We start from the raw sequence: 91,808 nt of genomic DNA, 5'->3' as shown, positions 1-91,808 counted from the left end.
TCTGTTATACCTGTACTACCCTTTGAGTATAATGCTCAAAAGCAACAACTTTATCGTAACCTTCAGATATATAAAGAGACTTAGCCTCTATATTATCAACAGAAGTAGCTAGTTTCACGGTTAGAGCCCCCGTTTCAATAGCAAACTGTTTTACGCGTTGAAGAAGTGACCGAGCAACACCTTGTTTTCGTGCTGATTCATTAACAAACAAATCATTGAGATACCACATTCGCTGCATTGAAACTGATGAAAAAGAAGGATAAAGTTGAACAAAACCCAACGGCTTATCCTCACTCGAATAAGCAATAAAAATTACCGAATCAGCACTATTTAATCGTTCCAGTATAAACTGTTGAGATTCAACTAAATTCTCACGTTGTCCGTAAAACTGTCGATAAGTATCGAATAAATCCGAAATGTCATCTAACTCACTAATTTTACATTCTATTATTTTCATTGAAATCTCCCTATTTCAGAAAAAGGTATAACAACTTATTATATTAACAACTTGCCCGAATTTGTTCTTTGAACCTGCGCCCGTATTTCATTCGTCATTATACAAAAAACATTATTACATTTTTTGCCCGATAGAAGTCACAAAATCGGGCATCTGCCTTTTAGTTGCTACTTTTTTAACTAATACTAATTGCTGTATGTATTAGCAGTATAAAAGGTGCAATATGGCTTCTCTCTTTCTAACTTATATAAAAGAATACATGTATCAAAAAAACTACGCTAAACGTACCGTTGAAAGTTACTTATATTGGATAAAAAACTATATTTTATTCCATAATAAAAAACATCCTGATAAATTAGGCAATGATGATGTTGAACAATTTCTGTCTTATTTAGCCAATCAAAGAAATGTTGCAGCAAAAACACAAGCTACAGCCCTTAATGCACTTATATTTTTATATTTACATATTATTAAAAGACCATTATCTCAAAAACTCAGGTTTTCTCGTGCTAAATATTCCCGAAAATTACCCGTCGTTTTAACACAGAAAGAAATAGCTTATCTTTTTCAGTTTATTGACCCCCACTATAAACTACCAATTCAGCTTATGTATGGTAGTGGTCTTCGTATTAGTGAGTTACTTTATCTTAGAATAAAAGATATTGACTATGATTATCAGTCAATAATGATTTGGTTATCAAAAGGAAATAAAAATCGTCGTGTAACATTAGCACCTGAATTAATTCCAGCATTAAAAGCACAACAACAAATAGTTCATAATTACTTTAAACAAGATATTTTAAATAAACAATTTTGTGGCGTATGGTTACCTCATGCTTTAAATATAAAATATCCTTCAGCATCAAAAGATTTTCTTTGGCAATTCTTATTCCCTTCTTATAAATTATCAGAAGATCCTGCAACAAAAGAAATTAGACGTCATCATATAGATGAAACGACAATTAGACGTTGTTTAAAAAATGCAGCTAAAAAATCAAATATTAAAAAAAACATTTCATGCCACACATTACGGCACTCTTTTGCTACTCATTTACTTGAATCTGGTGCAGATATTCGTACCGTTCAAGAGCAACTAGGGCATAGTGATCTTAAAACAACACAAATCTATACACACGTTTTAAATCACGGAGCTAATGGTGTAAGAAGTCCATTATCAAACATATTAAATAAATAATAATTAATAACGATTCAACACGCTATAAATAGATTCCCTATCGCGTTCGTAACCTCACTGTAGGGAATGACGGGTTGTTGTGTTGTGGCTTTAATATAACAACATCCGCTGTTCCTAAACCCTCGTCCCTAATAACCTATTTCCTATAACCTTTCTCCCATAAAAAAGCCGACAATGAAGTCGGCTTTAAATAATAATCTCTTTGCTATTAATTAAGCGTTAGCTTGTACCGTTTGAGCAGCAACTGAGCCTTCTTCTGGGCGCTTTAAGAATGCGTACATCACACCTGTTACTACCGTACCCGCAGCAATAGCGACTAAGTAAAGTAACGCTGGTGAAATTGCGTTTGGAATCAGCAGAACAAACAAGCCGCCGTGGGGAGCCATTAGTTTAGCGCCAAACAACATTGATAATGCACCTGTTAATGCACCACCAGCCATACAGCTTGGAATAACACGCATTGGATCGCGCGCTGCAAATGGAATCGCACCTTCAGAGATGAAGCACATACCTAATACAAACGAAGCTTTACCTGCTTCATTTTCACTGGTTGAGAACTTACGTTTTGCAAGGAATGTCGCTAAACCCATACCCATTGCTGGCACCATACCTGCTGCCATTACCGCTGCCATTGGCGCGTAGGTTTGTGAGGCCAGTAAGCCAACACCAAAGGTATAAGCGGCTTTGTTTACAGGGCCACCGAGGTCGAAACACATCATACAACCAAGGATAATACCGAGTAATACTGCGTTAGCTGAACCCATATTGTTGAGGAAAGTTGTTAGGCCTGCCATTGCCGCTGATACTGGACCACCAACAACGTAAATCATTACCAAGCCAGTAATTAAGCTGGCTAATAATGGCACAATCAAAATCGGTTTTAGCGCTTCCATAGATTGTGGCAGTTTGATTTTTTCTACCAACAATTTAGCACTGTAACCTGCTAGGAAACCAGCAACGATACCGCCTAAGAAACCAGCGCCTGTGGTGCTTGCTAACATACCGCCAATTAAACCCGGTGCTAAACCTGGACGATCGGCAATTGAAAATGCGATGAAACCAGCCAATACTGGCACCATTAACGCAAATGCTGAGCCACCACCGATAGTCATTAATGCTGCGGCTAATGTGCCTTCTTGTTTAAAGGCTTCGATACCAAACACAAACGATAAAGCAATCGACAAACCACCAGCCACCACTAATGGCAACATGTAAGATACACCCGTCATTAGGTGCTTATACGGCCCTGCTTTTTCAGCTTTAGTGTCAGCCGTTTGTGCATTGGTATTGCCAGCGTGTTGATATACTGTAGCGGTTGCAAAGGCTTTTTCTAGCTCTGGTTTAGTTTTCTTAAGTGCTAACCCTGTGCTGGTTTTATACAGCTTTTTACCATTAAATCGGGCTAAATCTACTTCAATGTCAGCGGCGATAATCACTAAATCTGCCGCTGCAATTTCAGCATCTGTTAATTGGTTTTTAGCACCCACAGATCCACGGGTTTCTACTTTGATCTCATAGCCTTGGCGTTGACCTTCTTCTGTCAACGCTTCTGCTGCCATAAAGGTGTGTGCAACGCCTGTTGGACAAGCAGTAATAGCGACAATTTTCTTAACCGCACTATCGGCTTCATTAGTAACAGTTTGAGTGTCAGATGCTGTTAATAGCTGTGCTTGCTCCACTGCCACGGTTAACCATGTTTTAGGATCTTCAAAACAGGCAGTGATGTCGGCTTGATAAACTTTTTTACCCACAAAACGGGAATTATCAATCGCTTTACCTGCTGCGATAATGATCACTCCAGCATCATCAATTTGCTGTTGGGTCAACGTTTGGGTGGTATTAAGTGTAGTCTGGCACTCTACATTGGCTTGCCATTGTAATTCTGCGGCGGCTTTTTCTAATAAACCCGCAGCAATGATGGTGGTTGCAATGCCGCTAGGACAAGCTGTTACTAATGCTATTTTCATATTTACACCTTGATCAATATTGCTTAGCGTTATTGTTATTATGTCGCTAAGCTAATATGCGATTATGTTATTGCGTTAAAATAACGTGCTGAACGATGGTATTTACTTGCTCAATATCATCAACACCTACCCCAACTTGAGTAACAGCGACGGCTGATAACGCTGTGGCAAATTGCAGCGATTGAGTTTTTGACCATTGATTGATCTCTCCCCAACACAAGCCTGCAACAAGGGTATCGCCAGCACCGACAGTACTTACCACGTCCATTTTTGGTGGTTGAGCATGTAACCAGCCTTGATCGTTAAGCCACATCACCCCTTTAGCACCCAGTGACACCACCACATTAGTGATACCTTTAGCGGCGATGGTTTCTGCAACCGACATACATTGTTGCGGAGTTTCTAATGCTTGACCTGCCCATTCAGCAAGTTCTTCATCATTAGGTTTAACTAACCACGGATGAGCATCTAAGCCAGTAGCCAAGGCTAATTTACTGCTATCAAACAATACTTTCTTACCTAATTGATGCAGTTTTTCCAACCAATTCGCGCACATATCAGCACTGACACCTTGTGGTAAGCTGCCTGCTATCACGAACACATCATGGGTTGTGGCTAGTTCAAACAGTGTTTTTTCAAACGCTAAAATATTGGCAGCGGTAACAGCAACACCGGGAAAGTTAATGTCACTGACTTGGCCATTTTTTTCGACTAATTTGACGTTAATACGGTTTGCGCCTGCTACACGAACAAATTTGTCGGTTGCGCCCATGGCTTTAAATAACTGGCAAAAAGATTCTTGGTTATCAGCGCCTAATAATCCGGTAACAGTAACATCAGCCCCTAACTCAGCCAGCACCTTCGCAACGTTGACTCCTTTACCAGCAGGATGGAGACTACCTTGTTCGACAACACTGACACTGCCTAATGATAGTGATTGCAAACTGCCAGTAAGATCGAGTGCAGGATTTAAGGTTACGGTGACGACTTTAGGTTTTACAATTTGTTGCATAGTAGTTGCCTCTAAATCTATAGTTGAAATTGTTATGCTGGCAGTGTTTATAATTTTTCACCTAAGCCGTCAGCAATCGCTTGACCAATTGCCGTTAACGCCGCTTCAGCATCACTTCCCTGTGCGGTAAATTGCAGTTCATTACCGCATTTCACACCCAGACCAATCACTTTCATTAAACTTTTTGCGTTGACAGGCTTACTGCTGCTAGTCAGGTTAACCACTTGAATATCGGCATCGAATTTTTTCGTAGTATTGACTAACATTGCGCCTGGACGGGCATGTAAACCATGCGGGTTACGGATGGTAAATGTGGCTTGATTGCCCTCTAACGTCACTTGAGTTAATGCAGTTACCATCTCTTGTGCTGATGATGCTAACCATTGGCTAATTTTGCCTTGATAAATCAAATTAGTAAGGTGTTCGAGATTGGCTTTATGGGCATTATTATTCGCCGCAATCATGATCATACCCGCAACAGGATAACCAAGCTCTTCAAAAGGTGTTTGCGGCGTAACCACTGAAATTGCAGTCCGCTTAACCTGCTTATTGCTTTTCACTAACCACAAGCCTTGACCTAAATAGCTCGCACCTTGATCAATTGCATCAGTCACCGTGGCTGTTTCTGCAAAGCCTTGGTATTTAATTAACCCAGCCGCTACCGCTGTCAGTTGTAATAAATCCTGCGCCGGAAATTGTTTTAAAATAAGTTCAGGATTGCATTCTGCTTCTTGCTGCTCATCACCATTTAGTAATGCAATGATTGCTTGCTCTGATTCACAATGACGAAGCTTATCTTCAATACCATCAGCGGATAATACTTTGGTTAATTGCTTTAAAATGCCCAAATGCTCGTCTGATTTAGCAGCAATACCAATGGCGATATAAGCCGTTTGATCATCACCCCATGGCACACCTTGTGGAAAATGGTGAATTTTAACACCAGTGTGATTAACTAAATCTCTGGTTTCTGTCGTGCCGTGAGGAATGGCGATACCGTTGCCAAGGTAAGTTGAATTTTGTTGTTCACGAGCAAGCATACCGTTGACATACCCTGTCTGAACTAACCCTGTCGCTTCAAGATCAGCTGCCAACGCTTTGATTGCATCTTGTTTGGTGGATGCAATTTGCTGCATCGTAATATCATTTTTAGACAGTGATAACATTTAACTCTCCGCTTTAATGCTCTGTGAAATCATCGTTATTGATTAACACTATCGGTTAACCCTATCAACGTATTACTAATATTTTATGGTCTATATTAGCAATAAGCTGAATCGTTTCAGCATTATGTAAAATAAAAATGCCATGCGTTGCACAACATTCCAGTTACTCGATAGATACACTTTTAACTTACTGCTGAAACCTTTCAGCTTGCATACTGAATCGTTTCAGCTAGAATTGCAAACATGTAAAGCATACGCTCTATCAATATATGATCAAGTGCACAAAATTAGCTTTACCCAAATACCTACAAGTCTCATTAACAATGGATAACGACTATGACACTGGATGAAATTGCAAAACTCGCAGGGGTTTCTCGTACAACTGCAAGTTACGTTATTAATGGTAAAGCAAAACAATATCGTATTAGTGAAAAAACCCAACTAAAAGTAATGGCTGTTGTTGAAGAGCATAACTATCGCCCAGATCATGCAGCAACATCATTACGTATCGGTAACAGTTATTCTTTAGGGCTGATTATTCCTGATTTAGAAAACAGCAGTTACGCAAAAATAGCCAAACTACTTGAACGTAATGCACGAAAAGCGGGCTATCAAATGATCATCTCTTGCTCTGATGATGATCCAGACACTGAAATGAAAGTCGCTGATATTTTATTAAGCCGTCGCACTGATGCACTGATTGTTGCGAGTGCGCTTGCCGCTGATCACCCTTTTTATCGTCAAGTTCAAGCCAATGGGGTTCCTGTTATTGCCATTGACCGCGCTCTAGATGATGAGTTTTTTGTATCAGTGATCAGTGAAGATTTAGAAGGCGCTTTTCAACTCACTCAATCGTTATTAGAAAAACCAATTAACAGCATTGGTCTAGTGGGCGCGGTTGCCGAGCTTGGCGTATCAAAAGAACGTCAGCAGGGTTTTATGGCTGCAATTGAGCGTCATCAACAGCCTATCACATCACTAATTGGCTATGGTGAGCATTTTAGCCAACAACATGGCCAACAGATTGTGCAGCAATGGCTTGATGACAACTGTTTTCCCGACGCTATTTTAGCAACATCTTATACTTTATTTGAAGGTGTACTTGATTGCCTACTCAAACACCCACAGGCCATGAGTAACACTTACTTAGCCACTTTTGGTGATAATCGCTTATTGGATTTTTTACCCAATAAGATACAGTCATTACCACAGCAATACGAACTGATTGCTGAACATGCATTAGCACTGGCACTAAACGCAATCAAAGGCATTTATGAACCAAATATTGAAGTGATCCCGCGTCAAGTCATTCAGCGTTAATAGTATTACCATTATTCTATTGCGGAATAATAGCTATAATGGAAAAATAGCTAGTTATTGATGTTTATCTTCTTTTTTATTAAATCGCTATAGGCTACGCCATGTATTTACGTCTTAAAGCATTGTTAATATCACATGCACAATTTTCTCATGCTTTACGGGTAACGTTAGCGATAGCTTTTACACTCGCCTTCTATGCCGTGGTGCATGTTCCGCATTCAATGTGGGGACCTGTTACTGTCGTGGTTGTTATGATGCAACCTTATGCTGGCGCTATTGTATATAAAGGTTTTCAACGTATAGGCGGCACATTATTAGGCGCAATATTAGGCCTATTAACAGTGTTATTCCCTCACCAACTCGATTATCTGATACCGGTATGGATGTTGGCATGGGTATTCTTACTGTCACTTAAATCTTATGGTAAGAATATTTATTTCTTCTTTTTAGCGGTAATGACGTTAATTATTGTTTCTTACCAAGGTGATACCGCTTTAGAAGTCAATGTAGCTTTATGGCGAGTGGCAAATATTTTAATTGGTAGCTTAATTGCGATTTCATTTTCTTTATTGATGCCGATCCGTGCCGTTACTGGTTGGAATACGTTATTTAATCAAAATTTGCACGCTTTACGTCAGCTGTATCAAGCCCATGCATCTGCTCATATGTTGAGTATAAAACAACTAAATGCCATGAAACGTGAAGTGTTAGAACGGCATATGAAAATGATCATTTTGTTGCCTAACGTCCAAAAAGAAAAACACAAATTAGCCGGACATTATCGCGCTATTATCACAGTACAACGGACATTAATTAGTATTACTGAACAGCTCATTGAAACCCATTGGAGTTCTGACATTAGTCGGCAGCAATTATTAGCTCAAGCCGATTTAAAACTTTATCAACAGCAGATTATTACCATTTTAAATCAAATCGAACAGGCATCGGTTAATCGTAGCAGTTTAGCAAATATTGATGCCTTACCTGATATCGACCTTCTACCAACAATGGCAACAGAAATAAGCCCTGATGATGCGGCAAATGCATTGGGAATTTATGGCTATTTTTGGCTTACACGCCAATTTATCAGCCAACTTGATGCGCTTATTATTCAATTACGAACCATTAATTCGTAAACGAGGAAGTCACAGGGACTAACAGGTGTTGCTGATACTAAAGCTACTGACACTAAAAAAGAACCAACCAGCGCAATTACGGTAATAGCACTGGTTGGAATTATCAGCAGATAACTGAGGTTATTTCATGATCATTCAACCATCGCTGTAAACGCGGTGATTGTTCAATTGAGCGACAGTAAATATCGCAATCTTTAGCTGTACTTCCTACCACTGCAAATAGCATTTTAAGCAGCTGGATTACAGCATCATTTTGAGTATCAATGCGGTAATTAAGGTTAGCGTTGTCAAAATCTTGTCCAAGTGCTAATTGTGCTAATTGCTCAACATCAACAACAAAACCATCAAAATAATGAATAAAGGTCTCTGCTAATAATGCATTTGCTGGCACACAACATAGCATGTGTACTTTTAACCCATTAGCACCACGGCATAATCCTTGTTCAGCCAATAAATCAATCATGGTCGCCGCTTCACTGAATGTACGCACAAACGGCACGACTAATTCAATGTTTTCTCCGCCTAAGGTTGCACGCGCACGTTTAATCGCTTCACATTGCAGTGAAAAGCTTGGTTTGTAATTTACATCAGCAAAAAAACTCGCACCGCGTAACCCTAATTGTGGATTAACTTCTACGGTTTCTAATTCAGCCCCTAATAATTGCTGGCGCGCACTCGAATCAGCACCAATAAGTTGCACTTTTAAGGGCGCTGTACCTTGTTGTCTTGCGGCTGACACTAATAGCTCAGTGAGCATTGAGACATAATACTCAGCTAGCGCTACTGTTTGTTGGCCGTATTGGTCTGCTATTTTTTGTTGCAGTGCCTGCTGGGTGACTTCAGATAACATGCTTTGCTGAGCAAAAACTAACGGATGAATACCTATCGAAGTTGCAATAAGATCATCTAATGAGACCAGCCCTATTTCTTGATTGCTGATCGTCGTTAATTGTTGGGCATTACGCAATACGGCTGTTGTTGCGAGTATTAATTGTGTTTGTGTTGTCATACACCACCTGTACGTCCATGTTAAAAAGACTGATATCTATATTTATCAATCCATTAAATAACTCTCTATTGACCTTACTGCGAGTTTAATTGACACGCAAGCGTAAAACGTTATTTGATAACAATTTTTCAACCTTATGATCATATGCTATTCGTTTTATTAGTATGAATAATTGCATGCAAAATCACCATTTTCAGTCTCAATATCCACAGTTAGTCATTAAAAACCTATTTGTTATCACAAGTTTGGTTTATTCCAACGCTGATTTGGGCTATCTTAACGGGGTTATTACAGAGATACCAAGGTAGGCAAACTATTATGCCAATGAAAACAGATGAACTTCGCACTATGAGTCTCGGCCTAATGCCGACACCTGCAGAAGTAGAAATAGCCTCACCAATGACAGATGCCATTGCTGCGCATGTTGATAACGCACGTAAGCAAGTTGAAGCTATCCTAGCGGGTAAAGATTCGCGTCTATTGGTGATCGTTGGGCCATGTTCAATTCATGACACCGATGCTGCTATTGATTATGCGAAGCGCCTTGTTGCTGTACAAGAAACATATAAAGACCAACTCTTCATCGTTATGCGCACCTATTTTGAAAAGCCGCGTACCGTTGTTGGTTGGAAAGGCCTTGTCTCAGATCCTCATCTAGATGGCAGCCTTGATCTTGCGGCTGGCTTACATAAAGCACGTAAGTTATTAATCGATATTAATGCGTTAGGGCTACCTACTGCAACTGAGTTTTTAGATATGATCACTGGGCAATATATTGCCGATCTTATTACGTGGGGAGCTATTGGCGCTCGTACCACTGAATCTCAGATCCACCGTGAAATGGCATCAGCATTGTCGTGCCCTGTTGGTTTTAAAAATGGTACTGATGGTAATATTAAAATTGCTATCGACGCTATTCGAGCCACTCGTGCATCACATTTATTCTGTTCGCCGAATAAAAATGGTCAAATGACGATTTATCGTACTTCTGGTAATCCATATGGCCACATTATTCTTCGTGGCGGAAAAATGCCCAATTACCATGCACAAGATATTGCGACAGCGTGTGCTGCTTTAACTGAATTTGAATTAGCTCCCAAGTTAATCGTTGATTTCAGTCACGGTAATTGTCAAAAGCAACATCAACGTCAATTAGATGTTGCTGCTGATATATGTGAGCAAATTCGCAATGGTAGCCAATCTATTGCTGGCATTATGGCTGAGAGCTTTATTGAAGAAGGTAATCAAGCGGTGATCAGCGGTAAAGAAAAAGAACTTGTTTACGGCAAATCGATTACTGATCCATGCATTAATTGGCGTGATACTTTAGTGATGCTCGATATGCTGGCAGGTGCTGTCAAAGACGCCAACGCGTAATCTTTAGCTACACATCTTAATGCAATAAAGGAGTAACAATAGATTGTTGCTCCTTTATTCGTATCTAATTAACGGTATAATGTACGTGTTAATTTATAACGGGATATATTTCCCACATTCAGGTTAGAGGCCAATAACATGCCATGTTTTGATATTATTTCCGAAGTCGATACCGTAGAAATCAAAAATGCGGTAGAGAATTCAATCCGAGAAATTAGCACTCGCTTTGATTTCCGTGGTGTTGAAGCCAGCGTAGAATTAAACAAAGAAATCGTAAAAATCACTTCAGAATCTGAATTTCAACTTGATCAGATTGTAGCAATTTTACGTGGTAACCTTGCACGACGTGGCGTTGATGCTAATGCACTTGAGCGTAAGGCTATTAACTTCTCAGGTAAAACTGCATCACAGAATATTGAATTTAAGCAAGGTGTTGAAACCACTAATGCTAAGAAACTGGTTAAAGCGATTAAAGACGCTAAATTAAAAGTTCAAGTTGCTATTCAAGGTGAAAAGTTACGTGTAACGGCTAAAAAGCGTGATGATCTTCAAGCAACAATGGCACTTGTTCGTGCACAAGATCTCGGTCAACCGTTCCAGTTTGATAACTTCCGTGACTAATTACGGTTAAGTTCATAAGGGAGGCGTATTTACGCTTCCTTTTTTTGATTTGAACATTCAAATATTTTTTTAATAAACTTAAAAATAATGATAATATTTAAACTGATATTATTAAATATATACTTTACTGTTATACTAAAATACGTCATACAAATACGAAATCACACACAAAACAAACAATAGCACCGCAAACAAACTCACCTTAAATAATACTAATACAACATTTCCAACACCCCACTTACAACCTCGAATACTTTTTAAGCAAACAAATTTTTTTTAATTGCAAAAATTGTTGCACGACATGCTTATACCCTATAATCCACCTACTTCAATAATGGTTAATTATTTTTCATTCTCTGTAGCTAACAACATAGGATAAAGAGCAACAACAACGATAACTAGCACGGATATGCTTATACGATCACGGAACATTCCCTTTTTTCGCTTGTTGTACAGCTCTATTTATTCAATTCAGATTGACTGAAAAGAAAATAAAGGAGATGTCCATAATGGGCACCGCACAACAACAAAAAACAACTGCAACAACCGCTGACAAAACTCAAAAGCTCGGCTGGCGTAAAAGTGATACTGTATGGATGCTCGGTTTATATGGTACAGCAGTTGGTGCTGGCACTTTATTTTTACCTATTAATGCGGGTGTCGGTGGCTTAATTCCGCTTATCGTAATGATGATCTTAGCATTGCCAATGACCTTTTTTGCTCACCGCGCCATGATGCGTTTTGTGCTATCAAGTGCTAACCCTGGTGCCGATATCACAGATGTAGTTGAAGAGCACTTTGGTAAAAATATGGGCAAGATTATCACTCTGCTATATTTCTTTGCTATCTACCCTATTTTACTTGTTTATAGTGTTGCTTTAACCAATACCGTTGAAAGTTTTATGAAATTTCAATTAGGTATTGAACCACCAGCACGCGCTATTTTAGCATTGATTCTTATCGTTGCTCTAATGGCTATTGTTCGTCTTGGTGAGCAATTAATTGTCAAAGCAATGAGTATCTTAGTGTTCCCTTTTGTTGCTGTATTATTGATGTTGGCGCTATACCTAGTGCCACATTGGAACGGAGCTATTTTCGCTAATATTATTCCACAAAGCGGAAATACTACGAGCATAATGATGGCGGTATGGTTGATCTTACCTGTAATGGTTTTTTCCTTTAACCATTCACCGGTGATTTCTTCATTTGCAGTAGCGAAAGAAAAAGAATATGGCGTTAATGCTGAGCGTCAAGGCTCACGTATTTTATTACGAGCCCATATTATGATGGTTATTACGGTAATGTTTTTTGTGTGTAGCTGTGTATTAAGCTTAACACCTGCCAACCTTATCGAAGCAAAAGCACAAAACGTATCGATTTTAACGTATCTTGCTAACCATTTTGACACGCCAGTTATCGCTTATGCTGCACCTATTGTCGCTATTATTGCGATAACAAAATCTTTCTTGGGCCACTATTTAGGCGCAAGTGAAGGCCTAAATGGTATCGTCCATAAAGTCGCACGTGATAATAACAAGACTATTTCAAATAAAGCGCTTAATCGTTTCACGGCTTTATTTATGCTAACCACAACTTGGGCTGTAGCAACACTAAACCCAAGTATTTTAGGTATGATTGAAAACTTAGGCGGGCCAATTATTGCTATGTTGCTATTTATTATGCCAATGTATGCAATAAAGAAAGTACCTGCTATGAAAAAATATTCAGGGACTATCAGTAACGTATTCGTCACTGTTATTGGCTTAATGTCTATCTCGGCTATTTTTTATTCTCTAATACAGTAAATAAAAATCATATATGGCCTAAAAAAGGCTACCTAGTAGCCTTTTTATTTATTTAAAACAAAATACTTCGATGTCGATGAATTCTGCTGCCTCGTTGAAGCACACAACAATCGATTGGAGCAACAAGCTTAAATTTACTTACTTACGTAATGAATATAACCATAATCAATTTGAAACCTATCGTCATGAATATATCATTGCTAATGCCTTCTTAAATGCAGAAAAGAAAATTACATCAACATTAATTGTAGGTGCAAATAGCGGTATTGACTACGGTGTTTCAAATACCAACTACTCTATTGATGGTTATATTAAAAACAAACTGATTGGCGATATTTCATTATTGCTCGACTCTCAATATATTTATAATACCGAAGTATCTTCTGATAAAAGTCATTCCGAAATTTATAGTACCGTCAGCTTAACCTATGACTTTTAGTCTTAATAAAGAAACCGAGCACTAGGCTCGGTTTCTTGTTTTAAAGCATAACGAATATACTCATAATTAACTTTAATTAATGATATAAGCTCGCTTCACCCTCTGGACGCGTTTTAAAACGTCGATGCAGCCACATATATTGACTCGGTGCCGCCATAATTGAATGTTCGACCGCTTTATTGATATAAGCCGCCGCAGCTTGAGGAGCTTTATGAGGGAACTCAATTAATGGTGGAAATATTTTCAATGTATATTGGCCACTATTATTATTACGAATCATGGCAAAAGGTAATGGCACAGCACCAGATGCATCAACTAATAAACTTGTCCCTGTCGTTGTACACGCATCTTTAACTGCAAATAAAGGTGCAAAAGTTGAATTTCGACCTTGGCCATAATCTTGATCTGGGGCGTACCATAAGATCTCTCCTTCTTTGAGACCTTTAAGCATGCCTTTTACATTTTTACGATCAAGCATATATTTGTTGGAGCGTATACGACCCTTAAACTGGAAATAATCAAAACAAGGGTTATTATTCGGCCTGTATACACCAACACCTGGTCTTTTCAAACCAAAAGCACGCGCACCTAATTCTAAATTCATCGAATGAACTGCAATAAGAAGAATACCTTTTCCTTGTTGCTGTAATTGGTCTACATGCTCTAGTCCTTCAACCTTAACGTGTCTTTCTACACGAATATCAGGCCAAAACCACGCCATTGCCGTTTCAAATAACGCTAATCCAGTGTTATCTATATTTTGTGCAATTAAGCGCTGTTGTTCTTTTATTGATAAATCAGGAAAACATAACGCTATATTTTGCTTAATTGTTTCATGTCGACTCGACATCACTTTCATTGCTAATCGACCGACACCTTGCCCTAAGCGAAATTGGATAAAGTACGGCAGCCAACTTAGTAAGTACATCACCCCCATTAATATTAATACAGACCAATATCGCGGGTGTAATAATGCTCTTCTAAATGTCGGTTCAGTAAATTTACGCATAACAAAGCACAAGATTCCTCAGTTAATATGATTAAAGAGCCTAAGCTACAGACTCTTCAAAAGCATTCATAAGACTAATACTATAGTCATAGTAGATGATGTAGTTTATTGAATGCAAGTTAATACCTTATAGCTATAGGTATTATACAGCGCCGATTAAGTTTAGTTATTATTAGGTTAATAAATCCAATTTAATTACTGATTTTCAGCCAAAAAAAGCTCATCGACAAAGATGAGCTTAACAATATCAGCAACCTTTATTTAATTAATAAAAGCTTGGTTGTCCTTCTGGACGCGTTTTAAAACGACGATGTAACCACATGTACTGGCTAGGTGCAGCCATTATTGACTTTTCAACAATTTTATTTATAAAAACAGCAGCAGCGTCAGGATCTTTATTTGGGAAGCCTTCAACAGGCTCACAAATTGTTAACGTATAATGGCCAGAATCATCATCTCGTACCATAGTAAATGGCACCACGGCGCAGTCAGTTGCATCAACCAATAAGCTGGTACCTGTTGTTGTGCACGCTTGTTCTACTGCAAATAATGGCGCAAATGTTGAGCGTCTTAGACCATAATCATGATCAGGGGCATACCACACTCGCTCACCCGTTTTCAGTGCGCGCAGCATACCTTTAACATCTTTACGATCTATTAAAGTACGGTTAGATCGTGAGCGTCCTTGATATTGAAAGTAATCAAAACACGGATTATTATTAGCACGATAAACACCCATCCCTGTTTTTTTAATACCAAACGCACGCGCACCAAGTTCAAGATTCATTGAGTGCACAGCAACCATTAACGCGCCTTTACCTTCACGTTCGAGTTGCTCCATATGCTCCATGCCTTTAATAGTAACATGACGACACACTCGCTCGTCAGACCAAAACCATGCCATACCGGTTTCAAATAAAGCTAATCCTGAGTTATCAATATTTTCCTTTACTAAACGGTCACGTTCACTTGTCGTCATTGACGGAAAACACAATTCAAGATTGCGATAAATAGTATGACGACGCTTTTTCATTAATTTAATCGCTAAACGGCCAATATGTTTTCCTAAAAAAAACTGCGCACGGTAAGGCAATAGACTAAGAGAATACATGAGTACCATTAACATTAGTGTCCCCCAATAGCGAGGATGCAGTAATGAATAGGAAAAAACAGGAATATGCTTAGAGCTCATACGATATTATAGCCTTGGGTTTTAATGATTTACTAAAAAAACATGATAATTGAATGCCGCTATAATAGTCCTTTCGCATCTGAGTAAAAAGCAAAACTATGTTTTTTATTGTCAAAATTATGACAATGCTGAATTTTGTAATTAAAAATATAAAATAATGTTACATAACAATGAGTTGAAAACTTACATTTGCTATTAATCATTATTATTATTCTGCTCAATTTAAATACTTTTTTGTTCCGTCCTAAAGATATTGTTCAGTAACAACATAACCTATGACCCATGACTTATTCAGCAATAGACACTTCAATAATAATGTCTAAATAGAAGCACTATCATACTGCATTGCAAATAGATAAATTCAACTTTTTAATTCATCTTTTCATATACGATAACTCAATACACTGATTTATATAAATAAAATTATTGGCACAATTACTGCAAAATTTATTAACAATTACAATGTTATTTTATTAGGTGTCAAATATGGAATTACGTCAATTAGAGATAGGTAATGATACGCTGGTATTATCAATCAATGGCGATATGGATGCTGCCGGATGTCAAAATATACAATCAACCATTGATGATGTCATTAGTAAACCACAATCACATATTGATGTAGACATGGAAAATGTCGCCTTTTTAGACTCATCAGGCATTGGAGCTTTAGTTTATCTCTATAAACGACTCACAGAAAAGCAACATAGCATGCAAATAAAAAATGCACATGGGCAACCGCTTTCATTGCTAAAATTACTAAGAATTGAGAATGCTATTCCTGTTAATGAACATAGTGACTAGCACTGCTCTTATCATGGAGGTGATCACGCTATGGAATTAAGAATCTTAAAGCATAATTTAAAGTCACTATTAGTTATTAACTTACTTTTATTATCAGGCTGTACTCCTTTTGCTGAACATGGACGTGGCGGCGGAGCTAATAATTATTTAAATACGCGTTCAACGACACTTGATCATCTTCCACCATTAGGCCCTGAAGATGGTTTACAGTTTGAGTGGGTACTCGTTGCTCGACATCTTGATATGCTCATCGCAGATCAGGCGCAATGGTGTTTTCCTGCAACCGTCCTTCAAGCCCAACGAAATGAATCTCGTATTGCCAGTGAGCTTGTTGGAGGATTAGAAGTAGATGCAACTAATAGTCTGATTATTCAACGTAATTTGTTACAACGGTTAGAACACCAAACAAAAGATGCCAAGCAACAACATAAATGCAAACCACCAAGAAACAGCACTATTGAACCTGAAGATATCATCTTTGCCAAAGAGATTTACAACTTACTCAATAGCGCTAATCAATTTACTTTTAACTCCGTAGAACTCAATCCTAACTATATTATTAACCTATCTGTAGCCTCTCAATTATTGGCAAAAAATGCTGATTATAAAATTTTAATTACGGGTCATAGCGATGTTTTTGCTGCTGATATGCCAGACAATAATCTTGCTCGTCATCGAGCTGAACAAATAAAGCGCTATCTCAGTATTTTTGGGCTCAACCCAAACCGTATTCATATTGAAGCGATTAATTCTCGCCCTTCTTTAGTATCAATACCGCAACCAAGCGAGCATTTAAGTAATCGGCGTGTAACTATCGAATTAATGCATATTGATCAAAATCTCACACTTAATCACTTATCAGAGAGGTAATTACAATGCATCTCTTTAAGCATATTTTATTCTGTCTGTATTTCATGGCCTTATTGAGTCAATACGCGCATGCAGAATCAACCAATAAAGTAGTGCGTGTTGGCGATGTTATTACCATTATTTTACCTGGAGAAGAATCACTCAATAAGACATTCCAAGTCAATAAACAAGGACGGATCATTTTACCGGAAGTCGGGCCGCTCACAATTGTAGGAAAAACCGAAAAACAGATGGTAGCAATGATTACAATGAGCTTAAAAAGCGTAATGCAAGATCTAAGTCACTTACGGGTTTTTATTAGCAAACGCCAACTTATTATTAATATTCAAGGTTATGTTAATCAGCCAGGGGAATATATAATATCCGATACCGACTCGGTACAGCTGGCACTTTATGCTGCTGGCGGATTACGGCCAGGGGCACAGCTCAATCGCTTACAACTACGCCGTGGCGATGAAGTAACAACATTTAATTATAAATCGTTTTTAGACTCTGGTGATCTATCAAAATTACCGACCCTGCAGTCCCTCGATACCCTGTTTATTCCAGCATCAGCAATGATAGGTAATATTGAACAAGAATTTGATACCGCTAAATTAGCACAAGCTGGTGATGCTGCTGATGATAAAAACGCTGTCAAAGTATTTGGTGAAGTTCACGAACCTGGTACGTTTTCCTATAATGAGGGTGCCTCTATCGTGCATGTTTTAATGCGTGCAGGTGGCGTAACTCGTTATGCGACTGTTGAGCAAATCAGAGTTATTTCTAATAATGAACCACGTACTTTTAACCTAAAAAAATACTTAGACTCAGGTAACGAAACTTTACTACCCAAGCTGTATCCCGGTTCAACCATCTTTATTCCGAAACAACAAGAAGAGATTAAATTTGGTGCCAATATTGTCTACGTAATGGGAGAAGTCGCAGAACCCGGCGCATATGAAGGTAAAAAAGGCGCAAGTTTCATGAGTATTCTGGCTAATGCTGGCGGTCCAACACGGTTTGCAGAATCTCGCCAAATTCGCGTTATCAAATCAGACGGTAAAGTGATTAATTTTGACCTATCGGGGTACACCGAAGGCACTAATTACCAATCACCTCCACCCGTTGAGTCTGGTGATGCGATTTTCGTTCCTGAAAAAACAGATATGAATGAGAAGTCATGGTTAAAAATAGCACCTCATCGTGCTGTACGTGTGCTTGGTGAAGTCGAAGATCCTGGACGCATAGAGTGGTCTGATGAAATGTCATTTCTTGACTTACTCGCCCATGTCGGTGGGCCAACTGTACGAGCAGATACCGCGAACATTGAAGTTGTCACACCAGATGCAAATGGCAGAAACCAGATTTATATCTTTGACCTTGATAGCTTTATGCTTGAAGGCAGAGCTGAATCAACACTCCCTGTCATTCGTGCAGGAGCCACCATAAGAGTGCGTGATCTGCCTCTTGATCCTACTGATAATAAATCCCAATGGGTACGCCAAACATCAGACAGCTCTATTTATGTTTTTGGACAAGTTAACTCAGGTGGTCGTTATCGCTTTACTAATAATCTCCATTTTTTAGATATCCTTGCTGCAGCTGATGGCCCTACAATCAATGCCGATTTGCACAATATTCGAATTACTCACCGTAATCAAAAATATTCAAAAGTATCAAAGTTAGATCTCGCTCTTTATTTTGAGACTGGCGACGAATCATTATTACCTATAGTAAAAACAGGTGATTCTATTTATATTCCAGAAAAAGATCGCACTTGGATCGATGAACCTACTGAGTCAACGATCCGTATGTTAGGCGCGGTCCATAAACCTGGACGCTATCGCTATAATGATTCAATGACAATACTTGATATATTAGCTAAAGCCGGTGGGACAACAGACTATGCTTACCCTGAGAAGATCAGTATTATTAATAACTCCCGTCATCAGGGTCAAGCACGCACCTTTGATTTGATTAAATTTAGTCGCACCGGTGATTATCGACTACTACCAGCACTTAGAGCTGGAGATACTGTTTATGTACCAAACAAAGATGAAAGTATTCTTGCTAATATTCGTCTTGGTTTCAAAGATATATTCCAAGTACTAGCAACACTTGCTCTCATTGGAGCGTTGTAATGAAGATCCCTTCATACCAAATGGAAATTGAGGATATTTTTCTGTTCTTAGAGCAAAAAAAATATCATTCAATTTGTATTACTTCTAGTAATCCGCGAGAGGGAGTGACTTCTATTGCACAAGCAATTACTGAACGGCATTTATTAGCGGGTTACCGTACCTTGCTTGTTGATCTGAACTTTCAAAATCCAAGTTTAATTCCATTAACTGAACTAATAAATAAATCAAATATAGACCAGCATTTAGACTCATATTTAACCTATGATGCCCATAATAAAGTCGGCCTATTAGGCACCTCACTGATGAACAATAAAGCTCATATTATTGAATTACGTCAACCTCATAACTTAAAACTTAAAATTGCTGCATGGTTATTGGAATTTGATAAGATCATTATAGATGCATCCCCGCTTTCTCAATCTACATTACATAATATTCCTGCACATACGGTTGCAAGTTGCTGTGATGGTACTATTCTTATCGTACTTTCTGGTCAAACACAGCAAAATGAAATCAAAGATGCAATAGAAAAACTAACAGCATACAATGCTCATCTGATTGGATTAGTATTTAATGATAAACTTCAACCACATATTAAAGATGAAATTTGTCGTGAGATTATTCGTTGCACTTTTCTACCAGAAACAATAACCACCAAACTCATCCACTTTATACAACACAATCGGTTCTTATCTATTTTGGTGTAAAATGAAAAATTCCATTCTTCTTTTTAAAAGTACTCAACCTTCGACATTAGAATCGGTTAGAATATTACGCCAATCATTATCAAAAGTCCTTGACCATCTTGATATTAAAGCAGATATAAAACAATATTGCCTGCTATGTTGCTCTGAATGGTGCACGAATATTATTCATCACTCAACCCCTTTAAGTAATGATATTACGGTTATTTTTAGAAAAGCTAAAAAGAAATGGTTATTAATTATCAAAGATTCAGGTGGAATATGGAATCCTCTTTCTCAACAGGCAACCTTCAATATTAATACAAATATATTAAAAGGTAGTGGCTATGGACTTCATATAATCAATACGCTTGCTGATGAAACCTATTATCAATCATTACCTTCACACAATATTTTTACCATTGCTTGGGAACGTGATACCCACTGTATAAAACCTCATATATTATTAGTTGAAGATCAAAAATCACAAAGAGAACTCTTTTATTCCTATATAAAAGACATATTTACAGTCAGTTTAGTGAATAATGGTAAGCAAGCATTAGCCTTTTTAAAAAATGAACCGGTTGACTTAATTATTTCCGATATTAAAATGCCAAAAATGAATGGCATAGAATTACGGCAAGAACTAGAGAAAACAAAAATATTTTCCATTCCTTTTATTTTTTTATCTCATTCGGAAGATGAAACCATACTTAATGATGCAGTCAATCTAGGTATTGATGACTATTTAACAAAACCGATTAAGAAAGAACAATTGCTTAATTCAATACACCGTGTATTAGCGCGTTTCAATCAGGTTTTCCATGCAATATCACAGCGGGTTAATCAAAAAATCACTAATACTTTACTACCTCAAATTAATTTAAATTCAAAACATTGGCAGCTTGCTTTTCAACAACGTAATACTGGCCGTGGAGGTGGTGATTTTGTACTATCAACCCGTAACAACGGTATCACACAATTACTCATTGCTGATGTGATGGGCCATGATGAAAGTGCAAAATTCTTTTCATATGCTTATGCTGGGTATATTCGTGGATTGATGCAAAATACAAATCTCACCCAACCGGCATTATTATTGACTAAATTATCTAATAATGCTTATAAAGATCAATTACTTTCACAAACAATGATAACTGGTTGCTGCCTTAGCTTTATTAATTCAAATACGATTACATTAAGCTGTGCTGGACACCCTTACCCAATGCATATTCATCATAAAAGGCTTTATCCAGTTAAAGTTGAAGGCACATTACCCGGACTATTACCCCACACTGAATATGAAACTTCATCTATTACTTTAAAAAAAAATGAACGACTTATTTTATTAACAGATGGTTTATTTGAATCTGGTAATACTATTACCGAACGTGAAACTTTAGAACGAGCAATAAAAAAACATTTGGTTATAACAGCTAATTTGCCACTAAATGTTGCACTCGATAAGATAATGCAAGTTTTTGACTCTTTAGCAGGCACTCCACCTAATGATGATGCTTTATTATTAATAATTGAAAAAAAATAATCGCCAACATTGATATTTAAAAGAATATTTTATTATATACCTTTCATTTAGAATCAAATTCGACTATAAAATCAGTATATTATCGTATTATTAACCAAGCATTTAAAAAGCAACTATAATAAAGATTAAGGTAAGTATTAGCATATTATAATGTGTTAAATTATCATTTAATTATCCCTGTTAGTGCTTTTTACTTTCGATAATATTTTATTACTAATCGTATAATTTTTGATAAAAATAACACTAAAATTAACAATAAATAAAAATTATTCGTTAAATTTCCCTATAAACAGGATGTTATTATGCTACAAAAAGTACTTTTAGTAGAAGACTCAACATCATTAGCTATTCTCTATAAGCAATATGTAAAAGATGAGCCCTACGAATTCTTTCATGTTACTACTGGTGAAGATGCTAAAAATTTTATCGTCAAAAATCCACCTCAACTGATCATTTTAGACCTCAAACTTCCAGATATATCAGGTGCAGAGATCTTACAATGGATTCGAGAGCAAAAGATTCCAACGGCAGTGATCATTGCAACAGCCCATGGCACGATTGATATCGCTGTCACGCTTATTCAAAGTGGTGCTAATGATTTCTTAGAAAAACCCATTCAAGCAGACCGGCTTAAAACCTCAATTAAAAACCATTTAGCGCACAACAAACTTGAAGGGCTAGTCGAAGATATTCAAAATGACTTTAATCGTAATAAATATCAAGGATTTATTGGTTCTAGTTTACCAATGCAGGCTGTCTATAAAATAATTGATGCCGTTGCACCGACTAACGCCAGTGTTTTTATTTCAGGAGAAAGTGGTACCGGTAAAGAAGTCTGCGCAGAAGCTATTCACTATAAAAGTCAGCGTTATAATAAGCCATTTGTAGCGATTAACTGTGGCGCGATCCCTCATGATTTAATGGAAAGTGAAATTTTTGGCCACTTAAAAGGGGCTTTCACTGGCGCAACAACAGATCGAAAAGGCGCTGCCATGCTGGCAAACGGCGGCACACTTTTTTTAGACGAATTGTGTGAAATGGAATTAGATATGCAAAAAAAATTACTCCGTTTTCTGCAAACTGGACGCTTTACGCCGCTTGGTGGCAGTAAAGAAATATCAACAGATATTCGCATAATTTGTGCAACGAATCGTGATCCGCTAATTGAACTTAACGAAAAACGGTTTCGTGAAGATCTCTATTATCGTGTCAATGTGGTTCCGATTCAAATGCCACCACTACGTGATAGAGGGACTGATATTCTTGATATCGCCCGTTACTTTTTAAAGAAATTTGCAAAACAAGATCATAAAAAATTCACTGCGATCAAACGTAATGTCGAATTAAAACTCAGCCATTATTCATGGCCTGGTAATATACGCCAATTACAAAATATTATTCGTAATATTGTTGTGCTTCACAATGATACCCATATTTTAATGGAACATCTTCCTGAACCAATTAATAGCTTTAAAACGAGTATTAAAAATACTGAAAAACAACATATAAAAGCAAGCAATATTACACCTATCAAACCAATGACAAATACAGGACCAACATTACCGACGATGACAACATCAGACAATAGCACCAATACTAAGAAAAAAATCAATACTCACCTAATTCGGCCAATGGCAGATATTGAGCGTGAAGTCATTGAGAATGCAATTGATTATTGCGAAGGGAATGTACTAAATGCGGCAGTTCTACTTGAGTTAAGCCCATCGACGTTATACAGAAAAAAACAAGTTTGGGATACCTATGAAGAGTCAGACTAAGTCTCTACGTATTTGGCTAGTGATTGATAGCAAAGATGTCGGAGGGATTGAATCGCATATTCTACAATTAGCTCAAGGTCTTAAGTTGATGCAACATGATATTACTATCCTTTTTCTATGTCGTTATCACAAACAGCACCCTTTGCTCCCCTTATGTGACAACAACTATATAAATTATCAGTTTTTATCTGGTTCAATAGGCTCATTACTGCAACATACTTTAAAAAATCCTCCTAATGTCATTCATTCTCATGGCTATAAAGCCGCTATTTATTGTCGGTTAATACGGTTAACCCTGTTGCTTTCTTCTCTTAAAATACGATTTATTAATACTTTCCATGCAGGCGAAATCCCCACAGGGAAAGTAAAATTATATGATGCAATTGATCGCTGGAGTGCTTGTCTAAATCATGTCAATTTAGCGGTAAGTGATGCTATAAAACACCGTATCCCGTTTAAAACAGAGCTCATCAATAACTTTATTGATACCGATGCACTTACCCTTTCTCATGGCCAACAAATAGCTTTTGTTGGCCGTTTAAGTAACGAAAAAGCCCCAGATCGATTTGTCGAACTTGCGCGGCGCTTACCGCAATTTAGTTTTCATATTTATGGTGATGGCCCTTTAGATACCATTTTGCGTCAACAAGCACCAACAAACTTACTATTTCATGGCCAACAACAATCAATGGATCCTATATGGCAACAAATTGGTTTATTAGTCATTTGTTCTCGCTATGAAGGCTTACCTATGGTTGCTCTTGAGGCTATGGGACGTGGTATTCCACTTATTTCTACCCCTGTTGGTAATATCCACCAGCTCATTCAATCTGATATTAATGGTTGGATTATTGAACCACCTCAACTAGCCGCAGCCATTACTCACTGGTCTCAACTAAGCAAATCACATCGAAAACAAATACAACAGATGGCTCAGCGTATGATTAAACAGCATTACTCCGCTCATGTTGTAATACCGCGCTTGCTCTCACTTTATAATCACTAATTTTATTCTCAATTTTAGAATAAGGTCGAAAGTCACTCACAATAATAAAAAAAACCATAATTTCAACACACTATAAGATGTAACATTGGCATCTCTTTTGCTTGATTTATATTCATATTAGTGAATTTATATCAATATACAAGAGGATCTCATGACTCACGATCACCACATCTTTGTTTTTGACCCTATTTGCTATGCTGGCGGTTCTAAATTTGCTACTCGTGAAGTGTTAAAGCTTATTAACTCACGTAAAAATCGCTTAACCATCTTAACCTCAGATCCTCGCTCGTGGCCAATAGCGCAAGCCAATATAATATCGCTATCTTATCCATCATGGTTGTCTATTAGCGATGTCGGCAATGGCTATTGGTTAAGACAGATCTATTTTTGTTGGTGGATTCTATATAGCCGCTATCTCTATGGTTCAATACAGATTGCTGTTGGTGCATCTTGCCCTGGTAACGATATGCCGATTTACTTGTTAAAGTGGTTACTAAGATACAAAGTTGCCCAATTTATTCATGGTAATATTAGTATTTCACGTTCATGCGGTTTGTGCTTATATCAAGCTGACAATGTGTTTTATTTGCACAGTGCTTACGCTTCAATTAACGCAGTAATACAACATCGGTGGCGAAAGCTGAAACCCAATATTCGTGACCAAAAATGTCAGCAGTTACTATCATCAAGTCATTTTTTACCGTTTATAAATGGCATCGCAAAAGAACAATCGCCCTCGTTATGTCAGTACCATACACCAACGTTATTTTGGGCTGCTTCATTATTGAAGTGGAAAGGACTTGATTTGTTACTAGAGGTCATAAAAGAAACGCCTATAAATCACCGTTTGCCTACAAATATCTGTTACCTTGTACCTCAAAACACCACCCTACCGATTACAGTTGCTCCACAAACGATTGAATCGATCAATTGGTACCAGCAACCTGAGTCAATCGATAGTATTCGTGCACAAAGTAATATATTCATTTCAACAAGTGACAAAGAACCTTTTGGGCTATCTATTTTAGAAGCATTATTTGCTGGTATGTGTGTCATTATTCCCAAAGATGGTGCTTTTTGGGATACCCAATTAACACACCAAAAAAACTGTTTAAAATATATTCCTCATGATCGTCAATCGCTACAACAGCAAATAAATTATATCAACCATTCCCCTCACCAACTTGCGGTATTAGGTTCTGAAGCCGCGTTGTTGTCACAAAATTACCAAGCAGAAAAATGTTATTCCGATATTATCTCTATCCTTTGTCAACACGCATCAAGAACGCCATAAGTCACCAATATGCATATATGGCCTTTATCGACGCCACTCAAAAATATTGTCCTTTATGGTACTAGTATTGTACTTATGAAAGGGGTGTCACTTATTATACTGCCCTATATTGCGACTCATTTACCACAATCTGAATTAGGCCGTTTAGAGACCCTTACTACCATTGCTGTTATTATCAGTATTATTTTTGGCTTATCTTTACATGAAGCATTATACCGTTTTTCTGGCACTGCAAAAAAAATTCAGCAACATCAAATTACCGCAGATATTTTTATTATTAGCATCATAATTGCTGCAATTGCTTTACCTATTATTTGGATAATATGTCCTCTTTTAAGTCAACTTAACCAATTACAAACCTCATCATTAGAACTTAAACTATTATTGCTACCTCTTGCCTTTGAAGCCATCGTCATGGTTGTTTTATCAGCATTAAGAATGCAGGAAAAGGCACGACTTTTTTTTATATCACTACCGGCAGAGCCCTACTCCATGCACTGCTAACTATGATCGTTCTGCATTATGGTTTTGGTGTACAAGCTGTTCTCTTAGCCGGATTTATTAGCGCAATATTGCAAACTTTAGTGATCATCTGTTTACAATATAAAGCAAATAAAAAAGCGGGGATTAATTATCATGTCAGTCTTTGTGTAACCAAAAAATATTTGTCTTATTGTTTACCATTGATGTTCAGTGGTTTGATTATATTTGGTCTCAATGGCTTAGAGCGGTGGTTATTAGTATATTATGTTTCATTCAATGATATTGCACTGTACACCGTTGCTTTTAAATTTGCTCTAATCTTAGTGCTCTTAATGCAGCCATTTGGCATGTGGTGGATGCCAAAACGGTTTGAATATTTATCCAATAATGGCATAAAGGTAACCACTCAAATCACTCACATCAGTATTGTCTTACTCTGTAGTCTAACAATCTGCGTATGCTTTTTTTCACCTTTTTTTATTGATATGTTCATGCCCGAAAACTACCATTCAGCAAAAGATCTAGTTGTTATTTTAGTGATCATCTTTGCGATTAGAGAGCTTAATGAGCTGATTAATATGGGGGCATTAATAAAACAAGAGACAAAAAATTTGTTGGTAATTAATACTATTGCAACTGTTATTGGGGTGCTACTCATTCTGATATTAACGCCAATATATAAAATTAATGGTGTGCTTGGAGCGTTAATGATTGCACAAAGTATTAGAACATTAACTACCTATTGGTTATCTCAACGCTGTTTTTACTTTCCTTTTGCGATCAAAGAAATTATAGTTTTATTTACAATAACTATTATCTCTACAGTAATAAGTCAACTACAACAAACACTACTATTGCATATATCAAGTGCTGTTTTATCGCTTTTCATTTTATTAAGTTATGCCTTTGGGATTCAGTTAATTAGCTTTCCTATTATAGGTAAATCAAAAAAAATTACAGGAGATAATGATGTTATCTAATCATACTCCACCTAAGGCACTATCATCATATTGGCTTATAACATTATTAGTCTCTTTCATTATTGGTATTATATGGTATTTCCTACCTCATCCGATATTGATTATTGCTATTGGTATCATTCCGATTGGCGCGTACTATAGTTTAAATAATCCATTTTTTATTGTATTACTGTTTATTCTATTTTCATTTTTTCGACTACATGAAGTATTTCCTTTTTTATATGACTTCAAAATCCCTAAATATTTATCAATAATTTCGTTGGCTGCATTTATGTGGCAAATATTGATTCAACGTAATATTCAACTTTTTTGGTGCCGCGAGTTCACATTAATTACCTTATTTTTAATGATCATTATGATCGGTATTGTATTTGCAATAGACCGTCCCCTCGCCTTTGAAAGTTTCAAAAATACCTACTGGAAAATCATTATCATGACATTTGCCATTGCGATTTTAATTCAACGACCACGACAATTGACGCTTACCTTACAATCAATAATTTTCTCTGGAATGGTTGTCGCTATTACTGCTATTTATAATAGAATTGAAGGTATTGGGCTTGTTGAAGGCACACGTACAACAATCGGTCGCGATCTTGGTTCCATGCTTGGTGATCCAAATGATTTAGCATTAGTACTTATGTTCCCGATCTCTTTTTCCATTGCACTACTACTGACACCACAATTATCTTGGCTGTATCGTTTATTAGGCCTTATCTCAACTATTCTTTTATTCATTGCAGTAATTATGACCCAAAGTCGTGGCGGACTGTTAGGGATCATCGCAGTCTTTGGTATTTACGGCATGCAACGGGTTAAATCAAAACTGTTATTACTTAGTTGTAGTGCCGTTATTGGTATTATGCTATTTGCTTTAGCTGGAATAGCTGATAGAACCTCAGGTGGTAGTGCAGAAACAGGAATTGATGCATCATCAATGGGACGCTTATACGCATGGCAAGCTGCTTTTTATATGGCACTTGAGCATCCTTTATCAGGAGTTGGCCTGAGTAATTTTTATCCTAACTACTTCTTTTTTAGTACTCACTGGGATGGAATTAACCACGCGGTTCATAGTACTTGGTTTTCTGTATTAGCAGAAACAGGCTTTATCGGCTTAACTGTTTTTATTAGCCTAATTGTTGTGCTCATTAAAAATATTAAACTTACCTTGGCAAATCTAACCATTCATAAAAATACGGTCGATCCTATTATTTATGCCAGTGCCCAAGGTGTTTATGCCGGTCTAATTGGCACTATCGTATCAGGCACTTTTCTTACCCAAGGTTTTACCTGGCCAATTTATATTTTAGCGGCATTAGTCATTGCAATTAGCAGTATTGCAAAACATGCATTATGCAAAATAAATAGCTGATTATTATTCTCAATTTGAGAAATATGTAATCCTTTAAAATAACAAGTTGATTATATTATCAAAAAATTTGGCACAGTCTATGTAAGTATAAAGACTGAATATAAATAAAGGCATAGAGATGGTGTATTTATTTTCTTGTGCTCAATGTAAAAAATGGCTTAAAAATAGTCAGCATCCATTCGCTATGGTTTTGACCCACTTGATCTCAATAATTCGTTATTTTGAGTTACCTTTACCTAAATGGTGTCAATCAAGACTCTATTCTCTACATCAAATTTTAACCACATTATGGTGTTATTTCAGTCATTGCTTTTATTATCTTCCAGTATTTAAAGGTCGTTTGCATCGTTATGGTAAACGAACACTATTAGATAATGGCTTGCCTTTTTTTAGTGGACCGCTCGTTATGAGCATTGGTAATGATTGCCGAATTTCAGGTAAAACCACATTTTCAGGTCGTACTGACTCTATAAATCCAACGCTCACTATTGGCAATAATGTTGATATTGGCTGGCAAACAACGATTACAGTTGGCGATAAAATCATTATTGGTAATAACGTCCGCATTGCAAGTCAAGGTTTCCTATGTGGTTATCCTGGGCACCCTATTGATCCTCATTTGCGAGCACAAGGATTAGCGGATCTACCACAACAAATTGGCTCGATTATTCTAGAAGATGATGTTTGGGTATGTACGCGAGTCAGTATTCTGGGCAATGTCACCATTGGGAGCAGATCCATTATTGCTACAGGTAGCGTGGTAACACAAAGTTTTCCGCCCGATACCTTAATTGCAGGTAATCCCGCTAAGGCAATAAAAACACTCACCTTTCACTCTTCGTCAGCACACAATGAGGACACATCATGAAACATGATCTCATTGTTTTTGCAGAAGACTGGGGCCAATTACCATCAAGCACTCAACACTTGATCAAGCGTCTCACGCCCAATCGAAAAATCATCTGGATAAATTCTATTGGCTTACGTAAACCACAATTTAACTTGCATGATATAAAACGCATTTATAATAAACTTACCCAACCTAAAACACTGTCGACATTTTCTACGTCAACGGCACCGTTTCAAACCATTACTCTAAAAACTATTCCGGCACCTAAAACTAAATTTGCTCGCTGGATAGCTAAAAAACTCATTTGTTATCAATTAGCACCTATTTTAAAACAAGCCCAGCTATATCAACCTATTTTATGGACATCATTACCGACAGTGGCAGATTTGTGTGGAACGCTCGGTGAATATGGCGTTATATATTATTGTGGTGATGATTTTAATGCATTAACCGGGGTTGACCATGTCACTGTGAGTCAGCATGAAACAAAGTTAGTCGCTAAAGCTAACCTTGTGCTCGCCGCTAGTATGGCGCTATATAACAAGTTCCCTCAGCACAAAACCCGTTATTTACCTCACGGTGTTGATTTTCAGCTATTTAACCATTTCGCTTCTCGTGCACATGATTTACCCAATAATAACCGTCCGACAGCTGGCTTTTATGGCAGTTTATCCCATTGGCTCGACTATGATTTACTGAATAATATTATTGCTAATAACCCCGATTGGAATTTTGTTTTCATCGGAAAAAAAGCATTCAATAAGCCACCTTTTTTAAATCACAGTAATCTTTATTTACTCGGAGAAAAACCCCATACAATGCTGCCGCAATATAGTCAGCATTGGCAAGTAAGCCTGTTACCTTTTATTGATAACGCCCAAATAAGATCTTGTAATCCTTTAAAATTATTAGAGTATTTAGCAACAGGCACACCAATAATCAGTACCCCATTCACTGCCGTTATTCCTTATAAATCAGTTGTTAATATTGCTCAAAACGCAGCTGAATTTAGTATGAACCTACAATCAATAAAAACTACTTGGCATAATACTAAAACAGTTAACACTATTGAAAAAAACAAACGTTTACAACAAATTGCATTAAGTAAGCAACAAACATGGGATGCAAAAGCACAGCAACTTGAACAATGGCTAGATCTACTATGATTTCATTAAGCCAGCGTTTTTTTATTATATTAACCTCGGCATGGCGACGACGCTATATGATAGTGATCCCTATTATTATCATGCCTTTTATTGGACTGTTCATTGCTAAATTATCACCAAAACTTTATGAGTCGCATACCAGTATGCTGATTCAAGAAACAGCAAAAATGAACCCTTTTTTAGAAGATCTTGCTGTTTCAACAATGTTAAAAGAACGTCTGAGTGCATTACAAACCTTACTTCACAGTCGCCATATTTTGGGCCTTGTCGCTAAAGAAAGAGGTATTATTCATGCCTCTATGTCACCACAGGCTATTGATAATGCGATTGCTAAATTATCTAAAAGTCTTACTGTTAGAATGGCAGGTAAAGATCTTATCCGTATAGATTATCGTTCAGACAATCCTGAGAATATGAAAACAACATTAGAAACTGTCAGTTACTATTTCATCGAGCAATTATTAGCACCAGAACGATCTTCAATGACTGATTCCAGTAAATTCCTTGCTGAGAATATTGAATTTAGACGTCAAGAACTTGATATCGCAGAAAATGAATTAGTGGATTTCAAAAATAAAGAAAATACTACCCATCCAGAAATGCAAATATCCAGTCTAGATCGTTTAGCAAAACTTAAGCAGCGATTATATGAACGCCAAGCAGAACTTGCTGGTGCAAAAAAGCGTTTAGGCTCGATAGACCTACAATTATCAAAAACCAACCCTGTCATCGGTAAGTTAGAAGAACAAATCATTACTATTCGAGCAGAACTGACATTATTACAGGCTAAATACACCTCGAAACATAGCCAGATTCAAGGCCGATTACGTAATTTAAAGCGCTTACAAAAAGAGCGTGCACGACTACTATCACAAAAACCTGCAGGTTTAAGTACAGAACAACTGTGGGATATTGCCAGTAGTAATAGTGTTAACGATATATCGAAATCACCACCTATTTTATTATCTCAACTTGAAGAATTACAAGAAGCCACAGCAAAGGTTGATTCCTTAGAGGAAGAAACACGAGTATTAAAAATTATCATTTCTGAAATAGAAATTAAAGTCGCCAGTTTTAGTCAAAACGAGAAACAACTCGCACAATTACAACGAGACTTAGCCTCAAAACGAGAATTATATAATGATCTTATCAACCGTTTCGAAATGGCAAAATTAACACGATCATTAGGTGTATTTGAGCAAGAAAAACGTATTAAGGTTATCGACCGCCCTTACACACCTACAAGCCCATCAAACTTACCGTCTTACTTTTTTGCCATTGCTGGCCTTCTTGGAGGAATTGGTTTAGGGGCTGGATTAGCTTTTTTAGCTGAAATGTGTGACACCAGTATTCGTCGTAAAGATCAAATAGCAATGTTGAGTACTGTTCCTATATTAAGCCGTATACCAAAACAACCACCCACCACAAACAACAGCCAATAATTTCTCTGCCTTGTATTCAATTTGCTATTAATAGATTCCTATTATATTCATTCTCATTCTGATAATTCTATTCTAAATAAAATAACACATTGAATAAATTACATTTTTTAATGGCACAATCCCTGCATCGTTATCAATGAATCATAAGGAGTGTGTAATGAAAACCATTATTCATGTTGTACAACATTTATCTCCAGGTGGATTAGAAACAATGGTATTAAATATGCTGTCGTTTAGTGATCCTCACTATCGCGTTTTTATTTGCAGCATGGAAGGTACTTCCCAACATATTGTCGCGAGTTGGCGTCAATTACTCCCATTTAAACATCAAATTATTGGCTTGAACAAACCACAAGGCATATCATTATCAACCATTAAAAATCTACATGCAGTTTTTAAAGACAATCAGGCAGATATTGTTCACTCACACCACATTGGTCCTTTACTCTATGCTAGCTGCGCACTTCAACGTCATCAGCATCTAATAAAGCATATTCATACCGAACATGATGCTTGGCACTTAAATAGCTATAAGCACCGCTTTATACATTATATTGCGTTGCTGTTATCCAACCCAACAGTCGTCGCTGATGCCGATTTTGTTCGTCAAAAAATACGTAATATATTTAAAAACTACCCCATTTATACAATAAAAAATGGTATCAATCCGTCTCGGTTCACCGTCGGTAATAAGCTCCATGCTCGTGATAAACTATCGCTAGCACTGCCTACAGGTAGTATTGTTATTGGCAATGCTGCCCGCCTAGAAACCGTTAAAGGTCAACGCCATTTAATCGAAGCTTTACAATTATTACCCGCAAATTTTCATTTATTACTTGCAGGCTCAGGCTCAACGCGCTCTGAGTTACAACAATTAGTATACAAGTATAGACTTGAGCATCGTGTCCACTTTCTCGGCCATGTTGATGATATGCCAACGTTTTATCAAGCGCTTGATCTGTTTTGCTTACCCTCTAATAACGAAGGTTTTCCGCTTTCAACTCTTGAAGCTCAAGCCTGTGGTATTCCTTGTGTTGCTAATAATGTTGGCGGGGTCAGTGAAACACTAAGTACTGATAGCCTATTAGTTAATGATAATACTGCTATCACGCTATCTGACGCGATTAAATCGATTCCATATCATGGCATTCGTCATAATGCCCGCGACTTCATTCTAAAACATAACCATGCTCAAACAATGACCAAAGCTTATGAACAACTTTACTTCTCAGGAGAAAATATATGACCACCTTTCTCTATATAATGACATCGGTTAGCATCATTGCTGTCATTTATCACCATGCGTTGTATCCGATACTATTAAGTTGGTTTGCTAAACGTCATCCACAAAAACCGCTAGCGCTAACCCCAAGGAAATTTTCAAAAAGCAGTCAAGATTGCACATTACCCACTATAACTATCATTATTCCAGCCTATAACGAAGCACTGTGGATTGCTGAAAAAATACGGAATATTTCTTACCTTGATTACCCAACCGACAAGCTAAAAGTCATTATTATTTGTGACGGTTGTAGCGATAATACTGTTGAAATTGCCAACAATACCATTCAAGAAGCCTTATGTTCTGATACCCATATTGAAATTTTTCCGCAACTAAAAAATCAAGGCAAAGTTGCTGTCCTTAATCAATTTATACCACAATACGATAGCGATATTATTGCACTTAGCGATGTCTCTGCATTAATTTCCTATGATGCATTATTAATCGCAGCTAAACACTTTGAAAACAGTGAGATAGGAGTCGTAAACGCAACTTATCGATTATTGACACCAAGCTCTGTAGGTGAAAGACAATATTGGGATTATCAAACCAAAATTAAACAACAAGAAGCCACTCTTGGCGATAGTTTAGGTGCACATGGTGCATTTTATCTCTTTAGAAGCGCACTGTTTGTACCTTTGGATGAAGATACGATTAACGATGATTTCATTTTACCGATGAGTATTGTCGAGCAAGGCCACCATGCTATTTATGATCCAACCATTTGCGCAATAGAGCTTGATTATGTCGATCGCCGAGATGATTTCTCTCGCCGTTTACGTATTTCTGCTGGTAATTTTCAACAACTTGTACGCTTATTTGGTTTATTTAATCCTAAATATAAAGGTACTGCTTTTACCTTTCTATCGGGTAAAGGACTTCGCATTACCATGCCTTATTTTATGTTGATGGCATACATTGGATCATGGCTTTTAATTAGCTCACCGTTATTTTTCGTCGCCTTCATTTGCCAGACATTAGGCTATATTGTGAGTCTACTTGGCATCATGCTTCCCAATATATTTTCACATAAGATTTTCCACGTATTAGCCTATCTTGTTGCAGGGCATACAGCGAATTTTATTGGCGGAATAAACTATATTTTCCGTAAATTAATAGGACCATTAAATCGTGTGCATAAATAACATCAAAATGACAATTTTCGGTTCCTCTTGCAAAATAAAAAACATTCACATTGATCGATCAACAATGATCGCTAAACGTATTTTTGATCTTTGCCTAACATTGATGATGTTAATTATTGTTTTACCTTTTTTCCCTTTAATTGCCGCAGCCATTAAACTGAATTCTAAAGGTGATATTTTTTATCGTCAGTTGCGGGTCGGTAAAGCAACAGCGGATAAAATTCATATTTTTGAAATGATAAAATTCAGAAGCATGCAACAAGACGCAGAGAGTCAAACCGGGGCTATTCTTGCTAGCAAAGAAGATCAACGAGTCACCACTGTCGGACGTTTTTTACGCCGCACTCGTATTGATGAATTACCGCAACTATTTAATGTCTTACGCGGTGATATGTCTTTAGTTGGTCCGCGTCCTGAACGACCTTCTTTTTACCAACAATTAGAGAGTGAAATTCCTTATTTTAGCGAACGAACTTATGGTGTTTTACCCGGCATCACCGGTTTAGCTCAAATAAATCAAGGCTATGACACCTGCATCGATGATGTACGCTCCAAAGTCGGCTTTGATCATAGCTATGCGCTATCGCTTAACTCATTCTCAAGTTGGATAAAAACCGATCTTTATATTCTCATAGTTACCATAAAAGTGGTGTTCTCTAGTCAAGGACAATAACGATAATAAGAATATGTAACAACCCGTAACATAACCTCGTTCAATAAACTTTTTTCCGTATAATCACACTATCTTTCCTTACTCTGTGGATAATGCATTGGAACTATTGGCTATCGATTTTTTAGGTAAGCCGCTGCGACTTGAAGGCTCAATGGCTGGATGGCAACAATTATTTTGGGACAATACACTTGTTTCTCAAATTGCAGCAGCACCAACCGATACTGATCAATTTATACATCAATTTGAACTGTCAAATAATGAGCAAACCATTCAGTGCCAACTTAATGGCAGCTTAAGTTGGCAGCCGTTTTTAATTCAATATCAAGCCAGCGTCGACCAACAAGTCATAGCGCAAGGTGAAAGAAATAATAAAGATATTGAACGCCAGCAACCACAACAGCCAATCAAAGCAGAAAAGAGATTCAGTTTAATTGGGCTAGTTTCTTTAGGGATGAAAGCCCTTAAAAGCGCTAAATTAATTAAAGTTGTATTAGCATCAGCAAGTTTAGCCGCATATTCATGGCTGTTTTCGATTCAATTTGCATTAGCGCTACTGGCCTGTTTAGTGTTTCATGAATATGGTCATATTCGCGCAATGAAATACTTTGGCATGAAAACCAAAGGCATTTACTTAATTCCCTTTTTGGGTGGATTAGCGTTAAGTGATGAGAAAATTAACACTCGTTGGCAAGATGTAGTGATTTCAATTATGGGACCTGCATTTGGATTAATCATGTCGCTAGCCAGCATGATTGCCTACTGGATCACTGGTGAAATGTTTTTTGCTGGTTTAGCGGTTTTTAATGCACTACTCAACCTATTTAATTTATTGCCTATTCTGCCTCTCGATGGTGGCCATGTTCTAAAAAGTATTAGTTTTTCGATGAACAGTAAAATTGGCATTATTGTTTGTGCATTAGCTGCTATTGCTGGCGTCATTTTAAGCTATCGCTTAGGACTAACGTTATTCGGTTTTCTGCTTATTATGGGTAGCTTAGAAATTATCTTTGAATGGCGACAACGTCATCAAAGTCATCTATTACCTTTAGATCGCTACGGTCAGATTTTCTCTACCGTATGGTATATCAGCCTCGTCGCTGCGTTTGTCGGAATTATTGCCTATTTTGCCAGTCTCGGGGATAGTTTACTTAGCCTACCGCTACAAATTCTGGGTACTTAACCAACCGTAAAATTAAGATATAAAAAAGCCAGCACTCAGTGAACAAGATAGACTTTGCTCATTTGTCATGCTGGCTTTTATTACTACCGTCTGGATTAAACCAAAACAGTCTTATTTTTTATTCGCCATCATCGCCTTAAGATCAGCAAAAGGGTTAAATGTCGCAGCTTGGTGATCATCTTCACCGGCACGAATAACACTTCCTTGACCATTATCAGCATCAGTGTATTTCTCGTGTTCATGATCATGACAAAATAAGCATAATAACTCCCAGTTGCTACCATCTTGAGGGTTATTAGTATGGTCGTGATCGACGTGGTGAACCGTTAACTCACGTAAATTTGAATAAACAAACTCACGCGAACAACGACCACATACCCAAGGATAGATTTTTAATGCTTTTTCACGGTAACCCGCTTCTTGACGAGCATAAGCAGCACTGCTACCAGTATAATCAGACGACATATCTTGACCTATTTTATAAAGAAATAAACCGCTAGTCTCTTCTAGCCGTTTAGACAAATCTCTGCCAATTTCCGTATTGAACCATCACCGAACTACAAATTTCAAGTAAAGTTTAAGCTCTTCTGTTCTCTATCACAATTTATTCTCGGTTGATCTTTTAATACAGACAGTTAACTTGAAATTGTTTTCACCAATCTCCATATATAAAAAACAGTAATATTTTCAGTTAAAAATTATGCAGAATTTCGTTGTATTTTACTTAATATTTTGACTGTAATTTAAGCGAAGAGACCTTTTATTCGAGATTTTAGAAGATAAAACCTTGTATAGATAACACGTTTTTAAAAGGTCTATGCTAATATTCATTCAATTATTTGACGCTGATTCTAACAGAACGTTTCACGAATCGACCTTTAACCGCTAAGAGTAAACAAATATGGCTTTTGATTTTTCCAATATGCTCACTGAATTATCAGCGATGCACGTAGATTTGTCGGCGATGCCAACGAGTATCGACATGGGGCACGCAATCTTAGGCGCATTAGCAGTGATCTTTTTACTCATGTACCTAATGAAAAAAGGTAAACCTGTTGAGATCGAAAAAATTGTTGAAAAAGAGATTGAAGTAGAAAAAATCGTTGAGATTGAAAAACCCGTCGAGATAATCGTTGAAAAGATCGTTGAAAAACCTGTTGAGAAAATTGTCGAAGTAGAAAAAATTGTTGAGAAGATCGTTGAAGTAGAAGTTGAACCTAAACTCAAAACATCAACGCCAGATTCAGCACTCCAACTACTGTCACTTTTACAACAAGACGCGCGCTTTATTGATTTCATGCAAGAAGATCTTAAAGGCTTTGCAGATGCTGATATTGGCGCTGCTGCTCGTGTTATTCATGAAGGCGGTCAGAAAGTACTTAATGAATACTTTAGCTTTGCACCAGTACGTGCTGAAGATGAAGAATCACGTATTACCCTACCCCAAGGGTTTAATGCGTCTGAAGTACGCCTAACGGGTAACGTAGTCGGCGAAGCGCCATTTAATGGCACTCTGATCCATCGCGGTTGGAAAGTGACAAATGTTAAATTGCCTAAATTGGCAGAAGGCCATGATGTACATATCATCGCAGCCGCTGAGGTAGAATTATAATGCAAGATACACAACAACATCGTTACAGCGTAGGTATTGACTTAGGCACAACACACTGTGTGCTTTCTTATGTCGATCTTGAAAGTGAAAACGCTGATGTCACGGTAATGACGATTCCACAATTAACCACGCCAGGTAATGTGGAAGACAAAAATCAATTACCTTCGTTCATGTACCAAGCTCACGAATCAGAGTTAGCTGAAGGTGACACTGCACTTCCTTGGAATGCAAAACCTAATGTTATTGTTGGTGCGATGGCACGAAATCTTGGTAGTAAGACCCCTATTCGTCTTATTTCAAGTGCAAAAAGTTGGCTTTGTCATGGTGGTGTTAACCGCCGTGATGCTTTTTTACCGCTCAATAGTCCTGAAGAAGTGGTTAAAGTATCACCACTTGAAGCGACACAGAAATATCTTGAGCACATGGCTGATGCATGGAATTTCCAACATCCAGAAACGCCAATTAGTGATCAAGATGTAACGATTACAGTACCGGCATCTTTCGATCCTGCTGCGCGTGAATTAACCGCAGAAGCTGCTCGTAACGTTGGCTTTAAGCATCTAACATTGCTTGAAGAACCACAAGCCGCTGTTTATAGCTGGATCAAGAATAACGATGATAACTGGCGTGACCAAGTTGCTGTTGGCGATATCATTCTTGTGGTTGATATCGGTGGTGGTACTACGGATTTATCATTAGTAGCAGTTACTGAAGAAGATGGTAACCTAACCCTTAACCGTGTTGCAGTTGGCGATCACATCCTTCTGGGTGGTGATAACATGGATCTTGCTCTTGCTTATCGTTTAAAGATGAAGCTAGCACAAGAAGGCAAGCAATTACAGCCATGGCAAGTATTGGCGATTACGCATGCTTGCCGTGATGCAAAAGAAGCATTGCTTAACGACGCTGAATTACAATCTATGCCGATTGTGGTTCCAAGTCGTGGCTCTAAGCTTCTTGGCGGTACGCTACAAACAGAACTGACCCAAGAAGAAGTACAGCAAACATTGGTTGAAGGTTTCTTTCCACAAACAACCATTGAAGAGTTACCTGTACAAACAGCGCGTGGTGCATTAACCCAAATGGGTCTACCTTATGCGCAAGATGCTGCGGTATCACGTCATGTTGCAGGTTTCTTAAGCCGTCAAAGCCAAGCAGTAGAAGAACTGTTTGCCCAATATGAACAACAGCATGAAGGCTTTATTCGCCCTACTGCTATTCTGTTTAACGGTGGTGTACTTAAATCATCGTTATTATCAGAGCGTCTGTTATCAACGATCAATAGCTGGTTAACTACCGCTGGTTCTACAGAAGCGAAGTTACTTTCAGGCCTTGATCTTGATCTTGCTGTTGCAAGTGGTGCTTCATACTATGGCTTTGTTCGCCGTGGTAAAGGTGTACGTATTCGTGGCGGTATTGCAAGTAGTTACTACGTTGGTATTGAAAGTGCTATGCCTGCTATTCCTGGTATGGAACCACCACTAGAAGCTCTTTGTGTTGCGCCTTTTGGCATGGAAGAAGGCAGCCAAGCTGATGTACCAAGTCAAGAATTTGGTTTAATCATTGGCCAGCCAGTGCAATTTAAATTCTTTGGCTCAACTGTTCGACGCGACGATGTTGCGGGTACTCATCTTGATTGGTGGCAACCAGAAGAAATGGAAGAGTTACCAGCAATTCAAATGACACTGCCGGTCTCTGAAGGCCGCAGCGCTGGTGAGGTTATTCCTGTTAAACTTGCCTCGCATGTCACTGAACTGGGTATGCTATGCCTTGAAGCCATTGCGACCGATAATGGTCAGAAATGGCAAGTCGAATTTGACGTTCGCGAAGCGTAATAGCTTATACAGCGGCGCACTTTATAGTGCGCCGTTTATTTATCTGGCCAATGAAACATGTCAGCGGGCTATATTCTTCTAATTTCCACCCGTAAAAACTGACACATCAATCGTTTCCCATCAGGCTATTTTCTCATTGCAATTATTTTATGGAGTCAGCATGCCTTCATCTTCCCCACGTTATCTTGTTGGTATTGATCTTGGTACTACCCACACTGTTGTCGCTTATAGTGAGATTACAGATACATTAGAAACAAGTCCGATGCATATTTTTGAAATTGATCAATTAATTGCACCGGGTGAAGTCGCACGTAAACCATTACTGCCCTCATTCCGTTATCACCCAGCTGAAGGTGAAATGGACGCAACCCAATTGGTGCTACCTTGGAACACTGAACCTGTAAAAGGTGAAATTGCAAGTGTCATTATTGGTGAATTTGCACGTGAATTAGGTGCGAAAGTTGAAGGACGCCAAGTTGTTAGTGCTAAAAGTTGGTTGTCGCATCAACATGTTGATCGTAATGAAGCTATTTTGCCGTGGTCATCAACAGCTTCAACATCTGATGTGAAAAAAGTTTCACCTGTTATTGCGAGTGCCAGCTATCTTAACCATGTACGTCAAGCGTGGGACTATCACCACAAGCACGACAAACTTGCCCAACAAGAAGTGGTGATCACTGTACCTGCTTCTTTTGATGAATCAGCACGTACATTAACATTAGAAGCAGCTGAACTCGCGGGATTAAAAAAAGTCTTATTACTTGAAGAGCCGCAAGCCGTTTGTTACGACTGGTATGCTCAAAATCGCCAACAAGCCGATGAATTATTAAAAGACATTCCATTATTAATGGTGTGCGATGTGGGTGGTGGTACGACTGATTTAAGTTTAATTAAAGTCGGTAGTGATCAAGGAAAATTAACCCTTGATCGCATCGGTGTTGGTGATCACTTAATGCTAGGTGGTGATAACCTCGATTTAGCATTAGCGCACGTTGCCGAACAGCGTTTGCATGGCGAATCAAAAAAGCTTAGCCCTGCGGCGTTATCAAAGCTTATTCAGCAAACCCGTAAAGTGAAAGAAAAGTTATTATCTGGCAACGCACCAGACAACGCCAAAGTCACCATGCTCGGCAGTGGCTCGCGTTTGATTGGTGGTGCTAAAAGTATTGAGTTAAACCGTGAAGAAGTGCATAGCATCGCCCTTGATGGTTTTTTTCCTATTACTGAGTTCACTGACCAACCGAATCAGCGTCAAGCGGCGATGGTTGAATTTGGGCTTCCCTATGCGGCTGATCCTGCTATCAGTAAACATGTCGCGCAGTTTATTGATCTGCATGATAATGTTTGCCGTGAAGCGTTTAATGATTTTAACATCCATCACCCAGACTCAATCATTATTAATGATGATCAACCGGCGATCCCTGTTGCGGTATTACTAAATGGTGGTGTATTTAACAGCCCGCTACTGTCAGCACGTACACTAGATATTATTTCTCGCTGGCGTGGTGCACCAGTAACCGAACTTAAAAACCTTCATCCTGATTTGGCAGTTGCATTTGGTGCTGTGGCTTATGCTAAAGCTCGTCATGGCGCACAGCTTAAAATTGGCGGAGGATCTGCCCGTTCATTCTTCTTAACTATTGGTGAAAATAAAGGCACTAAACAAGGTATTTGCTTATTACCTAAAGGGATTGAAGAAGGCATCGAAGTAACGCTAACACACCGTAAATTTGCACTAACACTGGGTGAGCCAGTGCGATTTAACTTAGTTTCTTCTACTAATGATAAACATCATGATGTTGGCGAGTTGATTGAAATCGTTGGCGATGGTTATGTCAGTCTACCGCCGTTTATTGCAACATTAGACAGCGAACGCGATCGTAGCAAATTAGCTGCCAACCAAAAAGATCGTGAGGAAGTCACCTTAGCTTGCCAATTAACAGAAGTTGGTACGCTGCAAATTGAAGCTGTCAGCCTTAGTGATAATAATAAACGTTGGAAAGTTGAATTTGCTATTCGCAAAGATTTAGCCCGTTTAAACCGCAATAATGGCGATAGTACCCTTGCTGAAAGTGAGCTTCCAGCTCGAATGCCTGATGCTATTGACGCTGTTAAAAAAGTCTTTGGCGGCAGTAAAAATACCGATAACAATAAAGCGGTCAAAACACTGCGTAATGATCTCGATAAAATATTAGGCAAACGCGATAATTGGGAAACACCGTGTTTACGTGAACTTGCCAATGCACTGCTTGAAAGTAAAAAGCGCCGTCGCCGTTCAGATCTTCATGAGCGTAATTGGTTAAAACTAACAGGTTTTAGCATGCGTCCAGGTTTTGGCTACCCTGCTGATGACTACCGTATGGAACAAATCTGGCAGTTATATCAACACGGTATTCAATTTGATACCAATACCCAAACATGGTGCGATTGGTGGACGTTCTGGCGCCGTGTTGCAGGAGGCTTAACCCAAGAGCAACAACTGCTTATCTATAAAGATGTAGCTAAATATATTACGCCAGGAGCAAGCCGTAACGCTAAACTCAACAAAGAACTCCAAGAACGTAGCTATGAAGATATGGTTCGCTTAGCGGCCTCTTTAGAGCATTTACCGTTTGACAAGAAGCTTCAGCTCATTGAGTGGCTTTTTGGTCGTCTACAAAAAAACCAATATGCTCAAGCGCATTGGTGGGCAATAGGCCGTATTGCCACTCGTACGCCATTTTATGGCAATAATCATAACTTATTATCTGCAGAGCACGTCTCTTACTGCTTACCAGAACTAATGAGTTATGATTGGCGTAAAGAGTCATATATTGGATTTGCGGCGGTAATGATGACGCGCATGACTGGCGATCGTACATTAGATATCAACGATGAGTTGCGCCAACAAGTCATTAATAAATTAAAACAAAGTAAAGCACCAGAGAGCTGGATTGAGATGGTTTCTGAGGTCAAAATATTGACTGAAGATGAAACAAAACGAGTCTTCGGTGATGCATTACCCAATGGATTACGACTTATTGGTTAATTAAATTTAAGCTAGCATGATTAAAGAGAGGTTATTGCCTCTCTTTATTTAATTGCATATTTTCAATCTAACATTCCTTATTTAAAAATAAAACTAAATTACTGGCTAAATAGTTTAAAAAAAGAGATGTAATCCTTAATTTTCCATTTTTAATTCTAAATTAAACCACAAATATAATTCTATTAATCTTCTGTTAAGGTTCACATTGCTATTGTCTTGCTAACAGCATTTGTTTACTTGTTATATATCTAACAGGTCGACCATTTTTCAAGCATTGAGTGGACGAATTGGAACGCCATTATCCCACTCACAAAAAATCAAATAGGCAAGACTATGACTAATACACAATATGATTTAATCGCACAACGTATCTTCAAATCAGAAAACCAGCGTGTTGCTGTAGCTGCTGTAGTGTTTGATGGCCTATCAAGCTATGAAGCAGAGAAGCGTTACGAGCTGCCAAAAGGCACTTTGTCTCGTAATGTTCGTAAATATAAAAACGAAGTACAATACATTGAATCTGTTTCTGCTGCTTAATCTTTAAAGATATAATTTATAATTAAACCGATATACAACATGTATATATGAAATAAAATAACCATGGTTTAATTAGAAGCATAATAAAAGAGAATGTATTGCTACATTCTCTTTTTTATAACTATATATTATGTAGTTACCGTCAATCACCGCTACGCAAATGGACACTCGCTTTAAATATTCCAATAGATAAAATCAATAACCCTAATAATGTTATCGTTCCTACATTTGCTAATGTTTGCCACGGATGTTCACTGGTTAGAATATTAAACGCCAAGTTACTGACTTTATTAAGCCAACCCCCGATTACCATTGAGTTAAATAACATCGAACTGATTAATTTAACCAATGTTATTGCGACAAATAGCACCAATAATGGATGTTCAGTCAACTGAGAAGTACAAAAGATAACACATGCAACTGGCAACAAAGCTAAACTCATTGCCGCCATTGTGGCAATAAACTGTCCCCAATGTAATCCAATCGCCACCAAAGAGAGTGCATTTTCAGCCAGCATATCTGTTGGCATAACCCACATAGCGACAATCCACACGGTAACATCAATAAGTAATAGAAGTAATGATGAAAACAAAGGAATAACAACTAATGCAACCAATAGTTTGATCGCAATTGCTTTACTGTCACTCACCGGCATTGAGTGCCAAAAAGCCAGACTACCTTCTTTACGCTCTTTGGCAAGTGCCCTTGCAGAGTAAGTAAAAAAGCTTAGTAAAGACACAATCCCTGCAACAAAAAAAGACACTGAACCAACCATACCAGCAAACGATGATGTGGTGATGGGCGGTTGCCAACCATCAAAACCGTTGGTCTGGATATTAAACGAGAAATTATTAATATTGGTGAGTATCATAACCACAACAAACATCGAAAATAATGCCAAAAACACAGGTAGTCGCACAATTATTTTATGTTCTAATAATTCCGTTTTGATTAAGGTATAGCTTTGTTTCATGCCACTGTCTCCTGCTGTTTCGCTAAAAATATATCAGCAAGGCTTGGTTGACTAATATCGCCTAGCAAGGTTAATTGAGAGACATCAGCTCCTTCATACAGCAGTCGATATTGCCCTAATTGACAATTTACTGTTAAAGGATGTAATTGTTTCGCAGCGGCTATATTGTCTTCGCTAACAGATAAGATCGTAAACTCAGTCGCTAATGATGATAGTGATGCTTGTAAAACCGCTTGCCCATTTTTAAGTACTAAAACATCTGTCAGTAAATGTGCAATCTCATTGACTTCATGACTCGCTATAATTAATGCCCGCTCACCTTCTGTGAACCATGTCATCAATGTACGATAAAAGGTCGAACGATACATAAGATCTAACCCAAGCGTTGGCTCATCTAAGATCAGTACATTGACATTGGTTGCCATGACTAACGCTAGATGTAATTGTACTTTCATGCCTTTTGATAAGGTTTTTATTTTACTATTAAGATTAATCTTAGTTTGATCTAAGTATTGCAGTATTTTAGGACGTTCAAAACGAGGATGGACACCTGCAGTATAAGAAATTAACTGTTTTACAGTCATCCAATCAGGCAGCATGGCTACATCAGATATATAAGCAAGGTTCTGAACTATTTGATCTCGGTCCTTTTCAGGCGATAAGTTAAAAATACTTAACTCTCCGCTACAGCTATGTATTCCTAATAATGTCTTTATTAATGTCGATTTACCCGCACCATTATGACCTAGTAAACCAAGGATTTGTCCACTCGCTAAGTTAAAACTAATATTATCTAGCGCTTTTTTGTCACGGTAAGACTTTGTAATGTGTTGAGCTTTAATAAAAGGTTCATCACAGCTTATATTATTCACATAACATCCTTAGTAGTTAATGAATTCAGATAAGCGTTATTAATAACATAAATAAGTCACTTTATAAATTAAAGACTTACAAAACAGAAAAAATAAAACGACGTTTAATTATGTAATGTGAAAAAGAGTATGATATGGGATAATAAAACACATTATACTGAATGTATTTAGAATATATAGCAATAGGAGAGCATACAGAGAAAATAAAATTAACTCTGTATGCTAAATAAATAGTTAATATAAAAATGCGACTTACCATATTAAAATAAGAAGGCTGCAATTAAACTTGCACAATAAATATAGTATTAAAACATCTGCGATATTGGCATTTTCACATTGCAATAGTTAAACAATCAAATGATGCTTATCTATTGATTTATATTGTTATTCAGCTTCGTTTGATAGCTCTTCAATAACTAACTCATGCGGTGAAACACCGTCTTTTTCCATCATTGCTAAAATCTCAATCATACGAGATTGACGTGATTCTTGTTTGAACTCATGTAATACAGCAATTAAGTTATTGATTTTTTGTAGAGGAATACGCTTAATTACAGCTTTTTGGCGACCAGGAACTTCATCAGCAAAATCAATTAGAATTTGACGGTAGTCAACACGGGCTTCTTTTACTTCACCTGTTGCTTCTACACTTTTTAACATCGCACTGAGCGCTTTTTCTGCAGCTGCGAAACTGTCCATTAATAACCTCGGATAATAATACAAATTTGCTTTAGCACGGTAATGGCAAAGCATGCATTGATAAAATGATCAATATTAATCAGGAAATTTAACATTGTTCTATATTTAGCTAAATGAAATTAATAACCTCAGATGAATAAATGAGATAGGTGTCTATTTACTGACACTCTTTAAGTGTTCTATTTACACTAAAGACTCTTTATTATAATTGATCTTTTCATTTTCGTGTAGCTGGGGACGCTACTTCTGTGAATATTACTCTGAGTTGGCTTTATTGTGAACACTAATTTAAAAAAATCGTCAATTTATTCATTTTCGATTGCCGTATGTTCTTTTTTGACTCGATTTCTGGATTAATATCACATTTTATTATTCGGTGCTAAAAATGATATACCTTAATAAAAGTATCATAATCAACTATAGTAAACACTCAATTACCATTTCAAAATAGGCATCTTGTGCGTACTAACTCTCATTTCATTACCGTCATTGTCGGTAGTATCCTTTCGCTTTCAAGTCTTACTGCAACCGCATCCATTCGAGCCTCTGGCAGCTTTACAGCAAATGGAGATTGCGATGCCTATCAATCTTTTCGTAAACAAACTAATCCTGATAACACTCAACTTGTCAGTGATAAACAATATGCAATAAAGGCTATTAATAAAAAAGAATTTGATTGGGTGCAAATACTGATCCCGAATGCATCCCCTGCGATGCGTTGGGTAAATAAATCGTGTGGTAGCACGAAATTTAATGATGATGTTACCTTTAAACCTTCTTCATCATCAAACTCAACCTCAACCTCAAAACGTTGTAATACGCGTAATGACTTTGATTCATATGTATTAGCCTTAACATGGCAACCTGGATTTTGTGAACACTTTAAATATAAAGGCAATAAACCAGAATGTACGGCAATTAATGATGGTAAATTAAACATTACTCATTTAACCCTGCATGGTTTATGGCCCAACAAAACCAGTTGTGGCACCAAATATGGCTATTGTGATCGTTATGCGCGTCTAGATTTATCTGCAGCTACCATTAAAGACATAGCGCCATGGATGCCAAATTTTTATTACCAAACAAAATTTGGCGAATATGAATGGAAAAAACACGGTGCTTGCCAGAATCTTGATGATAACGCTTATTTTCTAACAGCAACCCAATTAGTCAAAAAAGTTGATGATTCAGCAATTGGCCAATTTATAAAAGCCAATATTGGTAAAAATGTGTCAACAGCGAGCTTTAAAAAGAACCTTATTTCACATTTTGGCGCTGATGCGGTAGACCGAATAAGTTTAGCTTGTAGCCAAGGTCGCTATTTAAATGAAGTTCGATTGAATATTGATAAATCATTTAATGTTAACAATAGTGTTCAACAGTTACTTGAATCTGGACCTAAAGGCCGTCCGTTCTATGGTAATTGTCATAAAAAGATATACATTGAGCCGCTGGCAAGTAAGTATTCTCATATTTGATTAGTCGACTATAAAGAAGAGAGCAAGATACTGTTAGCTCTCTTCTTTATCTGCATTTACTTTTTCCCTTCTAGATAGTGATATATCCACTATCAATCACCGTTTCAAAAAAACAAATAACACATCAATAAATTATATCAATGTATTTTTTTTAAACCGCCGAATCTCAACATACGATAATGCACGCCGTTCAATAATTTTCCAGTGAATTTATTCACAATTTTCTTCAATACATTGATTACAAAGACTAAAATAACCGCCAGCTGTTAATAATGTAACGCGTTACATGGTAATAATTCATTTTTTGTGATATAAGTCTCCTTGGATTTTTGTTTTTTTGTGCTACCTTGCATCGCCTTCATGGCAATGAAATCGGTTACATGTTTAATGTTTGTAATAACTACCACTTGTATTTGTTGCGAATTTTTATCAATAAAAAACCTATTATAACAACCGATAGCAGAGCACTCACAACGGATGAATGTTCCTCTTCACTAAGTAGTCTTTCGAGGTTGCATAGTTTTATTAACAGGAAAAAATATGACTTCTACGAATGGAAATATACTAGGATCAATTAATGACACCTTAATGGCGATCATTGGTTCAGTAAACGGCGTTTTATGGGGCCAACTTCTCGTTTATTTATTGGTTGGTGTAGGGATTTACTTTAGTGTTCGTCTTGGTTTTATCCAGATCCGTCAATTCCGTCATTCAATCGATGTCCTAAAAAGTGGCCGTGACATAGAAAACGGCATCAGTTCTTATCAAGTATTTTGTACATCAATGGCTGCGCGTGTTGGTACCGGTAATATGGCTGGTGTTGCTGTTGCATTAACCATTGGTGGCCCAGGTGCTATCTTTTGGATGTGGCTAATTGCTATCTTCGGTATGGCAACCGCTTTTATTGAATCGACTCTTGCGCAAGTTTACAAAGTAAAAGATGTTGATGGTCAATATCGTGGTGGCCCTGCTTACTATATGGAGCAAGGTCTTGGCAAGCGCTGGATGGGTACTCTTTTTTCAATTTGTCTTATTATTGCTTTTGGTTTTGTTTTCAATGCCGTTCAAGCAAATACCATCACTGACGCACTACACCACTCTTTTGGCTGGAATGAAACTACACAAGGTATTGTGATTGTTATCTTTACAGCTTTCTTCATTATGGGCGGTTTACGCCGTGTCGCTACAGCTTCTACAAAAATTGTGCCTATCATGGCGGTTGGCTATTTAGCTATCGCATTAGTGATTGTCGCAATGAACATTACTGAGTTACCTGCCGTTCTGGCTCTTATTGTTAAGAGTGCATTTGGTTGGCATGAAGCCGTTGCCGGTGGTGTCGCTTTCACTGCTTCACAAGCGATGCAAAGTGGTATTGCACGTGGTTTATTCTCAAATGAAGCAGGTATGGGTTCAGCAGCTAACGTTGCAGCAAGTGCGACACCTAATCCTAACCACCCTGCATCACAAGGCTTTGTCCAAATGCTAGGTGTTTTCGTTGATACCATTGTTATTTGTACAGCATCTGCGGCAATGATTATGCTTTCTGGTGTCATGAACACACCAGATGCATCAACAGGTATTGGTTTATTACAACAAGCACTGAGCAACCAACTAGGTAATTGGACTACGTATTTCATTACGTCAGCTATTTTACTATTTTGTTTCTCGTCAATCATTGCCAACTATACTTATGCAGAAACAAATATCATGTTCCTGAACGGTAATACTAAGCGCGGTTTATTCTTCTTCCGTCTTTGTGTTCTAGGCATGGTAATGTTTGGTGCTGTTGCATCATTACCTGTTGTTTGGAGTTTAGCTGATGTTTCTATGGGCCTAATGGCACTGGTTAACATTGTTGCTCTTATTTTCCTTTCTGGATTGGCAATTAAAGTCATTAAAGATTACGAAGAACAACTTAGAGCAGGCAAAACACCAGAATTTGATCGCTCTAAATTTAAAGAGCTAAAAGATATCGAAGGCGCATGGCACCCAGATACAATTGCCGAAGCACGTGAAGCAAACGGTAATACATTTAATAAATAAGCGCATCAAAGACGATTAATATCTAAAACCAGTCACTAATGGCTGGTTTTTTTCGTTCTTTTTACAGTCATAACCGTCCATGAATTACCCCCTCTTACAATTCACAACAAAATATAAACCGAATTCCTGTTATTAAGCGTTGGGGTTTGCGTCAATATGTAGGGGGAGCGAACAGATAGAATATAAAAAGGCTAAAGAAAAAGATTCTTTAGCCTTGGGGGATAATCAAACATTATAAGTAACCATGTTGGCTTTTCCAGCCGTCACTCATTTGTGCTAAAACACACGCAGGAAGTGAACGATGGGCTTTTGCGGGCTGAGAGGCTATTTTACGATAACCACTTGCTTGAAGTCTTAAATCAAAGGCTGTATCTATTGGCTTGCCTGCACGTGCTAGATCCCAACGGAAAACACGCAGTGCCATATATTCATGTTGTTCTATTTCACCATCATGAGGGTACATCAGCACTTTTGCATATGCTTGCTTAGCCAATTCGAAGTTCACGTTAATCATGAGTTTCTCCTTAGCTCCTATTGGCTATCACTACTGCCAAGAGCTGTATTTAACGTAAAACGTTACAGTGTCGCATGCAAGATATTTCGCAAACATTTTGATGCAAAATGATAAATATAGCTGAATTATGTGATATCTCGCACATCATTGTATGGTTAATAACCACTTTATGCGCTAAAAACATCCAACACTTATTAAATTCACTCGATACTGTCACTTTCTAAAAATTGCACTTTAAACCCGTAATCAGCTGCATTACTATGCTAGATATAACCACTTCTAGGACTACATAATGCAACCAATAAAAGTGCAACCTAACCCTCAAATTGCCGTTATATTTAAAACATGGTCTACGGAGTGGGCTAAAGATGTTGAAGCTGGCAAAAAAGACGCAGCCAATCAATTTTATACTGTCTATAATATTGCAGCCGATTTGTTCGCAAAAGGTGGCGAGATTGATATTGCAGTTATTTCAGCATTATTTAATGACTGTAAGCAAAAAACAGAAATGGCAGAACAACTGGTTAATAAAATTAAAATCAGTTTAAAAGAAGACGATAAACGCGCTCAACTACTTATTACTCAAGTAAATACAGCTGCGCAAGATGCTGCTTTCGCCATGAATTACCTTGGTCAATTATTGCTACAATCAGCATAATAAAATAAATAAGCAGTGCAGATACTGATGCACTGCTTATCAGTATCTGCACTATTATTCTGTAACACCAACAATAACTTATTACTCACAATGCGCTATTTATTACTATTTTACAGCTGATTATGGCTTTTATTTTCCAGCTATACTTTGTCGTATCTGCGTGTTTCACTATTAACAAGCCGCCATGATGAAAATAACAACCTTAACGACAATGTTTAGCCGCTGGTTCTCTAATGCCGCAGACATTCCTGATTCTATTCGTATAACACTTCCTATGTTAGTTAGCTTAGGTATGTTTTATAGCTTAGGTTTTACCAGTGCGGGTATTTCTGGCTTAATCACCGCATGGTTACTTGGCACTCAAGCGCGCAGCCTACCCTATTTAAAACGATTACAAATACTGTCTATATCCGCAGTGATCACTGTTATGGCAACATATTTAGCATTTTTAGTGTTTGATAATATGTGGCTCAGCGCGATTACATTGTGCTCAATCGCTATTCTCTATGGCTTGATGTCTAATCAACGGCCCCATATTCGCTTATTTGGCTATAACTTTGGTTTTATCTATATTATGGCAATTCATTTTGCCGCTGTAGGTGATAGTTTTACCATTATTCTAATGGCTAATATCTTTGCTGCATTATGTGTTATGTTGTCATCGCTTATTTTATGGCCCTTTTTTAACGGCCGTATTTTGCAACAGCATACGGTAACAGTGGATAATGCGCTTACTGATTGGTTAAATGAATTACGTTTTTCTGATAATGAAGCCCAACTGGCAGCAAAACGACAATTCTTTTATCAAAGCGCGCACAATTTAGCTTATTACAGTAACTCCATTTCTTCGTCTAAACGTGCAATAAAAATAAAAATCGAACTGCAACGTTTATTAGAAATGTCTGAATATATTATTTGTTTAGAACGTGCACTCAGTTTTGACTTACACCAATCAACACGCATTCGGCTCTTTAAATGGATAGAACTCACTGTTGAACAACTAAAAAACAATCAACAAATCACGGCAACATTTGCAACTAACGAATACAAAAACACACCTTATATTATTGATATAATAGAAAAATTCAAACGTTGCTATAACTTTGATACCTTTTCTTCGCCCGATAACAGTAAAAATATTTATTTATTTACTAGTGACAGTGCGGCGTTTATTGGTGATTTTTGTCAGGCGCTTAAATTTAATTCAAAAGAGTGGCGTCATGCCGGTAAGATTGCGGTCACGTTAGCTGTTACTCAATTTTTAACTGAGTTTTATCACCTTCCTCAAGGATATTGGATCTCTTTGACTGCCTTTATTGTCTTACTGACCTCATCAATGGCGGTGACGAACCATCGAATCTGGAATCGTTTTTATGGCACGGCGTTAGGTGGAATTTACTGCTTTGTTTGTTTGTATTTTATACCGCCACAGCACCTTATTTTATTAACCAGTATTTCGGTCTTTTTTGCGTTTACCTCATACCATAAAGATCGTTACGATATTCATGTTTTTTGGTTAACATCGATGATTGTGTTCGCAATTAGCTTACTCTCTCCTGATAACACTTATGTGTCTTTTTATCGTATTATCGATACACTTTTTGGGGTAACTATTGCATTTTCGGTGAATTACTTTATTGCGCCGAGTTGGACAATGACATGGTTAGATCGACATACTTCTAACATGATAAAGTCACAAATATTATATGTTGCGGTATTAAACAAACCACAATGGGAACAAAAAATTAACTTATATCAAAGTCAGCAACGTTATTATGCCTTAAATGGTGAAGTCATGAATTTACTGAGAGAGCCAAATTTAAGCCCTCGTACTTCAAAGGATTGGTTGAGCCTATTAGTATTAATCCAACGTTTAAATGATGGCTTATTATTAGCGACTAAATTGGGTATCCAATCAAATGAATCACATGCGACAGCACGTTGGATCCGTCAACTACAATGGATAGAACAAACATTCCCAGACCGTTGTAAGCACGGGGAAATGCCACCATTTGATACTGAAACAACGCCCATTCCAGAAGATATGTTATGTGCATTAATTGAAAAGGATATTCAACAACTTACCGCGTGGATGCTATATCAGCGAGCATTTGTGGTATAGGTAATGTGGGTGCTTTAAAATAGCAAAAAGCCGCGAACCTTTATTGATTCGCGGCGTTATTGGTAAACAACGTATGCTATTTAGTTCATTTTACGTACTGTTATTGAGTTAATTTTTAACGGATCACGCTGTGGCGCATCAAGTTTTAGCGCTTTTACTGCCGCACGTCCTGCATCCGTAACACCACCTTCATAAGAAGGCTCTGTTACACCAGGGATCACATAAGCTTTTGAACCTGGGGACCAAGCATTAAAGAAACCACTTAGATCAGTTTGTGCAGCATAAGATGCACACACCATTAATTGATCACCTTTACTCAAACCTGATGTCGATTGACAAGCATTAGGTGACGGTAATTGCATATTGTCTTCTAAATCACCACGCGTTAAGCGGTGCATTAGTTTAAATAAATTCCATCCCTTCATACCATCAACATCAGTAACATAATAGCTTGGTAACTCTCCTCTCACGACATTAGTAATATCGAATTCAGTTTCAGCCCACTCTTTCAATTGAGCAAACATCACAAGTCGCTCACCATTACCACCACTGGCCCAAGCATAAGGTGCCTCTAAGTTAACGAAAGCTGGAGCCATACGAATATCTTGCTCAACTCGAGCCATTTTACCTAGATGTTTATCCTGTATATAAAGAGCCAGAATATTGTTTACAACCTCTGTAGAGCCTTCAACGTTAAAGGGTGCTTCAGCTGCGTTATGGCCAACTTCATGCCATAACAACCAGCTATTTAATGGTGACATTTTAATATCACTACTATTAGTATCAAAGCTGATGTTCATAACAGGATAACCTGAGTGTGCGGCACCAATAGAGATAGCAACATCATTAACTACATGATGTTTATTATTAGGCAGTGTCGTATCTGTTACTTTTTTATGGCGTCCTGTCCCTTCACCATTAATTTCATCTCGCGCATAAAAATCATTTAGATCTTCAGCAAAAACATCTAACTCTTGCGTAAATTGCTGTGGACTACCGCCATAATTGCTGGCTTGAAGATTCTTTGCAGCCGCCGTATAAATAAAGCTATTCGATTCAATTTCACCAATTGGAGCTACTGAATTTTGAGGATTTACCCAAGCATTATTTTTGTACCATGGCGCGGCAACTGTTCCATCTAGATTAACAGTTACATTTCCTGTTTCACTACCTGATACATAAATCAAGCCACCATACGGCGCGGTAAATGTTTCACTACCACCAGCTAATAATGTGAATGATTTAGAGACACGTGGTGGGCGTAGTAAACCCAACTCATGCTTTTCACGACCAGTTAGATCGTCAGCTAAAGCCACTGTGATTGTCACTGGATTATGATTACCAGAAACAGAAACAGTAAATGGCTGATGTGCTACAGCCCATTGACCAGTTGATTGACGATTACCTGCATACCATGCAACAGTATTATTCGATAAATCAACCCCGACACTGGCTGATGATGAACCTTTAGCCTCACCCGGATATTGACGAATATCCGCCTTAATATCTAAATCAAAATATGAACGACCAAGCATTAAGCGTGTTAATGGTTTTTCCATATAGTTCAATGGGTAACTTGGGTTCATCCATCCTTGGTATTTGGCATTTACACCGTTATTCGTACCATAAACCATATTGTTATCAACAAGGCTTTGAGCCAGTTCAGGACTACAAACTGTTTGATCTGGCGCTTTATCACCGTAACAATTTAGAAATTCAGTAAAACGTTTAAAGCCTAGTTCATCTTTATTAACGCCTGATTCATAACGGTAATCAAGATCATTCCATAACCATACTGTCATATTTTGATAAATACGATTTAGATCGACACTATTTAAGCGCTCACCTTGATGACCTTTAGTGCGGAAGTACAATTCATGCTGATATAAACGTTCAATATTAGTACCAAGATCAGCAGCTTTTACCATCGCTTTCGCTGTGGTTTCATTAAGATCTAATTCTTGGTAACGCGGAGTATGCATACCACCATCAGTCGCAATACCTGTTCCTGGTCGATACTCTAAACAATTCACTTCATAGTGATAATCACTCAGACGACATTCTTGATAACCAAACTCTCCATCGCTAAAGATGGCTAATAATTTTTGTTTTTCAGCCTCAATCTCTGACGATTTTTTGTTATATGTATCAATAAACGCAACCACAGTTTCGTTATCACCTTTATCATTAGTGATAACTTTCTTAGCAACGGCTAATGTTGGTTTATCATCGGGTTTATTATTCGTAATGAAATCCCAAATAATAATGCCATCTTTAATCGTATATGGTGGCTTTATCTCGCCACTAACTTCATCTTTTGCTGACTCATAACGTTCAATAACCCAAAAACCATGTTCACGTTGTGCACGCACACGATCGGGATAACCAAAACTTGGGCCATTAGCTATAACTGAATGTCCATTCAACGCTAAACCAGCGCCATCTAATAAACGCGCAAACTCATCTTTTGGTTGCGAAGCAATACTTTCCATGATCAAAATATTACCGCCACGCTCAACATAACTAAGCAATCCAGAAACATCTTGTTCGGTTAGTTTAGGCTTATTAATATCCGCAACAGTTGGTACTGTATAAATGCCCGTAATAGTTGAGAACTCATAACCGTTTAAAATCACCAATGGCATTATCTCAGGATCAACGGAACTGAAATCGGTAACTTGCTCTATATTTAGATTAAAGCGCTTATCTACTTTAAACTCTGCCGAGCGGCCGATCTGTTGATGCCCTGCTTGACGAAAATAAACATGTGATATATTGGTGCCAACCGTAATCGGTGCCGCAGTATTTATATAACCATCACCTAATAAATAGCGGAAAGTATTTGCAAAGAAATTTCCCATATCTTCACTATCATTAGCACGATCTTTACGTTGCCAACACACGCCATTGTTATCAACACCGTCATTCCAACTATAACTATCAGGACACACTAGAATACTGTTATAGCGATTATTACCAACCATCATAACTTTGCCTGTACCTAATTCACCGATGCTAATAAATGGTAAGTTAAAGGTTGCTGTATTAGCTGTCACATTTTCAGGAACGACCGTTGATGGTGCTTCAGTAATATAAGCTAGGCTTTTTTCATCCCATGCTTTTTTATCACCAAACTTAATCCAATAGTTATTATCATTACGTGCCATTAAAATAGGAAAAGCACGATTGGAAATATTAATTGCACTTTGACCACGAGCACTACCAGAACTGCCATAGAACCACATTTCATCGGTAAACACATGGAATTTAGTGACAGGTTTCCAGCCATTATTCACCGCATCAGAACTTGCACCCCAAAGCTTATTAATATCGTGTTGGATATTCTTATCTACTGCTGCGGTACGCGTAAGTGACAATGGTGAAAACGCTATATTTGCTTGGCAAGCATCGCCACAAATTAACATATCAATCTGCTGCGCTAAACCTGATTCAAATTGCTTCTCAAATTCACCAGTAACAAGTTCTTCCTGACCAGTACCATTATCTAATTGTACGGATTCAGACAGCCCTATATTTAATACTTCATTAATCACATTAGGGTACTGAGCAAATACATTATGAACACGTTCGGAAATCTGAATATGATCAGTAGCGTCAGAATAACGTTGTAATAAGCGAGCAATATTACGACCAGCATGCCCTTCGGCTAAATCTGTCACCGTAAATTGGGTTTTATTGGCTTTAAGTTCACCTAGCTCAAAGGTATCAATACCAAAAGCAACACTTTCGCCCCAGCTAAAGCTAAATTTACCTTCAGCATCAGTTTGCCCACGCCCTGATGGACTGTAATAATCAACACCTACAATAGGCTGACCATCTAAATCACGTAAAAAGCCTTCCGTTAAAATTACTTTAGTTGGCTGGTAAGTTAAATTTTGCTCAGCATTTGCACTTACAAAACTACTATTTAAGTCACCGGCTCCTTCCGTTACTGCTGGCTGAGATTCGGGTTCATGGGTTGATGGTTTACTATCAGTTTCTGTACTTTCTTCTAATTTATCGCTAATCAATGCATTAAATTCAGCAGTAGGCAGCAATATGTCATCAGAATTATAGAAATTATCAAATCGTAATTGATCAATAGATGATAATTTAAAATCAAAAACCTTACCGCTTTCAACAGCCATTTTATTTAATAATGCTTGTGTATTAGCAATTGCATTAATACGTTCATCATCAGTAAACATCACAAATCGGTCAGACTCAGTAAGTATTAATTGCTTGATTCTTTCTTTTGTTCCTGACTTAGTCGCTTGTAATTTTACCGCAGTAAACGTTGCTAATTTGATGCTCTCAAATGAGCAGTCGACAGTATCACCATCTTCGATAATAAAATCAGTAGCAGGTGAACCATTACAATAAACACTAGCACCAAAATTCATGTCACCATTAAGGGAAAATACACCTACAGCTGGAGGAATAACGGGATCGACTGGCGGTAAAATATCGGGTATTTCAGGATCAACTGGTGGTGTTATCTCAGGATCAACCACGGGTGGTGGTGCTACAGGCTCACTTGAATCACTACCGCTATTACAGCCCATCATTAATGCCGATGATATTGCTAATACGATTAACTTTTTATTGGCCACAAAAAACATCCATAATATTTTATTATTGTATCTATAAGGAAGTTTATATACTGGAATATACCAAGAAAGCAATCACTATCATCACAAAAAACACTAATCTGACAATAACAAATAAAAATCATAACTACTTTAAAAACAAAGAATTAAAACATTACAAATTGAAACGTTTTGGTACAAATTTACGGGTAAGTGGCAACTGTTTTATCTTTACTATTAACCGATAAATAATAGTCATTGTCTGATTCACTGTAACGATTAAAACTAAATAAAAAACATTGTTGGCAGTCAAATATTGGTTGAGAATAATTAAGCGCTAGATTACTCCCCCCATCACGATAATATTTACTATCAAGCGCTAACCCCACTGCAATTAGTGCTTGCTGACGATTATTAAACTCAGGGGCTTTCGCTAAGTCTGTTTGGTAAGCACCTGCAATATACTCAATACGATGCATCTTATTTTCACTAGCTATCAAGATATCACGCCAACCATTATGAGACTCATCAGCAATTAAAATAGGCCGATAAATATTTTTCCAACTCGCCAATTTTTTCTGAGTATGACTAAAAAGATACCCTTCACAGCCATTTTTAGTGCAAAAATCATCTATTTGCATAATGATAAACACTTCATCACTACCGTCATTATTTAAATCGGCATAGCCATAACGGTATGGTGGTAATCCATTTTCAACCTCGGGGAAAACTTGATCGGGCTTGAGAATATCTTTACGAACAATTTCAGCCACAAAATCCACACGTTCTTTATCACTATCTAAATAAACCGAGTCTTTTGTTTGCTTTAGTAAATGATCATTATGGATTCGATCTACCACCATAACGACACCACCCAATATAATTGCAAATAATAAACACAACGCTCCATATTTAACCATTTAAATGCCTTTATGTAGTTCCACCTCAGTAAGTGTACTAACAGTAATGCTTTTTTGCTGGCTCTTAAGTAATAAAAAGCCGTTAGTAGCAAAACCCACTAACGGCTGTAGTATTACCCATTGATGTTTTTTTATTCGTGCCTTTTGGCTCATGAAGAACACGTCGATGCCAGATTGAGTAATGCCTTAGCCCAGCGGGACCATGCGCAATAAAGACTGACAGTAATAACACGCCAATATAAAGATGCGGTTGTAGCTGTGGAATGACAACAATTGAAGTCAATAACCCTAACTTTATAAACGTTAATACGCCTTTTAATTGGATTAACCATAGCTTTGAACGATAGATTTCTTGTACCATCATCAGCAAACCGCTAAACAACGCTAATAGCCACCAATTAAGCCATAACCCTTTCTCAAGATGAAAAATAAAGCCCCCACTAGATATAGCGACACCTAATATATGGAGCGCTCGAATAGCCGTTTTGGTTAATCGTTGAATCCAAAATCGAGTTTCAGAAAGTTGATGCTGAGATTGCTTGCGTGACGAATGGTTAGTCATAATGACATCACTAGTAAGTAAAAAAACGCGTCAAGAATAGCGTATTTTTTACAATGTCCAAACCTTATCGTTTAAAGGATCTCAATTCGGTTATCATTCCATTCTCAACCAAATAACAATCCATACTTGCAGCATGTGCGGCTTGGTAACCTAATTCAGTATCTTCAAATACGACACAAGCTGAAGACGGTAGATTTAATAGATTCGCTGCTTGTAAAAAGGTATCAGGGAATGGTTTATGTCGCTTAACATCATTAGCCGTTACGACAATATCCACCAGCGGTAAAATGCCTAAAGTAGCAAGTATTTCTAGAGCATGGTGTCGATAACATCCGGTACCGATTGCAATACGTTTATTTAACGCTTTTTGTTGCTGTAATAAAGTAAAGGTCGTAGGAATAATATCGCCTTTATGTTTTATATCATCAAAATAACGTAACTTACTCGCCACTAGAAGCTGTGGATCTGCATCTATATGGTATTTTTTTAATAATCCGATGGCGGTATTAATCGTCGGTGATCCGCCCATTGAATAAAACCAATCACGCTCAAACGGCAGTTCAAAATCAGCACATGTTTGTTGCCATACTCTTTACATTTTTTATTATCTCAATAAAACTAATGTGCCATCCATATCAAAAATAATTCCTTGATATGAAGATAAATCCATTGCATTCTCCTTACTCTTATTCTGCTTTAACGTACATTTTATTACTCTCGACGATTTTTATTTATTAAAATGGCACGCTATTACGACATACTGACGCTAATGCTAATGAACTTGATTTATACCCATTATTACTAAAAATATTGTTATTAATACTTACGCTTTTGCTATTAAGCCATTGCTGATCTGTTGAACCATTACCATAAGGTATTCGGTACACTGCAAACTGATGATCATTAGTACTATAAATTAAATTCGCAGCAACACGTGCTGAATGATGAGAATAATAACTAAAAGTCCCTTGGCAATCTTTAACAATATAAGAACCATTAGCGCTGCGAACTGCAATATAAGGTTGACGAGTACCTTCATAATAACGTTGTTGCCACAGGCCAACAGTATCTGTCAGCATTATTCTCTCAACGTTATTTTCAGTTTCAGTATGTTCTATTACTGTAGACTGTGACGGTGTCACACTAACAACGCTGACGGGAGTTGTAACCGGTATTGAAGGTAAAGACTGAGGCTGTAAATGCTGAGTTTTATAATGCCAAATAAACCATACAATCAAGGCTACAATAATAATTAAGCTTGCGATAATAACAATATACAGGCTTTTAACGCCTTTGTTAACTCCGTGAGCACTCGTTGTATCTGAATCAATTTGACGTTGTAACACCAGTAATTGCTCATTTAGACGACTATTGGTCGTCTGCAATAACACTAACGCTTCTCGAGCACAATTTTCTCCTGCATTATACGCATGAGTAAGCTGTTGCTGGTTTTGTTCAATCAAAGCCTGTAAGTGTGCTTTTTCTTTAATCAGTGTTCGTATTTTTTCCTTCAACACTGCTGTGTTTTGCTGTGGTACATCAGCGTTATCATCACTTCCAAACGGTATTTCAGCGCATTTTTGATTACCATTCCCTTGAATCACTTGTTGATAAGCTAGGTTCAACATCTTCATTAATACTTGCGACCCACCTTTATCTGGATGTAATGAAACTGATAATTGTCGATACTTTTTCTTTATATCTGCTTTTGAACAGTTATCATTAGTACCTAGTAATTCATGAAATGTAGTCATTAATCAAATCATCAAAGGAAATATTCGATAATTATAAACAACTCTGCTATAACCTGTAAATGCTCATACTGTTAGTCTGTTTCTTTATAGTTATTAGAACGAAATTTTCCTGGCGAGCAACCAATATGTTTTTTAAATACTCGAGAAAAATAAGAGACATCTTTAAATCCAGCCGAAGTAGCAACAGAGGCTATTTTTTCATGATCGGCACTTAACAAACCACACGCTAAATCTAGCCGTTTTTGAATAATATACTGTTTGAGTGTTACCCCCATTGTGGAGTGAAATAAACGAGAAAAATATGTTGCAGAGAAATCGCAAGCTTTAGCAAGCTCTTCTTCACGCAATGGCGCACTAATATCGTTATCAATAATTGAAAGTGCTGGTAATATTGAACGTTCTCGCTGTGATATATTATTATCAACCACAATATCTTCTTTATGAGTATGTAAACGGCTTAAACAAGTATCCACTTTTTGCCTATTCGCACTCGCCACTAAAATATCTTCTGCACCAGCGCGCAATGCAACAACTGCTAGTTCAGAATCTAAATCATGATAAACAATAACAACTTTTACTATCGGATAACGCTGTTTAATAATTCTCAGTAATTTAAAGCCATTAGATTGTGAATTTTCGATTTCAATAAAAATCAATTCATATCCAGTCATCGTTAATAATAATTCATAAGGTGATACGTCTAACACATTATGATATTTCATAAGATTATTTTTAACACTGGTATATTTCTCTTTATAACAACAATTAACCCAGATCACATTACCTCCAGACGTATACAACGCATTTCGTTATCCAACATCGCATCTTAAATATAAACAACTCATTTATACCTTTAAATAAGAAGATAATTACATGTATTAATAAAATAATTGAGAATTACTTTTGCTGTTGTTCTAAATATTAGATTTTATCGTTTTTTAATCTCGACAATGCCCTCATAAGTACAATCGAATAAAATACTCAAACCGAATATTGACCAATTTTTTGATCGATGCCTCCTACTAATTTTGTGAGTTATTTCAAAAAAAAACAACAAACGAATACATAAATTTTATCTATACTGTCAATAATATAATTAATATTTATAAATTAATCAGATCGACAATGAAGCATTTTTTAGTAGCAACACGTACTCTCTCATTATATTTCTTTTTAGCTTTCGGATTTGTCTCTCAAATAGACCTTAGCTATGCAGCAGACCATGACCAACCTACGGTTGTGGCCGCCTATTACCCTGATTGGAAAGTGTATACACCTAATAATCCTTATCCTGCCAGTAAGATCCCAGCAGATAAATTAACTCATCTTATTTATGCCTTTCTTGCCGTTTGTGGTCCTGTTGATTCATCACCGAATAACATCAAAAAAATAATTGCTACTCAATGTGTGAATAAACCAACAGGAACAGCTATTATTTTAGATGAATATGCAGCTTTACATATTAAACTGCCAGGAGAGACAGCAACAAACGTTAGTTACCAAGGTAATTTTGGTCAATTAAAAGCATTATCGAATAAATACCCTCATTTGAGTATTCTACCAAGCTTTGGTGGGTGGACACTTTCAGAGCCGTTTCATACCGTTGCCCTTGATCCAACTTATCGACAAACATTTATTAATACGGCGGCTGAGTTAATCTTAAAATATGATTTTTTTGACGGTATTCAAATTGATTGGGAATACCCTGGCGGTCATGGATTATCAGGTAAAGGTCAAACTAATACCAAACTAGAACGGGAAGCCTACAGCCTGTTAATTAAGGAATTACGTCTTAAATTAGACACATTAGAACAACAAAACAACCGTAAATACCAACTTTCGGCAGCTATCAATGCAGGTCCTAAAACATTACCTGGCATTAATTGGTCTTATGTTAACCAATACTTAGACCAGATTTATTTGATGAATTTTGATTTCTTAGGTAACTGGAGTCATATCGTTGGCCATCACAGTAATTTATATAGTACTCCAAACACACCTAATAATATTTCTGTAGATAACCAAGTAAACATACTTATTGATAATAAAATTTCTAAAAACAAAATCATTATCGGCAGTCCTTTTTATGGTCGAGGATGGCAAGGTGTAAACACAATCTCAGCCGATAAACTTGAAAATCTAAATAGCAAAGGTGGATTACGTAAAGGCTCTGACATTCAAAATCCCGGCTATTTTAACTACAGTGATATCAGTAAATACTTCCTTAACAACCCTAAATTAGGTTATCGCTATTACTATGATCAAGCTGCAGAAGCCGCAGTGCTTTATAATCAAAAGAATAAAGAATATATTAGCTTTGAAGATAAACGTTCCCTCAAAGCAAAAGCAGATTATGTGAAAAAGCATGGTCTTGGTGGCGTGTTTGGATGGGATATCACCTCTGATGTGAATGACGAATTAATTTCAGTGCTTGATAGCACCTTAACCCCTTAAGCAACAGCGCCCAAATAATCATCATTAGGAATAATTCGATAATAATAACTGCCGTCTATGCTGGTTTATTTTTATACGGAATATTCCTTTTGTTATCAACTGACGCTTATTTTATTTAGTCAGTGTCTTTTTTTTCATTTTTTTGCTGACAATCACATTTTTATCCCCTAACATTGCGGGCGAAATGAGTTCCGATGAAGGTAGCAGGAGAGCGGCCATTGACGAATACTATAACGGTATACACGTCGGCCCGCCGAAGAAGTAAGCGAAGCTCAATATGATCCCATCATATTTTCATTCGTAAATCTTTCAGGCACCAGATTGCAGAAATGCAATAGGTATGGACTGTTATTGGAGGAGCCTCTGGAGAGACTCGTTAAATCGAGCGCCGAAGGAGCAAACCGTAGCATATTGCGGTGAAACTCTCAGGCAAAAGGACAGAGGAGATAAGAGCAGCAACAAGAAGCCATTCTGTAACTAACACTTACCTGTTGTTCTATATCTCTTCCTTTGTACGTTGAAGGAGGAATAATGAATCCACTACATGACACAATTTTTAATTTTCTACGCACATTAGACAGCTTTGTTTGGGGACCACCGCTATTAATTCTATTAGTCGGTACTGGTCTATATCTAACAATTCGACTTGGCTTTATTCAGATCCGTTACCTACCACTAGCATTACAATATGTTTTTGGTGGTAAAAAGGATCCAGATAGCACTGGTGAAGGTGATGTATCAAGCTTTGCTGCATTGTGTACTGCGTTATCTGCAACAATTGGTACAGGTAATATTGTTGGTGTTGCAACTGCGATTAAACTCGGCGGCCCTGGTGCTCTTTTTTGGATGTGGCTGGCAGCTTTATTTGGTATGGCAACCAAATATGCTGAATGTTTATTAGCCGTAAAGTACAGAGAAGTTGATGCTAATGGTCAAATTCTTGGTGGTCCTATGTACTACCTAGAAAAAGGCGTTGGTAGTAAGTGGCTGGCTAAATTATTTGCTCTTTTTGCTGTTGGTGTTGCTTGTTTTGGTATTGGTACTTTTCCACAAGCAAATGCCATTGTTGAAGCAGCGCATATTTCATTTAGTGCACCAAAAGAAATTACCGTTGTTATTCTTACTCTCTTAGTTGCGACAGTAACATTAGGTGGAATTCAATCAATTTCTAAAGTAGCAAGTACTGTAGTACCGCTAATGGCTGGCTTTTATATTATGGCTTGCTTGATTGTTTTAGGTACCAACTTTCACGCATTACCAGCTGCTATTGAAACCGTAATTCAATCAGCCTTTACTGGTCATGCTGCCACTGGTGGTTTTGTTGGTGCTGGCATGATGTTAGCTATTCAGTCCGGTATTGCTCGTGGTGTATTCTCAAATGAATCAGGCTTAGGTAGTGCGCCTATTGCAGCTGCTGCTGCACAAACTAATTCATGTGTTCGCCAAGGCTTAGTTTCAATGACAGGTACATTCTTTGATACCATCATTATTTGTACTATGACAGGCTTAACACTTGTTGTTACAGGTGCATGGACCGGTGATTTTGCTGGTGCAACTATGACAACCCATGCCTTTGCTACTGGTTTACATTCTGATTATTACGGCCCATTAATGGTTTCTGTTGGCTTAATGTTTTTTGCCTTTACTACTATTTTGGGTTGGAACTACTACGGCGAGCGTTGTATTACTTACTTATTTGGTGTTAAAGCAATCATGCCTTATAAGATCGTCTTTCTCGTTCTTATCGCTAGTGGCGCATTCATGCAACTAGACATGATTTGGGTAATTGCAGACATTGTTAATGGCTTAATGGCAATTCCAAACCTTATCGGTCTGGTGATGCTACGCCATGTTGTGATTGCTGAAACTCAGCAATACTTTGCATGTTTAAAATTACAACACCAAGATAAGAACTCGATTTCAGCTCAGTAGTTAGCAACCAATAAAAAAGCCTCAGTATTCACTTTAACTTTTTGAAGTGATACTGAGGCTTTTTTGTATAATATCATTTGCGAAATAAGCCTCTATTACCACCGTAACAGCGATAACAACTGCTCTTCCTGCTCTTCCTGCTCTTCCTGCTCTTCCTGCTCTTCCTGCTCTTCCTGCTCTTCCTGCTCTTCCTGCTCTTCCTGCTCTTCCTGCTCTTCCTGCTCTTCCTGCTCTTCCTGCTCTTCCTGCTCTTCCTGCTCTTCCTGCTCTTCCTGCTCTGCATCATATTATTCAGATACAAAAACGGATGCCAACAACATTGATCGTTGGCATCCGTTTTATTTAGCAATATAGCTTTAATCAATAATTATGATTATGCAGCTGTTACCTCTGCAGGTGTATCTTCACCGCGCATAACACGTGTTAGTTTTGGTGCAATAAGCATAGTAAAAATAGCAATACCAGCAGTAGAATAACCAATAATACCAAATACATGGCTATATAACATTAGTGTCTGGTGAGGCTCAATAACATTAGCAGGGGCTGCTGTTAATGTTGCAACCCAGCCTGCCACAACGGCTGCTGTTGCTGATGTTAAGAACCACATACCCATAGCAAAACCCATCATTCGTTGTGGCACTAGTTGAGCGACCATCGCTAAACCAAGACCTGATACAAATAACTCACCGATTGATTGGAAGCCATAAGAAAGAATCAACCAATTTGAATCTACAATACCGTCACTATTAGCAAAATGCGCACCAAGTACCAGCACTAAGAATGACAAGCTACATAACACCATCCCCAATGCAAACTTGAACGGCATTGAAAAACGATCGCCATATTTGTTATAAACCATTGCTAGCACAGGGCTCGCAATCATAATCCATAATGGATTTAGTGCTTGAAATTGTTCAGGCGCAACACTTATACCAAATAAATCATGTGAAATATTGTGGATCGCAAAGAAATTAAGCGAGGTTGGCATTTGGAAATAAAGCACGAAAAATACCACGCCTTGCAGCATCAAGATAAAAGCAACAAACATTTTTGCCCGCTCAATACCTGACGTTGAAAATAGTTCTTTAAAATACAGTCCAACAATTGTACAGCCAACAACGACTAAAATAGCATGTGCATAAAATAGATGTTGTAATAAAATAGCACTTACAAAACTAAATAAAATTGCACCAACCAAAACACCTAAAAAATATAACTTATTTAATGGTTTCATGTCTGGTTTAGAGCCAATACCTTTAACAATACGACCACTAATATAGAAATTGACAAGTGTAATAACAAGACCTGCAGCACTTACACCAAAGGCAATATCGTAGCCAAATTTCTCTGCAATCCATGGTGATAGTAGCATTGAGAAAAATGAACCTAAGTTAATTGCCATGTAGTACATAGTAAATGCACCATCTAAACGAGGATCATTTTCGCCATATACTTTTGCTAATAAGCTTGATGGGTTCGCTTTAAACAAACCATTACCCATGGTAATAAAGCCCATTGCAATATAGATAAGATCTGAACCACCATAACCACTGGTTGCTGATAAACCTAATAAAGCATAACCAACAACAAGCACCATCGCGCCTAATTTGATGGTTCTTTTTGTTCCTAGTACTTTATCCCCTACCCAACCACCTATAGCTACAGAGCCATAAACTAATGCAGAGAATGCACCAAATAAAGTAAAAGATGCTGTTTCTGACATACCTAGAATTTTAACCATATAAACAGTTAAAAATTGCTTGCATGCCATAGAAACCAAACCGTTCCCAGAACTCAATTGAAAATATCAAATAGAACGGTTTTGGCTGTTTAAATACGTTCTCGTCAGACATGTTGTGTTTCCTTGAAAGGTTTCGATAAAACTAATCCAAACATGTATATTAATTAATGTTATTTCTCCCCAATGTGAAATAACAAGAATAATAATGCTATACCGTCTTATTAGTAATGAATATAAAATAAAAAGCAGCTAAAAATTATAGTTATGCATTTACTTACATTAAGACTGAAATAAAACAATAAATAAAGACACCGAAAATGAAATATTAAATACCAGTAAATATAAATTTTTTAATCTATTTATAAACAGATAGTTATCACATTAAAACACCATTCAAATGTTAACTTTTATATCATTAGTATTTATTGAACAGTAATATAAAAATAAAACCAAAAGATAATGATAACCACTATCATTACCTACCCTATAAAAGTAACCCCAGTTCTGGTTTGTTTTATCTCCATATACTATTATTTAAATATATAAAATAACTAATGCAACTAAGGATCATGGAACGCTTATTTCTACTTATATGAGTCGTTATAAAATAATTATTCAATATACGAATAAGGAAAGGATCATGATAAAGAAATCATCTCGACGACGTTTTATACAATTAACTACTGGTGGCATTATTGGCTTAACACTGGGAAATAAATTACTCATACGCTCTGTTACTGCAGCTGAACTGCCTCAGCTTAAGCAAAATAGCCCACAGGCTAAAGCTCTTAAATATGTTAATAAATCAACCATCCAAAGCCAAAATTGTAAAAACTGCCTGTTAATTCGTCGTGATGGCAGTAATAGTGTATGGCAGCCCTGTGCCATTTTTCCGGGGAAAAGCGTTAATATCAACGGCTGGTGTTCAGCTTATGCCCCTCAACCTGCGTAAATTATCTTAATACAAAAATGCCCGCAGACATGCAGGCATTTTACGGTGACATCGTATTTATCTATTATTGATCAGCTAGCCAAAACAACGCTCGCCCCAACGTGCTAAACCTGCCGTAACAGAACCAAAATAGCTACCACTCACAATCGGAATATTTGGTAATTGTTGTTCAATACATTGACGTAAAATAGGTGAACGTGCAGTACCACCGGTCATGAATATAGCATCTGGCTTAACCTGGCTTTGTGCCATCGCCTCAATAACGAGATCACGCATTTTTTCTTTTGGTGTTTCAATCGCTTCAGCTAACTGCTGTGCTGATATATCCACTTCAAACAAATCTTGCATTAATGCCATATTCACAGTGTGATGAGTGTGACTTGATAATGCAATTTTAGCTTCTTCTGCGTGACGAATAATTTGATAGCCAAGTGTTTCATGATAAACATGAATAAGTCGCGACAATAATTGTGGATCAGCAGCATCATGGCGAAGTTTTTCTAATGCACGTAAATTTGCATCACTATAAAACTCAGTTTGAGCAGCAACGTTATTAATCGCAATCGGATTCCAAAACTGATTAAACGGCATGTCAATACCACGAAGAGTTTTGCTACCTAAACCAAATTGTGGCATTAATTGCTTAAATGCCAAATGAATATCAAGATCATTACCACCAACACGTTGACCACTATGCGCTAATAGACTTGCGCTTCGATCGCTAAGGTGGCGAAAGCTAGGCCCCATATTAATTAGCGAACAGTCAGTCGTACCACCGCCAATATCGACCACTAATACGGTTTTATCTGCTGTCAATGTTGACTCATATTCAAGCCCTGCTGCTACAGGTTCAAACTGAAAACACACATTTTTAAATCCAGCGCGTTTCGCAGCTTGCGATAAAATCCCCTCAGCTTGTTGGTTAGCACTATCACCACCAATACCTTGAAAGTTAACTGGGCGTCCAATAACAGTACTGACAATATCTTGTTGTAAACTTTGTTCTGCGGTGCGCTTTATATTGACCATCATTGCGCAAACAAGGTCTTCAAAAAAACTAATTTGGCCATCACGTAAACCATTTGCGCCTAAAAAAGATTTAGGTGATTTAACGTAATACACTTCTTCAGGATCATTAAGATAAAGATCTAATGCAGCTTGGCCAAATTGCAAATCGTCTGCAACAACTTCAATATCTTCTTCGCGATTCAATACCATAGCACGGCGTAAAACTTGTTCACCAATTGAATTTGATGGTTTAATCCCCATAAAACGGTATAAGTATTCTGACACTGATTCACGTGTTGGCGCACATAAGGTCGACGGAATATATTGATTATTATTCTCTAACGGTAAAAGTTTAGGTTTACTGTCTTCCATCACTGCAACCGAACAATTTGCGGTTCCATAATCAAATCCAATGTACATCGATTAACACTCATATGCGGTAAAAAAGCCGCCAATAATAGCTTATTCTAAAAGGTAACACACGGAGATCTTAGTCTGTGTTTATATATAATAGAAGAACAACAATAAACGTTTAACATTTAGCCACAAATGGATTAATTGGCACATTTTTTTATTCATTTTTATCATTTTGTCGATGCATTTACTGTCTTTTATCGACATAATAGACTCATAATTTTTTTAAAAGTACAGAAATATGAAACGTATTTATCAAGCTTTTTTTGTTCTACTCTTTACTGTCGTTGCACTATCTGGATGTTCTGATTCAAAGACACCTCAAGAAGGTGACCAATATTCAGTGATCCCGACACCAATGCCGGCAATGAAAGGTGTAACGGAAATCTTTTCTCTTTCTTGTGGTCACTGCCGTAAGATGGAAAGCATTCTGCCTGAAATCAAAAAACTAACGAATAGCGATATTAAGCAAGTCCACGTTATTTTTAATGAAAGTGCACAAAAAGCAGCGTTCATTTTCTATGCTGCAATGGTACAAACAGACAATAAACCAAGCCATGCATTGGTTGAGCAATTATTTGCCTTTGTTCAAGACTCGCCAAAAGATATGAGCGTAGAACAACGTAAAACTGCTATTGATAAAATCTTCCACGATAACAATTTAAAAAGCCCTTATGAGCTAACAGAAGCTCAACAAAAAGAAGTTTTTAAAATGTTCCAACAATCTGAAGATATCGTGCGTAACGCAGCACTAGAATCAGTACCTGCATTTTTGGTTAACGGTAAATACTTAGTTAATACCAGCGCACATAAAAGCTTACAAGATTTAGCAAATACAATTGTTTACTTAAAAAACAAACAATAATTAACTATTTGATTATAAATACCTGCTCTTTTGCAGGTATTTTTTTATCTCTACATTTTGTATCGATATATCAATACTTCTCGATGCTGCAATTTAATCAACAAATACTAAGCACGGCATACCATTATGATCTATAAGATGAATACTGGTTTTAAACACCGCTTGTAATTGTTTTACATTCATCACTTCTTCAACACGCCCATAACCGACACAACGACCATGATCGAGTAGCACAACACTATCAGCTTCACGTAAAGTTCGATTTAAATCATGATTAACCATCACCACAGCAATACCTTGCAGAGCAATATATCGTACCAATTGATACATTGTGGCTTCTTGACCAATATCTAATGCCGCTGCCGGTTCATCAAGTAATAACAATTTAGCTTGAGGATTAATACTTGGCCAAACCTGTAAACATGCAGCAGCAAGGCGTACTCGCTGCCATTCTCCACCAGAAAGTTGTTGAATATTACGTGATAATTTATCTTGAATATTTAATCGACAGCAAATCTCATCGAGTGCAATTTGTAATTGTCGATTATCAACATGCTGTAAAGCTGACACAGCCAACGACAAATATTGAAAAACAGGAATAGAAAAATTGGGTTTATCTTGTTGCGATAAATAACTTCGCACATGTGCTAGAGATGGTAGATCATAATCGGTTAAATCATCATTGAGTAATTGAATGCTACCCTCATAATCAAATAGCCCTGATAAAATCGATAATATAGTACTTTTACCGCTACCATTAGGGCCAATAACATGAGTGATCTGCCCTGCATACAGAGTGAGTGACACTGGCAATAATCGCGATGTAAAAGCAATATCCCGCGCTTTTAAGATTAACTCTGCTGTTGAAATATCATGGCTCTCAAACGTTGTTATCATGCTTTAATCCAACTGCGAACGCATTAACATCCAAATAAACACAGGTGCGCCAAGTGATGTTGTCACCACCCCAATCGGTAAATCAGCATCACTTAATAATATTCGTGATAAAGTATCGGCTAATACTAATAATATTGCACCACAAATAGCTGAGAGCGGCAGTAAATATTTATTTTCTGTACCCAGTTGCAACCTTAATAAATGCGGCACAACCAAACCAACAAATCCAATCACGCCTGCAAGAGCAACAGAGCACCCGACTAACAACGATATCATTAGAATCAATAACCATCGAATACGTCGAACATCCACCCCTAATTGACGTGCAGCCACATCCCCAAGCATCATTACATCCAATGATTTACCTTGCAGACAAAGCACAACTAATACCGGCACAATAAAGAATAATAACGATAATTGCGGCCAATTCACGCCAGCGACACTGCCCATCAACCAATACATTAACTGGCGCATACTTAAGTCATCACTGAAATAAAATGCCCATGTCACCACTGCGCCAGATAAGATCCCTAGTGCCACACCAATTAATAATAATCGCGCCATAGAGACTTTTTGACGGCGAGAGAATCCAACTAAAATCAGAGTAAATAATAACGCACCGACCATCGCAGCAAACATCGTCATCAATGGCGTAGGAGTGATAGGGATAACAAATAATAACAACACAACTGCTAGACTTGCGCCACCAGAAATACCAAGTACACCGGGTTCAGCTAATGGGTTCCCTAATAAAACCTGTAACACTGCACCAGAGCTTGCTAACGCCGCCCCGACCATCATTGCAGCTAATACTCGAGGTATTCGCAATTGCAATAATAATTGTTGCTGCAGTTCACCAACGGGGGCCCAAGGTAAAATCCATACTTCACCAACAGCAATAGCAAACAGACAAATAGCGCACAACAATACAGATGAAACAATCAACCAAGCACGCCATCGCCGTTGCTGTTGATGTAATAATTCATTTAACAATATCAAGACTTATTACGCTCAAAAGAGTAAGGTCAGACACCATACAGTGCCATTTTTATAATACAAACAAACACCATTAAAACTTCATTATTTAAAGATAATTATCAATATGATGGGTTAGATTTAGCATAAAATCTGACTTGTTCATCAAAAATTAGACTCGCTTTTTTAACCATCAATGCTGCTCGTTGACCAACGACAACATGTCGATTAGGAAAAACAACGGCTTCTCCATGTGTATCTGCGACATATTTTTTATCACCATCGACGGCAAACTCATGACCTTCAGTAAAAAAAGTAAAATTAGCAACATCATCATCAAAGGTAAATAAGAACTCAGGATGTCGCTTTACTATCGTTCGACTGACTTGATATACCTCTACTTCATTGGTCCAAATAATCGGCAAAGTAACATCAGTGATCAATTGCAGTATTGCATGTTGAAACGGCACCAAAACAGTAAAATCATTCTGCCCTAACTTGCCCACACGCCCAAGTTCGACAGTCAACGCCTGTGCACCGTGATATTCTGCGCTATACCATGCAAATGTCGGTGACGGTGTATTTGAAAGTAAAACAGCATCCAATTTGGCGTGATGGATGAAACTGAATAATTTATTACTGCGAGTTTGTTTATCAGTATAGGGGCTAATAGCGAAGGTATCGTGTTGTGATGGACGAATTGCACAATGTAGGTCAAGGTGCCACCGCTCTGGTTTTATGGCAATAGAGGTACCATAAAAGCTGTTAATGGCCAACTGTAATGCATTCGCAATACGACACTCATTGTTTTTCTCAAAATTTCTTACTTGAAACAGCCGATTCATATTTTCGGCCATAAAGCGTTGCTGATGATTAATCGCTTCAGGATGAGCAATAATCAATAGTAAACGGTGAACGGGTTGAATCTGCCCTAACACCACACTTGATGCTATTTGCTGAACAAGTTCAACTGGCGCAGTTTCATCACCATGAATGCCGCTAGACAATACAATATCTTTGGCATCAGAGGCTAATTCTCGTGGAGTGATTTGCAGCACACCACGGTATAAAAGTTGGCAGTGTAGCCCTGAATCTAATACCCACTCTCCTGCAACAAAAGGTTGGGAAAAGTCGCAAGTTGCTTTAAGAAACTGCCCGCGCTTTATCTGCTCAATTAACGTCATGATACAACCTCCTTGTTCATTTCACACACACCTTCTATCTTTGCCTATATCATCCTCGACATAAGAAATAACAATATTACTATTATTAATATAGCCCTGTTGCCAGTGCCGTCACAACGATAGGTAATAAAAAACCCAAGTAAAAATACATTTACTTGGGTTTCAGTTCAGATCAGCAAACTTGCGAAAGATTTATTTATTAACTTCTAAACTTTCGACACGAGCTTTAAGCTTCTGACCAGGACGGAATGTAACGACACGGCGTGCGGAGATAGGAATATCTTCACCCGTTTTAGGATTTCTTCCAGGTCTCTCATTTTTGTCACGCAAATCAAAGTTACCAAAACCAGATAACTTAACTTGCTCACCATTTTCTAAAGCCTTCCTAACTTCTTCAAAGAAGACTTCCACCGTATCCTTGGCGTCCCGTTTGCTTAATCCAACATTTTCAAACAGGTTCTCAGCCAAATCGGCTTTTGTGAGCGCCATAGATAACTCCCTCAAGACTATGTTGAATGGATAGTGTACATACCTACATATAAAGTATGCCACTGTGAATAAGGTATATGTCAATTAGAGATGTAATTCTAAACTGCAAAAACTACGGGACTATATTATCCCTCTCACTATCAACTAGACTCAGTCTAAGCCAACTCGCTGATTTTCGCCAACTTTTTTACGTTAACTTCATGTCAAATCACACCATTTTAGTTACAAATTTTTGCTACAATAGTGCATCTAGTTGAGCTTACCAAGACAACAAACAGCATTAAATCACTAAAAAACCAAACATATACAGTTAAAAACTCTATTTGGATACTTGAAATCAGAAAATATAACTATTTATCAAGCTGTTATTATTTTTTAGATCTTGATCAAAAAAAAGCAGCCTCAAGAGGCTGCTTTCCTAAAACAAAGACTTAAATTTAATTATGATGCTTTTTTAATCACGAAGTGATGCATCAAATTTTTCAGCCAATGCATTAACAATACTTTCTACTGCTGCTGCAATATCAGCTTCTTCTAATGTACGCTCAGTTGATTGCAATGTTAGCGCAATCGCAAGACTCTTCTGACCGTCATCTACACCTTTACCAGTGTAAACATCAAATAGATTAACTGCTTTTAATAGCTCGCCACCGTTTTCACGACAAGCAGCCACAACATCACCCGCAGCAATATCTTCATTTACTACAACCGCAATATCACGACGGTTTGCAGGAAATTTAGAAATAGCGACAGCTTCAGGAAGCATACGCGTATTGATTGCTGCCCACTCAATTTCAAATACGATAGTACGACCGTTTAAGCCGAACTTACGCTCCAGCTCTGGGTGTACAGTACCGATGAAACCAATTTCTTTACCATCAACAACGATTGCTGCTGATTGGCCTGGGTGAAGTGCTGGGTGTTTAGCAGCTTTAAAGCTATAAGCATCTTTTGCAGTTAGCTCAAGAACGGCTTCTAAATCACCTTTAAGATCAAAGAAATCAACAGTGTTAGTTTCAATATCCCAATGCTCATCACTACGGTTACCCGCAATCACACCTGCAAGCATCATTTCTTGACGCATGCCGTTTTCTGCTGATTGCTCAGGCACAAAACGTAGACCAGCTTCAAATAAACGTACACGTGGTTGCTGACGCTTTTGGTTGAACACTACTGTATTTAGTAGGCCAGTCCATAGACTCAAACGCATTGCTGACATATCCGCAGAAATAGGGAATGGCAGAATCAATGGCTCAATTTCAGGCACGATCAGTTTTTGTTGCTCAGGCTCAACAAAGCTATAAGTAATCGCTTCTTGGAAACCACGACCAACGAGCAAATCACGTACACGTTTCAGCGGTAAATTCGCTTCTTTGTGTAGGTTCATGCTAAGTGCTGCAACTGGTGATTGGTTCGGAATATTGTTGTAGCCGAAAATACGACCAACTTCTTCCACTAAATCTTCTTCAATTGCCATGTCAAAACGCCATGCAGGTGCTGTTGCTTTCCAGCCAGCATCTGTAGTTTCAACATCACAACCTAGGCGTGTTAGGATTTCAACCACTTCTTCAGAAGCAATTACATGACCTAATAAACGATCTAGCTTAGAACGACGCAGCTCAATTGTTGCCGCTTTAGGCAAATCAGCTTCTGATTCAGCTTCAATGATAGGTGCAACTTCACCACCACAGATTTCAACGATAAGTGCAGTAGCACGCTCCATCGCTTTCACTTGTAGTGTAGCGTCAACACCACGCTCGAAACGGTGTGAAGAATCAGTGTGTAGACCGTAGCTACGAGCACGACCACGGATCGCGTCTGGTGCAAAGAATGCACACTCAAGTAGTACATCTTTGGTCTCAGCGTTAACGCCAGAGAACTCACCACCGAAGATACCTGCAATCGCTAGTGCTTGCTTGTTATCTGCAATCACCAGTGTATTGTCGTTTAGTTCAGCTTCGTTGCCGTCAAGAAGAGTTAGCTTTTCGCCTTGCTCAGCCATACGCACAACAATACCGCCATCGATCTTAGCCAGATCGAATGCGTGCATTGGTTGACCCATTTCAAGCAATACATAGTTAGTGATATCTACGATTGGATCAATTGAGCGTGTACCACAACGGCGTAGTTTCTCTTGCATCCATAATGGTGTTTCAGCTTGTGCATTAACATTACGAACGATACGACCAAGGTAACGTGGACATGCAGCAGGAGCTTTAACTTCAATTGAAATAGTATCAGCCGCTGTTGGCGCAACGATATCAAATTGAGGTTCAGTCACTTCAGCGCGGTTTAATACGCCTACTTCACGAGCAAGACCAGCAATGCTTAGGCAATCTGCACGGTTAGCTGTTAGATCTACATCGATAGTCACATCGTCAAGACCTAGGAATTCACGGAAATCAGTACCTAATACTGCACCTTCTGCAAGTTCCATGATGCCATCAGACTCAACATCAATACCAAGCTCTGTGAAAGAACAAAGCATACCGTGAGATGGCTGACCGCGTAGTTTTGCCTTTTTGATTTTAAAATCACCAGGCAGAACAGCACCAACAGTTGCCACTGCAACCTTGATACCTTGACGGCAGTTAGATGCGCCACAAACGATGTCTAGTAGCTCTTCAGCACCAACATCTACTTTTGTTACACGTAGCTTGTCAGCATCTGGGTGTTGAGCACACTCAACAACCTGACCAACTTTAACGCCAGTGAATTCACCAGCAACAGCTTCAATGCCGTCAACTTCCAAACCAGCCATTGTGATTTGGTGAGCTAGCTCTTCGCTGTTTACTGCAGGATTAACCCACTCGCGTAGCCAAGATTCAGAGAATTTCATAGATTTCTAGCCCCTAGTGCTTACTTGAACTGTTTTAGGAAACGTAAGTCGTTCTCAAAGAACGCACGTAAATCGTTAACGCCGTAACGAAGCATGGTTAGACGTTCAACGCCCATACCAAATGCAAAGCCTGAGTATTTTTCAGGATCGATGTTAACAGAACGAAGTACATTAGGATGAACCATACCGCAGCCCAAAACCTCTAACCACTTACCGTTCTTACCTTTAACGTCAACTTCAGCTGAAGGCTCAGTGAATGGGAAGAATGAAGGACGGAAACGTACCTCAACTTCTTCTTCAAAGAAATTACAAAGGAAATCGTGAAGAATACCTTTCAATTGTGCAAAGTTTACATTTTCGTCAACTAACATACCTTCCACTTGGTGGAACATTGGTGTGTGAGTTTGATCGTAATCATTACGGTATACACGGCCAGGCGCAATAAAGCGGAATGGCGGTTGACCATTTTCCATGGTACGGATCTGAACACCAGAAGTATGCGTACGTAGCATCAGATCTGGGTTAAAGAAGAACGTATCGTGATCAGTACGTGCAGGATGATCTTCGGCAATGTTCAATGCATCGAAGTTGTGGAAAGCATCTTCAATTTCAGGACCAGCTTCAGTAGTAAAACCAAGCTCACCAAAGAAACTTTCAATACGCTCAATGGTACGTGTCACAGGGTGAAGACCACCATTCTCAATACGGCGACCTGGTAAAGAAACATCAACAGTCTCAGCCGCAAGCTTAGCTTCAAGCTCTGCACGTTGTAGACCATCTTTGCGCTCAACAAGTAATGTCTGTACTACTTGTTTCGCTTTATTGATTTCTTGACCAGCAGTGCGACGCTCTTCTGGTGGTAATTTACCTAGGGCTTGTAGTTGAAGAGTTAAATGACCCTTCTTGCCTAGAAATTGAACTCGGACTTCGTCCAGAGCGACTGATGAATCAGCCTGCCCAATAGCTGCCGTTGCGTTGGCAATAATCTCGTCTAGATGTTGCATCGTATCCTCATCCACCCACAGGTGGCGTCCTTAAGGGAGATATAAAATCGCGTAACGATACATACTAAAGAAAGCAGCGTCTAAAACCAAATTGAATCGTAATAAAACAGTAAGTTTGGACGAAAAAAAAACGTCTTTTGCCATTAAAATCTGAATTTGTGCTTTTTAAGTACACTCCCGCCCTGCGACATAAGACTATAAAACAGATTTCGCACACCTATATTCCATTTTTCTCTCTTCCTAAAATGAGATGAAAAAAGTAAATTTTAGCAATATTTATTTTGGAATAATCATTATGAACACCCAATACTTTTCAGCTTTAATAAAAATGAGTCTTTTCGCATCTTTACTCTGTTTAGGTTTGGTGTTGTTAGGTAACTACGGCCTCCTTTCCAACATGCCAATTGAAGTTAAAGACCTAACAACCAATCAAACTCATATTGATTACATCCATATCATTTTCTATGTTGTTTTTAATTGTATGTTTGTAGGATTTCTTGGTTGTCTATTATGGAGAGCAAAACATTCACAACAGCAAATGAAACAGTATCTTGTTCATAACTAATTGTTAATATTAGCTAATCATCCAACAAAGATGTTTATACCTGCGCCTCTTAACGTTATCTGCCAATTATTGAGGCGCTTTATATGTAATAAAGCTGTGATAAATACGATCTTTTTTAATCAAATTGGTTTTAAAATTACATTTTTCAGTGTAAATTATGATCAATGTCAATGTTAGGAACCATATTATGAATACTAAAGATCTTGCTGCTCTCTCAAAAATTTCAACTATCGCTGCGATTCTTTGTACTGCTTTATTGCTGCTTGGTAATTATGGCCTAGCATCAGCAATGCCGATTGCACCAGAAGAGGGTTTCAATTTCATTAATCTTGTCTTCTTTATGGGTTTCAATACCTTATTTGTTACTTTCCTAGCGTTCTTACTGAAAACGCTTGCAACAGCAAACAAAAAGCGTAATCAACGTTATGCGCGTGCATAATCGGTATTAAACAATTCTATTATTAGAAACCAGTCATCTTGTTATAACAATGACTGGTTTTTTTATACCTTGTGTTTCTGCAGATGCAAAATATGAGTTTCAATATGGTTATAAAATACCAACCCCATTAGTAATAACAGGAACCGCAGTCATGGATATTGATATAATCGCTATCAACGCAAATTTTGATGTGGAACTCTGCAAAATAATTAAGCAAGTCGGCGCTGAGTTTGGAGCAGTAGGTGAAGGGTTTGGTCCATCAGATGCTGAAGTATTAAATATGAGCCACTTTTATCACGATGGTGCTAGTAGTTTATATTTAGTGGCTTTAGTTAATGGCAAGCTTGTCGGTGGCTGCGGTATTGCCCCTTTCAATAACAGTAAAACAACGTGTGAACTAAAAAAACTGTTTCTGTTACCCGATGGGCGCAAACTCGGATTAGGAAAAAAACTTTCCCTTCAATGTTTAGCATACGCACAAACAAAAGGTTTCACAGAATGTTATCTAGATACACTATCGAGCATGCAATCTGCAATCGGTCTGTATGAAACGTTAGGCTTTACTCACCTTGATATGCCATTAACAGGCACTCAACATGGCGGTTGTGATATCTGGATGCTAAAACAGCTCTAGAGAAAAAAGAAGTGAGTGTTTAATGAATAAAGAAAAAACAAAATAACAGTCTATATGAAAAAAGGAGAGCCGAGGCTCTCCTTTCAATTTAAAACTAGACTGATAAATTACAGTGCAGCTTTTGCCTTTTCCACAAGAACAGTGAAAGTAGCTTTGTCAAATACAGCGATATCAGAAAGGATCTTACGATCGATTTCGATAGACGCTTTCTTAAGACCGTTGATTAGACGGCTGTAAGACATACCATTTTGACGTGCAGCAGCGTTGATACGTGCAATCCAAAGTTGACGGAAAGTACGTTTCTTCTGACGACGGTCACGGTAAGCGTATTGACCAGCTTTAGTAACAGCTTGGAAAGCTACGCGGTAAACACGTGAACGTGCACCGTAGTAACCTTTAGCTTGTTTAAGAACTTTCTTGTGACGTGCACGCGCTTGTACACCACGTTTTACGCGAGGCATAGGAGACTCCTAACTAAAATTAAAAAAATATAAAACTAAAAACGATTAAGCGAACGGAAGCATACGAGCAACTGCAGCCACTTCACACTTAGGAAGGATTGCATTTGGACGAAGCTGACGTTTGTTCTTAGTAGTACGTTTAGTCAGGATGTGACGCTTAGTAGCGTGCTTAAACTTAAAGCCACCAGCTGTTTTTTTGAAGCGCTTAGCTGCGCCACGATTTGTTTTCATCTTTGGCATGAGATGATAACTCCGCATTGTTGATAGTTAATAATCATAGTAATAGGGCGAACAAAAAGCGCTACTTAAAAGCAGCGCTTTTAGCTACTTGAATGCCGTTATTACTTCTTCTTTGGGGCAAGCATCATGGTCATTTGACGACCTTCTACACGATTAGGGAAACTTTCACAGACCGCGATCTCTTCAAGTTCTGCCTTAATACGATTAAGAAGCTCAATACCAATGCCTTGGTGGGCCATTTCACGACCACGGAAACGTAGTGTGACTTTACCCTTGTTGCCCTCTTCTAAAAAGCGAGTCAGGTTGCGTAGTTTTACCTGATAATCGCCTTCGTCTGTACCAGGTCGGAATTTAACTTCTTTGATCTGGATTTGTTTTTGATTCTTCTTTTGCTCTTTAGCAGCCTTGCTCTTTTCGAACAAGTACTTACCATAGTCCATCACACGACAGACTGGTGGCTCGGCATTAGGGCTAATTTCAACTAGATCCACACCAGCATCAAGAGCAACATTCATTGCTTCTTCAATAGAAACAACACCGACTGATTCGCCGTCAAGGCCAGTTAGACGAACTTCACGTACGCCACGAATTTCTTCATTCAGACGATGCGCGTTTTGCTTAACTGGTGCTTGGGTTCTTTTTCCGCCTTTAATACCTTATTCCTCCACAACATTGAGCTTACGATTGCTGATCTCTTCTTGCATAAATGCAATAAGTTCATCAATCTTAAATTTACCCAAATCTTTACCCTTGCGAGTACGAACTGCTACTACGCCTGCTTCGACTTCTTTGTCACCACAAACGAGCATGAAAGGCACTCGCTTCAAAGTATGTTCGCGGATTTTAAAGCCAATCTTCTCATTTCTCAAGTCCGCATTGACTCTAATTCCACTTTTTTTCAATTTTTCTACAATTTCTTGCACATATTCTGCTTGAGAGTCAGTAATATTCATCACTACAGCTTGCTGAGGCGCCAACCATGTTGGGAAGAAGCCTGCGTAATCTTCGATAAGAATACCGATGAAGCGCTCTAGTGAACCAAGAATTGCACGGTGAATCATAACCGGTGTATGGCGTTCGTTGTCTTCACCTACATATGTAGCGCCTAAACGCTCAGGTAATGCGAAGTCAAGTTGAACAGTACCACACTGCCATGCGCGATCAAGGCAATCGTGAAGTGTAAACTCGATCTTAGGACCGTAGAATGCACCCTCACCTTCTTGAATATCAAATGGAATTTCCATTGACTCAAGCGCGGTAACTAAATCGGCTTCAGCTTTGTCCCACATTGCATCAGAGCCAACACGCTTTTCAGGGCGAGTTGATAATTTAACAACAATGTTATCAAAACCAAATGTCTTGTATGTATCATACACCATTTCGATGCAAGATGTAACTTCTTGTTGTACTTGTGCTTCTGTACAAAAAATATGCGCATCATCTTGGGTGAAACCACGTACACGCATAATACCGTGAAGTGAACCAGAAGGCTCATTACGGTGACAAGAACCAAACTCTGCCATACGTAATGGTAAATCACGGTATGACTTAAGGCCTTGGTTAAAGATCTGTACGTGACCAGGACAGTTCATCGGCTTGATAGCGTATTCACGGTTCTCAGAACTTGTAGTGAACATCGCTTCAGCGTACTTATCCCAGTGACCAGAACGTTCCCAAAGCACACGGTCCATCATTAATGGGCCTTTTACTTCTTGGTAATCGTATTCGTTTAGTTTTTCACGAACAAATACTTCTAGCTCACGGAAGATAGTCCAACCGTTATGATGCCAGAATACCATACCTGGAGCTTCTTGCTGCATGTGGAACAGATCAAGTTGCTTACCGATTTTACGGTGGTCACGCTTTGCAGCTTCTTCTAAACGCGTTAGGTGCGCTTTCAGTGCTTTCTTATCGTGGAATGCAGTACCGTAAATACGTTGTAGCATCTTGTTATCACTATTACCACGCCAGTATGCACCAGCAACGCTTAATAGCTTAAAGTTCTGACAGAAACCCATGTGTGGTACGTGTGGACCACGACACATGTCAATGTATTCTTCATGATGGTATAGACCTGGACGATCGTCACGAGCAACGTTTTCATCTAGGATTTCGATCTTGTACGTTTCGCCACGAGCATCAAACGCATCACGCGCTTCTTGCCAGCTCACGTTTTTCTTCACAACTTGATACTTAGTTTTCGCTAGTTCAAGCATGCGCTTTTCAATAACTTCAAGATCTTCTTGTGTTAATGATTGCTCTAGATCGATATCGTAGTAAAAACCATTGTCAATCGTAGGACCGATCGCCATTTTTGCTTCAGGGTACAATTGTTTAATTGCATGGCCTAGCAAGTGTGCACATGAGTGGCGAACGATTTCAAGACCATCAACATCATCTTTTACTGTGATGATTTCTAGGCTAGCGTCATTTTCGATAAGATCACAAGCATCAACACGAACACCATCAACACGCCCTGCAATGGTTGCTTTCGCAAGACCAGGACCGATTGAAAGTGCAACGTCCATTGTTGATACAGCGTCGTCGAATTGACGTTGACTACCGTCAGGAAGAGTAATAACAGGCATTTAAATATCCTTAAACAGTGGTGCCACACACCAAGTAGCACATGTTGAGTTAACAAAGCTTTTAGAGAAGCTTTTATGAATAAAAATGTTTTTACTTTGATGCCGCAATACTGAGCAACATGCTAAGGTAAAAACTGGGTGACACTATACAAACGGTAACAAGATATTGCAAAGGATCACCCTAACTTTTTATACGCTTATTTTACTAAGGCGTAATTCACTACGTACAGTTTCTCGATACCAGGGTAAATATCGTTAATAACCGCTTTTAGTTCCGTTAACGTCATGTTTTCTTGTTGAGCATGAAAATCATTCAAATCACTAAATGCTATTGGTTCAACACTTAAAATCTCTAAGCGACAAAACCAGCGTCCATCCTCGTAAGTTGATACATCAACGGTAGTACCTGAAACATAATGACGTTCAGCTTCATCACGAATCGTTATTGTCTTTTTTCCTGACAATATATCGCTTTCAAAACGTGCAAAAAAAGTCATTTCTGTAGGGATAATAGGTGTAGTCATTATAATGTCCTTCACGACTAAATAAATTTTCGCCTAGAGTAACTACAAATATTTAAAAGTAAACGGACAATCACCAAGGAAAATAAATATTTATCTAAGATTAATAAAATTCCAACTTTAACAAAACAGCAAGTAGTTCATTTGTTTTCAATGTGTTACACCTGTACACCTTAATGAATTACTTAAAATAGCATCAACTTCACAGATATATATAAAAGAAATGGACTAAGATGTTGATAGACAAGTTTTATCTAGTCCAATTTTATGCGTGGAGGGTGCTATGTGGCAGGCTATTTCTCACCAGTTGTCGGAAGTACTTGGTCGACAGTTCAAAATCAACGAACGTGAAGCTATTCTAGGTGGTGATGTTAACCAATGCTATTGTGTTGGCGATGGCGAACAGCGCTTTTTCATCAAACTGAATGACAAAGATCAGCTTACTGTTTTTGAAACTGAAGCCGAAAGTTTACGTATCCTCAATGAAGCTAATTGTGTTCAAGTACCACAACATTTCCATCTTGGTACTTGTCGTGATAAATCTTTTCTTATTCTAAATTATCTTCCCACTAAAACCATTGATGACGAGTCTGGCTATAAACTCGGTCAACAACTCGCCCAACTGCATTTATGGGGCGACCAAGTAGAATTTGGTTTTGATTTTGATAACTATATTGGTTTAACCCCTCAACCCAATAAATGGCGTCGTCGCTGGGATAAATTTTTTGCAGAACAACGCATTGAATGGCAATTACAACTTTGTGAAGAAAAAGGGTTACATTTTGGTGATATTGACACAATTACAGCCAATGTCGCGCAACGACTAAGTAATCATCAACCTAAACCTTCACTGCTCCATGGTGACTTATGGCATGGTAATACGGCACTAACTGTATTAGGCCCGATTATTTTTGATCCGGCGACTTATTGGGGTGATCGTGAATGTGATATCGCTATGACAGAGTTGTTTGGCGGTTTTCCTGCTAGCTTCTATAAAGGTTATCAATCTGTCTACCCTTTAGACGAGGGCTATCAAGACCGTAAAGATCTTTATAATCTTTATCATATTCTTAACCACTGTAATCTCTTTGGAGGCGAGTATATGGGGCAAGCGCAGCATATTATTGCCAAGTTACTGTTAGAAGAGTAATTAAGGTTATTTATTTTCATATCACGCCAGCACTATTGCCACATAGTGCTGGTGCTTCAAACCTGTATTCGCAAAATAGAGAACAACCAACTAGGATCTATAATAATATACAGCACAATTATTAAACGATGCCTTTCATATTTATATTAAGGATCTATTATGCACAAATATTCAACTCAAAACGTCTGCTGCCCACATTGCGGTCACAGTATAAGAATCCCTCTTGATGCGAGTGCTGGTAGTCAAGACTTTTATGATGATTGCACTATTTGCTGTAATCCTATTCATTTAACCATGGAAGTCGATGAACTACATAAAACCATTAATCTATTTGTTGATGCTGACGATGAGCAAATATTTTAATAATGGGTCTTATTTGCCATCATACGTTCAACAGTATCCACAATAGCTTGTGTTTGAGGATCAATTTCCACATTAATAACATCATTTATTATGCGGTTTTTAAGGTTAGTGCGTTGTAAGGTTTCAGGAATTAAATTGACATTAAAATGGCCGTCTTTAACTTCACCAATGGTTAAGCTAATACCATCAATACCGATGTACCCTTTTGTGAAAATATATTTTATTAATTGTGCAGGCACTGAAAACCATATTTGATGATTATTTTCAGTAATATTTACGGCTGAGACTGTTGCTGTAGTCATAATATGACCCGACATGGCATGCCCTCCAATCTCATCGCCAAACTTAGCTGCACGTTCAACGTTGACATAATCCCCAACATTGAGCAGACCCAAATTGGTCACATTCAATGTTTCTTGCATTAAATCAAACGATACTAATTGATCATTAATTTCCGTTACCGTCAAACAACAGCCATTGTGCGCCACAGAAGCACCCACTACTAATCCTTGAGTCATCTCAAAAGGTAAACGAATAATATGCGTTTGAAACTGCGTTTTTTTATCAATACTAACGACTTGTGCAGTAGCTTGTATAATTCCAGTAAACATACCTATCCTTATATTATTTCACTTATTTACTCTATGATTAATATATCAGTTTATTAAATATTATTAATACAAACGCACATAAAATGCTCGATAAAGTAACGTTCTTGTCAGCTATAGTTATCAAGAATAACTTTTTGACATTGAGGTGACACTTTAAAAGTGCCATAAGCGTATTAATTGTATAACAATAAAAGTTAGCCAATTTTGACTAACTTTTCTATTTTATACCTAGTCAACCTAGTCAATAAATAACATCTATTTAAAGGTGCATCATGGCCGCTAATGCCTCGTCAACCGTTACATTGTCACCACAACAACAGCAACAAACTATTTTACGCATTTTACTTATTAGCTTGTTAGTGGTGTTATCTGGATATTATGTTTGGGTACTTTATAAAGCAATAACGCCTAATGTCAGCCTTGCTTATAAAGCATACTATATTAAAAATCAGACCTTATATTGGCAACCTAAACAACCTAACCTTGCGCTAACATTACCAAGCACCTTAAATACAACCAATAATGTGCCCAATTTATCTCGAGCTGGCTGGAGTTTTAATACCCGTAATCATATGCGCCAGCTGTCGCAGCAAGGTGGTTTATACTTTACATTACCGAATGAACCTACAACCAATGTTAAGATTACATTTACCTTAGCAAAAACGCAGCAACCGCTAAAACCATTGACGTTTACCTTTAATCATCACCAAGGCACATTATTACCGCAAACACAGGGAAATACACTGGTTGCTCAACTGCCAAAACAACAATTTTTAGCAGCATCACAACAATTACAATCATTCATATTAACTACGCCAACACCACTACAAGTTACGGCAATAAGTCTAACACCAACGAATGTAGATACTTTAGCTTTGCCACATAGTGCTGGCTCTTTTAATCAAAAAATTGGGAACGTCGAATGAATAATAAACCAAACCCGCTTGATTACCGTTTATCGCTTATTGTGCCCGTTTATAACGAAGAGGTTGCTATTGAGCCCTTCTTAGCGGCTATCAATGACAAACTCAGTAGCATTCGCTCACACATCGACATTGTGTTTATTAATGACGGCAGTAAAGATAATACTCGGCACGTTATTGATAGAATGATAGAACAAGATCCAAGTATCTCATTGGTAAATCTCGCCCGTAACTTTGGCAAAGAAGCCGCAATGACTGCAGGTTTAGACTACGTTCAAGGCGATGCTGCCGTCATCATGGATGTTGATTTACAAGATCCACCTGAAGTAATTTTAGAATTTGTTGATCTGTGGTTAACGGGTAATTATGACACGATTTATGGTGTTCGCGTTGATCGCTCACAAGATACTTATACTAAACGCTTAACTGCTGGCGGTTTTTACCGTTTCTTTAACTTTTTATCAGTCGAAACCACACTACCAGAAAATGCGGGAGATTTTCGATTAATAAACCGTCGCGTAATCGAAACAGTTAAACAATTACCTGAACGTAATCGTTTTATGAAAGGCTTGCTAGCGTGGTCATCATTGCGCGCTATTGGGGTAAATTTTCAGCGTCCAGAACGTCTTATTGGCGACACCAAATTTAATTATTGGAAGCTGTGGAATTTTGCAATGGATGGCATCACAAGTTTTACAGCTTGGCCATTACGTGTTTGGGGCTTTGTCGGTTTTGGAATTTCATTCTTATCTTTCATCTTTTTAATGTACATCGTTATTAGTGCGATCTGTTTTGGAATCCATACCCCTGGTTATGCCTCCACCATTTCTGTGGTGCTATTTTTAGGCGGTATTCAACTGATATCTTTAGGTGTGATTGGTGGCTATGTTAGCCGTATTTATACTGAGCTTAAACACCGACCGATCTATTTAGTAGAAGATGTGTATGGGAATTATAAAAATAATCCACCAGCATCAAACAATCAACATCGCACTCAAACAACAGTAAATAAACCTAGTCATCATTATGAGTAATTCTTTTGTTAAACATTTTTGGCAACTTAACCGTTTCGCTATTGTTGGGTTATTAGCCACAGCAGTACATTTGTCGATTGTGCGCTTGTATTTTTTTCAAATGGCACACCCTTCAGAATATATGGCCAATATTCTAGGATTTTCCGTCGCTTTTTTAGTGTCGTATTTTGGTCACCGCCATTTTACTTTTGCCCAAAAAGGCTCGTTTTTTAAATTCTTGGCCGTGTCTCTATTTGGTTTTTTAATTAATAACCTTATTTTGGTGACATTGTTACAAACAGCACATGTTAAGGGATGGATAGCAGTCACTATTTCAACCTTGTGTGTACCAATTATTACTTTTATTTTATCAAAATTTTGGGTCTTTAAATGAATCCCTTATCTATTACAGACATTCGTCTTACCCGCAAAGATTGGTTAAATCTGATCTTTGCTGTCATTGTTAGCCGTATTGTTATCTACGCCCTTGGTCTGTGGGGTGTTAATATGTTCATGACTGGGCATTATGCAGAACAACCTTTACTACAAACAGTTTGTCGTTTTGACTGCGTGTGGTTTTATCGCATAATTGATAATGGTTATGATCTTGTTCCACAATGGCTTGGTCAAAAAAATGCAGCAAATTGGGCGTTTATGCCATTGCAGCCCTTTCTAGGATGGATATTCTCGCACTTAACCTCGTTTGAAAACCCGATTAATAACTACCGCTTTGGGTTAGCATTTGCATCTAATCTCGCATTTTTATTTAGCATTCCAATGGTATTAATGGTGCTCAAGCAGCTAAAAATAAGTGCTGCAACACGTTCTACCATGGTATGGATCTTGTGTTTTTCACCTTATACGGTTTACTCCTCTGCTGGTTATACCGAGCCACTCTTTATTGCTTTAGTAGCTGGTGTGTTCTTATTTAGCTATCGCCAACAGTGGTTTTGGGTTGCTATTTTAGGCATGCTTGCCGCTGTAACTCGTAACCTTGGTGTATTCTTAGTCTTCCCTGTATTAATTATTGCGCTTCAACACTACGGTATTCAAAGTTTCTTACGCTTTAAAACACCAGCATTAAAAGTTTTAGCGGCTATTTGGGTTATCCCTATTGGCTTTTTTAGCTTTATGACCTATTTGTATTTCCATGTTGGAGATGCACTTGCATTTGGCCATATTCAAATAGCTTGGGGACGTCAACTGACTAATCCATTTCATTGGTTAATGTTTGGTTTTGAAACAGGTGGTCCGAAATTATATCTCACCATCATGGCGCTACTTTCGTTTGCACTTAATATTTACTTGGTTGTGCGTAAATATTATGCCGAAGCGCTATTTATGTTTATTTGTTTAATACTACCGCTTTCATCAAGCCTTAATGCCATGCCACGTTACGCATTTGGCCTTTATCCAACCTTCCTTGGATTAGCCTTACTTGTCGAACGTTACCCTAATATTAAAACGCCAATGCTGTGTATTTTTAGTGCCGCAAGTACCTTTATTGCGATAGGTTTCTTTGGACATCACTTTTTTACAGTCTAACTCAGTACCCTTACTGTAAACTTAAGCTAACGGCCTCGATTTCAAGTTATCGAGGCCGTTTTTTTTATATGCATAAAGTGATAAATATTACTTGGTTTTGTGGATTTTATTTATATAATCCAGCCATATTTAGAATGCATTAAATAGTGCCTAGCCGCTATTCATTTACTCCCCCCTTTATTCTTCATTTTTGGAGCTATGCTGAGTGCAAAACTACACCAAAGAAACCACACAACTGCTCAAACTTGCGATACCTGTTTTAATTGCCTCTGTTGCCCAGACATCAATGGGATTCGTTGATACCGTTATGGCAGGTGGCGTCAGTGCAACCGATATGGCTGCCGTTGCGGTTGCTGCAAGTATTTGGCTACCTTCAATTTTATTTGGAGTGGGTTTGCTGATGGCGATTGTTCCTATCGTGGCCCAACTGAGTGGATCAGGTAAAAAGGACAAAATCCCCTTTGAAATTCAGACGGCTTTTATTCTCGCAGTATTGATTTCCATTCCCACTATGTTGATTCTGTACAATGCGGGAAGTTTGATCCATTACATGGATGTCGAGCCAGTACTTGCGGAAAAGACCGTCGGCTATTTACATGCAGTATTATTCGCCGTACCCGCATTTTTATTTTTCCAAACCCTAAAAAGTTTCTCTGAAGGTTTATCGTTTACCATTCCTGGTATGGTGATTGGCTTTTTAGGACTTTTACTTAACATCCCGCTCAACTGGATTTTTGTTTACGGTAAATTTGGCATGCCAGCACTGGGTGGTGTTGGCTGTGGTATTGCAACCGCTATCGTGTATTGGTTCATGTTTTTTGCCATGCTGGCGTTTGTTCTAATCAATAAACGTCTTAACAGTTTGAATGTGTTTGGCGTGATCTACCCGCCTAAGTTTGCCGCAATTAGTCGTTTGTTTAAACTAGGCTTTCCGGTGGCTGCATCATTGTTTTTTGAAGTGTCTCTATTTGCCGTTATTGCATTATTGATCTCGCCACTTGGGCCAATGAAAGTGGCTTCACACCAGATTGCAATGAATTTCTCATCGTTAGTTTATATGTTACCAATGAGTTTAGCGGCAGCTGTCAGCATTCGAGTTGGCCATAAAATGGGTCAAGAGGATATTATTGGTGCTAAAATTGCTAGTCATTGCGGTTTGATTGTCGGCACATCGTTAGCATTTTGTACGGCAATTTTAACGGTGATTTTCCGCGAGCAAATTGCATTACTGTATACAGATAACCCTGAAGTTATTATGTTTGCTGGTCAATTGTTGTTATTAGCCGCTATTTACCAATGTAGTGATGCAGTACAAGTTGTTGCCGCTGGTGCACTACGCGGCTATAAAGATATGCGCGCGATCTTCTTCTGTACTTTTATCGCTTATTGGCTATTAGGACTACCGATTGGGTACATTTTAGGAATGACCGATTGGATAGTAAAACCAATGGGGCCAGAGGGTTTCTGGATTGGCTTTATTATTGGCTTAACATCGGCCGCAATCTTGCTTGGTATGCGTATGCGTTGGGTACATAAACTTGACCATCAACGACAAATTGAAATGTCATTACGTTAACTGTTAACTCTGTATTATTAAAAAGTGATCTGAGGATCGCTTTTTTTTGTCTAAAATTGTGTGGTTGCATATGCTTAATATACCGTGACCAACGATAGAGTATGATGAAAATACCATTATTGGTGCTTTGTTGTGTATTGCTACTTACTGGCTGCAAAGAAAACACCACTGAAGCATTATTAGACAGTTATCAACAACGACTTGCTAACGTATTAAGGATTACGCCAGCAGAAACTCCGCGGTTGAATTTAGCCGCCCTTCCCGTCGCCCGCTCTCTCAAACAGCCAGTTGCAGATATTCGTATTGGATTATTAAATGCGTATGAATTACGTCAATGTGGTTTATTTCAGTTAATTGCAGAGCGTAATTCAATATTAGGCAAGGTACAGGATCAAACTCGTCAACTACGTTATGAATTGTTATTTTTAAAACAACTCGATCACTGTTTAAATGTTATTGATAGTAGCGACCCTTTGCACTCTCAATTAATGGATATTTATCATCAAAAGCAACAACAATTACCACGCGTAATCTGGAATATGGCATTTACTAGTCAAGAGTGGCGACAGCAATTTACCTTAGGTCATCAAGTGCTAGAGCTACAGCAATTTAGTGGTTATATCGAAAATTTAGCAGCATTTGATTATTTAGCGACACTAACGACAACAGTTACTTCAACGAATATGTCACAGGCATTCACAACCCTGACAGCAAAAAATATTGATCTTCTCCTTTATCATCAGCAGCAAATTCATAATATACACTATATTGGGCAGCTATTTTATTCCATAGTGCGCATAACAGCTGTACTTAATACTATTACAACTCAACTGAACCAGCATGAGAGTACTGTACTTTGCGGCCCAAATATTAATAATCAACAGGCTCTATATTTACGTAACGTTTTTTATAAATATTACGTCACTGATATTCAACCGTATTTAAGTACATTACAATCTCAATACCAACAGTTACAGCCTTATTTACACCGCTTCTACACCAAGCTCGTTAAAAACCATATTCAACCATCATCAGCGATGACCTTGTACGCTGATGATTATTTTGAGGGTCAACTACAGCATCAATTTCAACAAGCCACTCTTGAGCATGTTCATTATTGGCAACGATTATTTGAACGTTGTCAATTTAAGGTTGGGCATCAATAACTTGCTACCAACCTCAATTATCATTTTTGTTACTATTAGTTCATTTTTAGAATAGGTAAACTAGACTACATTGTAGAGGTTAAGGGAGATAACAATGAAAAAACATAAAAACGAAGCAAAACTTTTAAAAAAAAGCATTAGAACTTGGTTTCGCCTTTGCAAAAAAACAAGGATTTAACGATTTAGATCGTGGTGTAGGTTCAACAGATCGTGTGGAATGTATTTATCGCTTGTTAGTAGAGTGCAAACAAATCACGCCTTTAGCTGTCGATAAAGAAGACGGCGTTAACATGAAACATAAACTGGTGTTGTGGATCACTCGTCTATTACCAGAAAACCACGAACTGCTTCAATAATTCAATTGTGTAGTCACTAGTACTTTGCTAGTGACTCTTCCCGCTAAGAATATGCGCGATCTCACATTCGGCTATTTCTCCACCACCAAATTGGCTATTGTGCAAGCAAACGCACTGAATTCACTAAAAAACTCTATTTAAACACTTGCCTAGATTACGGTGACTCGCTACTATGCTTGTCATTCGCTGATTACATTTAAACAGTAATTAAGCTGAAATTGCTCGCTTAGCTCAGTTGGTTAGAGTACTTGCATGACATGCAAGGTGTCACTGGTTCGAGTCCAGTAGCGAGCACCATTTTAAAATAAACGGCTTAATC

Annotated in this window: 78 protein-coding genes, 1 tRNA gene, 2 pseudogenes and 2 riboswitches; of the genes and pseudogenes, 49 read left to right on the top strand and 32 right to left on the bottom strand. The window is 37.9% G+C overall.

The window, feature by feature from the left end:
• Positions 1–4 precede the first annotated feature (4 nt).
• Positions 5–457 (bottom strand): GNAT family N-acetyltransferase, encoded by a 453-nt coding sequence (locus BTN98_RS04570; RefSeq protein ID WP_060996405.1) that lies wholly within the window; start codon positions 455–457, stop codon positions 5–7.
• 223 nt (positions 458–680) lie between these two features.
• Here BTN98_RS04570 and BTN98_RS04565 point away from each other — a divergent pair, with 223 nt between their 5' ends.
• Complete coding sequence (locus BTN98_RS04565; RefSeq protein ID WP_060996406.1) at positions 681–1,652, top strand: integron integrase; 972 nt, start codon at positions 681–683, stop codon at positions 1,650–1,652.
• A 212-nt stretch (positions 1,653–1,864) separates the two neighbouring features.
• On the opposite strand, the gene fruA is transcribed toward BTN98_RS04565, so the two are convergent.
• The 3 genes from fruA to fruB all read right to left on the bottom strand — a co-directional run bounded on the left by fruA (position 1,865) and on the right by fruB (position 5,797).
• On the bottom strand, positions 1,865–3,619 hold the full coding sequence (fruA, locus tag BTN98_RS04560; RefSeq protein ID WP_060996407.1) for a PTS fructose transporter subunit IIBC: 1,755 nt from the start codon (positions 3,617–3,619) through the stop codon (positions 1,865–1,867).
• 67 nt (positions 3,620–3,686) lie between these two features.
• A complete protein-coding gene (gene pfkB, locus BTN98_RS04555) occupies positions 3,687–4,631 on the bottom strand; it encodes a 1-phosphofructokinase (protein WP_060996408.1) in 945 nt (314 codons plus the stop codon).
• A 47-nt stretch (positions 4,632–4,678) separates the two neighbouring features.
• Positions 4,679–5,797 carry a fused PTS fructose transporter subunit IIA/HPr protein gene (gene fruB, locus BTN98_RS04550; protein WP_060996409.1) on the bottom strand — a complete coding sequence of 373 codons (1,119 nt, stop codon included), beginning with the start codon at positions 5,795–5,797 and terminating at the stop codon, positions 4,679–4,681.
• 336 nt (positions 5,798–6,133) lie between these two features.
• Between fruB and cra the strand changes: the two genes are divergently transcribed.
• Positions 6,134–7,117 carry a catabolite repressor/activator gene (cra, locus tag BTN98_RS04545; protein WP_060996410.1) on the top strand — a complete coding sequence of 328 codons (984 nt, stop codon included), beginning with the start codon at positions 6,134–6,136 and terminating at the stop codon, positions 7,115–7,117.
• Positions 7,118–7,218: 101 nt separating this feature from the next.
• A complete protein-coding gene (locus BTN98_RS04540) occupies positions 7,219–8,253 on the top strand; it encodes an FUSC family protein (protein ID WP_060996411.1) in 1,035 nt (344 codons plus the stop codon).
• A gap of 103 nt (positions 8,254–8,356) precedes the next feature.
• On the opposite strand, the gene BTN98_RS04535 is transcribed toward BTN98_RS04540, so the two are convergent.
• A complete protein-coding gene (locus tag BTN98_RS04535) occupies positions 8,357–9,262 on the bottom strand; it encodes a putative PEP-binding protein (protein ID WP_060996412.1) in 906 nt (301 codons plus the stop codon).
• Positions 9,263–9,580: 318 nt separating this feature from the next.
• Between BTN98_RS04535 and BTN98_RS04530 the strand changes: the two genes are divergently transcribed.
• The 4 genes from BTN98_RS04530 to BTN98_RS04515 all read left to right on the top strand — a co-directional run bounded on the left by BTN98_RS04530 (position 9,581) and on the right by BTN98_RS04515 (position 13,504).
• Positions 9,581–10,639 (top strand): 3-deoxy-7-phosphoheptulonate synthase, encoded by a 1,059-nt coding sequence (locus BTN98_RS04530; RefSeq protein WP_060996413.1) that lies wholly within the window; start codon positions 9,581–9,583, stop codon positions 10,637–10,639.
• A 138-nt stretch (positions 10,640–10,777) separates the two neighbouring features.
• The gene (locus BTN98_RS04525) at positions 10,778–11,260 is read left to right on the top strand and encodes a YajQ family cyclic di-GMP-binding protein (protein WP_060996414.1); all 483 of its coding nucleotides are present in this window, start codon (positions 10,778–10,780) and stop codon (positions 11,258–11,260) included.
• Between the two features lie 509 nt (positions 11,261–11,769).
• Positions 11,770–13,065, top strand: a complete 1,296-nt coding sequence (locus BTN98_RS04520) for a serine/threonine transporter (protein ID WP_060996415.1) — start codon at positions 11,770–11,772, stop codon at positions 13,063–13,065.
• A 70-nt stretch (positions 13,066–13,135) separates the two neighbouring features.
• Positions 13,136–13,504 (top strand): DUF481 domain-containing protein, encoded by a 369-nt coding sequence (locus tag BTN98_RS04515; RefSeq protein WP_082732075.1) that lies wholly within the window; start codon positions 13,136–13,138, stop codon positions 13,502–13,504.
• A gap of 76 nt (positions 13,505–13,580) precedes the next feature.
• On the opposite strand, the gene lpxL is transcribed toward BTN98_RS04515, so the two are convergent.
• On the bottom strand, positions 13,581–14,513 hold the full coding sequence (lpxL, locus tag BTN98_RS04510; protein WP_060996417.1) for an LpxL/LpxP family Kdo(2)-lipid IV(A) lauroyl/palmitoleoyl acyltransferase: 933 nt from the start codon (positions 14,511–14,513) through the stop codon (positions 13,581–13,583).
• Between the two features lie 265 nt (positions 14,514–14,778).
• Positions 14,779–15,705 (bottom strand): LpxL/LpxP family Kdo(2)-lipid IV(A) lauroyl/palmitoleoyl acyltransferase, encoded by a 927-nt coding sequence (locus tag BTN98_RS04505; RefSeq protein WP_060996418.1) that lies wholly within the window; start codon positions 15,703–15,705, stop codon positions 14,779–14,781.
• 486 nt (positions 15,706–16,191) lie between these two features.
• Here BTN98_RS04505 and BTN98_RS04500 point away from each other — a divergent pair, with 486 nt between their 5' ends.
• The 18 genes from BTN98_RS04500 to BTN98_RS04420 all read left to right on the top strand — a co-directional run bounded on the left by BTN98_RS04500 (position 16,192) and on the right by BTN98_RS04420 (position 36,385).
• Entirely contained in the window at positions 16,192–16,509 is a 318-nt protein-coding gene (locus BTN98_RS04500) for an STAS domain-containing protein (RefSeq protein WP_060996419.1), read from the top strand.
• 30 nt (positions 16,510–16,539) lie between these two features.
• On the top strand, positions 16,540–17,379 hold the full coding sequence (locus tag BTN98_RS04495; protein ID WP_060996420.1) for an OmpA family protein: 840 nt from the start codon (positions 16,540–16,542) through the stop codon (positions 17,377–17,379).
• Between the two features lie 44 nt (positions 17,380–17,423).
• Positions 17,424–19,502 carry an SLBB domain-containing protein gene (locus BTN98_RS04490; RefSeq protein ID WP_231730609.1) on the top strand — a complete coding sequence of 693 codons (2,079 nt, stop codon included), beginning with the start codon at positions 17,424–17,426 and terminating at the stop codon, positions 19,500–19,502.
• On the top strand, positions 19,502–20,209 hold the full coding sequence (locus tag BTN98_RS04485; RefSeq protein WP_060996422.1) for a CpsD/CapB family tyrosine-protein kinase: 708 nt from the start codon (positions 19,502–19,504) through the stop codon (positions 20,207–20,209). Before BTN98_RS04490 ends, BTN98_RS04485 begins: the two co-directional genes overlap by 1 nt.
• Before the next feature lies 1 nt (position 20,210).
• Complete coding sequence (locus tag BTN98_RS04480; protein WP_060996423.1) at positions 20,211–21,731, top strand: SpoIIE family protein phosphatase; 1,521 nt, start codon at positions 20,211–20,213, stop codon at positions 21,729–21,731.
• A gap of 302 nt (positions 21,732–22,033) precedes the next feature.
• Positions 22,034–23,509 carry a sigma-54-dependent transcriptional regulator gene (locus BTN98_RS04475; RefSeq protein ID WP_060996424.1) on the top strand — a complete coding sequence of 492 codons (1,476 nt, stop codon included), beginning with the start codon at positions 22,034–22,036 and terminating at the stop codon, positions 23,507–23,509.
• Positions 23,493–24,515: a glycosyltransferase family 4 protein gene (locus BTN98_RS04470; protein ID WP_060996425.1), complete on the top strand. Its 1,023-nt coding sequence runs from the start codon at positions 23,493–23,495 to the stop codon at positions 24,513–24,515. Before BTN98_RS04475 ends, BTN98_RS04470 begins: the two co-directional genes overlap by 17 nt.
• Before the next feature lie 151 nt (positions 24,516–24,666).
• Entirely contained in the window at positions 24,667–25,809 is a 1,143-nt protein-coding gene (locus BTN98_RS04465) for a glycosyltransferase (RefSeq protein ID WP_060996426.1), read from the top strand.
• Positions 25,810–25,818: 9 nt separating this feature from the next.
• On the top strand, positions 25,819–26,313 hold the full coding sequence (locus BTN98_RS20575) for a polysaccharide biosynthesis protein (RefSeq protein ID WP_240616108.1): 495 nt from the start codon (positions 25,819–25,821) through the stop codon (positions 26,311–26,313).
• 2 nt (positions 26,314–26,315) lie between these two features.
• On the top strand, positions 26,316–27,272 hold the full coding sequence (locus BTN98_RS04460; protein WP_240616107.1) for a lipopolysaccharide biosynthesis protein: 957 nt from the start codon (positions 26,316–26,318) through the stop codon (positions 27,270–27,272).
• The gene (locus BTN98_RS04455) at positions 27,262–28,647 is read left to right on the top strand and encodes an O-antigen ligase family protein (RefSeq protein WP_060996428.1); all 1,386 of its coding nucleotides are present in this window, start codon (positions 27,262–27,264) and stop codon (positions 28,645–28,647) included. The genes BTN98_RS04460 and BTN98_RS04455 overlap by 11 nt, the downstream gene beginning before the upstream one ends.
• Before the next feature lie 406 nt (positions 28,648–29,053).
• Positions 29,054–29,515, top strand: coding sequence for an acyltransferase (locus tag BTN98_RS20570; protein ID WP_231730602.1), 462 nt, complete (start codon positions 29,054–29,056; stop codon positions 29,513–29,515).
• Complete coding sequence (locus tag BTN98_RS04445) at positions 29,512–30,663, top strand: glycosyltransferase family protein (RefSeq protein WP_060996430.1); 1,152 nt, start codon at positions 29,512–29,514, stop codon at positions 30,661–30,663. Before BTN98_RS20570 ends, BTN98_RS04445 begins: the two co-directional genes overlap by 4 nt.
• Complete coding sequence (locus tag BTN98_RS04440) at positions 30,660–32,105, top strand: GumC family protein (protein ID WP_060996431.1); 1,446 nt, start codon at positions 30,660–30,662, stop codon at positions 32,103–32,105. Before BTN98_RS04445 ends, BTN98_RS04440 begins: the two co-directional genes overlap by 4 nt.
• 157 nt (positions 32,106–32,262) lie before the next feature.
• Entirely contained in the window at positions 32,263–33,351 is a 1,089-nt protein-coding gene (locus tag BTN98_RS04435; RefSeq protein ID WP_060996432.1) for a glycosyltransferase, read from the top strand.
• The gene (locus BTN98_RS04430; protein WP_060996433.1) at positions 33,348–34,532 is read left to right on the top strand and encodes a glycosyltransferase family 2 protein; all 1,185 of its coding nucleotides are present in this window, start codon (positions 33,348–33,350) and stop codon (positions 34,530–34,532) included. The genes BTN98_RS04435 and BTN98_RS04430 overlap by 4 nt, the downstream gene beginning before the upstream one ends.
• Before the next feature lie 64 nt (positions 34,533–34,596).
• The gene (locus BTN98_RS04425; protein WP_060996434.1) at positions 34,597–35,205 is read left to right on the top strand and encodes a sugar transferase; all 609 of its coding nucleotides are present in this window, start codon (positions 34,597–34,599) and stop codon (positions 35,203–35,205) included.
• 97 nt (positions 35,206–35,302) lie between these two features.
• Positions 35,303–36,385, top strand: coding sequence for a site-2 protease family protein (locus BTN98_RS04420; protein WP_060996435.1), 1,083 nt, complete (start codon positions 35,303–35,305; stop codon positions 36,383–36,385).
• A 111-nt stretch (positions 36,386–36,496) separates the two neighbouring features.
• Here BTN98_RS04420 and BTN98_RS04415 read toward each other — a convergent pair whose 3' ends face one another.
• Positions 36,497–36,850, bottom strand: a complete 354-nt coding sequence (locus tag BTN98_RS04415; RefSeq protein WP_036795047.1) for a YajD family HNH nuclease — start codon at positions 36,848–36,850, stop codon at positions 36,497–36,499.
• Between the two features lie 478 nt (positions 36,851–37,328).
• On the opposite strand from BTN98_RS04415, the gene BTN98_RS04410 reads away from it, so the two are divergent.
• The 4 genes from BTN98_RS04410 to BTN98_RS04395 all read left to right on the top strand — a co-directional run bounded on the left by BTN98_RS04410 (position 37,329) and on the right by BTN98_RS04395 (position 43,397).
• Positions 37,329–37,997, top strand: a complete 669-nt coding sequence (locus BTN98_RS04410) for a DUF2760 domain-containing protein (RefSeq protein WP_060996687.1) — start codon at positions 37,329–37,331, stop codon at positions 37,995–37,997.
• Positions 37,997–39,832, top strand: a complete 1,836-nt coding sequence (locus BTN98_RS04405; protein WP_060996436.1) for an Hsp70 family protein — start codon at positions 37,997–37,999, stop codon at positions 39,830–39,832. The genes BTN98_RS04410 and BTN98_RS04405 overlap by 1 nt, the downstream gene beginning before the upstream one ends.
• Before the next feature lie 160 nt (positions 39,833–39,992).
• Complete coding sequence (locus BTN98_RS04400) at positions 39,993–42,860, top strand: Hsp70 family protein (RefSeq protein WP_060996437.1); 2,868 nt, start codon at positions 39,993–39,995, stop codon at positions 42,858–42,860.
• A gap of 333 nt (positions 42,861–43,193) precedes the next feature.
• Positions 43,194–43,397: a hypothetical protein gene (locus tag BTN98_RS04395; RefSeq protein ID WP_036795050.1), complete on the top strand. Its 204-nt coding sequence runs from the start codon at positions 43,194–43,196 to the stop codon at positions 43,395–43,397.
• A 142-nt stretch (positions 43,398–43,539) separates the two neighbouring features.
• Here BTN98_RS04395 and BTN98_RS04390 read toward each other — a convergent pair whose 3' ends face one another.
• The 3 genes from BTN98_RS04390 to BTN98_RS04380 all read right to left on the bottom strand — a co-directional run bounded on the left by BTN98_RS04390 (position 43,540) and on the right by BTN98_RS04380 (position 45,941).
• Positions 43,540–44,370, bottom strand: coding sequence for an ABC transporter (locus BTN98_RS04390; RefSeq protein WP_060996438.1), 831 nt, complete (start codon positions 44,368–44,370; stop codon positions 43,540–43,542).
• Positions 44,367–45,242, bottom strand: a complete 876-nt coding sequence (locus BTN98_RS04385; protein ID WP_082732078.1) for an ABC transporter ATP-binding protein — start codon at positions 45,240–45,242, stop codon at positions 44,367–44,369. Before BTN98_RS04385 ends, BTN98_RS04390 begins: the two co-directional genes overlap by 4 nt.
• A 384-nt stretch (positions 45,243–45,626) precedes the next feature.
• Positions 45,627–45,941: a hypothetical protein gene (locus tag BTN98_RS04380; RefSeq protein ID WP_060996439.1), complete on the bottom strand. Its 315-nt coding sequence runs from the start codon at positions 45,939–45,941 to the stop codon at positions 45,627–45,629.
• Between the two features lie 458 nt (positions 45,942–46,399).
• Here BTN98_RS04380 and BTN98_RS04375 point away from each other — a divergent pair, with 458 nt between their 5' ends.
• Together BTN98_RS04375 and BTN98_RS04370 are read left to right on the top strand one after the other, a co-directional pair.
• Complete coding sequence (locus BTN98_RS04375) at positions 46,400–47,422, top strand: ribonuclease T2 (protein WP_105029949.1); 1,023 nt, start codon at positions 46,400–46,402, stop codon at positions 47,420–47,422.
• Between the two features lie 540 nt (positions 47,423–47,962).
• The gene (locus tag BTN98_RS04370) at positions 47,963–49,465 is read left to right on the top strand and encodes an alanine/glycine:cation symporter family protein (protein ID WP_060996441.1); all 1,503 of its coding nucleotides are present in this window, start codon (positions 47,963–47,965) and stop codon (positions 49,463–49,465) included.
• Positions 49,466–49,697: 232 nt separating this feature from the next.
• Here the strand turns inward: BTN98_RS04370 and BTN98_RS04365 are convergent, their stop codons facing one another.
• Entirely contained in the window at positions 49,698–49,979 is a 282-nt protein-coding gene (locus BTN98_RS04365) for a hypothetical protein (protein WP_060996442.1), read from the bottom strand.
• A gap of 292 nt (positions 49,980–50,271) precedes the next feature.
• Here BTN98_RS04365 and BTN98_RS04360 point away from each other — a divergent pair, with 292 nt between their 5' ends.
• Together BTN98_RS04360 and BTN98_RS04355 are read left to right on the top strand one after the other, a co-directional pair.
• The gene (locus BTN98_RS04360) at positions 50,272–50,637 is read left to right on the top strand and encodes a hypothetical protein (protein ID WP_060996443.1); all 366 of its coding nucleotides are present in this window, start codon (positions 50,272–50,274) and stop codon (positions 50,635–50,637) included.
• A 184-nt stretch (positions 50,638–50,821) separates the two neighbouring features.
• Entirely contained in the window at positions 50,822–52,759 is a 1,938-nt protein-coding gene (locus tag BTN98_RS04355; protein WP_231730603.1) for an FUSC family protein, read from the top strand.
• Positions 52,760–52,839: 80 nt separating this feature from the next.
• Here BTN98_RS04355 and BTN98_RS04350 read toward each other — a convergent pair whose 3' ends face one another.
• The 6 genes from BTN98_RS04350 to BTN98_RS04325 form a co-directional block, all read right to left on the bottom strand.
• The gene (locus BTN98_RS04350; protein WP_328585750.1) at positions 52,840–57,372 is read right to left on the bottom strand and encodes an SslE/AcfD family lipoprotein zinc metalloprotease; all 4,533 of its coding nucleotides are present in this window, start codon (positions 57,370–57,372) and stop codon (positions 52,840–52,842) included.
• A 179-nt stretch (positions 57,373–57,551) separates the two neighbouring features.
• Complete coding sequence (locus BTN98_RS04345; protein WP_060996446.1) at positions 57,552–58,268, bottom strand: hypothetical protein; 717 nt, start codon at positions 58,266–58,268, stop codon at positions 57,552–57,554.
• Between the two features lie 82 nt (positions 58,269–58,350).
• Positions 58,351–58,830, bottom strand: coding sequence for a hypothetical protein (locus BTN98_RS04340; RefSeq protein WP_105029948.1), 480 nt, complete (start codon positions 58,828–58,830; stop codon positions 58,351–58,353).
• 64 nt (positions 58,831–58,894) lie between these two features.
• The gene (locus tag BTN98_RS04335; protein ID WP_477646135.1) at positions 58,895–59,389 is read right to left on the bottom strand and encodes an HAD family hydrolase; all 495 of its coding nucleotides are present in this window, start codon (positions 59,387–59,389) and stop codon (positions 58,895–58,897) included.
• A 175-nt stretch (positions 59,390–59,564) separates the two neighbouring features.
• On the bottom strand, positions 59,565–60,584 hold the full coding sequence (locus tag BTN98_RS04330) for a J domain-containing protein (protein WP_060996448.1): 1,020 nt from the start codon (positions 60,582–60,584) through the stop codon (positions 59,565–59,567).
• Between the two features lie 71 nt (positions 60,585–60,655).
• Complete coding sequence (locus BTN98_RS04325) at positions 60,656–61,306, bottom strand: helix-turn-helix transcriptional regulator (protein WP_231730605.1); 651 nt, start codon at positions 61,304–61,306, stop codon at positions 60,656–60,658.
• 403 nt (positions 61,307–61,709) lie between these two features.
• Here BTN98_RS04325 and BTN98_RS04320 point away from each other — a divergent pair, with 403 nt between their 5' ends.
• Positions 61,710–63,038 (top strand): glycoside hydrolase family 18 protein, encoded by a 1,329-nt coding sequence (locus BTN98_RS04320; protein ID WP_082732079.1) that lies wholly within the window; start codon positions 61,710–61,712, stop codon positions 63,036–63,038.
• 194 nt (positions 63,039–63,232) lie between these two features.
• A riboswitch (glycine riboswitch) is annotated at positions 63,233–63,372 on the top strand.
• 19 nt (positions 63,373–63,391) lie between these two features.
• Positions 63,392–63,489, top strand: a riboswitch (glycine riboswitch).
• Between the two features lie 80 nt (positions 63,490–63,569).
• Entirely contained in the window at positions 63,570–64,970 is a 1,401-nt protein-coding gene (locus BTN98_RS04315) for an alanine/glycine:cation symporter family protein (RefSeq protein ID WP_060996451.1), read from the top strand.
• Between the two features lie 373 nt (positions 64,971–65,343).
• Here the strand turns inward: BTN98_RS04315 and dtpA are convergent.
• A pseudogene (gene dtpA, locus BTN98_RS04305) lies at positions 65,344–66,823 on the bottom strand (dipeptide/tripeptide permease DtpA).
• A gap of 528 nt (positions 66,824–67,351) precedes the next feature.
• Between dtpA and BTN98_RS04300 the strand changes: the two are divergent.
• Positions 67,352–67,663 (top strand): high-potential iron-sulfur protein, encoded by a 312-nt coding sequence (locus BTN98_RS04300; protein ID WP_060996453.1) that lies wholly within the window; start codon positions 67,352–67,354, stop codon positions 67,661–67,663.
• 75 nt (positions 67,664–67,738) lie between these two features.
• On the opposite strand, the gene yegD is transcribed toward BTN98_RS04300, so the two are convergent.
• Entirely contained in the window at positions 67,739–69,091 is a 1,353-nt protein-coding gene (yegD, locus tag BTN98_RS04295) for a molecular chaperone (RefSeq protein WP_060996454.1), read from the bottom strand.
• A gap of 235 nt (positions 69,092–69,326) precedes the next feature.
• Here yegD and BTN98_RS04290 point away from each other — a divergent pair, with 235 nt between their 5' ends.
• Entirely contained in the window at positions 69,327–69,950 is a 624-nt protein-coding gene (locus BTN98_RS04290; protein ID WP_060996455.1) for a thiol:disulfide interchange protein DsbA/DsbL, read from the top strand.
• A 93-nt stretch (positions 69,951–70,043) separates the two neighbouring features.
• Here BTN98_RS04290 and btuD read toward each other — a convergent pair whose 3' ends face one another.
• From btuD to pheS, 6 genes are all read right to left on the bottom strand, one after another.
• Positions 70,044–70,847 carry a vitamin B12 ABC transporter ATP-binding protein BtuD gene (btuD, locus tag BTN98_RS04285; RefSeq protein WP_082732080.1) on the bottom strand — a complete coding sequence of 268 codons (804 nt, stop codon included), beginning with the start codon at positions 70,845–70,847 and terminating at the stop codon, positions 70,044–70,046.
• Positions 70,848–70,850: 3 nt separating this feature from the next.
• The gene (gene btuC / locus BTN98_RS04280) at positions 70,851–71,843 is read right to left on the bottom strand and encodes a vitamin B12 ABC transporter permease BtuC (RefSeq protein ID WP_060996690.1); all 993 of its coding nucleotides are present in this window, start codon (positions 71,841–71,843) and stop codon (positions 70,851–70,853) included.
• 101 nt (positions 71,844–71,944) lie between these two features.
• The gene (locus BTN98_RS04275; RefSeq protein WP_060996456.1) at positions 71,945–73,006 is read right to left on the bottom strand and encodes a succinylglutamate desuccinylase; all 1,062 of its coding nucleotides are present in this window, start codon (positions 73,004–73,006) and stop codon (positions 71,945–71,947) included.
• Positions 73,007–73,198: 192 nt separating this feature from the next.
• On the bottom strand, positions 73,199–73,495 hold the full coding sequence (gene ihfA, locus BTN98_RS04270) for an integration host factor subunit alpha (RefSeq protein ID WP_036795089.1): 297 nt from the start codon (positions 73,493–73,495) through the stop codon (positions 73,199–73,201).
• 454 nt (positions 73,496–73,949) lie between these two features.
• Complete coding sequence (pheT, locus tag BTN98_RS04265) at positions 73,950–76,334, bottom strand: phenylalanine--tRNA ligase subunit beta (RefSeq protein ID WP_060996457.1); 2,385 nt, start codon at positions 76,332–76,334, stop codon at positions 73,950–73,952.
• A gap of 20 nt (positions 76,335–76,354) precedes the next feature.
• Complete coding sequence (pheS, locus tag BTN98_RS04260) at positions 76,355–77,338, bottom strand: phenylalanine--tRNA ligase subunit alpha (RefSeq protein ID WP_060996458.1); 984 nt, start codon at positions 77,336–77,338, stop codon at positions 76,355–76,357.
• A 752-nt stretch (positions 77,339–78,090) separates the two neighbouring features.
• On the opposite strand from pheS, the gene BTN98_RS04250 reads away from it, so the two are divergent.
• The gene (locus BTN98_RS04250) at positions 78,091–78,342 is read left to right on the top strand and encodes a hypothetical protein (protein WP_060996460.1); all 252 of its coding nucleotides are present in this window, start codon (positions 78,091–78,093) and stop codon (positions 78,340–78,342) included.
• A gap of 151 nt (positions 78,343–78,493) precedes the next feature.
• The gene (locus tag BTN98_RS04245) at positions 78,494–78,976 is read left to right on the top strand and encodes a GNAT family N-acetyltransferase (RefSeq protein WP_060996691.1); all 483 of its coding nucleotides are present in this window, start codon (positions 78,494–78,496) and stop codon (positions 78,974–78,976) included.
• Positions 78,977–79,083: 107 nt separating this feature from the next.
• Here the strand turns inward: BTN98_RS04245 and rplT are convergent, their stop codons facing one another.
• The 5 genes from rplT to yqfB form a co-directional block, all read right to left on the bottom strand.
• Positions 79,084–79,437 (bottom strand): 50S ribosomal protein L20, encoded by a 354-nt coding sequence (rplT, locus tag BTN98_RS04240; RefSeq protein ID WP_036795101.1) that lies wholly within the window; start codon positions 79,435–79,437, stop codon positions 79,084–79,086.
• Between the two features lie 45 nt (positions 79,438–79,482).
• Positions 79,483–79,677 (bottom strand): 50S ribosomal protein L35, encoded by a 195-nt coding sequence (gene rpmI, locus BTN98_RS04235; protein ID WP_005367387.1) that lies wholly within the window; start codon positions 79,675–79,677, stop codon positions 79,483–79,485.
• A gap of 101 nt (positions 79,678–79,778) precedes the next feature.
• Positions 79,779–80,330 (bottom strand): translation initiation factor IF-3, encoded by a 552-nt coding sequence (infC, locus tag BTN98_RS04230; protein WP_080888971.1) that lies wholly within the window; start codon positions 80,328–80,330, stop codon positions 79,779–79,781.
• Positions 80,331–80,333: 3 nt separating this feature from the next.
• Positions 80,334–82,265: a threonine--tRNA ligase gene (gene thrS / locus BTN98_RS04225; protein WP_060996461.1), complete on the bottom strand. Its 1,932-nt coding sequence runs from the start codon at positions 82,263–82,265 to the stop codon at positions 80,334–80,336.
• Positions 82,266–82,462: 197 nt separating this feature from the next.
• On the bottom strand, positions 82,463–82,789 hold the full coding sequence (gene yqfB, locus BTN98_RS04220; RefSeq protein WP_060996462.1) for a N(4)-acetylcytidine aminohydrolase: 327 nt from the start codon (positions 82,787–82,789) through the stop codon (positions 82,463–82,465).
• A 280-nt stretch (positions 82,790–83,069) separates the two neighbouring features.
• Between yqfB and BTN98_RS04215 the strand changes: the two genes are divergently transcribed.
• Both BTN98_RS04215 and BTN98_RS04210 read left to right on the top strand, forming a co-directional pair.
• Positions 83,070–83,936, top strand: coding sequence for a fructosamine kinase family protein (locus BTN98_RS04215; RefSeq protein ID WP_060996463.1), 867 nt, complete (start codon positions 83,070–83,072; stop codon positions 83,934–83,936).
• A 159-nt stretch (positions 83,937–84,095) separates the two neighbouring features.
• Positions 84,096–84,299, top strand: a complete 204-nt coding sequence (locus tag BTN98_RS04210; RefSeq protein ID WP_060996464.1) for a CPXCG motif-containing cysteine-rich protein — start codon at positions 84,096–84,098, stop codon at positions 84,297–84,299.
• Here BTN98_RS04210 and BTN98_RS04205 read toward each other — a convergent pair.
• Positions 84,296–84,910 carry a riboflavin synthase gene (locus BTN98_RS04205; RefSeq protein ID WP_060996465.1) on the bottom strand — a complete coding sequence of 205 codons (615 nt, stop codon included), beginning with the start codon at positions 84,908–84,910 and terminating at the stop codon, positions 84,296–84,298. The two genes, BTN98_RS04210 and BTN98_RS04205, sit on opposite strands and share 4 nt — an antisense overlap.
• A gap of 272 nt (positions 84,911–85,182) precedes the next feature.
• On the opposite strand from BTN98_RS04205, the gene BTN98_RS04200 reads away from it, so the two are divergent.
• The 8 genes and pseudogenes from BTN98_RS04200 to BTN98_RS04165 all read left to right on the top strand — a co-directional run bounded on the left by BTN98_RS04200 (position 85,183) and on the right by BTN98_RS04165 (position 91,786).
• A complete protein-coding gene (locus BTN98_RS04200) occupies positions 85,183–85,836 on the top strand; it encodes a hypothetical protein (RefSeq protein ID WP_060996466.1) in 654 nt (217 codons plus the stop codon).
• On the top strand, positions 85,833–86,867 hold the full coding sequence (locus BTN98_RS04195) for a glycosyltransferase family 2 protein (RefSeq protein WP_060996467.1): 1,035 nt from the start codon (positions 85,833–85,835) through the stop codon (positions 86,865–86,867). Before BTN98_RS04200 ends, BTN98_RS04195 begins: the two co-directional genes overlap by 4 nt.
• Positions 86,860–87,240, top strand: a complete 381-nt coding sequence (locus tag BTN98_RS04190; protein ID WP_060996468.1) for a GtrA family protein — start codon at positions 86,860–86,862, stop codon at positions 87,238–87,240. Before BTN98_RS04195 ends, BTN98_RS04190 begins: the two co-directional genes overlap by 8 nt.
• Positions 87,237–88,391 (top strand): hypothetical protein, encoded by a 1,155-nt coding sequence (locus BTN98_RS04185; RefSeq protein WP_060996469.1) that lies wholly within the window; start codon positions 87,237–87,239, stop codon positions 88,389–88,391. Before BTN98_RS04190 ends, BTN98_RS04185 begins: the two co-directional genes overlap by 4 nt.
• 205 nt (positions 88,392–88,596) lie before the next feature.
• Positions 88,597–89,967: an MATE family efflux transporter gene (locus BTN98_RS04180; protein WP_060996470.1), complete on the top strand. Its 1,371-nt coding sequence runs from the start codon at positions 88,597–88,599 to the stop codon at positions 89,965–89,967.
• Between the two features lie 101 nt (positions 89,968–90,068).
• Entirely contained in the window at positions 90,069–91,133 is a 1,065-nt protein-coding gene (locus tag BTN98_RS04175; RefSeq protein ID WP_060996471.1) for a DUF3080 domain-containing protein, read from the top strand.
• 94 nt (positions 91,134–91,227) lie between these two features.
• Positions 91,228–91,489 (top strand): annotated as a pseudogene (locus tag BTN98_RS04170) (DUF5062 family protein).
• Positions 91,490–91,709: 220 nt separating this feature from the next.
• Positions 91,710–91,786, top strand: a tRNA-Val gene (locus BTN98_RS04165).
• The last annotated feature ends 22 nt before the right edge of the window (positions 91,787–91,808 follow it).

It is taken from the genome of Photobacterium aquimaris (genome assembly GCF_002954455.1).
Taxonomy (GTDB): Bacteria; Pseudomonadota; Gammaproteobacteria; order Enterobacterales; family Vibrionaceae; genus Photobacterium; species Photobacterium aquimaris.
This window is presented reverse-complemented; position numbering and strand designations above follow the sequence as displayed.

Excerpts from the sequence above, each read along its gene's own strand:
- BTN98_RS04570 (WP_060996405.1), bottom strand. The coding sequence starts at position 457 with ATGAAAATAATAGAATGTAAAATTAGTGAGTTAGATGACATTTCGGAT.
- BTN98_RS04565 (WP_060996406.1), top strand. The coding sequence starts at position 681 with ATGGCTTCTCTCTTTCTAACTTATATAAAAGAATACATGTATCAAAAA.
- fruA (WP_060996407.1), bottom strand. The coding sequence starts at position 3,619 with ATGAAAATAGCATTAGTAACAGCTTGTCCTAGCGGCATTGCAACCACC.
- pfkB (WP_060996408.1), bottom strand. The coding sequence starts at position 4,631 with ATGCAACAAATTGTAAAACCTAAAGTCGTCACCGTAACCTTAAATCCT.
- fruB (WP_060996409.1), bottom strand. The coding sequence starts at position 5,797 with ATGTTATCACTGTCTAAAAATGATATTACGATGCAGCAAATTGCATCC.
- cra (WP_060996410.1), top strand. The coding sequence starts at position 6,134 with ATGACACTGGATGAAATTGCAAAACTCGCAGGGGTTTCTCGTACAACT.
- BTN98_RS04540 (WP_060996411.1), top strand. The coding sequence starts at position 7,219 with ATGTATTTACGTCTTAAAGCATTGTTAATATCACATGCACAATTTTCT.
- BTN98_RS04535 (WP_060996412.1), bottom strand. The coding sequence starts at position 9,262 with ATGACAACACAAACACAATTAATACTCGCAACAACAGCCGTATTGCGT.
- BTN98_RS04530 (WP_060996413.1), top strand. The coding sequence starts at position 9,581 with ATGCCAATGAAAACAGATGAACTTCGCACTATGAGTCTCGGCCTAATG.
- BTN98_RS04525 (WP_060996414.1), top strand. The coding sequence starts at position 10,778 with ATGCCATGTTTTGATATTATTTCCGAAGTCGATACCGTAGAAATCAAA.
- BTN98_RS04520 (WP_060996415.1), top strand. The coding sequence starts at position 11,770 with ATGGGCACCGCACAACAACAAAAAACAACTGCAACAACCGCTGACAAA.
- BTN98_RS04515 (WP_082732075.1), top strand. The coding sequence starts at position 13,136 with ATGTCGATGAATTCTGCTGCCTCGTTGAAGCACACAACAATCGATTGG.
- lpxL (WP_060996417.1), bottom strand. The coding sequence starts at position 14,513 with ATGCGTAAATTTACTGAACCGACATTTAGAAGAGCATTATTACACCCG.
- BTN98_RS04505 (WP_060996418.1), bottom strand. The coding sequence starts at position 15,705 with ATGAGCTCTAAGCATATTCCTGTTTTTTCCTATTCATTACTGCATCCT.
- BTN98_RS04500 (WP_060996419.1), top strand. The coding sequence starts at position 16,192 with ATGGAATTACGTCAATTAGAGATAGGTAATGATACGCTGGTATTATCA.
- BTN98_RS04495 (WP_060996420.1), top strand. The coding sequence starts at position 16,540 with ATGGAATTAAGAATCTTAAAGCATAATTTAAAGTCACTATTAGTTATT.
- BTN98_RS04490 (WP_231730609.1), top strand. The coding sequence starts at position 17,424 with ATGGCCTTATTGAGTCAATACGCGCATGCAGAATCAACCAATAAAGTA.
- BTN98_RS04485 (WP_060996422.1), top strand. The coding sequence starts at position 19,502 with ATGAAGATCCCTTCATACCAAATGGAAATTGAGGATATTTTTCTGTTC.
- BTN98_RS04480 (WP_060996423.1), top strand. The coding sequence starts at position 20,211 with ATGAAAAATTCCATTCTTCTTTTTAAAAGTACTCAACCTTCGACATTA.
- BTN98_RS04475 (WP_060996424.1), top strand. The coding sequence starts at position 22,034 with ATGCTACAAAAAGTACTTTTAGTAGAAGACTCAACATCATTAGCTATT.
- BTN98_RS04470 (WP_060996425.1), top strand. The coding sequence starts at position 23,493 with ATGAAGAGTCAGACTAAGTCTCTACGTATTTGGCTAGTGATTGATAGC.
- BTN98_RS04465 (WP_060996426.1), top strand. The coding sequence starts at position 24,667 with ATGACTCACGATCACCACATCTTTGTTTTTGACCCTATTTGCTATGCT.
- BTN98_RS20575 (WP_240616108.1), top strand. The coding sequence starts at position 25,819 with ATGCATATATGGCCTTTATCGACGCCACTCAAAAATATTGTCCTTTAT.
- BTN98_RS04460 (WP_240616107.1), top strand. The coding sequence starts at position 26,316 with ATGATCGTTCTGCATTATGGTTTTGGTGTACAAGCTGTTCTCTTAGCC.
- BTN98_RS04455 (WP_060996428.1), top strand. The coding sequence starts at position 27,262 with ATGTTATCTAATCATACTCCACCTAAGGCACTATCATCATATTGGCTT.
- BTN98_RS20570 (WP_231730602.1), top strand. The coding sequence starts at position 29,054 with ATGAGCATTGGTAATGATTGCCGAATTTCAGGTAAAACCACATTTTCA.
- BTN98_RS04445 (WP_060996430.1), top strand. The coding sequence starts at position 29,512 with ATGAAACATGATCTCATTGTTTTTGCAGAAGACTGGGGCCAATTACCA.
- BTN98_RS04440 (WP_060996431.1), top strand. The coding sequence starts at position 30,660 with ATGATTTCATTAAGCCAGCGTTTTTTTATTATATTAACCTCGGCATGG.
- BTN98_RS04435 (WP_060996432.1), top strand. The coding sequence starts at position 32,263 with ATGAAAACCATTATTCATGTTGTACAACATTTATCTCCAGGTGGATTA.
- BTN98_RS04430 (WP_060996433.1), top strand. The coding sequence starts at position 33,348 with ATGACCACCTTTCTCTATATAATGACATCGGTTAGCATCATTGCTGTC.
- BTN98_RS04425 (WP_060996434.1), top strand. The coding sequence starts at position 34,597 with ATGATCGCTAAACGTATTTTTGATCTTTGCCTAACATTGATGATGTTA.
- BTN98_RS04415 (WP_036795047.1), bottom strand. The coding sequence starts at position 36,850 with ATGTCGTCTGATTATACTGGTAGCAGTGCTGCTTATGCTCGTCAAGAA.
- BTN98_RS04410 (WP_060996687.1), top strand. The coding sequence starts at position 37,329 with ATGCACGTAGATTTGTCGGCGATGCCAACGAGTATCGACATGGGGCAC.
- BTN98_RS04405 (WP_060996436.1), top strand. The coding sequence starts at position 37,997 with ATGCAAGATACACAACAACATCGTTACAGCGTAGGTATTGACTTAGGC.
- BTN98_RS04400 (WP_060996437.1), top strand. The coding sequence starts at position 39,993 with ATGCCTTCATCTTCCCCACGTTATCTTGTTGGTATTGATCTTGGTACT.
- BTN98_RS04395 (WP_036795050.1), top strand. The coding sequence starts at position 43,194 with ATGACTAATACACAATATGATTTAATCGCACAACGTATCTTCAAATCA.
- BTN98_RS04390 (WP_060996438.1), bottom strand. The coding sequence starts at position 44,370 with ATGAAACAAAGCTATACCTTAATCAAAACGGAATTATTAGAACATAAA.
- BTN98_RS04380 (WP_060996439.1), bottom strand. The coding sequence starts at position 45,941 with ATGGACAGTTTCGCAGCTGCAGAAAAAGCGCTCAGTGCGATGTTAAAA.
- BTN98_RS04370 (WP_060996441.1), top strand. The coding sequence starts at position 47,963 with ATGACTTCTACGAATGGAAATATACTAGGATCAATTAATGACACCTTA.
- BTN98_RS04365 (WP_060996442.1), bottom strand. The coding sequence starts at position 49,979 with ATGATTAACGTGAACTTCGAATTGGCTAAGCAAGCATATGCAAAAGTG.
- BTN98_RS04360 (WP_060996443.1), top strand. The coding sequence starts at position 50,272 with ATGCAACCAATAAAAGTGCAACCTAACCCTCAAATTGCCGTTATATTT.
- BTN98_RS04355 (WP_231730603.1), top strand. The coding sequence starts at position 50,822 with ATGATGAAAATAACAACCTTAACGACAATGTTTAGCCGCTGGTTCTCT.
- BTN98_RS04345 (WP_060996446.1), bottom strand. The coding sequence starts at position 58,268 with ATGGTTAAATATGGAGCGTTGTGTTTATTATTTGCAATTATATTGGGT.
- BTN98_RS04340 (WP_105029948.1), bottom strand. The coding sequence starts at position 58,830 with ATGACTAACCATTCGTCACGCAAGCAATCTCAGCATCAACTTTCTGAA.
- BTN98_RS04330 (WP_060996448.1), bottom strand. The coding sequence starts at position 60,584 with ATGACTACATTTCATGAATTACTAGGTACTAATGATAACTGTTCAAAA.
- BTN98_RS04325 (WP_231730605.1), bottom strand. The coding sequence starts at position 61,306 with ATGAAATATCATAATGTGTTAGACGTATCACCTTATGAATTATTATTA.
- BTN98_RS04320 (WP_082732079.1), top strand. The coding sequence starts at position 61,710 with ATGAAGCATTTTTTAGTAGCAACACGTACTCTCTCATTATATTTCTTT.
- BTN98_RS04315 (WP_060996451.1), top strand. The coding sequence starts at position 63,570 with ATGAATCCACTACATGACACAATTTTTAATTTTCTACGCACATTAGAC.
- BTN98_RS04300 (WP_060996453.1), top strand. The coding sequence starts at position 67,352 with ATGATAAAGAAATCATCTCGACGACGTTTTATACAATTAACTACTGGT.
- yegD (WP_060996454.1), bottom strand. The coding sequence starts at position 69,091 with ATGTACATTGGATTTGATTATGGAACCGCAAATTGTTCGGTTGCAGTG.
- BTN98_RS04290 (WP_060996455.1), top strand. The coding sequence starts at position 69,327 with ATGAAACGTATTTATCAAGCTTTTTTTGTTCTACTCTTTACTGTCGTT.
- btuD (WP_082732080.1), bottom strand. The coding sequence starts at position 70,847 with ATGATAACAACGTTTGAGAGCCATGATATTTCAACAGCAGAGTTAATC.
- BTN98_RS04275 (WP_060996456.1), bottom strand. The coding sequence starts at position 73,006 with ATGACGTTAATTGAGCAGATAAAGCGCGGGCAGTTTCTTAAAGCAACT.
- ihfA (WP_036795089.1), bottom strand. The coding sequence starts at position 73,495 with ATGGCGCTCACAAAAGCCGATTTGGCTGAGAACCTGTTTGAAAATGTT.
- pheT (WP_060996457.1), bottom strand. The coding sequence starts at position 76,334 with ATGAAATTCTCTGAATCTTGGCTACGCGAGTGGGTTAATCCTGCAGTA.
- pheS (WP_060996458.1), bottom strand. The coding sequence starts at position 77,338 with ATGCAACATCTAGACGAGATTATTGCCAACGCAACGGCAGCTATTGGG.
- BTN98_RS04250 (WP_060996460.1), top strand. The coding sequence starts at position 78,091 with ATGAATACTAAAGATCTTGCTGCTCTCTCAAAAATTTCAACTATCGCT.
- BTN98_RS04245 (WP_060996691.1), top strand. The coding sequence starts at position 78,494 with ATGGATATTGATATAATCGCTATCAACGCAAATTTTGATGTGGAACTC.
- rplT (WP_036795101.1), bottom strand. The coding sequence starts at position 79,437 with ATGCCTCGCGTAAAACGTGGTGTACAAGCGCGTGCACGTCACAAGAAA.
- rpmI (WP_005367387.1), bottom strand. The coding sequence starts at position 79,677 with ATGCCAAAGATGAAAACAAATCGTGGCGCAGCTAAGCGCTTCAAAAAA.
- thrS (WP_060996461.1), bottom strand. The coding sequence starts at position 82,265 with ATGCCTGTTATTACTCTTCCTGACGGTAGTCAACGTCAATTCGACGAC.
- yqfB (WP_060996462.1), bottom strand. The coding sequence starts at position 82,789 with ATGACTACACCTATTATCCCTACAGAAATGACTTTTTTTGCACGTTTT.
- BTN98_RS04215 (WP_060996463.1), top strand. The coding sequence starts at position 83,070 with ATGTGGCAGGCTATTTCTCACCAGTTGTCGGAAGTACTTGGTCGACAG.
- BTN98_RS04210 (WP_060996464.1), top strand. The coding sequence starts at position 84,096 with ATGCACAAATATTCAACTCAAAACGTCTGCTGCCCACATTGCGGTCAC.
- BTN98_RS04205 (WP_060996465.1), bottom strand. The coding sequence starts at position 84,910 with ATGTTTACTGGAATTATACAAGCTACTGCACAAGTCGTTAGTATTGAT.
- BTN98_RS04200 (WP_060996466.1), top strand. The coding sequence starts at position 85,183 with ATGGCCGCTAATGCCTCGTCAACCGTTACATTGTCACCACAACAACAG.
- BTN98_RS04195 (WP_060996467.1), top strand. The coding sequence starts at position 85,833 with ATGAATAATAAACCAAACCCGCTTGATTACCGTTTATCGCTTATTGTG.
- BTN98_RS04190 (WP_060996468.1), top strand. The coding sequence starts at position 86,860 with ATGAGTAATTCTTTTGTTAAACATTTTTGGCAACTTAACCGTTTCGCT.
- BTN98_RS04185 (WP_060996469.1), top strand. The coding sequence starts at position 87,237 with ATGAATCCCTTATCTATTACAGACATTCGTCTTACCCGCAAAGATTGG.
- BTN98_RS04175 (WP_060996471.1), top strand. The coding sequence starts at position 90,069 with ATGATGAAAATACCATTATTGGTGCTTTGTTGTGTATTGCTACTTACT.